This window comes from Streptomyces sp. NPDC020362 (assembly GCF_040642095.1).
Taxonomy (GTDB): domain Bacteria; phylum Actinomycetota; class Actinomycetes; order Streptomycetales; family Streptomycetaceae; genus Streptomyces.
Map to the genome: position 1 here is coordinate 1 of NZ_JBFAET010000018.1, position 82,748 is coordinate 82,748.

Annotated in this window: 74 protein-coding genes, 1 tRNA gene and 6 pseudogenes; 40 read left to right on the top strand and 41 right to left on the bottom strand. The window is 71.6% G+C overall.

What is annotated here, in order from left to right; translation table 11 throughout:
• On the top strand, positions 1 to 261 hold a 261-nt coding region (locus AB0H32_RS10370; protein ID WP_361117306.1), incomplete at its 5' end, for a thiamine pyrophosphate-dependent enzyme.
• 79 nt (positions 262 to 340) lie between these two features.
• Here AB0H32_RS10370 and AB0H32_RS10375 read toward each other — a convergent pair.
• The 3 genes and pseudogenes from AB0H32_RS10375 to AB0H32_RS10385 all read right to left on the bottom strand — a co-directional run bounded on the left by AB0H32_RS10375 (position 341) and on the right by AB0H32_RS10385 (position 2,694).
• Positions 341 to 1,207 carry a potassium channel family protein gene (locus AB0H32_RS10375; RefSeq protein ID WP_361117309.1) on the bottom strand — a complete coding sequence of 289 codons (867 nt, stop codon included), beginning with the start codon at positions 1,205 to 1,207 and terminating at the stop codon, positions 341 to 343.
• A gap of 335 nt (positions 1,208 to 1,542) precedes the next feature.
• A pseudogene (locus AB0H32_RS10380) lies at positions 1,543 to 2,094 on the bottom strand (NAD-binding protein); the annotation flags it as partial.
• A gap of 108 nt (positions 2,095 to 2,202) precedes the next feature.
• Positions 2,203 to 2,694: a hypothetical protein gene (locus AB0H32_RS10385; RefSeq protein WP_361117312.1), complete on the bottom strand. Its 492-nt coding sequence runs from the start codon at positions 2,692 to 2,694 to the stop codon at positions 2,203 to 2,205.
• Positions 2,695 to 3,212: 518 nt separating this feature from the next.
• On the opposite strand from AB0H32_RS10385, the gene AB0H32_RS10390 reads away from it, so the two are divergent.
• Complete coding sequence (locus AB0H32_RS10390) at positions 3,213 to 3,404, top strand: hypothetical protein (RefSeq protein ID WP_361117315.1); 192 nt, start codon at positions 3,213 to 3,215, stop codon at positions 3,402 to 3,404.
• Between the two features lie 104 nt (positions 3,405 to 3,508).
• Complete coding sequence (locus AB0H32_RS10395) at positions 3,509 to 4,039, top strand: TerD family protein (RefSeq protein ID WP_361117317.1); 531 nt, start codon at positions 3,509 to 3,511, stop codon at positions 4,037 to 4,039.
• A gap of 120 nt (positions 4,040 to 4,159) precedes the next feature.
• Here the strand turns inward: AB0H32_RS10395 and AB0H32_RS10400 are convergent.
• Positions 4,160 to 4,368 (bottom strand): annotated as a pseudogene (locus tag AB0H32_RS10400) (Tn3 family transposase); the annotation flags it as partial.
• Between the two features lie 136 nt (positions 4,369 to 4,504).
• On the opposite strand from AB0H32_RS10400, the gene AB0H32_RS10405 reads away from it, so the two are divergent.
• Positions 4,505 to 5,572 (top strand): LAETG motif-containing sortase-dependent surface protein, encoded by a 1,068-nt coding sequence (locus tag AB0H32_RS10405; protein WP_361117320.1) that lies wholly within the window; start codon positions 4,505 to 4,507, stop codon positions 5,570 to 5,572.
• A gap of 1,083 nt (positions 5,573 to 6,655) precedes the next feature.
• On the opposite strand, the gene AB0H32_RS10410 is transcribed toward AB0H32_RS10405, so the two are convergent.
• Positions 6,656 to 6,976, bottom strand: coding sequence for a multicopper oxidase domain-containing protein (locus tag AB0H32_RS10410; protein ID WP_361117324.1), 321 nt, complete (start codon positions 6,974 to 6,976; stop codon positions 6,656 to 6,658).
• A gap of 91 nt (positions 6,977 to 7,067) precedes the next feature.
• On the opposite strand from AB0H32_RS10410, the gene AB0H32_RS10415 reads away from it, so the two are divergent.
• Entirely contained in the window at positions 7,068 to 7,316 is a 249-nt protein-coding gene (locus AB0H32_RS10415; RefSeq protein WP_361117327.1) for a hypothetical protein, read from the top strand.
• 31 nt (positions 7,317 to 7,347) lie between these two features.
• Here the strand turns inward: AB0H32_RS10415 and AB0H32_RS10420 are convergent.
• Positions 7,348 to 7,503 (bottom strand): annotated as a pseudogene (locus AB0H32_RS10420) (multicopper oxidase family protein); the annotation flags it as partial.
• A gap of 630 nt (positions 7,504 to 8,133) precedes the next feature.
• Here AB0H32_RS10420 and AB0H32_RS10425 point away from each other — a divergent pair.
• Positions 8,134 to 9,426, top strand: a complete 1,293-nt coding sequence (locus AB0H32_RS10425) for a cytochrome P450 (protein ID WP_361117330.1) — start codon at positions 8,134 to 8,136, stop codon at positions 9,424 to 9,426.
• Positions 9,427 to 9,574: 148 nt separating this feature from the next.
• On the opposite strand, the pseudogene AB0H32_RS10430 reads toward AB0H32_RS10425, so the two are convergent.
• Positions 9,575 to 9,895, bottom strand: a pseudogene (locus tag AB0H32_RS10430) (GNAT family N-acetyltransferase); the annotation flags it as partial.
• A 682-nt stretch (positions 9,896 to 10,577) separates the two neighbouring features.
• Here AB0H32_RS10430 and AB0H32_RS10435 point away from each other — a divergent pair.
• The 4 genes from AB0H32_RS10435 to AB0H32_RS10450 are packed head-to-tail and all read left to right on the top strand — an operon-like array spanning position 10,578 to position 13,766.
• Complete coding sequence (locus AB0H32_RS10435) at positions 10,578 to 12,002, top strand: DUF2252 domain-containing protein (RefSeq protein ID WP_361117333.1); 1,425 nt, start codon at positions 10,578 to 10,580, stop codon at positions 12,000 to 12,002.
• Positions 12,003 to 12,042: 40 nt separating this feature from the next.
• The gene (locus AB0H32_RS10440; RefSeq protein WP_361117336.1) at positions 12,043 to 12,525 is read left to right on the top strand and encodes a hypothetical protein; all 483 of its coding nucleotides are present in this window, start codon (positions 12,043 to 12,045) and stop codon (positions 12,523 to 12,525) included.
• Between the two features lie 49 nt (positions 12,526 to 12,574).
• A complete protein-coding gene (locus AB0H32_RS10445) occupies positions 12,575 to 13,387 on the top strand; it encodes a hypothetical protein (RefSeq protein ID WP_361117339.1) in 813 nt (270 codons plus the stop codon).
• Between the two features lie 49 nt (positions 13,388 to 13,436).
• A complete protein-coding gene (locus tag AB0H32_RS10450) occupies positions 13,437 to 13,766 on the top strand; it encodes a rhodanese-like domain-containing protein (RefSeq protein WP_361117518.1) in 330 nt (109 codons plus the stop codon).
• A 28-nt stretch (positions 13,767 to 13,794) separates the two neighbouring features.
• On the opposite strand, the gene AB0H32_RS10455 is transcribed toward AB0H32_RS10450, so the two are convergent.
• The 6 genes from AB0H32_RS10455 to paaA form a co-directional block, all read right to left on the bottom strand.
• Positions 13,795 to 14,928 carry an acyl-CoA dehydrogenase family protein gene (locus AB0H32_RS10455; protein ID WP_361117342.1) on the bottom strand — a complete coding sequence of 378 codons (1,134 nt, stop codon included), beginning with the start codon at positions 14,926 to 14,928 and terminating at the stop codon, positions 13,795 to 13,797.
• Between the two features lie 172 nt (positions 14,929 to 15,100).
• On the bottom strand, positions 15,101 to 16,165 hold the full coding sequence (locus tag AB0H32_RS10460) for a 2Fe-2S iron-sulfur cluster-binding protein (RefSeq protein WP_361117345.1): 1,065 nt from the start codon (positions 16,163 to 16,165) through the stop codon (positions 15,101 to 15,103).
• On the bottom strand, positions 16,165 to 16,692 hold the full coding sequence (gene paaD, locus AB0H32_RS10465; protein WP_361117348.1) for a 1,2-phenylacetyl-CoA epoxidase subunit PaaD: 528 nt from the start codon (positions 16,690 to 16,692) through the stop codon (positions 16,165 to 16,167). The genes AB0H32_RS10460 and paaD overlap by 1 nt, the downstream gene beginning before the upstream one ends.
• Positions 16,686 to 17,405 carry a 1,2-phenylacetyl-CoA epoxidase subunit PaaC gene (gene paaC, locus AB0H32_RS10470; protein WP_361117351.1) on the bottom strand — a complete coding sequence of 240 codons (720 nt, stop codon included), beginning with the start codon at positions 17,403 to 17,405 and terminating at the stop codon, positions 16,686 to 16,688. Before paaC ends, paaD begins: the two co-directional genes overlap by 7 nt.
• Positions 17,402 to 17,689, bottom strand: coding sequence for a 1,2-phenylacetyl-CoA epoxidase subunit PaaB (gene paaB, locus AB0H32_RS10475; protein ID WP_361117354.1), 288 nt, complete (start codon positions 17,687 to 17,689; stop codon positions 17,402 to 17,404). Before paaB ends, paaC begins: the two co-directional genes overlap by 4 nt.
• Positions 17,686 to 18,705, bottom strand: coding sequence for a 1,2-phenylacetyl-CoA epoxidase subunit PaaA (gene paaA / locus AB0H32_RS10480; RefSeq protein ID WP_361117357.1), 1,020 nt, complete (start codon positions 18,703 to 18,705; stop codon positions 17,686 to 17,688). The genes paaB and paaA overlap by 4 nt, the downstream gene beginning before the upstream one ends.
• 309 nt (positions 18,706 to 19,014) lie before the next feature.
• Between paaA and AB0H32_RS10485 the strand changes: the two genes are divergently transcribed.
• From AB0H32_RS10485 to AB0H32_RS10495, 3 genes are read left to right on the top strand one after another with little or no spacing between them, the layout of a single operon-like run.
• Positions 19,015 to 20,043 carry a DUF5819 family protein gene (locus tag AB0H32_RS10485; protein WP_361117359.1) on the top strand — a complete coding sequence of 343 codons (1,029 nt, stop codon included), beginning with the start codon at positions 19,015 to 19,017 and terminating at the stop codon, positions 20,041 to 20,043.
• On the top strand, positions 20,040 to 21,269 hold the full coding sequence (locus AB0H32_RS10490) for an HTTM domain-containing protein (protein ID WP_361117362.1): 1,230 nt from the start codon (positions 20,040 to 20,042) through the stop codon (positions 21,267 to 21,269). Before AB0H32_RS10485 ends, AB0H32_RS10490 begins: the two co-directional genes overlap by 4 nt.
• Positions 21,266 to 22,021, top strand: coding sequence for a TrmH family RNA methyltransferase (locus AB0H32_RS10495; protein WP_361117365.1), 756 nt, complete (start codon positions 21,266 to 21,268; stop codon positions 22,019 to 22,021). Before AB0H32_RS10490 ends, AB0H32_RS10495 begins: the two co-directional genes overlap by 4 nt.
• 146 nt (positions 22,022 to 22,167) lie before the next feature.
• Here the strand turns inward: AB0H32_RS10495 and paaN are convergent, their stop codons facing one another.
• A complete protein-coding gene (paaN, locus tag AB0H32_RS10500) occupies positions 22,168 to 23,859 on the bottom strand; it encodes a phenylacetic acid degradation protein PaaN (RefSeq protein ID WP_361117368.1) in 1,692 nt (563 codons plus the stop codon).
• 158 nt (positions 23,860 to 24,017) lie between these two features.
• Here paaN and AB0H32_RS10505 point away from each other — a divergent pair, with 158 nt between their 5' ends.
• Positions 24,018 to 25,532, top strand: coding sequence for a 3-hydroxyacyl-CoA dehydrogenase (locus AB0H32_RS10505; RefSeq protein ID WP_361117371.1), 1,515 nt, complete (start codon positions 24,018 to 24,020; stop codon positions 25,530 to 25,532).
• Positions 25,529 to 26,116 (top strand): TetR/AcrR family transcriptional regulator, encoded by a 588-nt coding sequence (locus AB0H32_RS10510; RefSeq protein WP_361117374.1) that lies wholly within the window; start codon positions 25,529 to 25,531, stop codon positions 26,114 to 26,116. The genes AB0H32_RS10505 and AB0H32_RS10510 overlap by 4 nt, the downstream gene beginning before the upstream one ends.
• 210 nt (positions 26,117 to 26,326) lie before the next feature.
• Here the strand turns inward: AB0H32_RS10510 and AB0H32_RS10515 are convergent, their stop codons facing one another.
• Complete coding sequence (locus AB0H32_RS10515; protein WP_361117520.1) at positions 26,327 to 26,812, bottom strand: Lrp/AsnC family transcriptional regulator; 486 nt, start codon at positions 26,810 to 26,812, stop codon at positions 26,327 to 26,329.
• A gap of 190 nt (positions 26,813 to 27,002) precedes the next feature.
• Here AB0H32_RS10515 and pdhA (AB0H32_RS10520) point away from each other — a divergent pair, with 190 nt between their 5' ends.
• Genes pdhA (AB0H32_RS10520) through AB0H32_RS10550 form a run of 7 tightly spaced genes read left to right on the top strand, consistent with a single transcriptional unit; the run spans position 27,003 to position 34,978 of the window.
• Positions 27,003 to 28,148 (top strand): pyruvate dehydrogenase (acetyl-transferring) E1 component subunit alpha, encoded by a 1,146-nt coding sequence (pdhA, locus tag AB0H32_RS10520; protein WP_361117377.1) that lies wholly within the window; start codon positions 27,003 to 27,005, stop codon positions 28,146 to 28,148.
• Entirely contained in the window at positions 28,145 to 29,149 is a 1,005-nt protein-coding gene (locus AB0H32_RS10525) for an alpha-ketoacid dehydrogenase subunit beta (protein WP_361117380.1), read from the top strand. Before pdhA (AB0H32_RS10520) ends, AB0H32_RS10525 begins: the two co-directional genes overlap by 4 nt.
• On the top strand, positions 29,149 to 30,561 hold the full coding sequence (locus AB0H32_RS10530) for a dihydrolipoamide acetyltransferase family protein (protein WP_361117383.1): 1,413 nt from the start codon (positions 29,149 to 29,151) through the stop codon (positions 30,559 to 30,561). The genes AB0H32_RS10525 and AB0H32_RS10530 overlap by 1 nt, the downstream gene beginning before the upstream one ends.
• A gap of 46 nt (positions 30,562 to 30,607) precedes the next feature.
• Entirely contained in the window at positions 30,608 to 31,516 is a 909-nt protein-coding gene (locus tag AB0H32_RS10535) for an NTP transferase domain-containing protein (protein WP_361117386.1), read from the top strand.
• The gene (locus AB0H32_RS10540; RefSeq protein WP_361117389.1) at positions 31,513 to 32,856 is read left to right on the top strand and encodes a molybdopterin molybdotransferase MoeA; all 1,344 of its coding nucleotides are present in this window, start codon (positions 31,513 to 31,515) and stop codon (positions 32,854 to 32,856) included. Before AB0H32_RS10535 ends, AB0H32_RS10540 begins: the two co-directional genes overlap by 4 nt.
• Entirely contained in the window at positions 32,853 to 33,950 is a 1,098-nt protein-coding gene (locus AB0H32_RS10545) for a potassium channel family protein (protein ID WP_361117392.1), read from the top strand. The genes AB0H32_RS10540 and AB0H32_RS10545 overlap by 4 nt, the downstream gene beginning before the upstream one ends.
• A gap of 47 nt (positions 33,951 to 33,997) precedes the next feature.
• Positions 33,998 to 34,978: an NAD(P)H-quinone oxidoreductase gene (locus tag AB0H32_RS10550; protein ID WP_361117395.1), complete on the top strand. Its 981-nt coding sequence runs from the start codon at positions 33,998 to 34,000 to the stop codon at positions 34,976 to 34,978.
• Between the two features lie 107 nt (positions 34,979 to 35,085).
• Here AB0H32_RS10550 and AB0H32_RS10555 read toward each other — a convergent pair whose 3' ends face one another.
• The gene (locus tag AB0H32_RS10555; RefSeq protein WP_361117398.1) at positions 35,086 to 35,712 is read right to left on the bottom strand and encodes a hypothetical protein; all 627 of its coding nucleotides are present in this window, start codon (positions 35,710 to 35,712) and stop codon (positions 35,086 to 35,088) included.
• A gap of 173 nt (positions 35,713 to 35,885) precedes the next feature.
• On the opposite strand from AB0H32_RS10555, the gene AB0H32_RS10560 reads away from it, so the two are divergent.
• Both AB0H32_RS10560 and AB0H32_RS10565 read left to right on the top strand, forming a co-directional pair.
• Complete coding sequence (locus AB0H32_RS10560) at positions 35,886 to 36,431, top strand: bacterial proteasome activator family protein (RefSeq protein WP_361117401.1); 546 nt, start codon at positions 35,886 to 35,888, stop codon at positions 36,429 to 36,431.
• 225 nt (positions 36,432 to 36,656) lie between these two features.
• Positions 36,657 to 37,085 (top strand): hypothetical protein, encoded by a 429-nt coding sequence (locus AB0H32_RS10565; protein WP_361117404.1) that lies wholly within the window; start codon positions 36,657 to 36,659, stop codon positions 37,083 to 37,085.
• A 49-nt stretch (positions 37,086 to 37,134) separates the two neighbouring features.
• Here AB0H32_RS10565 and AB0H32_RS10570 read toward each other — a convergent pair whose 3' ends face one another.
• Positions 37,135 to 38,790, bottom strand: coding sequence for a protein kinase (locus AB0H32_RS10570; protein ID WP_361117407.1), 1,656 nt, complete (start codon positions 38,788 to 38,790; stop codon positions 37,135 to 37,137).
• A gap of 343 nt (positions 38,791 to 39,133) precedes the next feature.
• Between AB0H32_RS10570 and AB0H32_RS10575 the strand changes: the two genes are divergently transcribed.
• Positions 39,134 to 40,747, top strand: coding sequence for a protein kinase (locus AB0H32_RS10575; protein WP_361117410.1), 1,614 nt, complete (start codon positions 39,134 to 39,136; stop codon positions 40,745 to 40,747).
• An 87-nt stretch (positions 40,748 to 40,834) separates the two neighbouring features.
• On the opposite strand, the gene AB0H32_RS10580 is transcribed toward AB0H32_RS10575, so the two are convergent.
• The gene (locus AB0H32_RS10580; protein ID WP_361117412.1) at positions 40,835 to 41,878 is read right to left on the bottom strand and encodes a phosphotransferase; all 1,044 of its coding nucleotides are present in this window, start codon (positions 41,876 to 41,878) and stop codon (positions 40,835 to 40,837) included.
• 129 nt (positions 41,879 to 42,007) lie between these two features.
• Positions 42,008 to 42,693 (bottom strand): annotated as a pseudogene (locus tag AB0H32_RS10585) (response regulator transcription factor).
• A 305-nt stretch (positions 42,694 to 42,998) separates the two neighbouring features.
• Here AB0H32_RS10585 and pdhA (AB0H32_RS10590) point away from each other — a divergent pair.
• The 3 genes from pdhA (AB0H32_RS10590) to AB0H32_RS10600 are packed head-to-tail and all read left to right on the top strand — an operon-like array spanning position 42,999 to position 46,623.
• Positions 42,999 to 44,213, top strand: a complete 1,215-nt coding sequence (gene pdhA / locus AB0H32_RS10590) for a pyruvate dehydrogenase (acetyl-transferring) E1 component subunit alpha (RefSeq protein ID WP_361117415.1) — start codon at positions 42,999 to 43,001, stop codon at positions 44,211 to 44,213.
• Positions 44,214 to 44,215: 2 nt separating this feature from the next.
• Positions 44,216 to 45,202, top strand: coding sequence for an alpha-ketoacid dehydrogenase subunit beta (locus AB0H32_RS10595; RefSeq protein ID WP_361117418.1), 987 nt, complete (start codon positions 44,216 to 44,218; stop codon positions 45,200 to 45,202).
• An 11-nt stretch (positions 45,203 to 45,213) separates the two neighbouring features.
• Positions 45,214 to 46,623, top strand: a complete 1,410-nt coding sequence (locus AB0H32_RS10600) for a dihydrolipoamide acetyltransferase family protein (RefSeq protein WP_361117421.1) — start codon at positions 45,214 to 45,216, stop codon at positions 46,621 to 46,623.
• A gap of 87 nt (positions 46,624 to 46,710) precedes the next feature.
• On the opposite strand, the gene AB0H32_RS10605 is transcribed toward AB0H32_RS10600, so the two are convergent.
• Complete coding sequence (locus tag AB0H32_RS10605) at positions 46,711 to 47,688, bottom strand: Bro-N domain-containing protein (RefSeq protein ID WP_361117424.1); 978 nt, start codon at positions 47,686 to 47,688, stop codon at positions 46,711 to 46,713.
• Between the two features lie 130 nt (positions 47,689 to 47,818).
• Here AB0H32_RS10605 and murJ point away from each other — a divergent pair, with 130 nt between their 5' ends.
• Positions 47,819 to 49,477, top strand: coding sequence for a murein biosynthesis integral membrane protein MurJ (gene murJ / locus AB0H32_RS10610; protein WP_361117427.1), 1,659 nt, complete (start codon positions 47,819 to 47,821; stop codon positions 49,475 to 49,477).
• Between the two features lie 151 nt (positions 49,478 to 49,628).
• Here murJ and AB0H32_RS10615 read toward each other — a convergent pair whose 3' ends face one another.
• Positions 49,629 to 50,294 (bottom strand): hypothetical protein, encoded by a 666-nt coding sequence (locus AB0H32_RS10615; RefSeq protein ID WP_361117430.1) that lies wholly within the window; start codon positions 50,292 to 50,294, stop codon positions 49,629 to 49,631.
• A gap of 129 nt (positions 50,295 to 50,423) precedes the next feature.
• Here AB0H32_RS10615 and AB0H32_RS10620 point away from each other — a divergent pair, with 129 nt between their 5' ends.
• Complete coding sequence (locus tag AB0H32_RS10620; protein ID WP_361117433.1) at positions 50,424 to 51,320, top strand: alpha/beta hydrolase; 897 nt, start codon at positions 50,424 to 50,426, stop codon at positions 51,318 to 51,320.
• Here AB0H32_RS10620 and AB0H32_RS10625 read toward each other — a convergent pair.
• The 7 genes from AB0H32_RS10625 to AB0H32_RS10655 form a co-directional block, all read right to left on the bottom strand.
• Entirely contained in the window at positions 51,317 to 51,775 is a 459-nt protein-coding gene (locus AB0H32_RS10625; RefSeq protein WP_361117436.1) for a hypothetical protein, read from the bottom strand. The two genes, AB0H32_RS10620 and AB0H32_RS10625, sit on opposite strands and share 4 nt — an antisense overlap.
• Positions 51,772 to 52,323, bottom strand: coding sequence for a sigma-70 family RNA polymerase sigma factor (locus AB0H32_RS10630; protein ID WP_361117439.1), 552 nt, complete (start codon positions 52,321 to 52,323; stop codon positions 51,772 to 51,774). The genes AB0H32_RS10625 and AB0H32_RS10630 overlap by 4 nt, the downstream gene beginning before the upstream one ends.
• 12 nt (positions 52,324 to 52,335) lie before the next feature.
• Positions 52,336 to 54,795 carry a hypothetical protein gene (locus AB0H32_RS10635; protein WP_361117442.1) on the bottom strand — a complete coding sequence of 820 codons (2,460 nt, stop codon included), beginning with the start codon at positions 54,793 to 54,795 and terminating at the stop codon, positions 52,336 to 52,338.
• A gap of 3 nt (positions 54,796 to 54,798) precedes the next feature.
• Positions 54,799 to 54,870, bottom strand: a tRNA-His gene (locus AB0H32_RS10640).
• Between the two features lie 45 nt (positions 54,871 to 54,915).
• The gene (locus tag AB0H32_RS10645) at positions 54,916 to 55,896 is read right to left on the bottom strand and encodes a DUF1648 domain-containing protein (RefSeq protein ID WP_361117445.1); all 981 of its coding nucleotides are present in this window, start codon (positions 55,894 to 55,896) and stop codon (positions 54,916 to 54,918) included.
• Positions 55,893 to 56,240 carry a GntR family transcriptional regulator gene (locus tag AB0H32_RS10650; RefSeq protein WP_361117448.1) on the bottom strand — a complete coding sequence of 116 codons (348 nt, stop codon included), beginning with the start codon at positions 56,238 to 56,240 and terminating at the stop codon, positions 55,893 to 55,895. The genes AB0H32_RS10645 and AB0H32_RS10650 overlap by 4 nt, the downstream gene beginning before the upstream one ends.
• 217 nt (positions 56,241 to 56,457) lie before the next feature.
• Positions 56,458 to 57,363, bottom strand: a complete 906-nt coding sequence (locus AB0H32_RS10655) for a D-alanyl-D-alanine carboxypeptidase (protein WP_361117451.1) — start codon at positions 57,361 to 57,363, stop codon at positions 56,458 to 56,460.
• A 188-nt stretch (positions 57,364 to 57,551) separates the two neighbouring features.
• On the opposite strand from AB0H32_RS10655, the gene AB0H32_RS10660 reads away from it, so the two are divergent.
• Together AB0H32_RS10660 and AB0H32_RS10665 are read left to right on the top strand one after the other, a co-directional pair.
• Positions 57,552 to 58,202, top strand: coding sequence for a GntR family transcriptional regulator (locus tag AB0H32_RS10660; RefSeq protein ID WP_361117454.1), 651 nt, complete (start codon positions 57,552 to 57,554; stop codon positions 58,200 to 58,202).
• On the top strand, positions 58,199 to 59,497 hold the full coding sequence (locus AB0H32_RS10665; protein WP_361117457.1) for an MFS transporter: 1,299 nt from the start codon (positions 58,199 to 58,201) through the stop codon (positions 59,495 to 59,497). The genes AB0H32_RS10660 and AB0H32_RS10665 overlap by 4 nt, the downstream gene beginning before the upstream one ends.
• Before the next feature lie 168 nt (positions 59,498 to 59,665).
• On the opposite strand, the gene AB0H32_RS10670 is transcribed toward AB0H32_RS10665, so the two are convergent.
• Together AB0H32_RS10670 and AB0H32_RS10675 are read right to left on the bottom strand one after the other, a co-directional pair.
• Positions 59,666 to 60,445, bottom strand: a complete 780-nt coding sequence (locus AB0H32_RS10670; protein ID WP_361117460.1) for a class I SAM-dependent methyltransferase — start codon at positions 60,443 to 60,445, stop codon at positions 59,666 to 59,668.
• Between the two features lie 59 nt (positions 60,446 to 60,504).
• Positions 60,505 to 61,329, bottom strand: a complete 825-nt coding sequence (locus AB0H32_RS10675) for a maleylpyruvate isomerase family mycothiol-dependent enzyme (RefSeq protein WP_361117463.1) — start codon at positions 61,327 to 61,329, stop codon at positions 60,505 to 60,507.
• 182 nt (positions 61,330 to 61,511) lie between these two features.
• On the opposite strand from AB0H32_RS10675, the gene AB0H32_RS10680 reads away from it, so the two are divergent.
• The gene (locus AB0H32_RS10680; protein ID WP_361117465.1) at positions 61,512 to 62,330 is read left to right on the top strand and encodes a carbon-nitrogen family hydrolase; all 819 of its coding nucleotides are present in this window, start codon (positions 61,512 to 61,514) and stop codon (positions 62,328 to 62,330) included.
• Between the two features lie 14 nt (positions 62,331 to 62,344).
• Here the strand turns inward: AB0H32_RS10680 and AB0H32_RS10685 are convergent, their stop codons facing one another.
• Positions 62,345 to 62,839 (bottom strand): LURP-one-related family protein, encoded by a 495-nt coding sequence (locus tag AB0H32_RS10685; protein ID WP_361117468.1) that lies wholly within the window; start codon positions 62,837 to 62,839, stop codon positions 62,345 to 62,347.
• Positions 62,836 to 63,882, bottom strand: coding sequence for a helix-turn-helix domain-containing protein (locus AB0H32_RS10690; protein ID WP_361117471.1), 1,047 nt, complete (start codon positions 63,880 to 63,882; stop codon positions 62,836 to 62,838). The genes AB0H32_RS10685 and AB0H32_RS10690 overlap by 4 nt, the downstream gene beginning before the upstream one ends.
• Before the next feature lie 51 nt (positions 63,883 to 63,933).
• On the opposite strand from AB0H32_RS10690, the gene AB0H32_RS10695 reads away from it, so the two are divergent.
• Positions 63,934 to 64,320: a cupin domain-containing protein gene (locus tag AB0H32_RS10695; RefSeq protein ID WP_361117474.1), complete on the top strand. Its 387-nt coding sequence runs from the start codon at positions 63,934 to 63,936 to the stop codon at positions 64,318 to 64,320.
• A gap of 126 nt (positions 64,321 to 64,446) precedes the next feature.
• Positions 64,447 to 66,267 carry an NHL domain-containing thioredoxin family protein gene (locus AB0H32_RS10700; protein WP_361117477.1) on the top strand — a complete coding sequence of 607 codons (1,821 nt, stop codon included), beginning with the start codon at positions 64,447 to 64,449 and terminating at the stop codon, positions 66,265 to 66,267.
• 25 nt (positions 66,268 to 66,292) lie between these two features.
• On the opposite strand, the pseudogene AB0H32_RS10705 reads toward AB0H32_RS10700, so the two are convergent.
• The 4 genes and pseudogenes from AB0H32_RS10705 to AB0H32_RS10720 all read right to left on the bottom strand — a co-directional run.
• Positions 66,293 to 66,436, bottom strand: a pseudogene (locus tag AB0H32_RS10705) (hypothetical protein); the annotation flags it as partial.
• A 26-nt stretch (positions 66,437 to 66,462) separates the two neighbouring features.
• Positions 66,463 to 68,109 (bottom strand): hypothetical protein, encoded by a 1,647-nt coding sequence (locus tag AB0H32_RS10710; protein WP_361117481.1) that lies wholly within the window; start codon positions 68,107 to 68,109, stop codon positions 66,463 to 66,465.
• 137 nt (positions 68,110 to 68,246) lie between these two features.
• Positions 68,247 to 69,569 (bottom strand): M18 family aminopeptidase, encoded by a 1,323-nt coding sequence (locus AB0H32_RS10715; protein WP_361117484.1) that lies wholly within the window; start codon positions 69,567 to 69,569, stop codon positions 68,247 to 68,249.
• Positions 69,570 to 69,662: 93 nt separating this feature from the next.
• On the bottom strand, positions 69,663 to 71,489 hold the full coding sequence (locus AB0H32_RS10720) for an acyl-CoA dehydrogenase (protein WP_361117487.1): 1,827 nt from the start codon (positions 71,487 to 71,489) through the stop codon (positions 69,663 to 69,665).
• 142 nt (positions 71,490 to 71,631) lie between these two features.
• Between AB0H32_RS10720 and AB0H32_RS10725 the strand changes: the two genes are divergently transcribed.
• The 3 genes from AB0H32_RS10725 to AB0H32_RS10735 all read left to right on the top strand — a co-directional run bounded on the left by AB0H32_RS10725 (position 71,632) and on the right by AB0H32_RS10735 (position 73,694).
• Complete coding sequence (locus tag AB0H32_RS10725) at positions 71,632 to 72,105, top strand: SseB family protein (RefSeq protein WP_361117489.1); 474 nt, start codon at positions 71,632 to 71,634, stop codon at positions 72,103 to 72,105.
• A gap of 146 nt (positions 72,106 to 72,251) precedes the next feature.
• Positions 72,252 to 73,223: a pirin family protein gene (locus AB0H32_RS10730; RefSeq protein WP_361117492.1), complete on the top strand. Its 972-nt coding sequence runs from the start codon at positions 72,252 to 72,254 to the stop codon at positions 73,221 to 73,223.
• A 198-nt stretch (positions 73,224 to 73,421) separates the two neighbouring features.
• Positions 73,422 to 73,694 (top strand): hypothetical protein, encoded by a 273-nt coding sequence (locus tag AB0H32_RS10735; RefSeq protein WP_361117495.1) that lies wholly within the window; start codon positions 73,422 to 73,424, stop codon positions 73,692 to 73,694.
• Positions 73,695 to 73,786: 92 nt separating this feature from the next.
• Here AB0H32_RS10735 and AB0H32_RS10740 read toward each other — a convergent pair whose 3' ends face one another.
• On the bottom strand, positions 73,787 to 74,212 hold the full coding sequence (locus tag AB0H32_RS10740) for an SRPBCC family protein (protein ID WP_361117498.1): 426 nt from the start codon (positions 74,210 to 74,212) through the stop codon (positions 73,787 to 73,789).
• A 198-nt stretch (positions 74,213 to 74,410) separates the two neighbouring features.
• Here AB0H32_RS10740 and AB0H32_RS10745 point away from each other — a divergent pair, with 198 nt between their 5' ends.
• A complete protein-coding gene (locus AB0H32_RS10745; RefSeq protein WP_361117501.1) occupies positions 74,411 to 75,457 on the top strand; it encodes an AI-2E family transporter in 1,047 nt (348 codons plus the stop codon).
• An 11-nt stretch (positions 75,458 to 75,468) separates the two neighbouring features.
• Here the strand turns inward: AB0H32_RS10745 and AB0H32_RS10750 are convergent, their stop codons facing one another.
• The gene (locus AB0H32_RS10750; protein ID WP_361117504.1) at positions 75,469 to 77,667 is read right to left on the bottom strand and encodes a SpoIIE family protein phosphatase; all 2,199 of its coding nucleotides are present in this window, start codon (positions 77,665 to 77,667) and stop codon (positions 75,469 to 75,471) included.
• A gap of 335 nt (positions 77,668 to 78,002) precedes the next feature.
• Here AB0H32_RS10750 and aspS point away from each other — a divergent pair, with 335 nt between their 5' ends.
• Positions 78,003 to 79,766, top strand: a complete 1,764-nt coding sequence (gene aspS, locus AB0H32_RS10755; protein ID WP_361117506.1) for an aspartate--tRNA ligase — start codon at positions 78,003 to 78,005, stop codon at positions 79,764 to 79,766.
• Between the two features lie 84 nt (positions 79,767 to 79,850).
• Here the strand turns inward: aspS and AB0H32_RS10760 are convergent, their stop codons facing one another.
• The 3 genes from AB0H32_RS10760 to AB0H32_RS10770 form a co-directional block, all read right to left on the bottom strand.
• Positions 79,851 to 80,543, bottom strand: a complete 693-nt coding sequence (locus AB0H32_RS10760) for a nucleotidyl transferase AbiEii/AbiGii toxin family protein (RefSeq protein ID WP_361117508.1) — start codon at positions 80,541 to 80,543, stop codon at positions 79,851 to 79,853.
• A gap of 123 nt (positions 80,544 to 80,666) precedes the next feature.
• A complete protein-coding gene (gene metG, locus AB0H32_RS10765; protein ID WP_361117512.1) occupies positions 80,667 to 82,283 on the bottom strand; it encodes a methionine--tRNA ligase in 1,617 nt (538 codons plus the stop codon).
• Between the two features lie 47 nt (positions 82,284 to 82,330).
• Positions 82,331 to 82,748: class I tRNA ligase family protein (locus AB0H32_RS10770; protein ID WP_361117515.1), on the bottom strand; the 418-nt coding region annotated here is incomplete at its 5' end.

The following is an 82,748-nucleotide window of genomic DNA, read 5'->3' on the forward strand; positions in this document are numbered from 1 at the left end:
GAGGAATACGGCCTGATCACCTGGAAGATGGAACTCGAGATCGGCCGCCACAGCCACACCCGCTTCACCAACCCGGACCTGGTCGCCTACGCCGAGAGCTTCGGCGCCCGCGGCTACGCGATCGAAGCCGCCGACCAACTCCTGCCCGTTCTGCGCCGCGCCCTCGACGACGACACGGTCTCCGTGATCGCCTGCCCCGTCGACTACTCCGAGAACCTGCGTCTGACCGACCGACTCGGCAGTCTCCACGGCCCGTTCTGACCTGCCGGCCCAGGACTCCGGGAGAACGGCAGGCATCGACGCATACTAGCCCCGGGTCGACTCGCCGTCCCAGGCTCGCTCAGGGGCTCCCGTGGTCGCGGGCGTAGGCGGCCAGGACCCGCTGCCGCGTGCCTCCGGTGTGCAGGAAGCGCTGGTCGAGCGCGGTGGCGAGGTCGTTGAGAGCGGCGGCGAGCACGCCCGCGGCGCTCCGGGCGTCCGGGTGCTCTGTTCGCCTTGCTTGCTCGGCGAGGTCGGCGGCGTACCCGAGGGTCAAGGCCAGCGAGATGTCACCGGGTCCGTCGTGGAAGTAGTAGGACTCGGGGTACTGGAGGAAGCCCACGCAGGTACGTGCGATGTCGGCAGCGAGTTGGCCGAGGACGGCGGCCCCCACGTCGGAGGCCGGTTTCCCAGCCGTCGGACCGGCGCGGCGCAGCTGGGAGATACGCAGTGCCAGCGCCCGTCGCCGGGCCAGAGCCGGGTAGATGCCGAGGATCCAGGAGACGGTGGCGGTCAACAACGCGAAGCCGACCAGCGCCTCCAGCGGTGCGACGATGCGCAGCCAGTCGGCGGAGGGCGCGATGTCGCCGAGGCCGAGCGTGGCGACTGTCACCAGCGAGAGGTACAGGGCGTCCACCGGCCCGGAGTGCTCGGACGGCTCCAGCGTGCCCGAGAAGGAGAACCCTTCCGGCATGTGAGGCCAGTACACCAGGGCCCAGCCCACGGCCACGGCGCAGGCCCACGTGGCCACCACGGTCACCATGCCGACAGGCCCGGCCAGCCCAGCGGTCCTGCTGCTCCTGCGGCCCCGGGTGGACAGCCGCCACAGCAGTGACATGACGACCCTGCTCAGGCCCCCGTGCCGGGTAGGGTGCCACAGGGTGTGGAACACGTCCCGCAGGATGATCAGCACCACCGCCGCGCCGATCAGCGTGACCAGCCACTCCATGGGACCTCCCGGGCTCACCCGCCTCGGGTCCAGCATGCGGGGATCCCCACCCGGAGACGATCATTCGCCACGCCCCAGCCGATCGGGCCGGAGTTGGCACGTCGGCGCCGTCAGCCAGCGGACACGGCCGAGCCGGCGCACCCTTCGGTGAAATGACGATGGCCGTGGCAATCCCTGGCACGGCGTAGATTTCGAAAGAGCCCGTGTGCACTCGCGACGGGGACCCGATGAGAGCAACCACCGCACGTCGGACCGTAAAGGCACCGAGGCAGCCGCTTGACCGGTGTCCTGGTCCGCCACCAGCTCCTGCACGCCGCGGCCTTGGCGCCGACCCGCCCTTCGGCGTCCGAACCCTCCGCTTCTGCGGGATCGTTGGTGGTCGACGACAGCAGTGCCAATGTGCACAGGCCCGGGTTGGCGACTTGGCCGTGACCCGGTGGTGTGCGCTCCACGGCGCGCAGCAGCAGCCCGTCGGCTTGGTCCAGGAGTTCCTCCAGGTGCTGGCCCAGCCTGCGGTTGTAGAGGCGGATGACCAGAGGCAGCCGGGGGTTGAGCCGACGGGCGGCCAGCGCCGCGTGGATGTTGGCCTCGTCGTCATGGCCCAAAGCCAGCACGGCGGCGTCACGCACACCCACCGCGGCCAGGATGGCCTCGTCCAGCAGCGACCTCGATCGAGCGACGGGCGGTGGGGTCTCGTCCGTCGGTGAGGACTCCCCACGGGGCACGGCTGCCTGCACCCGGCTCAGCAGCGCTGCGGCGCCCACTCGTGGGGTGGCGGAACCGTTCCGGTGCTCGGGCGGCACGACAAGGGTGACCCGCTCCCCGTACACCGTGGTGAGCTCGGCGGCCTGCCGCTCGGCCAGCGCGTCGTCACCGCAGACGATCATGTGTCCCGTGCCAGATTTCGGTACAACGCCAGCCGTGGAGCGCCAGCCGCACCCCCGTACCCCGGCGGAGCGGCACGGCTGGGGTCGTGCACCAGCCTGAGCCCACCGTCAGCCGGTCTTCCTGCCCCACCGCGTGTCGATCCGCTCCCACTCCTCGTCCCACTGCCGCAGACGCTGTCGGGTCAGACACACGCAGACGACTCGGCCGCAGCCCCACACCGCCCCGCCCGTTCCGAACGCGACCAGTCCGCCCACCACCATCTCGTGGAAGGCTGCATCGGTGGGGGACAGCGGCTCGGCGGTCAGATTGCCGTGCCCATCCGTCCATACGGTGATCCGCGCCCCGGCCCGGGTGCCTGGGGGTACCCGAGCGCGGTCCGTGTGTGTCGTGCCGTCCGGTGCCTTCCAGCGCACGGCGGCCCAGGCCTGCTGGTCCTCCACCTTGCGCGTCGGCCTCGTGTCCACCGCGTCCTTCGCGACGACTGCCTGCGCCTCCCGCCGTTCGGCCCGCTGCCGGTCGAGATCCCCCGCGACGGCGATCGCGGTGACCGCGCCCGCGAGCACGCCCCCCAGGACGGCGAGCAGCCAGCTGATGAGCACGACCCAGGCTTCGACGACATCAGTGCACCGCCGAAGCGGGTTGCGCCGCAGGCGCCACCACCGCACCGTCGGACGACGTACCCTCACCACCGTCGACACCCCCTCGCACGAGGACGGACGACCCGCGCCTCCAGTGTGCTACTCGGCGGCATCACCACTGCAGCCTGCAGACCAGGACGACATGTCGCAGCCACAGATACAGGACGCCGACAGCGATGGCGAGTGTCACGACGAGCCCGTACTCGGTGACCTGCCGAAGGGGACGGACCGACGCAGCTGAGGCGTTGCACGGGCGGCAGCCGGCAGCTCTCCTCGGGGCGGTCCGCCGTCGGGTCGCCGAGAGCCGGGAGGATCCTGGGCTGGTGGCCCAGACCAGACGTCGTCCGGAAACGTGCCTTTGGCGGCTGGTCGGCACGCTGTCCGCCCAGTGGGCTCTCTTCGCCCCACCGCTGGGTCACCCTGCTGGTCCAGGACGACACCTGGAGGCCGTTCAGGTCGATGGCGAGGGAGTCGTGGGCATGCCGCGGGCCCAGCGACACCTGAAGCTGCGACCGTCTTACGTCCGCATAGCCGAGAAGGTCACGGCCCTGCATGCCCACCCGGACCGGCGCCCCATCGTCCAGTGTTCACCGCGCGAGCACGGCCTACCGCTCGGCCCCGTACTGCTCCTCACCGTCACTGCGGTCGTCGCAGCCTCGGTCATCGGGTGAGAGTCAAGGGTGAAGCATGCTAAGGAGGCGTCAAATGGCTGGTCAGTGGCCATACTTGAGGTTGCGCGGGTCCGACCCGCGCTGACCTGACGGGGAGTGGCAAGGTGAGTGGAGTCGGCAGGGGGCTGGACAAGGTCGAGGTTAAGCTCCGGTGGGATCCGAGTCCGTACGGGGAGGCGCCTCGCCATCTGGACATCGTGGCCGCGACGTACTCAGCGGGTGATCCCTATGGGCGGCCGGTGTACGTCGTCCACTACGAGAGCCGGTCACCGGACGGCACGATCAACATGAGCCGGCACAGTGAGACCGGTCTGGGCTTGGGGTTCGTCGAGGCGATGGTGCTGGAGTTCGACCGGATGTCGCCCGCTTACGGGCGGGTGGTGGTCGGCGTGGCCATCCACCAGGAGGGCGGCCCCCGCACGTTCGGCGACATAGCGAACGCCGGCGTGCTCGTCCTCGAGGGATACAGGCAACTGCTCTTCGACGACTTCGCGGGCGTCGCCGATGCCACGGCCGCGACGATCGCCGAGTTCACCAGGGACGCGTCCGGAGCGTGGGAACTCCGCGAGATGATCCGGGGGTTCGACAGCGACCCGGAGCTCTTCATGGCGGAGATGGGCAGCACCCGACAGTGACAAGCGGGGTGTTCCGGCGCTTCATCGGCATCGTCACAGCTGGCCTGACCCTGGCCGCAATCTCCGGGTGCACGGTGCCCGTGGATGCCGTCGCCGGTATTTCCGTGACCGATGCCGGTCCTTGAGCGGGGAGAGCCGGGCAACATCCTCGTCCCGGATCTCGTGGCCCTGGGCACGCAGCTGGGTAACGGCGGCGTCGAGGTAGCGGGTGTTCCAGAGCACGGCAGCGTTGAGACCAGGCCGAGGGTAGCGAGCTGGTCTTCCTGACCGTCGCGGTACGCCTGGCGGATCTGGCCCCGGCTGCTGTGGCAGATCGCGCGGGCGATGGCGCTTCCGCTGGGCATTGACCGCCATGCCTGCATGATTCAGATCACATGAGAGTCGTTGAATTTCAGACAACTTTTTTCGGGTGCGGTGGGTCGTCTCTGCGTACGCTTTCGGCCACTCACGCCTTTTGAGGTTCGCATGAAGCTTCGCCGCTCCCTGGCCCTCGCCGCCGCGACGGCCGCCATGGCTCCGGCCGTCCTGCTGGCGTCGCCGACTGCCTATGCGACGGATGACGACAGCCCTGCTCCGGCCGTCAGCGAGACGGCTCCCGCCGAGGAGCAGTCCACGCCCGCCGCCGCCGACACGACGCCTGCCGCCGAGGACACCACGCCCGCCGCGGACGACACGACTCCGGCGGCCGACGACACCACACCCGCCACCGACGACACCGCGCCGGCGGCTGACGAGAACGTTCCTGCCGCCGCCCAGTCCGCCTCCTCCAGTGCGTCCGCGTCGGCCTCGGTGTCCGCCAGTCCCTCGGCGTCCGCGTCCACGGGCCCGGTCGAGTGCAACGAGGACGACCCCCAGGTCGACAAGAATCTGCACACCAGCCTCTCCGGCCTGCCCTCGAAGATCGTGGCCGGTAGCGGCTTCCACGGCTTCCAGCTGAACGTGAACAACACCGGCGACCGTGCCTACCAGCGCGTCGACCTCGGTGTCTTCGCCGCCCAGATGGACGAGGACGACTACTTCATCGACACCAGCCACCTCACCCTGCAGTACAAGGACCCGTCCTCCGGTAAGTGGGTCGACATCTCGCTGGACGAGAACGACGAGGGCGCCGGCTATCTCGGCTACACCGCCGTGAAGGCTCACGAGTCCTTCTCCGTCGACATGCGCCTGGCCGTGGACAAGACCGCTCCGGCCGGCCTCGGCTACGCCATCAGCATCGGCATGTACGCCGACGACGAGGGCAACTGCGTCTTCTCCGGCGACGACAGCTTCTACCAGTTCGACATCCTCAAGGCCGGCTCCGCTCCCGGAACCCCCGGTGACGCCAAGCCGCAGGGCGGCAAGAAGCCGCTGCCCATGCACCAGCCGTCCGGCAACACCAAGATCGAGCCCCAGGGCCACCTCGCCCAGACCGGCTCCAGTTCCGCACTGCCGATGATTGCCCTGGCTGGCGGCGCCGCAGTGGCCGTCGGCGCGGGCGCTGTCTTCGTGGTGCGCCGCCGCAAGAGCGCGGGCCCGGGCGCCGCAGTCTGACAACCGCCTCTCGCCCCTGAACGCGAGGTCCACGCGGCCGCTCGCCAGCGACCGTGTGGACCCGCGCATGGGTTCGGCGGTCGGCCTCCGGTCAGCGGCCGCGGGGCGACACGGGCCGCTTCGAGGAGCCGCGCGTCAGCAGTACCTCTGACCGGTGGGGGAGAGCGTGCGATCTGCGTGGTGGGAAACGATCACCCCGACCCCGGGAAACGATCTTTGTGGTCTCTGTGTCTACGCTGACCAGCGCATTCCGTCGGTTCCCCACGCAGAGAATCCGATGGAACGGGTCTCTACCGGTGACGAAAGTCACGGTAGGGGCCCGTTTCTCGTTGTGTCCGGGTTTGTGAGGGATCGCACAGCCTGGCGAGGAAGCAGCCCGCCCCGTCCGTGAGCTGTGTCACGGGCGGGGCCAAGGGTTTTGCTGCGGTTGATGTCGTTTTGTTACCGGGGCCGGCCCGGCTGGGCGGCGGGCGCGAGGTGGCCGGTCGGGGTCCATGGTGTGGGGCTCGGCGGGGCACTGGGCCTTGGCCGTCTCGGCGGGGCACCTCATGCGCCGGCGGCCCCCGGCGTCGGCGTTCTCCTTGGGCATCGGGCGGTAGCCGCGGCGGGCCGCGATCGGCCTGACCCAGGTCTCGCGGTCGATGGGGGAGGGGGCCGGTGGTCGCCTTCGCGTACGTACCAGTCGGCGTGCGGGTCCCCGACGAGCGCCGGCCTGTTCGTACGGCCGCCACAGAACGTACGGACGGGTGTGGCGTCGACTCCGGGCAGACCTCCGCCGGCTCGCTCGGCAGGCCGTGGAGGGGCCGCACGGAGGCGTCGAGCAGGAACTCGGTGAACAGGGCCGAACGACGCTCCCGTTCGGCGAGATCGTCGACGTCCGCTGCCGCTGCATGAGGTGACCGTCGACGCCCGGTCCGGCAAGATCACGGCCACCGGCGTGGACCGCGGCCACGCGGGCGGCAACGGCACCGACGACGATCACGAGGACGACTGGCGCCGCTCGGCGCCGGCCCGGCACCGTCCTGGCAACCGTCGCCGTGGCCACCTGAGCCGCAGTCGCTCACGCCGCCTGGGAGTTGGCCGTCATCGCCATGTCCTCGTGCTCCAGGTTGTGGCAGTGCAGCATGTACCGCCCCGGTGGCCGCGGAAGCGGACCAGTACGTCCACGACCTCGCACGGGCGGACGTCGACCGTGTCCTTCCAGCCCGCGTCGGTGGGTTCGGGCGCCCGGCCGCCGTGCGACAGGACCTGGAAGTGGGCCGGGTGCACATGCACCGGGTGGTGGAAGTCGCTGGTGAAACGCAGGCGTTCGACCGTGCCCGGGCGCGGGCGGGCTTCGAGGTGCCCGGGCGCGGGCGGGCCAGGATCTCCGAGGTGCTGAAGGGCCGCCCGTTGATGGTCCACGCGTCGTCGGAGCGGCGGAAGTCGAAGTGCCGGGTAGCGACGGTGGATGCGGGGTGCAGAGGGCCGCGTGCCGGGGGAGGCGGGCGCGGACGTGGCCGACGTCGTTCTCCTTGCGGGCGACGCGGAAGCGCATGACCTGGTGCATACGGTCGTCCGCCAAGGTGTTGACGAGGGTGACGTGGCTGCCCACCGGGCAGTCGGTGAAGTCCACGACGGCGTCGAAGAGTTCCGCCGGCGCCATGGGGATGCGGTCCGGACGCTGGGGCGCGGCCGGCAGGCCGCCGTCGCCTCCGATCTGCGTGAAGGGAAATCGGGCAGCCGTCGGAGTGCGGCGGGGTGACGCCCCCGTGCAGGTGCAGGGAGGCGGGCACGGCCGGTTTGTTGAGGACCTGTACCTCCGTCCTGCGGCCCGAGCGGGTGGTGGAGGTGGGGCCGGGGAAGATGCCGTCGTAGTCCCGGATGATCGTCCTCGGCCCAAGGACGCTCTCCACGGCCGCCCGGCGCCGGGTGATGCCGTATTGATCCATTCCGCCCGTGGTGCCGGACGGGCGGGCGCGGGGCGGCACGGGCAGCGGCACCGCGCATTGCCGGGGCGGCCGGATCCTGCTGGGGAGGACCGTTCCGGTGCGCTCGCCCTCGGACCCTGCTCGCCGACCCGCCGCCTTCCCGAGGCGCGAGGTGAACACGTCGTACGAAAGCCGCTCCGTTCCTTCGGGGCGTCGGCGCCCTCGGTCTTGAGGTGACCGGCGCCGCCACACCTCGCGGCCGGGGGCGGCACTGGCCTCCAGCACCGGGGCGACGTCGCTGAGTGCGGGCCCAGCCCGCAAGCGCGTGCCCTGCGTCCGTACATGCGCCGTATGGTCCGAATGTGCCCCATATCAGATATAGGGCATGTGTGGCAGTATGGCGTGTGTGGCATTTGGTGCTGAAGACATGGCGAGAGGAGTTGCACCATGATCGCCAAGCTGCTCGGCAAGCTGTCCTTCACCCGCCACTACGGTGCGTACGGGGAACACGAATGGGACGCGTACGCCGGCGACGACTCGGCCTGACCACACTGCCGACGGGCGCCCCTGGGCGCCCGCCGGCTCCCGGACACGCTGCCGACGACATCGGCCTGGACAGGTACGAGAGCCAGGGACGATCTCATGGGCCGAATGAACGAGCCGCCGCGGTTGCCCGAAGGCGGCTTCGAGGCCTGGAGCCGCGACCGGCTGGCACTGGCGCGCCGTGGCGCCGACGAGTGCGGGGACGTCTGGCAGCTGGAGCCGGGTGTCTACGTAGCCGCTACGGCCGGGCCGTGTGAAGACGTCCTGCGCCGCGCGCAGGACTTCCCCAAGGCACCCTCGCCTCTCTTCCCGCCGTTGAAGCGGTCGGGCGGAGCACCGACGCCTGAGGAGCGCGCTCACGCTCACGCCGCCCGTATGCGCGGACTACGCGCGCATGCGGTTGCAGCCCGGATCGGAGAGATTGCGCCCGGGGCCGCCCGATTCGCCGACCAGTGGCCCACGGGCCGGGACGTCGAGATCCTGCCCCCGGTCCGGCACGCCCTGGCAGGGATCGGCGTGCACTACCTCTACTCCGAGGACGCCCCCACCCTGCTGCCCTTTGCCTCGCAGCTCTTCCTGGCACGGGAGGTGCTCGTACGCCCCTCGCGTTGGGTATGGCCGCGCTGGGTCCCCACACCGGCGCGGCGGTTCCGCACACGGCAGCAAGTCGCCTTCATGAACGCTTTGCGGCCCATCGTCCGCCGGCGCCTTTCATCGGGCCGGCTCGGTGACGACCTGCTGGGACAGATGCTCCGGCCCTCCTCCCGCTACGGCCCACTGCCGGAAGAGGCCGTCCTCGACACTCTCCCCGGAATCACCGTCGCCACCTTCGAAACACCTTCCCGGGCAGCCGGATGGATCCTGCTCCACCTGGCCCGGCACCCCCAGGCAGCGGGCCGCGTCGCGGCCGAAGCCGCCCTGCTGCCCGCGGACCCGGCCGCGACGACCAGCACCCACCTCGACAGCCTGCAATACACCCAGGCACTGGTACGCGAGGTGCTCCGGCTGTACCCCCCGAGCTGGCTACTGACCCGGCGCGTCATGCGACAGACTCAGCTCGCCGGCTACACCATCGACGCCGGGTCCACCGTTCTCGTCTGCCCCTACACCGCCCACCGCGACGCACGGGAACACTCCGAGCCGGACCAGTTCCGGCCCGAGCGCTGGCTCGATGATTCGGGCTCGCCGTCGAAACCCGGGGTCTTCCTCTCCTTCGGTACCGGGCCGCACGGCTGCGAGGGAACCGCTCTGGCCATGGCGATGCTGACGCTCCTGACTGCGCAGACCGCCCGCTGCTACCACTTGAGCGAGCCGCCCGGACCGGAACCCAGCTACCAGGTCGCCACCTTCGAAGGTCTCGCAACCGCCGGCTTGCGCCTGCGTGCCACCTTGCGCAGCTGAGGGCAGTCCTGCTTTCGGTTGCAGGCCGCCTCCACCCCCGAACGGCGAACGTCGATCAAGTTCGAGTGCCGTTCCGCACACGCTTGGACGACCGGCTCATGACTTGCCCATCGTGTGTCGCTGGTCGAACTCGTTGGCGAGGATGCAGTTATGACGAGGTCGTGGTACCGGCCGGCGCAGAAAACGTGTTCCCGCAAGCGCCCCTCCCCGGTGAAGCCGAGCCGACGAGTAAGTGCCAGCGATGCCTCGTTGCGGGCGAAGATCGCTGCCAGGCGTGATGGCGCCGCTCGGCAAACATGAAGCGCAGCAGCAGCACCAGGGCTTCTGTCGCGTAGCCCTTGCCCCGGTGGTCAGTGCCGATCGGGACATCGAACTCGAACCAGCCTGAACGAGGGCCGGCGCGATGTGAGCCGACTGTGCCAACCAGCTCCCCCATGGCCGTCGTTTCGACTGCCGACTGGAAGCAGTCGTCATCGCACTCGGCAACGGCTTGCTCCTTCGCCCAGGCACGGTAGCTCTCGGCGGATTGCCTGTTTGATCACGCTGCAGTGCGCGCGGCTGAGAGGCAGGCCCAGGCGGGCGTTGCACGCCGTGCGCTGTCTCACCGCGGATCGTCGCCCCCGTCCGGAGCAGCGGGGTCGCGCAGCGGGTGCAAGTCCCCGTCGGCCGGGACGGTGGCACGGCAGCTGTGGTGGCCCGGGCAGTTGAGGTTCGCGCGCTTGAGGGGAAGACAGAGCGGCAGCGGGGAGGGCGTAGACGTAGGCGGGGAGGTCGTCCGCGGCCGGCTCGGCGGCGACGTACTGTCGACCGGTCCGCGACGACGGTTCCCGGGGCCCGCACCGGGATTGCGGTCGTGTGGGGTTGCGGTCCTGTGAGGGCTGCGGGCATGCGAGGCCAGGGTTCTGTGAAGCCGCGGTCGTGTGCAGCCGGGGTCAAGCGCCGACGGACCCCGATCGGCCGCGCTCGTGTGAGAGCCGCGGCCCTGCGACACCGGGATCCTGCGGGGCCGCAGGCGTGCGGCGGGGGAGTTTTCCACGGCTGCCGAGTTGTCCACAGGGTCTGACGCGGTTCCGCCGTCACCTGTACGGTCTGCACGAGTTGATGTTCGAGTCGATCTTTGTGCGAGCAGGTGTTCGGGGGAGGCGGTCGCGGTGACCGAGGCTGGTGTGGAAGCGGCGGAGCGGGCGGTGGCGGGCCGGCTGCCCCGGGTACGCGGATTCGCCCACTGGCCGCCGCCGGGCTCGCCCAAGGAGGAGGGCAAGGCGCTCAGGACGAGCGTGCCGCGCAGCGCGCACAGCACCCTCGACCTGGACGGCTCCCGCCCGGACGCGATCAGCGCGGTGGAGGAGTCCAACGCGGGCCGCATACCCGAGCTGACACCGATACGGGTGGGCCGGATGGCGGCCACCCCCTTCGCCTTCCTGCGCGGTTCGGCCGGCCTCATGGCGTACGACCTGGCGCGCACCCCCGTGACCAGGATCGGCGCGCAGCTGTGCGGCGACGCGCACGCGGCCAACTTCGGCCTGTACGGCGACGCCCGCGGCGGTCTGGTCATCGACCTCAACGACTTCGACGAGACGGTGCACGGCCCCTGGGAGTGGGACCTGAAGCGGCTCGCGGCCTCCCTGGTGCTGGCCGGGCGGGAGGCGGGCGCCGACGAGGACACCTGCCGCAAGGCCGCCCAGGACGCGGTCGGCGCCTACCGGCGCACCATGCGGCTGCTGGCCAAGCTCCCGGTCCTGGACGCCTGGAACGCCATCGCGGACGAGGAACTGGTCTCCCACACGGACGCCCATGACCTGCTCGGCACGCTCGAGCGGGTCTCGGAGAAGGCGCGGTCCAACACGAGCGGCCGGTTCGCCGCCAAGTCGACCGAGGAGGTGGCGGACGGCGGGCGGCGCTTCGTCGACGCGCCGCCGGTGCTGCGGCGGGTCCCGGACGCCGAGGCTGCGGCGGTGGCCGCCTCCCTGGAGCCGTACGTGGCGACGCTCTCCGAGGACCGGCTGCCCCTGCTGGCCCGGCACGCGGTGCACGACGTGGCCTTCCGGGTCGTCGGCACCGGCAGCGTGGGCACACGGTCGTACGTGGTGCTGCTCCTCGACCACCGCGGGCAGCCGCTGGTGCTCCAGGTGAAGGAGGCCCGCCCCTCGGCACTGGTCCCGCACCTGGCCACGGCCGGGTTCGACGCGGCGCCGGTGGAGCACGAGGGACGCCGGGTGGTCCTCGGGCAGAAGCGGATGCAGGTGGTCAGCGACATCCTGCTGGGCTGGACGACGGTCGACGGGCGGCCGTTCCAGGTGCGCCAGTTCCGTAACCGCAAGGGCAGCGTCGACCCGGCCGCGCTCGCCGCCGACCAGGTCGACGACTACGGCCGGATGACCGGCGCCCTGCTGGCCCGCGCCCACGCCCACAGCGCCGACCCGCGCCTGATAGCCGGCTACTGCGGCAAGAACGAGGAGCTGGACGAGGCCATGGCCGGCTTCGCCGTCGCCTACGCCGACCGCACCGAGGCGGACCACGCGCACCTGGTGGCCGGGGTGAGGTCCGGACGGGTCGCGGCGGAGACGGGGGTGTGACGGCCGGTGCCGGGTGGGCGGGGGCAGAGGCGGTGCTGAGGTGAGGTACGTCGAACTGACCGGCGACGAGGGCGGGGTGTCCATCGACCCCCGGCCCTATCTCGCCGAGCTGCCCGGACTCGTGGCCGCACTGCCGCCGGGCGCCCGCGCGTTCGCCACCGACCCCGGGCACTACGACTTCGGCGGCAGACGGTGCGTGAAGGACCTCCGGCCCGCCGAGGTGCGCCGCACCGGCGACGGGGACATCGAGATCCGCTTCCGCCACAACTGCTGCAAGCACGACGAGGACCTCCTTGTCCGCTACACGGGCGTCTCCCGATTCCAGTCGGACGTCCTGGGCGTCTGCGACCCGGCCTCCCTCGGTGATGTGATCCTCGACGAGATCCTTCCGCACCCCGGCGGCTGCACCCATGAGCTGGCCTGCCGGCCCGGCACCCTCGTGGTCGCCTGCCGGGACCTGGAGGCCGAGTGGATACCTGCCGACTGCCCGGACGCACGGCCGGACCCACGGTCGGGCGGCTGAGCCGGGCCGTTGCGGGCGGCGGGTTCCGGCCGTGGCCTACGCTGGTCGCGTGACGACCCCGGAAGCTGAGCAGTCCCAGCCACCGCGGCCCGAGGAACGGCTGGAACAGGCCGTACGGGCCGCCGAGCAGGCGCTGATCGAGTACGAGATCGCCGTGGAGACCTTCCGCGTCGAGGTCGAGAACTTCTCCCGGCTGCACGAGCAGAAGCTCGGCCCGCTCTACCTGCGCATCGAGGAGCTGGATGCGCAGATCGCCGAGGCGCGCGCCGCCCGCACCGGCGACCCCGAGGACATCCGCCGAGCCGAGGAAGCCCGCGCGCACGTGCTTCCCATCCCCGGCGTCGAGGAGCTGCTGCACGGCTGGATGGACGGCAACGGCCTGTTCCCGGAGGCCGCCGCGATGCTCACCGACCAGCCGGTGCGGCCCCCCGAGCGGGTACGGCCCAGCGAGGAGGCCCGCAGGCTCTACCGCGAGCTGGCCCGTAAGGCCCACCCCGACCTCGCCCAGGAGGAAGAGGAACGCCGGCGCCGCGAGGAGTTCATCACCCGGGTCAACGCCGCCTACGCCCGTGGTGACGAGACGCTGCTCAAGGAGCTGGCCGAGGAATGGGCCGCGGGCCCCGTGCCGCCCGAGCGGCGCCCGAGCCCCGTCGAGGAGCTGTACGCCCGCCTCGAATGGCTCGCCCAGCGCAAGGAGCTGCTCACCCTGGTCGCCCGCGAACTGGAGGAGGGCGCGATCGCCGGCATGCTGCGCCTGGCCCCGGACGACCCCGACGCCCTGCTCGAGGAGATCGCCGGCCGGCTGCGTGCCGACATCGAGCAGCGTGAGACCGAGCTGGCGGGCTTGCAGGGACAGGGGTGAACCACGCCGCCCTTCGGGTAGCGTCGGAGACATGCATTTTGGATCTGGTGTGCCCACGGTCGAGATCGCGGACCTCAAGGACGACGACTTCCTGCTGGACGTCCGTGAGGACGAGGAGTGGGCGGCGGGCCACGCCGCAGGGGCGCTGCACATCCCCATGAGCGACTTCGTGGCCCGCTATGGCGAGCTGACCGAGGCCGCCCCGCAGGATGGCCGGGTCAACGTGATCTGCCGCTCCGGCGGCCGCTCGGCCCAGGTCGCGATGTACCTGGTCCAGCAGGGCATCGACGCCGTGAACGTGGCCGGCGGAATGCAGGTCTGGGAGGCCGCGGGCCGGCCGGTGGTCACCGACGACGGGGCGCCCGGCGCGGTCGTCTAGGCACAGGCCCTGACGCACGAAGGCGGGATCAGCTGAGCGGGTGCGCCGCCAGCAGGTCCCCGAGCGTCTCCTCGTACGCCGCCGCCGGGCCGAGCGCCAGCTCCAGATGCTTGGCCCAGGCGTGGTACCGGTGCAGCGGGTAGTCGGTGTCCGCGCCGAACCCGCCGTGCAGGTGCTGCGCCGTCTGCACCACCCGGCGCACCCCCTCCGCGGCCCAGATCTTCGCCACGGCGACATCGCCCGCGGCGGGCAGCGCCCCCGGCGCGCCCGAGGCGATCCGCCAGGCCGCCTGCCAGAGGGTGGCTTCCATGGCACGCAGGTCGATGTACCGGTCGGCGGTCTGGACGGCGACCGCCTGGAAGGTCGCGATCGGGTACCCGAACTGTTCCCGCTTGCCGGTGTACTCGCCGGTCATCTTCAGCACGCGTTCGCCCAGGCCGAGGGCCAGGGCGCAGGTGCCGGTGGCCAGCAGCGCATGCAGCCGATCCCAGGCGCCCTCGGCCTCGATGACCTCGCCCGCCGCGATCCGCGCGGACTGCAGGCGCAGCTCGGCCAGCCGCTCCCCGCTGGTGGAGACCTGCTCGGCGAGCACCAGCCCCTCCTGCTCGCGCGCGACCAGCGCGAGCACGGTCCGATCGGCGCCGGTGTGCGCGGGGACCAGGACGAAGTCCGCGTCGTACCCCCACGGCACCGCCGTCTGTACTCCGTCCAGCACCCATGCCGGCCCGTCCCGCCGTGCGGTGACGGAGAGGCCGGCCGGGTCGTGACCGGTCCGGCCGTGAGCCGCGACGGTCAGCACCGGCTCGCCCCGCCCCGCCCCGGCCAGCAGCCGTTCCTTCAGCTCCTTGCCGCCGTGGGCCTGTACGGTCGCGGCGGCCGCGCTGTGCTCCAGCAGCGGCACCCGGGCCAGCACCTTGGCACACTCGCGCAGCACCAGGCACAGCGCGATGGCGTCGAGACCCGCTCCGCCGTACGCCTCGTCCAGCAGCAGACCGACCAGGTCGGCCCCGGCCAGCCGGGACCACAGTTCGCGGTCGAAGCCTTCGGCCACGGCGCCGGTGGTGAGCGCCGGACTCGGCACCGTGTCCGGTGCCACCCCGGCGAACACCCCCCGTGCCGCTTCGGCCGCCGCCAGCTGCTCCTCGGTGAAGGTGAAGTCCACGGCCTGTCCTCCCGGGTCCGGGTCGCCCGACGGTCCGTCCGGCGCTTCGTCTGACGGGCCGTCAAGATAGAACAGGTTCTAGAAGAAGGGAACGGTTGAGGAAGGGGCGGTGTCGTCGGGGCCGCCCGTCGGGGGATGAACCTTCCCTCCGTGTCCGTCGCCGAGGTGTGGCTCAGCGGTCGAAGTCGAGCTCCACCGTCTCCGTCAGCGGGTGCGACTGGCAGGCCAGCACATACCCGGCCTCCGTCTCCTCCGCCTCCAGCGCGAAGTTGCGGTCCATGCGCACGTCGCCCGAGACGAGGAAGGCCCGGCAGGTGCCGCACACCCCGCCCTTGCAGGCGTAGGGCGCGTCGGGACGGTTGCGCAGCACCGTCTCCAGCAGGGACTCGCCGTCCTGTACCGGCCAGGTGCCACCGCGCCCGTCGAGCCGGGCGGTGACGGTGCTGTGCGCGGGCGCCGGGACGGTGGACGCCGGAGCCGCACCCGCGTCCACATGGAAGATCTCCTCGTGGATGCGGGACCGGCTCACGCCCAGCTCGCGCAGCGCCTTCTCCGCACCTTCGACCAGCCCCAGCGGCCCGCACAGGAACCAGCCCGCCACCTGGTCCACCGGCAGCAGCGCGGGCAGCAGTCCCGTGAGCCGCTCGCGGTCCAGACGCCCGGACGGCAGGCCCGCCTGCTGCTCTTCACGGGAGAGCGCGGTCACCAGCTGGAACCGCTCGGGGTAGCGGTCCTTCAGGTCGGCGACCTCCTCCAGGAACATCGTCGAGGCGGCCGTACGGTCGCCGCGTATCAGGCAGAACCGGGCCTCGGGCTCGCGCGCCAGCAGGGTGGAGACGATCGAGAGCACCGGGGTGATGCCGCTGCCGCCGACGATCGCCGCGTACAGATCGGGTGCCGGTTCGAGGGTGAAGCGTCCGGCCGGGGTCATCACCTCCAGCTCGTCACCGACGTTGATCTCCTTGAGCGCGTACGTCGAGAAGGCACCGCCCTCGACCAGCCGTACCCCCACCCGCAGCGTGCCGGGTCCCTCGCCGGCCGGGTCGGGGGCCGGGGAGCAGATCGAGTAGGTCCGCCGTATCTCGGTGGCGTCCGCCTGCCGCCGCAGGGCGAGGTGCTGGCCCGGTGCGTGCCGGTACTCCTCGCGCAGGCCGGGCGGGACGGTGAAGGTGAGGGCGACGGAGTCGTCGGTGAGCCGGTCGACCGCGGCCACCTGGAGCGGGTGGAAGCGCGCCATCACAACTCCTTGAAGTGGTCGAAGGGTTCACGGCAGGACAGACAGCGGCGCAGCGCCTTGCACGCGGTGGAGGAGAACCTGCTGAGCAGCTCGGTGTCCGCGCAGCCGCAGTGCGGGCAGTGGACCGGGGCGGTGTCCTCGGCGAGGGTGCGGGTCGCGCCCAGGGTCAGGGCCACCGGTCCCGAGTCATGGCGCACGCGCGGCGGAGCGATGCCGAACTCCTGGAGCTTGCGGCGGCCTTCGGGGGTGATGTCGTCGGTCGACCAGGCGGGGCTGAGCACCGTACGGACGGTGACCTCGCGCATGCCGTGGGCGCGCAGCGCCCGCTCGATGTCCGTGCTCATCGCCTCGATGGCGGGGCAGCCGGTGTACGTCGGGGTCAGGTCGACCTCGACACTGTCGCCACCGCTGACGTGCACCGCACGCAGCACACCGAGCTCCTGGAGCGTGAGCACGGGCAGTTCGGGGTCGGGCACCGAGCCGGCCAGCTCCAGCAGCTCCGCCTCCAGGGCGGTGGCCGTCACCACGACGCCCCCGGGTGGCTGCGGTGCAGGTGCTGCATCTCGGCGAGCATCCGCCCGAACGGCTCGGTGTGCAGGCCCTGGCGGCCGGCGCCCGCCGACCAGGCGCCCGAGCGCGGTCCCTCGGGCACGGTCAGGGTGGCCCGGCCGAGCACGGCCGTCACGGACTGGAGCCAACGGGCCTCCAGGTCCGCCCAGTCGACGTCCACGCCCTCCACCGGCTGGAACATCTCCCCGGTGAACCGCCACAGCGCCTCGCACGCCCGCTGCATCCGCTCGCGGCTGGCCTCGGTGCCGTCGCCGAGCCGCAGCGTCCACTGCTCGGCGTGGTCGCGGTGGTAGGCGACCTCCTTGACGGCCTTTGCGGCCAGGGGCGCGAACGGGCCGTCTCCTGCAGCCAGTTCGGTGTGGAGCAGGTGCTGGTAGGTGGAGAAGTACAGCTGGCGGGCGATGGTGTGGGCGAAGTCGCCGTTCGGCTGCTCGACCAGCTGGAGGTTGCGGAAGGCCCGCTCCTCGCGCAGGTAGGCCAGCTCGTCCTCGTCGCCGGCCATCGACAGCAGCACCCGGGCCTGGCCGAGCAGGTCGAGCGCGATGTTGGCGAGGGCGACCTCCTCCTCGAGGACGGGTGCGTGCCCGGCCCACTCGCCGAGGCGGTGGGAGAGCACCAGCGCGTCGTCGCCGAGGGCGAGCGCGGCGGTCGCGGGGACGGTCGCGGTCACAGGTGCTTCACCCCTTCCGGGATCTCGTAGAAGGTCGGGTGCCGGTAGGGCTTGTCGGCGGACGGCTCGAAGAAGGGGTCCTTCTCGTCCGGCGAGGACGCGGTGATCGCGGCGGCCGGGACGACCCAGATCGAGACGCCCTCGCCGCGCCGGGTGTACAGGTCGCGGGCGTTGCGCAGGGCCAGCTCCGCATCCGGTGCGTGCAGGCTGCCGGCGTGGGTGTGGGAGAGGCCGCGGCGGGAGCGCACGAAGACCTCCCACAGGGGCCAGTCGGTGTTCGTCATGCTCGCGTCTCTCCCGTCCCACCGGCGGTGCCGGTGTGCTTGGCCGCGTAGGCCGCGGCCGCTTCCCGTACCCATGCGCCCTCGTCGTGTGCTCGCCTGCGCTGGGTGATCCGCTGCTCGTTGCACGGGCCGTTGCCCTTGAGGACCTCCCAGAACTCCGTCCAGTCGATCGCGCCGAAGTCGTGGTGTCCCCGCTCCTCGTTCCACCGCAGGTCCGGGTCGGGGAGGGTGAGGCCCAGGGACTCGGCCTGGGGGACGCAGATGTCGACGAAGCGCTGGCGCAGCTCGTCGTTGGAGTGGCGCTTGATCTTCCAGTCCATCGACTGGGCGGAGTGCTGGGACTCGTCGTCCGGCGGGCCGAACATCATCAGTGAGGGCCACCACCAGCGGTTCACCGCGTCCTGGGCCATCGCGTGCTGCTCCGGGGTGCCCTTGCCGAGGGCGAGCAGCAGCTCGTAGCCCTGGCGCTGGTGGAAGGACTCCTCCTTGCAGATCCGCACCATCGCGCGGGCGTACGGGCCGTAGGAGCAGCGGCACAGGGGGACCTGGTTGGTGATCGCGGCGCCGTCCACCAGCCAGCCGATCGCGCCGACGTCGGCCCAGGTCAGCGTCGGGTAGTTGAAGATCGACGAGTACTTCTGGCGGCCGCTGTGCAGCTTGTCGAGCAGTTCGTCACGGCTGGTGCCGAGGGTTTCGGCCGCGCTGTACAGGTACAGGCCGTGGCCGGCCTCGTCCTGGACCTTGGCCATCAGGATCGCCTTGCGGCGCAGGCTGGGCGCGCGGGTGATCCAGTTGGCCTCCGGCTGCATGCCGATGATCTCGGAGTGTGCGTGCTGGGCGATCTGGCGGACCAGCGTCGCGCGGTAGGCGTCGGGCATCCAGTCGCGCGGCTCGATGCGCTCGTCCGCGGCCACGGCCGTGTCGAAGGCGCGCTGGTACGCCGACGTGTCGACGGCGGGCTCCCGTGCGCCGTCCGCCTCGGTGCCGGTCGTGCGGTGCGCGGCTGCTGTGGCCATGCGGTCCCCCTGACCTAGGGCTCTGCTTGAAATGGTCCCGACCGATCGTTCGGTCCGTGCGCCATCAATGGTGTGCCGGGCCGCTGCGAGTGTCAACCGCTGTGGAAAACCCTGCGGTCGGCCTGTGGAAAACCGCAGGGCGAGCGGCACGGCGTGGTGAGGGCCACTGACCCGGGCCGCACCCGGGGCTGCGCCGAGCGGCCGGTGCTGAGTACCGTTCCGTGCGAGTGCCGTGGAGTGGCGCTCGGGAAAGACGAGGCGCCTGTGACGGTGGCTGGACGACGGAGCGGAAGCGGGGGACGGGGCCGAATGGACGCGTACGACGAGGACTCGCAGGCCCGACCGGTGCCGGACGGGTCGACCGGGGCGCGTCGCCCGCAGGACCCGGGGGAGCGCGAGGGGCCTTCTGCCCGGGAGGGCTCCGGCGATCCTGATCGCGCTTTCGCCCGGGACGGCTCCGGCGATCCTGACGGCCCCCTCGTCCGGGACGGCTCAGCCGACCCCGACCCCGCCTTCGCCCGGGAGGTCTCCGCCGGGCGGCCACCGGCCGGGCAGAGCGCAGGCGGCCCGGATGGTCCGCTCGCCGAGGAGGCCTTCGCCGGCCCAGGCAGCCCCCTGGCCGGGGAGATCGCCGACGGCGGCCCCGACGGCTCCCCGCCTCCCGAGTCCCCGCCCCTCCCGCCGCCACCCCGCACCGGTGTCGCCGCCCTCTCCCCGCGCTACCAGGTCGGCGCGGCCATAGCCCTCGCGGTGATCGCCGTCGCCGCCTGTGTCCATCTGGGGATGGTGTTCCTCAGCCTCGCGCCGGCGAACACGGTGACCAAGCAGCACGGCAAGGCCATCGAGCAGTGGGTGTACCCGGAGTTCGAGCAGAACTGGAAGCTGTTCGCCCCGAACCCGCTGCAGCAGAACATCGCCGTCCAGGTGCGCGCCGAGGTGCGGATGAAGGACGGCAGCACGCGCACCACCGGCTGGAACGACCTCTCCGCCCGTGACGGCGCCGCCATCGACGGCAGTCTGGTGCCGAGCCACACCCAGCAGAACGAGCTGCGCCGGGCCTGGGACTTCTTCGTCGCCACGCACGGCCCCGACAACCGGTCCGTGGGCATGCGCGGCGCGCTCTCCGAGCAGTACGTGCGCCGGATCGTCGTGATGCGCCTGTACCGGGAGGACGCGATCAGCCGGGAGGGCGTCATACAGCGCGTGCAGATCCGCTCCAGCACCACCAATGTGCAGCCGCCGAAGTGGAGCCCCGAGAGGATCTCCGACAAGCCGGTCTACCGTCTGCTGCCCTGGTGGACGGTGTCGGCCGACGAGGCCGCGGGAGGTGTGCGGTGAACCGTCTCTCCCTGACCCTCTCGCGCGGCATCGCCCGCGTCACCGAGTCGGCGCTCGGCCCCTACCAGAGCGCCGTGATCCGCATCGGCTTCGCGGCGACCTGGCTGCTCTTCCTGCTGCGGGAGTTCCCCCACCGCCAGGAGCTGTACGGCCCCGACGGCCCCTGGAGCTGGGATCTCGCCCAGCAGCTGACCTCCGACAACCACGCCTTCACGGCCCTGATGTGGTCCGACGGCCAGGCCTGGTTCGAGGCCTTCTACCTGCTGGCGATCCTCTCCAGCGCGGCGCTGCTGGTCGGCTGGCGCACCCGGACCGCGTCGGTGCTGTTCATGGTCGGCGTGCTGTCGCTGCAGAACCGCAGCGTCTTCGTGGGCGACGGCGGCGACAACGTCCTGCACCTGATGTCGATCTACCTGGTGTTCACGCGCTGCGGTCAGGTGTGGTCCCTCGACGCGCGGCGGGCGGCCCGCAAGGAGGCGGCACGCGCGCGTGGGGAGCAGGTCCGTGCCGACCGGGTCGGACCGGTGCTGTGGGCGGGGCTCGGGCTCGCGCTGGCCGGTGTGACGCTGGCCGGCCGGTTCGACAACGGCTGGCTGGTGCCCGCGCTGCTGTGGACGGCGTGGGCCGTGCTCGGTCTGTGGGGTGTGGTGCAGCGCCGGGCCACGTGGCAGGAGCCGCGGATCCTGCTGGACGTGATCGCCAACATCCTGCACAACGGCGCCCTGGTCGTGATCATGGCGGAGGCCTGCCTGATCTACGCCACGGCCGGCTGGTACAAGATCCAGGGCTCGCGCTGGCAGGACGGCACCGCCGTCTACTACCCGCTCCACCTGGACTATTTCTCGCCCTGGCCGGGCCTGGCCGACCTGATGTCCTCCAGCGGCACGATCATGATGATCGTGACCTACGGGACGGTCATGGTGCAGGTCGCCTTCCCGTTCACGCTGTTCAACCGACGGGTCAAGAACGTCCTGCTGGTGCTGATGATGACCGAGCACGCCGTGATCGCGGTCGTCCTCGGGCTGCCGTTCTTCTCGCTCGCGATGATCACCGCGGACGCCGTCTTCCTGCCCACGTCCTTCCTGCTGCTGCTCGGCGGCTGGGCGGCACGCGCGCGCGGACGGCTGCTCGGGCGCGGCGACAGCGACGGCGACGGCGACCGTACGCTGCCGGCCCCGCGCTCCCCGCAGGAGAGCACCGAGGGGCGCGTAGGGTTCAGCGCATGAGCGACCCCGTGACCCGTTGGCGCGCGTGTGCGGGCGGCTCCGTGCTGCTCGACGGCTTCCACGCCCTCAAGCACGCGCTGCGCTTCGGCGCCGAGGTCCCGGTGGCGGTCACCACCGACCGGCGGGCGGCGCTCGCCCTCGCCGCCGAGCTGGCCGAGGACATCGGCGCCACGCTGGACGCGCTCCTGACGGAGGTGCCCGAGCAGACCTATGCCTCCCTCGTGCCGCGCCCCCATCCGACGGGCGTGGCCGCCCTGGCCGTACGGCCGTCCCGCGAGGCAAGTCTCAAGGCGCTCGCCCGCATGCCGCGCCGCGCGCCGGTCGTGGTCCTGGACAACCCGCGCAACCTCGGCAACGCCGGAGCCGTGATCCGGCTGGCCGCCGGGTTCGGGGCGACCGGAGTGGTCACCACCGGCACGCTCGACCCCTGGCACCCCACGGTGGTGCGCGGCGGGGCGGGCCTGCACTTCGCGACCGCCGTGGAGCGGCTCGACGTCGACGAGCTGCCCGCCGGGCCGCTGTTCGCCCTCGATCCCGAGGGGGAGGACATCCGGGGCACGAAGCTGCCCGACGACGCGGTGCTGGCGTTCGGCTCGGAGCGAAGCGGCCTGTCGCCGCAGCTGCGCGCGCGGGCCGACCACCTGCTGCGCCTGCCGATGCGCCCCCAGGTCTCCAGCTACAACCTGGCCACGAGCGTGGCGATGACGCTGTACCACTGGAGTGCCACTGGGGGCGCACCCACAGCGGCCTAGAGCGTCGTCCCAGGGCATCGTCCACGGGCGTCGTCCCAGGGCATCGTCCACGGGCGTCGTCCCAGGGCATCGTCCACGGGCGTCGTCCCAGGGCATCGTCCACGGGCGTCGTCCCAGGGTGCCCCGGGACGACGCCCGCCGGAGCGTCACACCTCCCGGCGGACCTCCACCACCCGGAAGCGGTTCGCCACGAACGCGCCGTCCGTGAGGGCCGCGTTCGCCGCCGGGTTGCCGCCCGAGCCGTGGAAGTCGGAGAAGGCGGCCGTCTGGTTCACGTACACCCCGCCGGTCAGGTTGAGCGACAGCTGGGCGGACTCCTCCAGACAGACCTCCGCGATCGCCTGCTCGACCTCGGCGTCGGTCGTGTAGGCACCGACCGTCATCGCGCCCTTCTCGCGGATCGTGCGGCGCAGCAGCTCCACGGCGTCGGTCGCCGAGTCGACCGCGACGGCGAAGGAGACGGGGCCGAAGCACTCGCTCATGTAGGCGGCCTCGTCGTCCGGCTTGGCGCCGTCCAGCTTGACGATCACCGGCGTGCGGACGACCGCGCCCGGGAACTCGGGGTTGCCGATCTCCCGGGAGGCCAGGGCGACCTCGCCGAGGCCGGCGGCCGCCTCCAGGCGGGCCTTCACGTCCGGGTTGACGATCGCGCCGAGCAGGGCGTTGGCGCGGGCGTCGTCGCCGAGCAGGCCGTCGACCGCGCGGGCGAGGTCGGAGACCACCTCGTCGAAGGTCTTGGGGCCCTCGTCGGTGCGGATGCCGTCGCGCGGCACGACCAGGTTCTGCGGGGTGGTGCACATCTGGCCGCTGTACAGGGACAGCGAGAAGGCCAGGTTGGACAGCATGCCCTTGTAGTTGCCGGCCGACTCCACGACGACCGTGTTGACGCCGGCCTTCTCCGTGTAGACCTGGGCCTGGCGGGCGTTGGCCTCCAGCCAGTCGCCGAAGGACGTCGAGCCGGTGTAGTCGATGATCCTGATCTCGGGACGGGTGGCGAGGGTCTTGGCGATGCCCTCGCCGGGGCGCTCGGCGGCCAGCGCGACCAGGTTCGCGTCGAAGCCGGCCTCGGCGAGCACCTCCCGGGCGATCTGGACGGTGAGGGCGAGCGGCAGCACCGCGCGCGGGTGCGGCTTGACCAGGACCGCGTTGCCGGTCGCCAGGGAGGCGAACAGGCCCGGGAAGCCGTTCCAGGTCGGGAAGGTGTTGCAGCCGATGACCAGGCCGATGCCGCGCGGGACCGGCGTGAACTGCTTGGTCAGCGCCAGCGGGTCGCGCTTGCCCTGGGGCTTGGTCCACTCCGCCGTCTGGGGCGTGCGGACCTGCTCCGCGTACGCGTAGGCCACCGCCTCCAGGCCGCGGTCCTGGGCGTGCGGGCCGCCCGCCTGGAACGCCATCATGAAGGCCTGGCCGCTGGTGTGCATGACCGCGTGCGCGAACTCGTGCGTCCGGTCGCTGATCCGCTTGAGGATCTCCAGGCAGACCACCGCGCGCGTCTCCGCGCCCGCGTCGCGCCAGGCGCGCTGACCGGCCTTCATCGCGGGCAGCAGCACGTCGATGTCCGCGTGCGGGTAGGTCACCCCCAGCTCGATGCCGTACGGCGACACCTCGCCGCCGACCCAGTCGTCCGTGCCGGGCTGGCCGAGGTCGAGGCGGGTGCCGAGAAGGGCGTCGAAGGCGGCCTTGCCCGCCGCCGCGTCCAGGCTGCCGTGCTCGCCGTAGGCCTTGGGATGCTCGGGGTGGGGCGACCAGTACGCGCGGGTGCGGATGGCCTCCAGCGCCTGGTCGAGCGTGGGCCGGTGCTTCGCGATCAGCTCGTGGGGGGTCAGTTGGGCGGCCATGCGGGACCAACTCCTCGTCTGGAGAACTCTTCGTCGAGTTCGACCTGGGCGGAAACAGAGGCAGGAACGGGCGGTCAGAGCTAGAGTAACCGAACGATCGGTCGGTACAAGGGGGTCCGCCGCATCTGTGGACAACGTCGTGCGGGAGGATCGCGCACATGACAGCACTCGACCTCAGCAGCCCCGTGGCCGTCGTCGGCACCGGCACCATGGGTCAGGGAATCGCCCAGGTTGCGCTGGTCGCCGGCCACCCGGTGCGGCTCTACGACACCGTTCCCGGGCGCGCCCAGGAGGCGGCCGAGGCGATCGGCGCCCGCCTCGACCGGCTCGTGGCGAAGGACCGGCTCGGCGCCGCCGACCGGGACGCGGCCCGCGCCCGGCTCACGCCCGCGGGCAGCCTCGCCGAGCTGGCCGACTGCGGGCTGGTCGTCGAGGCCGTCCTGGAGCGGCTGGACATCAAGCAGCAGCTCTTCCGCGAGCTGGAGGAGGTCGTCGACGAGGACTGTCTGCTCGCCACCAACACCTCGTCCCTGTCGGTGACGGCCATCGGCGGCGCGCTCGTCAACCCCGGCCGTTTCCTGGGCCTGCACTTCTTCAACCCGGCCCCGCTGCTGCCGCTGGTCGAGGTCGTCTCCGGGTTCGCCACCGACGTCACGTCGGCCACGCGCGCGTACGAGACCGCACGCGCCTGGGGGAAGACCCCCGTGGCCTGCGCGGACACCCCCGGCTTCATCGTCAACCGGATCGCCCGGCCCTTCTACGCCGAGGCCTTCGCCGTCTACGAGGCCCAGGCCGCCGACCCGGCCACCATCGACGCGGTGCTGCGCGAGTCGGGCGGCTTCAAGATGGGCGCGTTCGAGCTGACCGATCTCATCGGCCAGGACGTGAACGAGTCCGTCACCCACTCGGTGTGGCAGTCCTTCTTCCAGGACGTCCGCTTCACTCCCTCGCTGGCCCAGCGCCGGCTGGTCGAGTCCGGGCGGCTCGGCCGCAAGTCCGGGCACGGCTGGTACGACTACGCCGAGGGCGCCGAGCGCGACGAGCCGCACACCGCCGAGAAGGCGCAGCCGCCCGCGTACGTCGTCGCCGAGGGCAGTCTCGGGCCCGCGGCCGAGCTTCTCGCGCTGATCCGCGAGGCGGGTATCCAGATCCGCGAGGAGGACGAGGATCACGGCACCCGGCTGTTGCTGCCGAGCGGCGGCCAGCTGGTCCTCGCCGACGGCCAGACCTCCGTGGAGTTCCGCGACGTCGTCTACTTCGACCTCGCCCGCGACTACCGCACGGCCACCCGTATCGCGCTGTCCGCCTCGAAGGACACCGCACCGCAGACCCTCGCCGAGGCCACCGGCCTCTTCCAGGCGCTCGGCAAGGACGTCAGCGTCATCGGAGACGTCCCCGGCATGATCGTCGCCCGTACGGTCGCCCGGATCGTGGATCTCGCGCTCGACGCCGTCGCCAAGGGCGTGGCCACCGAGGAGGACATCGACACCGCGATGCGCCTCGGCGTCAACTACCCGCTCGGCCCCTTCGAGTGGAGCCGCAGGCTCGGCCGCGGCTGGGCCTACGACCTGCTCGACGACCTGCACCTGCGCGACCCCTCCGGCCGGTACGCGCCGTCCCTCGCGCTCTACCGTCACGCGTACGCCACCGACCAGCGGGAGGGGACCCCATGACCACCGCCAAGCGCGACACGTACACCCCGGAGACGCTGCTCTCCGTCGCCGTCCAGGTCTTCAACGAGCGTGGTTACGACGGCACCTCCATGGAGCACCTCTCCCGGGCGGCCGGCATCTCCAAGTCGTCCATCTACCACCACGTCAGCGGCAAGGAGGAGCTGCTGCGCCGGGCGGTCAGCCGGGCACTGGACGGGCTGTTCGGGATCCTGGACGAGGAGCACGCGCGCGTGGGGTGCGCCGCGGACCGTCTGGAGCACGTCGTGCGGCGCATGGTCGAGGTGCTCTTGGCCGAGCTGCCGTACGTGACGCTGCTGCTGCGCGTACGCGGAAACACGGAGACCGAGCGCTGGGCGCTGGAGCGGCGCCGCGACTTCGACCACCAGGTCGCCGAGCTGCTGAAGGCTGCGGCCGCCGAGGGGGACATACGCGGCGACGTGGAGGTGCGCCTGGCCACCCGGCTGGTCTTCGGGATGATCAACTCCATCGTGGAGTGGTACCGGCCCGACGTGCGCGGTGCCAGCGGACGCGAGGTGGCCGACGCGGTGGTCCGGCTGGTTTTCTCGGGACTGCGCCGGCCCTGACATCCGGCTGACGCAAGGCTGACGTCCGGCCCTGATGTCCGACGGAACTGACGTCCCACAGACGTCCGGCCCTGATGTCCGACGGAACTGACGTCCCACAGACATCCGGCTGATGTCCGATCGACGTCCGACCCGGCGCCGGGCGTGACGTCCGGCCTGGCGCCGGGCGCGAGGTCCGGCCTGGCGCCGGGCGCGAGGTCCGGCCTGATATCAGGTCTCCGGCTCCAGGTCCTCTTCCTCGAACACCAGCAGCGTGCGGGTGCTGAGCACCTCGGGGATCGCCTGGAGCCGGGTGAGCACCAGCTCGCGCAGCGCCCGGTTGTCGGGCGCGTGCACCAGGAGCAGGACGTCGAAGTCGCCGCCCACCAGGGCGATGTGGGAGGCGCCGGGCAGCTGTCTGAGCTGCTCGCGGACCGTGCGCCAGGTGTTCTGGACGATCTTCAGCGTGACGTACGCCGAGGTGCCGTGTCCTGCCCGCTCATGGTCGACGCGAGCGCTGAACCCCCGGATCACCCCGTCCTCGACGAGACGGTTGATGCGCGCGTAGGCGTTGGCGCGGGAGACGTGGACGCGTTCGGCGACCGACCGTATCGAGGAGCGTCCGTCGGCCTGCAGGATTTTCAGGATGTCCTGGTCGATGGCGTCCAGCGGGCGTGGCGGCGGCAGAGCTGTGCCGTCCTGCGGTCCGTCGGCCATTTGTTCAGCTGCCATGTCCCCCCGCTTCATCGCCGTGGACGTCCTGCATTCATTCCAGGTTGTGGAGAACCGTTTGTCCACAGCCTTGCGGGGCCTGTAGCCAAAATGTGCCGACGACCGAACAATCGGTTGGTGAGGCGAGTCACAGCCGACCCGCCTCCCGTAGCCGCTCCCACGAGGAGGTGCCGTCATGACGGTCATGGAGCAGCGGGGCGCGTACCGGCCATCGCCGCCGCCCGCCTGGCAGCCCCGTATGGACCCCGCGCCGCTGCTGCCCGACGCCGAGCCCTACCGCGTCCTCGGGACCGAAGCGGCCGCCAAGGCCGACCCGGACCTGCTGCGCCGGCTCTACGTCCAGCTGGTGCGCGGTCGCCGGTACAACACCCAGGCCACCGCGCTGACCAAGCAGGGCCGACTCGCCGTCTATCCGTCCAGCACCGGCCAGGAGGCCTGCGAGGTCGCCACCGCCCTGGCCCTTCAGGAGCGCGACTGGCTCTTCCCCAGCTACCGCGACACCCTCGCCGTCGTCGCCCGTGGCGTGGACCCCGTGGAGGCCCTCACCCTGCTGCGCGGCGACTGGCACACCGGCTACGACCCCCACACGCACCGGGTGGCCCCCCTGAGCACCCCGCTGGCCACCCAGCTCCCGCATGCCGTCGGCCTCGCGCACGCCGCCCGGCTCAAGGGCGACGACGTGGTCGCCCTCGCCATGGTCGGTGACGGCGGCACCAGCGAGGGCGACTTCCACGAGGCGATGAACTTCGCCGCCGTCTGGCAGGCACCGGTCGTCTTCCTCGTGCAGAACAACGGCTTCGCCATCTCCGTCCCGCTCGCCAAGCAGACCGCCGCGCCCTCCCTGGCCCACAAGGCCGTCGGGTACGGCATGCCGGGCCGGCTGGTCGACGGCAACGACGCGGCCGCCATGCACGAGGTCCTCAGCGACGCCGTACGGCACGCCCGTGCGGGCGGCGGGCCGACCCTGGTGGAGGCCGTGACGTACCGCATCGAGGCCCACACCAACGCCGACGACGCCACCCGCTACCGGGGCGACGCCGAGGTCGAGGCCTGGCGCGCCCACGACCCCGTCCAGCTGCTGGAGAGGGAGCTGACCGCGCGCGGACTGCTCGACGAGGCCGGCATCGAGGCTGCCCGGCAGGACGCCGAGGCGATGGCCGCCGACCTGCGAGAGCGCATGAACCGAGACCCCGAGCTCGACCCCATGGACCTCTTCGACCACGTCTACGCCGAGACCACCGCGCAACTGCGCGAGCAGCGCGCCCTGCTGCGCGCCGAGCTGGAGGCGGAGCAGCACGACCAGGAAGGCGACCTGCGATGACCACCGTCGCCGTCAAGCCCGCCACCATGGCGCAGGCCCTCACGCGCGCGATGCGCGACGCGATGGCCGCCGACCCCACCGTGCACGTCATGGGCGAGGACGTCGGCACCCTCGGCGGTGTCTTCCGGGTCACCGACGGCCTCGCCAAGGAGTTCGGCGAGGACCGCTGCACCGACACCCCGCTCGCGGAGGCGGGCATCCTCGGCACCGCCGTAGGCATGGCCATGTACGGCCTGCGCCCGGTGGTCGAGATGCAGTTCGACGCGTTCGCCTACCCGGCCTTCGAGCAGCTGATCAGCCACGTCTCGCGGATGCGCAACCGCACGCGCGGACGGATGCCCCTGCCGATCACCGTCCGGATCCCCTACGGCGGCGGCATCGGCGGCGTCGAGCACCACAGCGACTCGTCCGAGGCCTACTACATGGCCACCCCGGGCCTGCACGTCGTCACGCCCGCCACGGTCGCCGACGCCTACGGGCTGCTGCGCCAGGCCATCGCCTCCGACGACCCGGTCGTGTTCCTGGAGCCCAAGCGGCTCTACTGGTCGAAGGACAGCTGGAACCCCGAGCACCCCACGGACGTGGAGCCCATCGGGCGCGCGGTGGTGCGCCGTGCGGGCACCAGCGCCACGCTCATCACCTACGGCCCGTCCGTGCCGGTCTGCCTGGAGGCCGCCGAAGCCGCCCGGGCGGAGGGCTGGGACCTGGAGGTCGTCGACCTGCGCTCCCTGGTGCCGTTCGACGACGAGACGGTCTGCGCGGCCGTGCGGCGCACCGGGCGCGCGGTCGTCGTACACGAGTCCACCGGGTTCGCAGGCCCGGGCGCCGAGATCGCGGCCCGCATCACCGAACGCTGCTTCCACCACCTGGAGGCGCCGGTGCTGCGCGTGGCCGGTTTCGACATCCCCTACCCGCCGCCCATGCTGGAGCGGCACCACCTGCCCGGCGTCGACCGCATCCTGGACGCCGTGGCGCGCCTGCAGTGGGAGGCCGAGGGCTGATGGCACAGGTGCTGGAGTTCAAGCTCCCCGACCTCGGCGAGGGCCTCACCGAGGCGGAGATCGTCCGCTGGCTGGTGCAGGTCGGAGACGTCGTCGCCGTCGACCAGCCGGTCGTGGAGGTCGAGACGGCCAAGGCGATGGTCGAGGTCCCCTGCCCCTACGGCGGCGTCGTCACCGCCCGCTTCGGCGACGAGGGCACGGAACTCCCCGTGGGAGCGCCGCTGCTGACGGTGGCCGTGGGCCCGTCGGCTCCCGGAGGGGAGAGCGAGGGGTCCGGCAACGTGCTGGTCGGGTACGGCACCTCGGAAGCGCCGGCCCGCCGGCGCCGGGTACGGCCGGCACCGGTCGGGACCGCCGAAGGGCGCACCGGTGCGGACCGGCCGCGGGCCGCGAACGCGCTGTCCGGGGCAGGTGCCGAGGTGCGGCCGGGCCGTCCGGCGGCCCTCGCCGAGCCGTCCCCGGCGCGCGTGGCAGCAGCCCCGGCCGAAGGCCCCGTACCCGTGATCTCCCCCCTGGTCCGCCGCCTCGCCCGCGAGGGCGGCGTGGATCTGCGCCACCTGGTGGGCTCGGGACGGGACGGGCTGATCCTGCGCGCGGACGTCGAGCACGCCCTCAGGGCCCAGGCGGCACCCGCCCGCACGGCCGGGGCACCAGCCCGCACGGCCGAGGCGCCCGCCGCCCCCGTGACACAGGCACCGGCCGCCCGTGTCTCCCCCGTCCGCAATGGCATCCGCACGCCCCTCAAGGGCGTCCGCGGCGCCGTCGCCGACAAGCTCTCCCGCAGCCGCCGGGAGATCCCCGACGCGACCTGCTGGGTCGACGCCGACGCGACGGAACTGCTGCGCGCACGGGCCGCGATGAACGCCGCCGGAGCACCGAAGATCTCCCTCCTCGCGCTCCTCGCCCGCATCTGCACCGCGGCCCTCGCGCGGTACCCCGAGCTGAACTCCTACGTCGACGTCGACGCCCGCGAGGTCGTCCAGCTCGACCAGGCGCACCTCGGGTTCGCCGCGCAGACCGAGCGCGGCCTGGTCGTACCGGTCGTCCGGGACGCCCACGCGCGCGACGCCGAGTCGCTGACCGCCGAGTTCGCCCGGCTCACCGAGGCCGCCCGGGCCGGGACGCTGACCCCCGGGGAACTCACCGGCGGGACCTTCACCTTGAACAACTACGGAGTCTTCGGCGTCGACGGGTCCACCCCGATCATCAACCACCCCGAGGCGGCCATGCTGGGCGTCGGCCGCATCATCCCCAAGCCCTGGGTGCACGAGGGCGAGCTGGCCGTGCGCCGGGTCGTCGAGCTCTCGCTCACCTTCGACCACCGCGTGTGCGACGGCGGCACGGCAGGGGGCTTCCTGCGGTACGTGGCGGACTGCGTGGAGCAGCCGGCGGTTCTGCTGCGCACTCTGTGACCCACGCCCGGGTCTCGTTCACCCCCTGAGCGGACATACTCGGGGGGTGACCGTCACCCCGCCCGCCGCTTCCGCGACCACCGCGCCCTACGACGCGGTGGTGCTGGCCGGCGGTGCCGCCCGGCGGCTCGGCGGGGCCGACAAGCCCGGCCTGCGGGTCGGCGGGCGCGCGCTGCTCGACCGGGTGCTCGCGTCCTGTGCGGGCGCCCGCACGACGGTCGTCGTCGCCGACGCCCGGTCCACCGCCCGCCCGGTGCACTGGGCGCGCGAGGAGCCGCCCGGCGCCGGACCGGTCGCCGCGCTGGAGGCCGGCCTGCGGCTCACCACGGCCGAGCACACCGTCGTCCTCTCCGCCGACCTGCCGTTCCTCGAAGCGGCCACCGTGGAACGGCTGTTGGCCGCCCTGCGCGACACCGGCGCCGACGGCGCGCTGCTCACCGACACCGACGGCCGCGACCAGCCGCTCGTCGCCGCCTACCGCTCCGCCGCGCTGCGCCGTGCACTCGCGCCCCTCGCCGCCGCGCCCGGCGGCCTGACCGGCCTGCCCCTGCGCCGACTGACCGGCGCCCTCGATCTCACCCGCGTCCCGGACCCGCTCGCCTCCTTCGACTGCGACACCTGGGACGACATCGCCAGCGCGAGGGCACGCATCAGGGAGCATGGGCACGTGTTGGATGAATGGATCTCCGCAGTCAAGGACGAGCTGGGCATCGACCTCGACGTCGACACCGGCGCCCTGCTCGACCTGGCCCGTGATGCCGCGCACAGCGTGGCCCGGCCCGCCGCGCCGCTGACCACCTTCCTCGTCGGCTACGCCGCAGCCCGCGGCAAGGGCGGCCCCGAGGCCGTCGCCGAGGCCGCCCGCAAGGCCGCCGCACTGGCGCTGCGCTGGGAGGACGAGGCCGAAGAGAACACAGAGAAGGGTGCGGGCCCCTCGGGCCCGGACGCCGGATGACCGCCTCAGGCACCCGGACCGGGGCGGCCGCCGAGGAGAGCGACGACCTGGACGTCGAGGAGGCCCTGGCTCTCGTGAGGGAACGCAAGGACGGCAGCGACGCACCGGTGCCCTCCCCCGCCGCCCCCGGCGAACGGCACCAAGCCACCCCCTGGCCCCAGGCACGGGAGATCGCCGCCCACGCCGCCCGCTCGGGCAGCCGCAGCGACCCCGTCTCCGTCCCCCTCGCCGATGCCCTCGGCCTGGTCCTCGCCGACCCCCTGGACGCCCTCACCGACCTGCCCTCCTTCGACACCTCGGCGATGGACGGCTGGGCCGTCGCCGGACCCGGCCCCTGGGAGGTGCGGGACGAGGGCGTGCTCGCCGGACATGACCAGCCCGAGCCGCTGACCGACGGCCAGGCGGTCCGTATCGCGACCGGCGCCCGCATCCCGGCCGACACCACCGCCGTCCTGCGCAGCGAACACGGCCGCACCGACGCCCAGGGCCGCCTCCACGCCACCCGGGAGGTCAGCCACGGCCAGGACATCCGCCCGCGCGGCCAGGAGTGCCGCAACGGCGACCAGCTGCTGCCCGTCGGCACCCTGGTCACCCCCGCCGTCCTGGGCCTCGCCGCGGCCGCCGGATACGACACCGTCACCGCCGTTGTGCGCCCGCGCGTCGAAGTCCTCGTCCTCGGCGACGAACTGCTCACCGAGGGACTCCCGCACGACGGACTGATCCGGGACGCGCTCGGCCCCATGCTGCCGCCCTGGCTGCGCGCCATGGGCGCCGAGGTCATCGCCGTTCGCCGACTGGGGGACGACGCCAGGGCCCTGCGCAAGGCGCTCACCGCCTCCGACGCCGACCTCGTCGTCACCACCGGCGGCACGGCTTCCGGCCCCGTCGACCACGTCCACCCCACCCTGGAACGCATCGGCGCTGAACTCCTCGTCGACGGTGTCAAGGTGCGCCCCGGCCACCCCATGCTGCTGGCCCGCACCAAGGAGAACCAGCACCTCGTCGGCCTGCCCGGCAACCCCCTCGCGGCCGTCTCCGGCCTGCTCACCCTCGCCGAGCCGCTGCTGCGCACCCTCGCCGCCCGCCCCGCGCCCGAGCCGTACACGCTGCCACTGCGGGAGGCGGTGCAGGGGCATCCGTACGACACCCGGCTCATCCCCGCGGTACTGCGCGGCGACAGTGCCGTACCGCTCCACTACAACGGCCCGGCCATGCTGCGCGGGATCGCCGCCGCCGACGCGCTCGCCGTCGTACCGCCGGGCGGGGCCCGGCAGGGCGAGGAGGCCGAGCTGCTGGATCTGCCGTGGGCGGCGGCCGGAATCGGGGTGTGTTTCACGTGAAACTTCCGGGCCAGGACGCCATCGCCCGCCACGCGGGCGAGGACCTGGTGCCCCGGCGGGTGAAACTCCCGAGGAAAGTGGTGGAGCGCCCCCTGCGCCAGGTCGCCAAACGGCTGCTCATGGCCCTTGCGGTGCTCGTCGCCACCGCACTGATCGTCTACGCCGACCGCGCCGGCTACCGCGACAACGCCGACGGCCCGGTGGACCTGCTCGACGCGTTCTACTACGCGACCGTCACCCTCTCCACCACCGGGTACGGCGACATCACCCCGGTCAGCGACGGCGCCCGGCTCATGAACATCCTCGTCATCACACCCCTGCGGGTGCTGTTCCTGATCATCCTGGTCGGCACCACGCTGGAGGTCCTCACCGAACGCACCCGGGAGGAATGGCGGCTGAACCGATGGAGGTCCACGTTGCGCGATCACACCGTCGTCATCGGCTTCGGCACGAAAGGACGGTCGGCGGTCCAGACCGTCTGCGCCACCGGGCTGCGGAAGGAGCAGGTCGTCGTGGTCGACCCCAGCTCCAAGGTGATCGACGCCGCGACCGCCGAGGGCTACGCGGGCGTCATGGGCGACGCCACCCGCAGCGAGGTGCTCAAGCGGGCCGAGGTCCACAAGGCACGGCAGATCATCGTCGCCCCGCAGCGCGACGACACTGCCGTCCTCGTCACCCTGACGGCCCGGCAGCTCAACCGGAGCGCGAAGATCGTGGCCGCCGTGCGCGAGGAGGAGAACGCCCCGCTGCTCAAGCAGTCCGGCGCCGACGCCGTCATCACCAGCTCCGGCGCGGCCGGCCGGCTGCTCGGCCTCTCCGTGCTCAGCCCCGCCGCCGGCATGGTCATGGAGGACCTGATCCAGCAGGGCAGCGGTCTGGACCTGGTCGAACGGCCCGTGGTGCGGGCCGAGGCGGGCAGGTCCCCGCGCGAGACGGACGACCTCGTGGTGAGCGTCGTACGAGGCCACCGGGTGCTCGGGTACGACGACCCGGCCATCGGCACGCTCCAGCTCACGGACCGCCTGATCACGATCGTGCGCGCGACCCCCGGCGTGCGGGTCACCCCACATCCCCGCCCGCTGCCGAGCGACTGAGCGGGCCTGCCCCGGAGAGGACGGGGGCGGGGAGTAGCGTCGCCGGTATGCATGCGATCACGATTCCCGAACCTGGCGGTCCCGAGGCACTGGTGTGGGACGAGGTCCCCGATCCGGTGCCTGCCGAGGGCGAAGTGCTGGTCGAGGTGGTGGCCAGTGCCGTCAACCGCGCCGACATCCTGCAGCGGCAGGGCTTCTACAACCCGCCGCCCGGTGCGTCCCCGTACCCCGGCCTGGAGTGCTCCGGCAGGATCGTCGCACTCGGCTCGGGGGTCTCCGGCTGGGCCGTCGGAGACGAGGTGTGCGCGCTGCTCGCGGGCGGTGGCTACGCCGAGAAGGTCGCCGTTCCGGCCGGGCAGCTGCTGCCCGTTCCCGCCGGCGTGGACCTGAAGCAGGCGGCCGCTCTGCCCGAGGTGGTCTGCACGGTCTGGTCCAACGTCTTCATGGTCGCCCATCTGCGGCCCGGCGAGACCCTGCTGGTGCACGGTGGCTCCAGCGGCATCGGCACGATGGCGATCCAGCTGGCCAAGGCCGTCGGTGCCAGGGTCGCGGTGACCGCCGGGACCAAGGAGAAGCTGGAGAACTGCGCCGAGCTGGGCGCGGACGTGCTGATCAACTACCGCGAGCAGGACTTCGTCGCCGAGATCACGCAGGCCACGGACGGCGCGGGTGCCGACGTCATCCTCGACAACATGGGCGCCAAGTACCTGGACCGCAATGTGCAGGCCCTCGCGGTCAACGGGCGGCTCGCGATCATCGGCATGCAGGGCGGCATCAAGGGCGAGCTGAACATCGCCAGTCTGCTGAACAAGCGGGCCGCCATCAGCGCGACCTCGCTGCGGGCCCGGCCGCTGAGCGAGAAGGCGGCCATCGTGGCCGCCGTGCGCGAGCATGTGTGGCCGCTGCTCGAGGCCGGGCAGATCCGCCCGGTCGTCGACCGCGAGCTGCCGATGCCGCGGGCGGACGAGGCACACCGGGTGCTGGAGGCGAGCGGCCACATCGGCAAGGTGCTGCTGGTGACGCAGTAGTCGGCGTATCGGCAAGGTGCTGGTGACGCAGCAACCGGCGTATCGGCAAGATGTTGATGAACGCAGTAACCGACGGACCGGCTCCGCAGCCGCGGCCCGGGGCGGCATCAGCTGCGGCGTACCCGCATGCCCAGGAGCGCGAGTCCGAGGCCCAGACCGATGAGGACCAGCCCGCTGCCGAGCGGCAGGATCTGCAAAGTGGGTTCGGCGGGGCCTCCGCCCTGGTGGACGGCGTTCTGGTCCGCGGGCGGCAGCGCGGGCCGGGCGGGGTCCAGCCCGGCCTCCCGGGGCGAGTCGGAGGCCGTCGACGTCCCGACCGGGGCGTCCGCGGTCTCCGGCTCCTGCGGGTAGGCGGCGTCAGGCTCGGGGTCCTCGGGGTCCTCGGGGTCCCTTGTGACCGGGCCGGTGTCGTCGTCACCCTCCTCCTCGGCGGCCGGCCCGTCCGGGCGGCCCGGACGTATCCGGCCCTCGCCGGCTCTGCTCCCGGCCCGCGACGGCTCGGGCGCGCGGGAGGACGGGGCGACGGAGACCAGCGCGGCGGCGGAGGCCGGGACCCGTGCGGTCGGGGAGGCGGAGGAGGAGGCGGAGGAGACGGGCCGCGCAGCGGGCGTGGCGGAGTCCGCCGGGGCGGCCTCCGCGCCGTACGCGGTGGCTGTGCCGTACACCGGCGCCGCCGTCGCGAGAACGAGCAGCAGCCGCACGAAGCGCAGCGTGAGTCGCAGCCATGGAGTCACGTCGGTGACCTCTCGGAGCCCAGTCCCCGTGCCGACGACGATCGGACGGAATCCAGCCTCACATTTCAGGACAGATGAAGCATTTCCTGTTGGGCTGTCGGGTCTAAACGGTGGATCACTCACGCGAGGGGGCACCACGGTGGTGAGGTGTAGGCGTGCGAGAGAATGGCGGCATGGAGATGCCGAGGAACGAACGGTCGCCGGAGAATCCGCAGATCCTGGTCGTGGGCCAGGACGGCATGGCGCTCAGCGGCGGCAACGGAGACGAGGACTCCCGCGAGACGCCGGTGACGGACCAGGTGGAACAGCCCGCCAAGGTCATGCGCATCGGAAGCATGATCAAGCAGCTCCTGGAGGAGGTGCGCGCCGCTCCTCTGGACGAGGCGAGCCGGGCCCGGCTCAAGCAGATCCACCGCAGTTCGGTGAAGGAGCTGGAGGACGGCCTCGCCCCGGAGCTGGTCGACGAGCTGGAGCGGCTCTCCCTGCCCTTCATGGACGACGTGACCCCCAGTGACGCGGAACTGCGCATCGCGCAGGCCCAGTTGGTGGGCTGGCTGGAGGGCCTGTTCCACGGCATCCAGACGACGCTGTTCGCCCAGCAGATGGCCGCGCGGGCGCAGCTGGAGCAGATGCGCCGTGCGCTCCCGCCGGGCGTGGGAGGCCACGAGGACGGCGACGACCCCCGGACGGGCGGCCGCTCGGGCGGACCGTACCTGTAGGCGCACGCGCGAGGGCCGGCCTGTAGGTGTACGCACACGGGCTGGTCCGGAGGCGGGACGCACAAAGGTCAGGCCTGGGCTCCGTACACATGGAGGGCTCGGCGGACGGCCGCCGGGCCCTTCGGCATGCGGTGATCTCTGTCACATCTTGATCGCCAAGTGATCGTCAAAAGATTGATCACTTCTATTCTTCCGGGGTTTCAACTCCCAAGGAGGGGACCCCACATGAAGATGCGACGCTCCGCGCTGATCACGGCTGGTGCTCTGGCCTGCCTGGCGATCCCGGCCGTGGCCTCCCCGGCGGCAGCCGACTCGATGGTGACGGGCAGCTGCGGTGTCACCGGTGCCTACGGCGCCTACACGGGCTACTTCGTCAGCAAGACCAGCGTCAACCCGTTGCGGCTGAGAGCGGTCGACACCGCGGCCGACGGCCACCACGCGTCCGTCCGCCTGTCCACCGTCGAGAACGACGGCACCCTCAAGGCGTGGCCCTGGCACGACAACTACGGCGGCAACGGTGCCGACCAGGTCTGGGACACGTCCGCCACGGACACGAACGGCATCGCCGCCGTGCGCATCGACGTCGCCCTCTTCGAGGGCAACGACCTGCTGAAGATCTGCACCTCCGCCAAGCAGGACAACCCCTACAGCTGACGGAGGCCCGTTCACACCTGACGGAGGCCCGTTTCCCTCTCCTCGGTCACTACTCGGGATTGCCGTTCGAGACACTCAGCTCGACCGTCGGCATGCTCTTCGGATCGAGATCGGTGCCCGAGGAGGGGAACTGGTCCAGGACGGTCCCGTCGCCCCAGGTGTTGTTGTTCTCCAGCTTGACCTTGTACTGCCAGCCCGCGGCCTGGAAGCACGCCTTCACGGAGTCGATGTTCTTGTACCGGAAGTCGGGCAGCCGGATCTTGCCCGTTTCGCTGTAGGACTCCTGGGGCTCCGAGCACTCGGTCTTGTCGATCGTCTTCGACCTGTCCGGCCCCCGGTAGCCCGCCGGGTGGCTGGACTTCGACGGGCCGGCGCCGCCGCCGGCCTTGTCGTCGCTGCCGTTGTTGACCGCCAGCGCGATGATCAGGCCGACGACCGCGACCAGGGACACCACGATCGAGCCGATGATCACCGGCTTGTTGCTCCGGCCGCCGCCCTGGCCCTGGGACTGGACCGCGGTCTGGGGCGTGAGGTTGTACGGCGGCGGCGTCGCGGCAGCCTGCTGCCCGTACCCCACCGGAGGCGTCTGGTAGCCGGCCTGCTGCGGATAGCCGTAGGCCGGTGCCGGGGTGGGCGCCGGGGTGCCGTACGGGCCCGGAGCCGGAGTCGGCTGGTACGGCGTCTGCACCGGGCCGGTGGGGGCCGGAGTCGTCTGGTCGACCGGGGGGAACACGGCGGAGCCGACGCCCGCGCCGCTCTGCGCCGGACCGGCGCCCGGCACGATGCTCGGCGCCGCGCTCTGGAGGGAGGCGGCGACCCGCAGGCACTCGTCGCGCATGGACTCGGCGGTCGGGAAGCGCTCGTTCGGGTTCTTCTTCAGCGCGCGGGAGATCAGCGCGTCCACGGCCGGGGGCAGCGATCTGTTGATCGACGAAGGAGCCACCGGCTCCTCCTGCACATGCGCGTACGCGATCGCCAGCGGGGAGTCCGCCTCGAACGGCAGCCGACCGGTGACCAGCTGGAACAGCATGATGCCGACCGAGTACAGGTCGGAGCGGGCGTCCACGCCCCGGCCGAGGGCCTGCTCGGGCGAGAGGTATTGCGGGGTGCCGACGACCATGCCGGTCTGGGTCATGGAGGTGACCCCGGACTGCATGGCGCGGGCGATGCCGAAGTCCATGACCTTGACCACGCCGCGCTTGGTCATCATCACGTTGCCCGGCTTGATGTCGCGGTGGACCAGCCCCATCTCGTGGCTGATCTCCAGCGCGGCCAGCACGTCCGCGGTGACCTTCAGCGCCTTGTCGGCGGGCATCGCGCCGTGCTGCCGGATGTCCTCGTCCAGGACCGAGCCCAGCGGACGGCCCTCGATGTACTCCATGACGATGTACGGCATCGGCGCGCCGTCGCCCGCGGCGGAGCCGCTGGCGGACAGCGTGTCCTCGCCGGTGTCGAAGACGGAGACGATGTTGGTGTGCGTGAGCTTGGCCACGGCCTGGGCCTCGCGGCGAAAGCGCTCGCGGAAAGCCTGCTCCCGGCCCAGCTCGGTGTGGAGCGTCTTGATCGCGACCTGGCGGTCCAGCACGGCGTCGTACGCCAGGTGCACCGAGGCCATGCCGCCTTCACCGAGCAAGTCGCGCAGCTGGTAGCGGCCGCCGGCCAGCGACCATCCCGAGTACCGGCCCTGTGCGCCGTCCTGGCTCATCTCTCCGCGTCCCCCACTGGCCGTCCGGCGCCCTCATTGAGCGAACAAGCCTTGATCGAATGTGTCATTCCCGGCCAAGTCTGCCCCAGGGCACCGACACGTCAAGCGCGGTGCCCGTTCCGTGACCGTACGCGAAAGAAGCGTCGCGGAAGCGTTACAGCGGGCGTACGACCGGCTCACAGAATTTGCACGACAGCGCGTGCTACGGGTTTCATGACCGGTCCGTCTGGAGCCGGTCCAGGTGCCGATCCCGGACCGGTGGCTTGCGCGGAGGCTGTAGCGTGGCCGACGGAGACCGTAACAACACCGCGCGCACCGCGGGCAGAAACGACGGCGAGGACCGATGGCACAGACGCACAGCGCCCAGGGCCCGTCCGACCCCGAGGCGACTGGCGGCGGTATGTCAGAGACGCCGGAGATGTGGGGCAACGGAGGGCTCGTCGGCGACGGCCGGTACCGGCTGACCCACCGGCTGGGCCGGGGCGGCATGGCCGAGGTCTTCGCCGCCGAGGACGTCCGTCTGGGCCGCACGGTCGCGGTCAAGCTGCTCCGTGCCGACCTGGCCGAGGACCCGACGTCCAAGGCCCGCTTCACGCGCGAGGCCCAGTCGGTGGCCGGGCTCAACCACCACGCGATCGTCGCCGTGTACGACTCCGGCGAGGACTTCGTGGGCGGCCAGTCGGTGCCGTACATCGTGATGGAGCTGGTCGAGGGCCGCACCATCCGTGACCTGCTGCTGAACGCCGAGGCGCCGGGTCCCGAGCAGGCCCTGATCATCGTCTCCGGGGTGCTGGAGGCGCTCGCCTACTCGCACCAGCACGGCATCGTGCACCGTGACATCAAGCCCGCGAACGTGATCATCACGAACAACGGCGCCGTCAAGGTGATGGACTTCGGCATCGCCCGCGCCCTGCACGGTGCGTCGACAACGATGACGCAGACCGGCATGGTCATGGGCACCCCGCAGTACCTCTCCCCGGAGCAGGCGCTCGGCAAGGCCGTCGACCACCGCTCCGACCTGTACGCGACCGGCTGCCTGCTGTACGAACTCCTCGCGCTCCGGCCGCCGTTCACCGGTGAGACCCCGCTGTCGGTGGTCTACCAGCACGTCCAGGACATCCCGACCCCGCCCTCCGAGTTCTCCGACGGCTGCCCGCCGGAGCTGGACGGCATGGTCATGCGCTCGCTCGCCAAGGAACCCGACGACCGGTTCCAGACGGCCGAGGAGATGCGCGGCATGGTCCAGTACGGCCTGCAGATGCTGTACGACCAGGGCGGCCACACCGGCACCTGGAACACCGGCCCGGTGACGGCGCACGACGGTCGCAGCACCCCGGCGGGCGGCTTCGCGGGCACGACCGCGATGCAGCACCCGGGCGACTTCGGCGCGGGCACCGCGCAGATCCCGCAGCCGATCCTGCCCACCGGATACGGCAACGGGGACGACGGCGGTTTCGAGGGGCACGGCAACAAGGGCAGCGGACGCGGCAAGCTGTGGATACTCGCCGTCTTCGCGGTGATCGCGATCGCGGCGGGTGTCGCGATCGCGCTCCAGCACAAGAACACCGGCACCGGTACAGACACCGGTCCGACGCCGACCCACTCGAAGACCACCAAGGACCAAAAGGCCTCCAAGACGCCGACGGACGACTCCACCGACGAGCCCACCGACCCGGAGACGGACCCCGGGACGGACCCGGGCACCGGTGATTCCGGGTACACGCCGTCGTACACGCCGTCCTACACCCCGTCCCCGTCGATCAGTTCCGAGCCGACGGACGAGCCGACCGACCCGGGGACCACGGACGAGCCGACGGATCCCGCGACCACCCCGTCGGACCCGGCGGACGGCGGGACGGACGCGGGCGCCACGGACGGCGGGACGGACGCGGGCACCACGGTCGGCGGCACGGACGCGGGCACCACGGACGGCACCACCGTCGGCAACGGAACTTGAAGGCCGTCGACGCCGACCGTGGCGGCGACGCCCTGAGGCGCCGCCGTCACCCGCGGGGCCTGCCCGGCATCACCGGCCGGACCGGCCCTAGGTGACGAAGGCGTCGCACACCGCGTCGTACTCCCGCGTCCACCACACCACCAGCCCCGAGGCGGCCGGGAACTGGCAGTCCGCGCGGGTGTCGCCGCGCTCGTAGTGCCAGCGCAGCATCCAGAAGTCGTTCAGGCGTTCCCACCACACCCGGTGCACGGCCGCGGCCAGCTCGGAGGGCGTGGCCCCGGCCGCGCGCCGGTACGCGCGCGCGTACGCCCGCACCTTGGGCAGGTCCAGCGCGCCGACGGGCCGTACGAAGAAGATCGCGGCGGCGCGTACGGCCTCCTCGGAGCGGGGCTGCACGCCGAGCCGGTCCCAGTCGACGATCGCGGCCGGTGCACCGTCCTTGTAGAGCAGGTTGAACGGGTGGAAGTCGCCGTGCACCCAGCCCACCGAGCCGCCGCGCGGCGGGCGCCGGTGCGCGTGCTGCTCCAGCAGGGCGCGGCGCTCCAGGAGCCGGTGACGGGCCAGTTCGTCGAAGGCGTCGGCGGGGCGGTGACGGCGCACCCGGGCGAGCAGGTCGTCGATGAGGGCGAAGGTGTCGGCCGGATCGGCGCTCTTCACGGGATGGGGGCTCGTGGCCGGGCGCGTGCGCCCCTTGGGGGGCATCACGCGCTCCAGACAGGCGTGTACGGCGCCCAGGAGCGCTCCCAGGCGTGCGCTCTCCGACCGGGTGAGCTGGCCGCCGTGGCGGTGCCGGCCGTCGATCCACGGGTGCAGGGCGTAGGCGTGCCCGCCGACGACGGCGACCGTACGGCCCTCGCGGTGCGCGAGCGGCGGGGCGACCGGGACGCCGAGATCGGCCAGGCGCTGGGTGGCCCGGTGCCGGCGCTCGATGGCGGCCGGGTCGGCGGTGTCCGGGTCGAAATGGTGCTTGAGGAAATAGCGGCCGCGCGTGGTGCTCAGCCGGTAGCCGCGGTTGAGCAGGCCCTGGTCGACCGGTTCGCAGGTGAGGGCGCTTCCGGCGGCATACAGGCGCAGCAGGGTGCCCAGAGGGGGCGCGTGGGAAGCAGGGGGTGGTACACATGAGCGCGGCACGCGCCAGATGTTAGGGCACGAAAAGCGCCGGTGAGCTGGGGCTTGTCACAGGCAGTCGCCGACGGTCGCATTCGGTCACGCGGGGTGTCAAAAATTCGGTCAAGTGATGCGCCGGAAATGCAGTGACCCTCAGTGACTGCCCGGCTTTTCAGTCCGCATTCGAGCCGCATAAGCGGCCGCCCGGGAACGCTGTTGCATGCCGAGTTTCGCGAGCGGTCCGGAAACGCAATTCTTGATCGTTTTCTCGGAGGGGCGGAGCAGCTCGCCGATCTGGTGACGGGTGAGTCCTTCGCCGATCAGTTCGAGAATTCGGCGCTCCTGCTCGGTCGGCGCGGGCGGCCCGTCGTCGGTGCGCGCCCCGCCCCGTCGCGCAGCCGCTGCGGCACACGGGCCGTGGCGACCGGGTCGAGCAGGGACCTTCCGGTGGCGAGGTCCCGTACGGCCTGCAGCAGTTCATTGCCGCGGGTCGCCTTCAGGGCGTAACTGGAGGCTCCCGCCATGACGGCGCCGAAGAGGGCCTCGCCGTCCGTGAAGGAGGTCGGCATCGGGCGGCGGACCGACTCGTCCGAGGCCCGGATCTCCCGGCACACCTCGCCGCCGCTGCCGTCCGGGAGCCGTACGTCGAGCACCGCCACGGCGGGCGGTGTGGCCGGAATGCGCACCGGCGGTTCAGCCCCCGTGCCGGCCTCGCCGACGGCCTCGATGTCCGGTTCGGCCGACAGCATCTCGTGGGCACCACGGCGGACGACCTCGTGGCCGCCGCGTAGAAATAACCGGACTTTTCACTCTTCGTGTACGAGGTCAGTCTCACACAAAGGCTCTTCCCGTGTCCGGGGTCTCCGGGATAACGTGCCGTAGCTCCGGCCTCCTGCAAGGCTGTGACCAGCGCTCTTCCAGGCACTGCGGATTTACTTGGAAATCCAAGCAAAAACGCAGGTCAGGAGGGGTTTCACAGAAATGTGGAGCACTGGGTAACGTAAAAGTTGCAGGGCGCTCGCCGGGGCACCTGTCACGCCTGTTCCCGGCCGAGTGGCACCCACCCCGTGCCCGGTGGTCGACAACAGGTGAGCCGCACTGGCCTACCGGCAACCCCGGGGGCCGGAACGACGGAGGAGCACACGTGACCGTGGACAGCAGTGCCGCGCGCAAGCCGCGACGCAGCGCCGCAGGCAAAGCCGGCACCACCGGCAGCAACGCCGGGACCACCGGCACCAAGCGCACCACCCGCACCACCGCGAAGAAGAGCACCGATCCGGACCTCGTGCAGCTCCTGACGCCCGAGGGCAAGCGGGTCAAGAACGCCGAGTACGACGGCTACGTCGCCGGGATCACCCCGGAGGAACTGCGCGGCCTGTACCGCGACATGGTGCTCACCCGCCGCTTCGACGCCGAGGCCACCGCCCTGCAGCGCCAGGGCGAACTGGGTCTGTGGGCGTCGCTGCTCGGCCAGGAGGCCGCCCAGATCGGCTCCGGCCGCGCCCTGCGCGACGACGACTACGTCTTCCCGACCTACCGCGAGCACGGCGTCGCCTGGTGCCGGGGGGTCGACCCGACCAACCTGCTCGGGATGTTCCGCGGCGTGAACAACGGCGGCTGGGACCCGAACAGCAACAACTTCCACCTGTACACGATCGTCATCGGCTCCCAGACACTGCACGCCACCGGCTACGCGATGGGCGTGACCAAGGACGGCGCGGACTCGGCCGTCATCGCCTACTTCGGCGACGGCGCCTCCAGCCAGGGCGACGTGGCGGAGTCCTTCACCTTCTCCGCGGTGTACAACGCCCCCGTGGTGTTCTTCTGCCAGAACAACCAGTGGGCGATCTCCGAGCCCACCGAGAAGCAGAGCCGCGTGCCGCTGTACCAGCGCGCCCAGGGCTTCGGCTTCCCGGGCGTGCGCGTGGACGGCAACGACGTGCTCGCCTGCCTCGCGGTCACGAAGTGGGCGCTGGAGCGCGCCCGCAACGGCGAGGGCCCGACCCTGGTCGAGGCCTACACCTACCGCATGGGCGCCCACACCACCTCCGACGACCCCACCCGCTACCGCGGTGACGAGGAGCGCCAGGCCTGGGAGGCGAAGGACCCGATCCTGCGCCTGCGCCGCTACCTGGAGGCCTCGAACCACGCGGACGAGGGATTCTTCGCGGAACTCGAGACCGAGTCCGAGGCGTTGGGCAGGCGAGTGCGCGAAGCGGTCCGTGCCATGCCGGACCCGGACCACTTCGCCATCTTCGAGAACGTGTACGCGGACGGGCACGCGCTCGTCGACGAGGAGCGAGCCCAGTTCGCCGCCTACCAGGCGTCGTTCGCGGACGCAGAGGCAGAGGGGGTCTGATCATGGCAGCCGAGACCAAGACCATGGCACTGGCCAAGGCGATCAACGAGTCGCTGCGCCGCGCCCTGGAGACGGACCCCAAGGTCCTCGTCATGGGCGAGGACGTCGGCAAGCTCGGCGGTGTCTTCCGGGTCACCGACGGCCTGCAGAAGGACTTCGGCGAGAGCCGCGTCATCGACACCCCGCTCGCCGAGTCGGGCATCGTCGGCACGGCGATCGGCCTCGCGCTGCGCGGCTACCGCCCGGTGGTGGAGATCCAGTTCGACGGCTTCGTCTTCCCGGCCTACGACCAGATCGTCACCCAGCTCGCGAAGATGCACGCGCGCGCCCTGGGCAAGGTCAAGATGCCGGTCGTCATCCGCATCCCCTACGGCGGCGGCATCGGCGCGGTCGAGCACCACTCCGAGTCCCCCGAGGCGCTGTTCGCGCACGTGTCCGGCCTGAAGGTCGTCAGCCCTTCCAACGCGTCGGACGCCTACTGGATGATGCAGCAGGCCATCCAGAGCGACGACCCGGTGATCTACTTCGAGCCCAAGCGGCGCTACTGGGACAAGGGCGAGGTCAGCACCGACGCCATCCCCGGCCCGCTGCACAAGGCACAGGTCGTCCGCGAGGGCACGGACCTCACCCTGGCCGCCTACGGCCCGATGGTGAAGCTGTGCCAGGAGGTCGCGAACGCGGCGGCCGAGGAGGGCAAGTCCCTGGAGGTGCTGGACCTGCGCTCGGTCAGCCCCCTCGACTTCGACACCATCCAGGCCTCGGTGGAGAAGACCCGCCGCCTGGTCGTCGTCCACGAGGCGCCGGTGTTCTTCGGCTCCGGCGCGGAGATCGCCGCGCGGATCACGGAGCGCTGCTTCTACCACCTGGAGGCCCCGGTGCTCCGGGTCGGCGGCTACCACGCCCCGTACCCGCCGGCGCGCCTGGAGGAGGAGTACCTGCCGGGTCTTGACCGGGTGCTCGACGCCGTCGATCGTGCCCTGGCGTACTGAGGAGAGGGTTCGTGACGACGATGACGGAAGCTTCCGTACGCGAGTTCAAGATGCCCGACGTGGGCGAGGGACTCACCGAGGCCGAGATCCTCAAGTGGTATGTCCAGCCGGGTGACACGGTCACCGACGGCCAGGTGGTGTGCGAGGTCGAGACCGCCAAGGCGGCCGTCGAACTTCCCATCCCCTACGACGGCGTGGTCCGCGAGCTGCGCTTCCCCGAGGGCACCACGGTGGACGTGGGCACGGCCATCATCGCCGTGGCCGTGTCCGGCGGCGCGCCCGCCGAGGCGCCTGCCGAGCAGCCCGTGGCCGAGCAGCCGAAGGCGGCCCCCAAGGAGCCCGAGGCCAAGCCGCAGGGCCGCCAGCCGGTCCTGGTCGGCTACGGCGTGGCGACCTCTTCCACCAAGCGTCGCCCGCGCAAGGGTCCCGGGGTCACCGCCCCGGCGGCCGCCCAGGCGATCCAGACCGAGCTGAACGGCCACGGCGCCCCCGCCGTCCAGGACCGGTCCCGCCCGCTGGCCAAGCCGCCGGTGCGCAAGCTGGCCAAGGACCTCGGCGTCGACCTCGCCACGATCACACCGACCGGCCCGGACGGCGTGATCACCCGCGAGGACGTCCACGCGGCGGCGGCTCCCCAGGCCGCCGAGGCTGTCGTGCAGGCCGTCGTGGAGACCCCTGCCGCGGCGCCCGCCTTCGCACCCGTCGTGGCTTACGACGGCGCCCGCGAGACCCGCATCCCGGTCAAGGGCGTCCGCAAGGCCACCGCCCAGGCCATGATCGGCTCGGCGTTCACGGCCCCGCACGTCACGGAGTTCGTGACGGTGGACGTGACGCGCACGATGAAGCTGGTCGAGGAGCTGAAGCAGGACAAGGAGTTCCAGGGCCTGCGGGTGAACCCGCTGCTGCTGATCGCCAAGGCGCTGCTGGTCGCGATCAAGCGCAACCCGGACATCAACGCGTCCTGGGACGAGGCGAACCAGGAGATCGTGCTCAAGCACTACGTCAACCTGGGCATCGCGGCGGCCACCCCCCGCGGCCTGATCGTCCCGAACATCAAGGACGCGCACGACAGGACGCTTCCGCAGCTGGCCGAGTCGCTGGGCGAGCTGGTGGCCACGGCCCGCGAGGGCAAGACCTCCCCCGCCGCGATGCAGGGCGGCACGGTGACCATCACCAACGTCGGCGTCTTCGGCGTCGACACCGGCACGCCGATCCTCAACCCCGGCGAGTCGGCGATCCTCGCGGTCGGCGCGATCAAGCTCCAGCCGTGGGTCCACAAGGGCAAGGTCAAGCCGCGCCAGGTGACGACGCTCGCGTTGAGCTTCGACCACCGCCTGGTCGACGGCGAGCTGGGCTCCAAGGTGCTGGCGGACGTGGCGGCGATCCTGGAGCAGCCCAAGCGGCTGATCAGCTGGGCCTGACGGGCCCTCACCGGGTAGCCTCCGAGGCCTGAAGGGGGCGGCCGCAACTTCGTCTTGCGACCGCCCCCTCTCGCAGTGCGGGCTGTTTCAGGACTGGTTGAGCACGTACACCGGCGCCCCGTCCTCGGCTGCGCCCCGCGAGCGGATGCAGGCGTGCTTGCGCAGCAGCCGCAGACATTCGTTGACGCGGCGCGCCGAAAGGCCCGTCCGGGCCGCGATCGATTCGAGCGGCTCGCGCAGCTCACCCTTCTCGATGAGAACGGGGGCGATCACCACGGCCACCGTCCACACGTCCTCCGTCACGGACAGCCGCTGCCGCCATTCGGCCAGCACGGACTCCGTGGTCGGTGGCACGGTGGGGGTGCCCGTGGGCGCAGGCCGGCCGAGGACCAGGGCGTCGAGCCGGTCCGCGATGCGCTCCATCGCCTGTGCCATGGCTTCCTGGGCGACGAGTGCGGCCTGCTGGGTGGTGAGCGTGGCCTGCTGAGTGGCGAGCATCTCCCATTGCAGTGCCAGGGATTCGCGCTGTGCGACGGCAAGCTGCTCGTCCAGCTGAAGGTTGTGCGCCTCCAGCCTCACGATGGCCTCGGCGACCTGCTCCGGCATGGCGTAGGCAATGGGGGCACCCGGTTCGGTGGGCTGCACCTCGGCCTCTTCCAGGGTGTAGGAACCCTCCCGCTGGACCGTCTCGATCACCTCGGCGACCCATTGTTTGAAGGGGGCACAGGCGGGCTTGGTGCAGGCGTTGACGAGGAGGATGAGGCCTTGGAGAGAGATGACATTCAGGTCTCGGCGCCACTCTCTACCTGCGGGGATGCTGAGACCGTAACCTCCGGTTAGGGTCTCGAGAATCTCTCGATGGTCTTCCGGGACATGGTCGGAGAGTGCCTTCTGCGGGTTGGTGTGGCCCAACCGCTTGCACACATCCACTGCCGGGAACCACTGGGCTCCGTCCGGCATGGTCAGCCGTCGGACCCGGCCCCCCGTCGCCGCGTACACGAAGTCGTTGATGTCGATCGCCTCGTGCTGCCTGCCCGCGTCGGGCTGCTCACCGGGTTCGTTCATGTGAACCACCTCCTCCCCGGAACGTAGATCGGCGCGAATCGCATATGCCAACTGGTCCCGAAATATTCGCCATTGCGAGGGAAGATCAACGATTTCGCTGGACTGAGCCGAACTCCCGTATCTTGACGGCATGGTGACGGGGGCAAAGAGCACGGCGCGGCATGCGAAGAGTCGGACGGCATCGGAGAAGGGCGGGCTGGCCCGGTCGTCCGCGCTCATGGCGGTCGGTACCGTCGTCTCCCGCGCCACCGGACTGATACGCCAGGTGCTCCAGGCGGCCGCCCTCGGCAACGCCCTGCTGGCCAGCACCTACAACACGGCCAACACCGTGCCGACGAGTCTGTACACGCTGCTGATCGGCGGTGCGCTCAACGCCGTGCTGGTACCGCAGCTGGTACGGGCCCGGTCCACGCATGCCGACGGCGGGCGGGCGTACGAGGAGCGGCTGGTGACCCTCGTCGTCACCGTACTGGCCGTCGGCACCGCGCTCGCCGTGTGGGCCGCCCCGGCGATCGTGAGCGTGTACATGGGCGACACTCCGGGCCGGCACCAGGCGTTCCGGCTCACGGTGGTCTTCGCCCGGTTCCTGCTTCCGCAGATCTTCTTCTACGGTCTGTTCGCCATCCTGGGCCAAGTCCTCAACGCCCGCGAGAAGTTCGGCGCGATGATGTGGACGCCGGTGCTCAACAACGTCGTCCTCATCAGCATGTTCGGGGTCTACCTGGGGCTGATGACCGTTCCGCACTCCGTCGCCGACGTCACCGACGCCCAGGTCCACTGGCTCGGCATCGGCACCACCGCCGGCATCGCCGTACAGGCCCTCGCGCTGATCCCCTTCGCCCGCGCCGCCGGATTCCGCTTCCGGCCCCGTTTCGACTGGCGCGGCAGCGGACTCGGCTCCGGCGTCCACGCGGCCAAGTGGACGCTGCTGTTCGTGCTGGCCAACCAGGTCGCGCTCACCGTGGTCACCAACTTCGCCACCGCCGCCGACGCGGCGCTGCCGAAGGCGGGCGTGGGCTACACCTCGTACAGCTACGCGCAGACCATCTGGATGCTGCCCCAGTCCATCGTCACCGTCTCCCTGGTCACCGCCCTGCTGCCGCGGATGAGCAAGGCCGCGGCCGAGGGCCGGATCACCGATCTGCGCGCCGACCTGTCCCGCGCCCTGCGGATCAGCGGGGTCGCCGTCGTGCCCGCGGCCTTCCTCTTCCTCGCCCTGGGCCCGCAGATCGCCACCCTGCTCTTCGCGCACGGCACCGCCGACCCGGCCTCCGTCCGGCCGCTCGGGTACATGCTCCAGGCGTTCGGCCTCGGCCTGATCCCGTTCTCGGCCCAGTACCTGCTGCTGCGCGGCTTCTACGCCTTCGAGGACACGCGTACGCCGTTCTTCATGGCGGTGTGGATCGGGGTCGTGAACATCGCGCTCGCCACCGCCTGCCACCTGCTGCTGCCCGTCCGCTGGGCCGTCACCGGCATGGCCGGCGCCTACACCCTCTCCTACCTGGCCGGTCTCCTCCTCACCGCGCGGCTGCTGGCCCGCAGGACCGGCGGACGCCTGGACGATGGCAGCCTGCGCAGAACCTACGCCAAGCTGCTGGGCGCGGGCGCCGCAGGCGCGGCGGCGGGCTGGGCGGCGGCGCGTGCCTGCGGGCAGGCTCTCGGAGACGGGGGCACGGCGGCTGCCGCCCTTGGTACGGCCGCCGGCGTCCTCGTCCTGGCCCTGACGTTCCTCGCCCTCGCCCGCCTGCTGCGCATCACCGAACTGCGCCGACTGCCCGGCCTGCGATGACATCACCTGCCCGCGGGGCCGTCCTCGGGTGTGGTCGGACGGCTGTGCCTTCGAGCGGGTCGCCCGTGGCGGGCCGGCACTTCGCGACTCCAAGGACCCCTCCGGATCTTTGGCCACCTTCGCCGGGGCCGCCCGGGCCGAGTCCACGGCTTCAGCTCGGGTGCGCCTCCCGCAGGTGATCGTCCACGGCCTCCAGCAGCGCTGTGAGGGTGCCCTCCGCGGCCCACGGTGCCACCCGGGCCAGCCGCTCCCGTGCCTCGGGTGAGCTGCGCAGGTGGGTCAGCGCGTACCGGGCCTCGGCGGTGACGGGGCCCAGGAAGTCCCCGCAGTACGGGTGTTCCGAGGTGATCCCGGCCTGGATCGCCTCGGCCGCCGTCCCGTACTCGGGGTCCGCGATCCAGTTGTCGTAGAAGCCCCGCAGCATGCGGAAACGCACCCACGCCTCCCAGCCGGCGCCCGGCAGCACCTGGAGGTCGCCGCGCACGTCCTGTTCGACCAGGCGCAGGGTGGACGCCAGCAGGTGCAGGTACTCGGCGGGATCCATGCCGTCGGCCGCCCGCGTGAGCAGAGCCGTGAAGTCCGGCGGCAGCGAGGCGGCGGCGGACGCCACAACGTCCGCCGTCAGGTCCAGCAGTGCCGTGACCGTGGTCACCGGGCACAGCCAGCCCGCCTCGTTGGAGCCGTCGATCAGGCGGACCAGGGAGGCCAGTTCCTCGGTGAGCGAGTACTCGCCCTCGGACTCCTGGCATCGGACCGCCAGCTCCAGGACCCGCGCGACCGGCCCCCGGTCGAACGCGGACCAGGTGAACGACAGCATGTGACCTCGCCTCCTGCGGACAGGGGTCGAGCGTAGGAAAAGTCCCGGGAACCTTTCGCGCCGCCCCCGGCTCCTGACCCGGCGATGCGGACCCGACGGGGGACCGCACCCACCCGGAAGGGGGCATGTATGGCACCGCACACCGTGGTCGTGCCGGCACGGCCGCTGCCGAAGGACACGCGCGCCGAGCACCACTGGCCGGACGTCCGTGACACGCGTCTGCACCTGGCCGAGTACGGCTCCGGCACCCCGCTGCTGATGCTGCACGGCTTCCCGCAGCACTGGTATGCCTGGCACCGGGTCGCCGCCCTGGTCCCGGACGGGTACCGGCTGCTCTGCCCGGACCTGCGGGGCTTCGGCTGGTCCGGGGGGACCGCACGCGGGTACGACATGGACGCCCTGGCCGAGGACGCCCTCGCGCTCCTCGACGCGCTCGGTCTGGAACGGGTGGGGCTGGTCGGGCACGACTGGGGCGCCCACCTGGGGTTCCGGCTGTGTCTGCGGGCGCCGGAACGGTTCACCGGGTATCTCGCGCTCAACATGTCCCACCCCTGGCCCCGGCACCGGGCCGTCGTGCCGAACCTGTGGCGGCTGTGGTTCACCGCGTTCGTCGAATACCCGGTGCTCGGCCGGGCCGTCCTGCGGCACTGGCCCGGCTTCACCCGCTTCCTGCTGCGCCATCAGGTCGCCGACCCCGCCGTGTGGCGGGACGCCGAGCTGGCCGAGTACGCGGCCGCGACCTCCGCGAGCGCGCCCGCCGTGCAGTCCCTGTTCTGGCAGTACGTCCTCAACGACATCCCCGCGCTGGTCCGCGGCACCTGGCGGCGGCACCGGCTGACCGTGCCCACGCTGCTGCTCGGCGGCGAGCGGGACGTCGTGGTCCGGCCGTCGCTGCTCGCGGGCGCGGAGCCGTACGCCGACGAGCTGACCGTGCGGCTGGTCCCGGGCGCCGGGCACTATCTGCCGCAGGAGCGGCCCGAGGAGGTGGCACAGAACATACGGGCGTTCTTCGGCGGCAAGCGCTAGCGCAGGCGCGCCCGCTCGGTGACCCGGTCCACGAACGCCCGGCCGCGCCGTTCGCCGAGCACACGGCCGTAGAGCCACTGGGCCCCTCGCAGGGCGGTGGGGCGGGTCGCACCGAGGACGGCGAAGCGCGTTCCGCCGTCCTCCGGTTCGGCCGCCATGCCGCCCACGACCAGCCGGGACTGCATCAGGCACCAGCCGGGGGCGAGGCGTACCTCGAACTCCTCGCGCAGGACCGAGCGGCCCACTGCCAGCGCCTGCCTGCGGTCGGTGTCGCCCGCCCGGACACGGAACTCCCGCAGGAACGGCACCAGATGGGGAAGTTCCGCCGACAGGTCGGCGGCGACGGCCCACACCTGCTCGTAGGGCAGGGGGATGTGCTGCTCGGCGTACATCCCGGCGTGCAGGCCGGCCGCCAGCACCCGCAGGCGTCGTACGGGATCGAGGTCGTTGCTCATCGCGACCACGCCTTCCGGAAGGAGGAACGCGCCCGGTGCAGGCGGGACTTGACGGTGCCCGGGGCAATCCCGAGCAGCTCGGCGACGGCGGCCTCGTCCAGGCCCTCCAGCTCGCGCAGGACCAGGACGGCCCGGTGCCGGACCGGGAGCCGGGCGAGCACGTCCCGCACGTCGGCGGGCAGTTCCCCGTCGGCGCCGGTGCGCACCCCGCCGAGCCGGGCCAGGTCGGCGGGGTCGGCCGGCTCCTCGACCGCGGTGCGCCGTGCGATGCGTACCGCCTCGCGGACCGTGACGGTACGCACCCAGCCGTAGAAGGCGAGCGGATCGCGCAGCGTGCGCAGGCCCTTGAAGACCGCCGTCAGTGATTCCTGGACGGCGTCGGGCACCTCGTGCGGGGCGATCGGGCGGCACAGCCGGGTCACGTACGGCGTCACCAGCGTCAGCAGCTCGTCCATGGCGAGCGCGTCGCCGCTCTGTGCGGCCCGGACCAGCGCGGCGGCCGCCGGCCACGGCTCGACGGCGCCCCCGCCCTCCCCCTGGATGCGCATGTCCCGGCCTGCCTACGCCGACCGTCGTGCAGCGAGCATCCAGTGGCCGCCGGTGCTCCAGCCCAGGAGCCGGCGGCCGTCTCCCTCCTCGGCCGAGCGGCCTTCTGCGGCCTGGAACAGACCGGTGAGGGCCGGGGCCAGCCGGGCCGTGACGTGGGCGGGGTGACGGGTGCTCTCCTCGCCGAGCCACGCCAGAGTGCGCGCCCGGTCCTGCTCGGTGCACAGGGACAGGAAGAAGACCATCTGCCGCCACGCGTAGGCCGCGTCCTTGACCGTGCTCAGCGGGCGCGGGTTGCCGTGCACACGGGCGGTCAGCCGGCACACGGTGACGAAGCAGCGGCGGGCGAGGTCCGTCCAGCCCGTGGCCGGGGCGATGCCGACCCGGTGGACCAGCGTGGCCAGGTTGTGGGTGGTGAGGATCTGCGCCTGCTCGATCTCCTTGCCGTTCGCCGCCACCGACCAGGAACCGGAGGACGAGGTGCCGGCCCGCTGCCTGCACAGCGTCGCGAAACCCGGCGAGGTCCGGGCGCCGTACGACCGGGTCTGCGCCTCGCCCGCCTCGGCGATCGCGAGGTTGCGGACGGCGCGGTAGTCGATGCCGTAGTAGCGCTCGTAGAGCGAGCCGCCGCCCAGCAGCTCCGCAGCGATCCCGGCCGCGGTGAGGAACTTCGGGCTGAACGTGCCCATGAAGATGTCCGCGGCCAGCTCCTCCACCAGCGGTGCGCCGAGTTCGGCCTGGCGGGCGAGGACGGCGAGTTCACGGATCAGGGGGTTGGGCAGGATCGTGGCGGGGAAGGCCTGCACGGCCAGTTCGCCCAGCTGCCGCAGGGCGAGGGCCGAGATCTCGCCGGCCTCCGCCTCGGTGCGCCGCCCGGACACCGCCCGCACCCAGGGCAGCTCCTCCACCCGCACCTGCCGCTCCAGGTTGAGCAGCAGGAGGGAGCGGCGGCCCCGGAAGGCGCGGTAGTTCGCCGCCGCGAGCATCCTGAGGGCCTCCTCCGGGTAGGCCTGCGCGGTGGTGACGGCGACCAGCTGCGGGACGAGTTCGGCCAGCACCTCCGCCGAGGGCACCACGCCCCTCTGAACGAGCGTGCCGATGGGCGCGCTCCATGCGGTCTCGACGGGCTGTCGTACGGCGGGCGGGATCGCCGCACCGGCGGGCAGCCCCGTCTCCCGGGACTCCGTCGCGCTCACCGGGGCGACCAGGGGCGTGACGTCGGCCGTGCCCGTCTCCTGCGGCAGTTCGGAGAGGCGGCGCAGCACGAGCTGGGCCAGCGCGTGGTGGGAGGGAAGCGCCGCCTGGGCCGCCTGCTGACGGCGCAGCGCGGTGTGCCGCTCGGAGCCGGGCAGCCCGCGCCGTCGCACCATGGACGCGACCGCATGCCGCAGCAGTCCGGCCGCGCGCGCGTCCAGCGGCCGTCCGGCGACGGTCTCCTCCAGCGCGCCGCGCAGAATCGCCAGGTTCTCCCCCGGGCTGCGGTGCTTGGTGCAGTACGTGTGCTGCCGAGCGAGCGTGCGGTAGCGCTGCAGCAGGTGCGCGCCGCGCTCGTACCAGCCGTCGTCGGGAGTGTCGGTCGCGGTCCGGGTGCCGTGGGGAGTGCGTGCGGGTGTCCGGTCGTCGTGGGGAGTGCGTGCCGGGGTCTGGCCGTCGTGCGGAGTGTCTGTCGGTGTCCGGCCGTCGCCGCGGGGAGTGCGTGCCGGGGTCCGGTCGTCGTCGGGAGTGTCGGTCGGTGTCCGGCCGTCCTCGGGCGGCATCACCTCCAGCCAGTGGCCGAGCAGTTCGTCCGCGAAGGGGTGCCAGACGGCCAGCGCCTCCCGCTGTGTCTCCACGGCCGTGTTGGGCCGCCGCCGCGTCAGGGCGGTGCCCGCCTCGGCGACGGTGCGGCGGTGCACCGCCGACGGGTCGGGTGCCGCACGTGCGGCCGGCCGGGGCGCGAAACGCAGCCGTGCCGCGAACGGCGCCAGTTCCCCGACGAGTTCCAGCGCGGCGTCCGGCTGTCCCGCACGGGCCAGCCAGGCCACGGTGAGCAGCGCGGCCTCCTCCGGCACGGTCACCTCGTACCGCCCGCTGTCCAGCAGTTCGCCCAGTTCCCGAAGACCGTCCTCGCCGAGCCAGTGGGCGAACAGCGCCTGCCGATCCTGTGCCACCCCGGCCCGGCGCGCGGTCTCCACCTCGTGCTCCAGCAAAGGACCACCGGCGCTCGCCGTCCCGGTGGCGAAGCCGCCGCGGACCACCTCGGGCGTCACCCAGGCCGGCAGGCCGGACACCGGTGTGCGCGAGCCGATGTGCAGCCGCCCGGCGGCCATGCCCGCGAGAACGGCCCGCCAGCTGCCGGCCCGTTCCTTCGCCCGGCGCCGGGTGCCGGTGTCCTCGTGCGTGAGGGCGGTCCGGTACGCCTTGGCCAACTGGCCGGCCGCGTAGCCGGGGTTCGCCGTCCGTGCGAGATGCTGCTGCTCAGCGTCGTCGTTCATAAGCCGACGTGGCAGGTTCCGCCCCCGCGCCCTCCGGGACCACAGCCCGGTGCTCTACTGCTGAGCTACACGCCGATGGGGCGACGGTAGACGCAGTGCGGGCGGCCGTACAACCGGGTATCAGTGGGGCTGGGGCGTCCTCAGCGCGTTGAGGAGCGCGGCTCCCCGCTCGGCGTCGTCCACGCTCACCGCGAACTCCGTGCGCCTGCCCCGCAGCCGTACGACCAGACACTCGCCGGCGCGCAGCATCACCGTCGTACCGAGGCCGCTGAGGCGGTACCCCCAGCCGCCGACCTGCGCCGGTGTGCGGTGCTCGACGCGGGCCGACTCGATGTCGGCCGCAGCCCAGCGCCGCCGCGGCCACCCGAGCGGGCCGAGCACCACCTCCAGGCCACGCTCGGAGACCCGGACCCGGACCGAGGCGAAGACGGCCAGCGAGAGGGAGGCCAAGCCCGCGCCGGCGAACACCGGGAAGAAGGGGCCGGTGGCGGCGAGCCCGGCCGCGAGGGCCGCGCCGGAGGCCGCCGCGGCGAGCCCGGTGAGCAGCGCCGTTCCGTGCAGCCAGGGGTTCGCGGTGCGGGAGAACCAGGCCAGGTGCTGGCCGTCGGGGATCTCCAGGGGCGGGGTCTGGGCCGGATTCGGGGAGGGCGCCGGGCCGCGCGTGGTCAGCAGCCAGGCGCCGACGCCGACGGCCGCGCCGGCCGCCAGCAGCGCCCCGGTCCAGACCGCCGGCAGCCGTGCCTCGTGCCAGTCCGTGCGGTCGAGGTTGGCCCGGATCACGGCGGCCTGGGCACCCGCGATGAGCACACCGCCCGACAGCAGCGTGACCGCGGTCACCGGACGGGTGGCCGCACGGCTCCTCGCCCCCGCCCGCCGTCGCAGCACGGTCGTCACCAGGGCCAGGACCAGCCAGATCAGCGTGGGGAAGGCGGATGCGGCCCACAGTGGCATCGAGCCGTCGGGCGTGCGGCCGCCCGTACCGCTCCAGTGGGTCGCCAGACGGTCGGGCAGCCGCCCGCTCGCGGCCCAGGGCAGGGCCGCGATCACCGCGGCGACGCCCGCCGCCCAGACCGCGCTCGCCCAGCGCTGCGCACCCTTCACGACGTCCCCCTGATCATCTCGATGAGATCGTTCCTGCCGTAGCCCAGGCGGGCTGCCTCGGCCACCAGTTCATGCACGCGGATCCGCAGCCCCGAGCGTTGGTCGGCGCCCTCGGCCACGGTCACCCCCCGTCCCCTGCGGAACTCCAGCAGGCCCTCGTCCCGGAGCGAACGCAGCCCGCGCAGGACGGTGTTGACGTTGATGTCCAGGGCCTCGGAGAGGTCGCGGGCCGACGGCAGGCGGTCGCCGGGCCGGCACTCTCCCTCGGCGACGGCACGCCGGACGGCGGCGGCCACCTGCTCGTGCAGGGGGCGGGTGTCGGTCGTGTCCAGACGCAGCAGCATGGTGCTACTGAAGATAGCACCATGCGTTTCATTCGGAATCGGGGGCGTGGTGCATCGGGGCCGGCGGTGCAGTGCATCGGGATCGGGGCCGCAGGACATCGGGGTCGGCGGTGCAGTGCATCGGGGTCGGGGGCGCAGCGCATCGGGGTCGCGGGCACAGCACAAAGGGGCCCGCCGCGCATCGCGACGGGCCCCTTTCGGTTCTGCCGGGTGGCTGTCAGCCGAGCTTGGCGAAGCCGTAGTTCATGAGCTTCTTCGCGTCCGCCTCACGGTTCGGGATGGAGGTGGAGGCGAGGACGGTGCCGATGACCGTCTTGCCGCCCCGGGTCGCGGCGAAGACCAGGCAGTACTTGGCCTCCGGGCCGGAGCCGGTCTTCACACCGATGGTGCCGCTGTAGCTGCTGAGGAGCCCGTTGGTGTTGGTCCACGGGTTCATCGTCCGCGTGCTGCCCGTCTTGGTGATCGTCTTCGCGGTGTACGACTTCGTCTTGACGACCGTGCGGAACGTGGAGTTCTTCATGGCGCTGCTGGCGATCTTCGTCAGGTCGCGCGGCGTCGAGTAGTTGTCGCCGTTGCCGATGCCGTCGAACGAGTCGAAGTGGGTGTTCTTCAGACCCAGGCTCGAGGCCGCGGCGTTCATCTTGCCGATGAAGGACTTCACGCGGGCGGCCCGCGTGGTGCCGGAGCCGTACTTGTCGGCGAGCGCGTACGCGGCGTCGCAGCCGGACGGGAGCATCAGGCCGTACAGCAGCTGGCGGACGGTGACCTTGTCGCCGACGATCAGGTGCGCCTGGGAGGCGTTGTTCCTGACGACGTAGTCGCTGTACTCCTTCTGGATCGTCACCTTGGCGTCGAGGTTGAGGTTCGACTGGGCGAGCACGACCTTGGCGGTCATGATCTTGGTGGTGGAGCCGGTGGACAGCTGCGTGTCCGCCTGCTTGGTGTACAACGTCGAGCTGTTCGCGTTGTTCATCAAGTAGCCGCCCTTGGCAATGATCGAGGGCGTGGTGACGGCCTGTGCGGGAGCCGCGGTGAGGGCCCCGGCGGCGACCAGCGCGCCGGAGGTGAGGGCGACGGCGCTTGCTCTGCGGATGCGGCGGGTGCCCTTAATGCCGGTAATCAAGTGAGTTACCCCGATTATGTTGAATGCCCCTATGGTGCGGCCGAGTTGAGGTGGCAAGGGAGTGGGGCCGCACGTGTGTGACACGTAACTAGCACAGAAGGTTGTGCGGCTGCTGCGGGAGACCTGAGTCGCGTCCGCATGGTGGACCGGGCTCTCTCATGCGTACGTGTTGTATCTATCCTGTGGGCATGGCCACGCCCACCAAGCAGCTCCCCGCCGCCGACCGCGTCTACGCCCACGTCAAACAGGGCGTCCTGGACCGCCGCTACGAGGGCGGGACCCTGCTCACCGAGGGCGAACTGGCCGAGGCCGTAGGGGTCTCGCGCACACCCGTCCGGGAGGCGCTGCTCAGGCTGGAGGCGGAGGGCCTGATCCGGCTCTACCCCAAGAAGGGGGCCCTGGTCCTGCCGGTCTCCGCGCAGGAGATCGCCGACGTGGTGGAGACCCGGCTGCTGGTGGAGGAGCACGCGGCCCGCAAGGCCGTACCGGCCCCGCCGGCCCTCCTGGAGCGGCTGGCCGAGCTGCTGGAGCAGCAGAAGGCGCAGGCCGCGGCCGGTGACCTGGCCGGCGCCGCGACGACCGACCGCTGCTTCCACGCCGAGATCGTGCGCAGCGGCGGCAACGAGATCCTGTCCCGGCTCTACGACCAGTTGCGCGACCGTCAGCTGCGGATGGGCGTCGCCGTCATGCACTCGCACCCCGACCGGATCGCCAAGACGCTCGCCGAGCACGAGGAGATCCTCCAGGCCCTGCGTGCCGGGGACGGGGAGGCGGCCGTGGGGATCGTGCACCGGCACGTGAGCTGGTTCTCGCACCTCGCGCGGGGTGAGGTCCGATGAACAACGCCACCCTGCCGGGTGACGCTCCGGGCGGCCGCCGCGCCGTCGCGGTGTGGTCCATCGGCGTCTCGGTCTACTTCGTCGCCGTCATCTTCCGTACGTCCCTGGGCGTGGCCGGCCTGGACGCGGCCGACCGCTTCCACGTGGGCGCCTCCGCCCTGTCGACCTTCTCGATACTCCAGCTGCTGGTCTACGCGGGCATGCAGATACCCGTCGGCCTGCTGGTGGACCGGCTCGGCACCAAGAAGGTGCTGAGCATCGGAGCGGTGCTGTTCACGGCGGGCCAGCTCGGCTTCGCCTTCTCGCCCTCCTACGGCACGGCGCTCGCCTCGCGCGCGCTGCTCGGGTGCGGCGACGCGATGACCTTCATCAGCGTGCTGCGCCTCGGCACGCGCTGGTTCCCGGCCCGGCGCGGGCCGCTGGTCGCACAGCTCGCGGGCCTGGTCGGCATGGCGGGCAACCTGGTCTCCACCCTGGTCCTCGCCCGGCTGCTGCACGGCGTCGGCTGGACCCCGGCGTTCGCGGGCAGCGCGCTGGCCGGTGCGGTCGTCCTCGTGCTGACGCTGCTGTTCCTGAAGGACCACCCCGCAGGGCACGAGCCCGAGCCGTTCCCGCACCAGGGTGCGGCCTACGTCCGGCGGCAGATCGCGGCGGCATGGCGGGAGCCCGGGACCCGGCTGGGCCTGTGGGTGCACTTCACGACCCAGTTCCCGGCGATGGTGTTCCTGCTGCTGTGGGGGCTGCCGTTCCTGGTCCAGGCGCAGGGGCTGTCCCGCGCCACGGCCGGTGAACTGCTGACCCTCGTCGTCCTGTCCAACATGGTGATCGGCCTGGTCTACGGCCAGATCGTCGCCCGGCACCACGCGGCGCGGCTGCCGCTGGCGCTGGGCACGGTCGCCGCGACGGCGTCCCTGTGGGCGCTCACCCTCGCCTGGCCCGGCGAGCACGCTCCCATGGGTCTGCTGGTGGCCCTCTGCACGGTTCTCGGCGCGTGCGGTCCGGCCTCGATGCTCGGCTTCGACTTCGCCCGCCCGGCCAACCCGCCCGAGCGACAGGGCACCGCGTCCGGTATCACCAACATGGGTGGCTTCATCGCCTCCATGACGACGCTGTTCGCGATCGGGGTCCTGCTGGACGCCACCGGTGACGACTACACGGTGGCCTTCTCGGCGGTGTTCGTCCTGCAGGCGGTCGGGGTGAGCCAGGTTCTGCGGCTGCGGGGGCGGGCGGCTCGGCGGGAGCGGGAGCGGCTGGTGGCGAGCCGGGTGGAGACGGTGCACGTGCCTGCGGCGTGAGCCGTTGCCTCTCCCACCCGCGCACCACCCGTTCCCCGGGCGGCCGAGAGGCTCGGCAACCTGCGGGGCTTCCCGCCCCCGGCGGCCGTCGCTCCAGCTCCTCGGTCGCGGCTCTCCCTGCGGCTCCGCCGGCGGCTTTCCGTGGCTTTCCGTGGCTTTCCAGGGGGTTCAGGCGGACACCGGTACGAGGGTGAGGTAGGCGAGGCCGAGGATTCCCCGGTAGGCCATCCACTGGCGGCGGTGGCGGTCGAGGCGCTCGCGGGTGTCGGCGGCCCGGGGATGCCCGGGGTGCCGGGCCAGCCACACCTCCGTGTCCGCCTGGTACGCCGACTCGAACTCCTCCCACTCCTCGCGGCTCGCGGTCTCCGTCCACTCCGGGCGGAAGCCGGCCTCGACGGCCAGGTCGAGGAGGGTGTCGAGGTCGTACTGGTCGGCGACGGAGGCATCCGGCCACATGCGGGCAAGCTCGGGCTCGGTGGGCGTGCGCTCCCAGAAACCCTCGCCCAGCAGGACACGCCCCCCGTCGGTCACCAGCCGTCGCAGCTCGTGCAGTGCCTCCCGCGTGGGCGGCTCGGCCTTGCTCAGCGCCTGGGTCGCACCCAGGCAGAGCACGAGGTCCGCCGGGCCGCGCCGGGTGCCCGCGGCGGACTCCTCGGCGAACTCCACACGGTCCGCGAGCCCGCGCGCCCCGGCGTTTCGCCGGCCCCGGGCCAGGTCCGCACCGCTGACGTCGACACCGACTCCGTGCGCCTGCGGTACGGCGTCCAGCACGCGGAGCATCAGCTCGCCCCAGCCGCAGCCGATGTCCAGCACGCTGCCGGGGCGCGCCGCCGCCAGGCGCCGGACCATCGCGGCCGCGCGGGCCTCGGAGAGGGGGCCGTGGAAGACGAGCCGGGTGAGGCGGGGCGGAAGGTCGTCTGTGTGCGCAGTCGCCGTGGCATCGGTCATGGCGCGCAGGCTAGTTGCGGGACGGGACCGGCGACACCGATTATCCGACGCCCACGGGCCTAGGGCGTCACCGTGAAGTTGCGCAGGATCGCCGCCGTCAGGTCCGGGTCGCCCTCCGTCTTGATGCGGTCCGCCACCGCCTCCGGGGTGACCCGGCCGCAGGCCATGCGGACGTAGGTCTCCCAGTCGAGGGTGAGAGTGGCGGCGGGGCCCAGGGCGGGGGCGGTCTCCAGGCTGCCTCGGCCCTGGATGTCCACGCGGATGGTGCGCAGGAACTCGATGGGGCCGTGCACGTCGAAGACGACGGCGGAACTGCGCGGGGCGTCCGCGTCCTTGGCGACGACCTTGGGCAGGCCCTCCAGGAGGACGTCGCGGGCGATGTGCGCGCCCGGCGAGTCGAGGTTGCCGGGGCGGCCGAGGGCCGTGCGCAGGTCCTGCTCGTGCACCCACACGTCGAAGGCCCGGATCCGCATCGACTGTTCGAGGGTGACCTCCCGGCCCATCATGCCGCGCACCAGGGTGCCGGGCTCGCGGGCCTCGTTGCGCAGCTGGCGGTTGCGCCGGATGACCGTGTACTCCAGCTCGGCCGTCATCTCCGGCGCCGTGTGGTGGCGGCGGACGTCGACCTGCATCTCCATGTAGCGCTGGTGCTCGTTGGTGACGTGGAAGAGGTCGCGGGGCAGCGTGTGGATGGGGCGCGGGTCGCCGAGCATCTCGCAGTCCAGGCCGATGACGTGCGAGACGATGTCACGGACCGACCAGCCCGGGCATGGCGTCCGCCGGTTCCACTCGCCCTCCGCGAGCGTGCCCACCAACTCGGATATCGCATCGATGGAATGGGTCCAGGCGTCGGCGTAGGGCTGGAGGGTGGGATGCAGACTCACGGAACGGGACCCCTCGGCGGTCGGTACACGGGCAGGTGGTGGCGGCTTTGCCAGCGGGAGGTGGCTGCACTCGGCGGGTGTCTTGGGTCGCTAAGTTACGCTGCTCCGAGGCACCCCGGCAGTGCTTTCGTGTGACGATCGTAGGCCCGTGTGGACGACTCGAATGCCAGGACGGTGGTAGTGTGCGCGCTTCCCTGATCCAGATCGCCGTAGACGAGGGCGAATCGGTTGCCTCCCGACGGCAGCGGGTGGCCGCTCTGGTCCGTGAACAGGCCGGCGCCGACCTCGTGGTCCTGCCCGAGCTGTGGACCACAGGAGCCTTCGCCTACGAGGCGTTCGGGCCTCAGGCCGAGCCGCTCGAAGGCCCGACGTACGAGGCGATGGCCAAGGCGGCGAGCGAGGCGGGCGTCTGGCTGCACGCCGGCTCCGTCCCGGAACGCGCCGCGTCCGAGAGCGGTTCCGCCGCGGGTGACGGCGTCCTCTACAACACCTCCCTCCTCTTCTCCCCCTCCGGTGAGCTGGCCGCGGCCTACCGGAAGATCCATCGCTTCGGCTTCGACCAGGGCGAGGCCGTGCTGATGGGCGCCGGGCGGGACCTGGTGACGGTCCGGCTGCCCGGGACCACCCTCGGCATGGCCACCTGCTACGACCTCCGTTTCCCCGAACTCTTCCGCGGGCTCGTCGACGCCGGCGCCGAGACCCTGGTGATCCCGGCGGGCTGGCCCGAGCGGCGGCGTGCGCACTGGACGCTGCTGGCTCAGGCGCGGGCGGTGGAGAACCAGGCGTTCGTGCTTGCCTGTGGAACGGCCGGGACGCATGCCGGAGTTCCGCAGGCGGGTCACTCGATCGTGGTGGATCCGTGGGGCGAGGTGCTCGCGGAGGCGGGCGCCGGCGAGGAGGTCCTCACGGTCGACTTCGACCCGGCGAAGGTGGCGGCCACCCGCGAACAGTTCCCGGCCCTGAAGGACCGGATGCTGGGCCTGGAGCCGCCGCGCCGCTGAACGACTCCCGGGCCCTAGTCCTCCTCCCGCTCCTTCTGCGCCAGGTGGATCACGCACACCGCCACCGCGATCAGCAGCGCCGGGTCCGCGTCGTCGCGCACGATGTCGACGCCGTACGTGTCCCTCAGGTGCAGCCAGCGGCGGGAGATCACCGCGAGGAGTTCGCCGTCGTACTCGATGGCGAACTCGTGGTCGAGGATCTTGCCGCTGACGTCCAGTTCGGTGCCGTCGACCAGGGCCACCCGGTAGTGGTGGCGCAGCAGGGACAGCCGTTTGCGCTTGATGGTCGCCAGGCCTTCGCCGTCCCGCTCGACCACCATCGTGTCGCGCAGCGCGAACATCTTCTGGTGGATGTCGATCAGGACGCGGCCATGGGCGTCCTTCAGCTCGAAGGTGTCCCGCAGCCGCATGGCCTTGCCGTCGACGAGGAACACCTTCCGGCCGTGCTCGTCCTCGATCCAGTAGTCGTCACCGATGCCGAGGAGCCGGTCGCGTACGAGGAGTCTCATGCGCTTACCGTTACCCGGCCCGGCGACATCATCACGGAGCCGGAGGGAACGGACCCGGAATCCGGACCCGAGGACGGGGCGGACACGGGCCCGAAGCGCTTCCGGTAGTCCGACGGGCTCAGCCCCGTCGCGCGCCGCAGCCGGGCCCGCAGGTTGGCGGCCGTACCCAGGCCGCTGCGCGCCGCCACGACGTCCAGGCGCTCCTCCCCCCGCTCGATCAGCCGGCAGGCGAGCGTGACCCGCTCCCCGGTGAGCCAGGCCAGCGGAGTCGTGCCCAGCTGGGCACGGAAGCGGCGATGGAGGGTGGCGGGGGAGACGGCCGCGCGGGCGGCCAGGTCCGCCACGGTCAGCGGCTCGCCCAGCCGCTCCTGCGCCCAGGCCAGCAGCGGGCCGAGCGACTCGTCGGGGACCGTGGGGAGAGGACGGTCCACGAACTGCCGTTGGCCGCCGTCGCGGTGGGCGGCGAAGACGAGACGCCGGGAGACATGGTTGGCGATCTCGGCGCCGTGGTCCCGCCGTACGAGATGCAGACCGAGGTCGAGCGCCGAGGCGCTGCCGGAGGCGGTGAGGATGTCGCCGTCGTCCACGAAGAGCACGTCCGGTTCCAGGCGCACCCCGGGGAAGCGGGCCTTGAAGGCCTCGGCCCACATCCAGTGGCAGGCCGCCCGGCGCCCGTCCAGCAGCCCCGCCTCCGCGATGGTGAACGCGCCGGAGCAGAAGCCGACCAGCCGGGCGCCACGCGCGTGCGCCCGGCGTACGGCGTCCAGGATGCGTTCCGCGCGCGGGACCTCGGTGTCGGGCCGGTTCGGCACGATCAAGGTGTCGGCCTCGTCGGCGGCCTCCAGTGCGGCGACCCCGCCGAGCGTGAAAAAGCCGTCCCGCATTCGGGTCTCCGGCTCGGCCGCGCACAGCCTGAAGTCGTACAGGTCCTGCCCCAGCTCGGGCCGCCGCAGCCCGAAGATCTCGATGGCGCAGCTCATCTCGAAGGGGTTGGAGTTCTCGTCGACGACCAGAACGACACGGTGAGAGGATCCTTGCGTCATGTGCGATTTCTAGCACTCGTCGGCCGGTCCGGCGCCCTCGACGATGAAGGCATGGAACCGATCTCCCTGGAGGCGGCCCTCGCCTCCTTCACCGAGCAGTGGAGCCCCCGCATCGTCACCACCGTCAACGAATACGACGTACGCGTGGCGAAGGTCGAGGGCGCGCACGTCTGGCACGTGCACGACCACACCGACGAGTTCTTCCTGGTCCTCGGCGGCGAACTGCACATCGCCCTCAGGGAGCCGGCCGGCGAGCGTACGGTCGTCCTGCCCAAGGGCTCGGTGTTCACCGTCCCGCGCGGTACCGAACACAAGCCGTACGCGCCCGTGCCCGCCCAGATCCTGGTCATCGAGCCCACCGGCACCCTCTCGGTGGGCGACCGGCACGACGAGGTCCCTGCCCACGTGGATGCGACGACGGGTCACGCCCTCATCTGACCGGGAGTGTCGGGCAGAACCGAGGGCTGTGCGGCAGGGCCGAAGGGCAGGGCCGAAGGGCAGGGCCGAAGGGTTTGAGGGCGGGCGCCCGGTCGGTTGCCCGTGTCGGGTGGCACTCTTGGGATCATGACCGACTCCGCACCCCGACGTGCCCGTGTCCGCGCCCCCGAGCTGATCGGCAGGGGCGGTTGGGTCAACACAGGTGACAAGAAGCTGAGTCTGGCTGAGCTTCGGGGACGCATCGTAATTGTTGATTTCTGGACATTTTGCTGTGTGAACTGCCTGCACGTCCTCGACGAGCTGCGGGAGCTGGAGGAGAGGCACCGGGACACGGTGGTGGTCATCGGCGTGCACTCGCCGAAGTTCGTGCACGAGGCCGACCACGGGGCGGTCGTGGACGCCGTAGAGCGCTACGGCGTAGAACACCCCGTGCTGGACGACCCGGAGCTGGCCACCTGGAAGCAGTACGCGGTCCGGGCCTGGCCGACCCTCGTCGTCGTCGACCCCGAGGGGTACGTGGTCGCCCAGCACGCCGGTGAGGGCCATGTGCACGCCATCGAGCGGCTGGTCGAGGAGCTGGAGGCCGAGCACGGGGCGAAGGGCACCCTGCGCCGCGGCGACGGTCCGTACGTGCCGACGGAGCCCGAGCCGACGGTGCTGCGCTTCCCCGGCAAGGCGCTTCTGCTGCCCGGCGGGACCTTCCTTGTCAGCGACACCACCCGGCACCAGTTGGTGGAGCTGGCCGAGGACGCCGAGACGGTGGTACGGCGGATCGGCAGCGGCGCGCGCGGGTTCGCGGACGGCGGCCCCGAGGAGGCTTCCTTCAGCGAGCCGCAGGGCCTCGCGCTGTCCGGGGACGGTACGGCGGTGATCGTCGCCGACACCGTCAACCACGCCCTGCGCCGCCTGGACCTCGCCACCGGCGCGGTGACCACCCTGGCCGGCACCGGCCGGCAGTGGTGGCAGGGGTCCGCGACCTCCGGTCCGGCCCGCGAGGTGGACCTCTCCTCCCCGTGGGACGTGGCCGTCTTCGGCGGCAGGGTGTGGATCGCGATGGCCGGTGTCCACCAGCTGTGGACCTACGACCCCGCCACGCAGACCGTGGCCGTGGCGGCGGGCACCACCAACGAGGGCCTGGTGGACGGTCCCGGCGCGGAGGCCTGGTTCGCGCAGCCCTCCGGGCTCGCGGCCACCGCGGACCGGCTCTGGCTCGCCGACTCCGAGACCTCGGCGCTGCGCTGGGTGGACCGGGACGGACACGTCCACACCGCCGTCGGCACGGGCCTGTTCGACTTCGGCCACCGGGACGGCGCCGCCGGCCAGGCCCTGTTCCAGCACCCGCTGGGCGTCACCGCGCTGCCCGACGGCTCGGTCGCCGTCGCCGACACCTACAACCACGCCCTGCGCCGCTACGACCCCGCCACCGGCGAGGTCAGCACCCTCGCCACCGATCTGCGCGAGCCCAGCGACGCGGTCCTCGTCGGCGAGGACATCGTGGTCGTGGAGTCGGCCCGGCACCGCCTGACCCGGCTGCGGCTGCCCGAGGAGGCGGTCCGCGTGGAAGCGGTCGCCCACCGCACCCGGCGGGCGGCGACCGAGGTCGCCCCGGGCCGGCTCCTGCTGGACGTGATCTTCCAGGCCCCCGCAGGCCAGAAGCTGGACACCCGGTACGGCCCCTCGACCCGTCTGCTGGTCTCCTCGACCCCTCCCGAGCTGCTGCTCAAGGGCGAGGGCGCGGACAGCGACCTGTCCCGTGAGCTGGAGCTGAACCCGGCGGTCGCACAGGGAGTCCTGCACGTCTCCGCGATGGCGGCCTCCTGCGACGACGACCCGGCAGAGTATCCGGCCTGTCACGTCCACCAGCAGGACTGGGGTGTCCCGGTCCGCCTCGCCGAGGGCGGCACGGACCGGCTGCCGCTGGTGCTGGCCGGGATGGACGAGCAGTGACCGGGGAGCCGGTGACCGGGGAGCGTCAGGCGCCGTAGCCGTCGGTGCAGCCGTTGCCGTGGTGATGGTGGCGGCGTTCCTCCTCGACCACCGGGGTCGACGGCACCACGATCCGGCGGCGCCGTGCGATGCCGCTGAACGTCGCGGTGCCGATGAGGCCGACGGCCATCAGGGCGGGCGCGCCGTGACGGGGGATCAGCGCACGTCGACGTAGTCCTCGCGTCCGGAACTCACCAGGTGGGTGCTGTTCGGGTACAGCAGCTCCGCGACCCACGTGCCGTCCTTCGACGCCGTGGAGCCCTTGCTGAACGTGCCGTCGGAGCGCGTGGTGGCGTTGCCCATGTCGTACCAGCTGCTGGAGCCCTTGGGACGGAAGAGGATCTTCACCTTCTGGGCGGCGTACGCCTTCCAGGCGCCCGAGGTGTAGTGCTGGAGCTTGCCCTTGTAGGTGATCGTGCGGCCCTTGGCGACCGGCTCCGGCGAGGCGTTGCCGTCGGTGATCCGGGTCGGGGTGCGCTGGACGTGGACGGCCGGGCTGTATGACGCCTGCCAGTTGCGGCCGCCGTCGCCGGCGAAGCGGGCCCGGTAGTAGCCCTTGTACGAGGTGGCGAAGGTGCCCTTGAAGGTCGCGCCGGTCCCGGGCTCGAAGCCGCCGGGCTTGACCGTCTTCATGGTCTTCCAGCCGGTCTTTCCGTCCGCCGAGTACTGCAGGTCGACGTTGTAGTAGAGGTCGGCCGGCATGCTCTTGCCGGTGTTCAGCAGGCCCTTGGCGGTCAGCCGGGAGTACTTGTCGAGCGTGGCCGTGAAGTTGGTGATCGACGTCTTCTGGGCGACGTACAGCTTGAGCTTCTGCTCCTGGCTCGTCTTCAGGTACGTGCCGCCGAGGATCTGGACCTCGACCGTGCCGGAGTGCGGCAGGGCCAGCTGCCCGGTGAAGCGGCCGGCGGCGTCCGTGACCGGCCGGGAGGCGGCGGCGCCGGTGTCGCTGGAGTAGAGCTCGGTGACGGTGACGCCGGGAAGGGGCTTCCACACGCCGTCGATGCAGATCTCGGCCTTGCCGGAGATCGCCGCCGACTGCCCCTGCTTGACCTGGAGTTCGGTGGCGTCGAGGGTCACCCGCGTCTCGGACTGCACGGGGTCCACGTCCACGTTGACGGCGTCCTGAGCGAAGGGCTCCGTCCCGGTCGGGTACAGCCAGGGGCTGACCGAGCCGCCGTACTGATAGGTCTGCCTGTACGAGTAGGAGAAGCGGCCGTCGCTGTCGAGCGGGACCTTGGTGGAGTCGCCCATGTTGGCCGTCGAGAGCATCACCTGCCCGTCCGCCGGGCTCGTGGCGCCGGTGCGCGGGTCCTCGACGGTGTAGCGCCCGGAGACGGACACGTCCTGGTGCTCGAAGTCCGGTTTGTCGGGCGTGACCTGGAAGTCGGTCAGATGGGCGTGGAGCCAGTACGCGTAGCCGTTGCTGCCCTCGGTCGAGGACGTGTCGCCGTCCGCGTCCTTCAGGTCGACCACGACGCGGTAGGTGCCGAGGTCGGCCATGCGCAGCGGGGTGGTGGTCCGCCAGACGCCCTGCTGGTCGGTGCCCGAGGTGCGGGTGAAGTCGCTGACCTCGGCGACCTGGGGGGCGTCGGCGGCCGAGCCCGGCGCGTACAGGTGCGCCGTGATCGAAGTGATGGCGCTGTCGGAGGAGGCGTAGACCGTGACCAGGCCGCTGGCGGGCAGGCCGTCGCTGCCCACCCCGTTCAGCGCGGGCGCGAGAGCCGCGTGCGCGGCCGGTACGGGGCCGAGCAGCAGGCCGGCCGCGACGCAGGCGCAGGAGAGCGCCAGGGATCCTTTTCGCACGTGCAGTCCCCCCACGAGACTCGATACGCAGATCGTTGAAGAGTGAAGCGCATCGTACGCTGCGGCAACCATGTTTGAACAGGTTCAAAAATAACGGTTCCGCGGAGGTTGCGGGGCGGGGGGAAGGTCGTCGGGACTCAGCTCTCCAGGAACGCCGTCAGTGCGTTGGCCAGCAGGAACGGGTCGTCGGCGCCGCACAGCTCGCGCACGCTGTGCATCGAGAGGATCGCCACGCCGATGTCCACGGTCCGGATGCCGTGCCGGGCCGCGGTGATCGGGCCGATGGTGGTGCCGCAGGGCATGGAGTTGTTGGAGACGAAGGACTGGAAGGGCACGCCCGCCTTCTCGCAGGCGGCGGCGAACACCGCGCGGCCCGAACCGTCCGTGGCGTAGCGGTTGTTGACGTTGACCTTGAGGATCGGGCCGCCGTTGACGCGCGGGTGGTGCGTCGGGTCGTGCCGCTCCGCGTAGTTGGGGTGGACGGCGTGGCCCGTGTCGGAGGACAGGCAGACCGTGCCGGCGAAGGCGCGGGCCCGGTCCTCGTACGACCCGCCGCGCGCGAACACCGAGCGCTCCAGCACCGTGCCGAGCAGCGGGCCGTCCGCGCCGGTGTCCGACTGCGAGCCGTTCTCCTCGTGGTCGAAGGCGGCCAGTACGGGAATGTGGGTGAGCGGGGCGCCGGACGTCGCGGCGGCGGCCAGGGCGGCCGCGCCGGCGTGCACCGACAACAGGTTGTCCATCCGGGGCCCGGCGAGCAGCTCCCGGTCCCGGCCGAGGTAGGCGGGCGGCTCCACCGGGTGCGTCATCAGGTCCCAGCCGGTCACCGAGCCCGCCGCAAGATCCGCCTCCGCCTCCAGGAAAGCGATCAGGTCGCCGTCGCGCGGGGCACCGCCGAGTCCCCACACCGGCTGCAGATGGCGCTGCTTGTCGAGCTTGAGGCCCTCCGAGGACACCGAACGGTCCAGATGGATGGCGAGCTGGGGCACCCGCAGCAGCGGCCGGTCCACGTCGACGAGGACCGAGGAGCCGTCGCGCAGGGTCAGCCGGCCGGCCAGGCCCAGGTCCCGGTCGAGCCAGGAGTTCAGCAGCGGACCGCCGTAGATCTCCACCGCCACCTGGCGCCAGCCGTGCGCCCCGGTGTCCGGCTGCGGCTTGACGCGCAGGTTCGGCGAGTCGGTGTGCGCGCCGACGATGCGGAAGGGGGTGTGGGCCGCGGCGCCCTCGGGGACGTACCAGGCCACGATCGCGCCGCCGCGCAGCACGTACCTGCCGCCGCTCCCCGCGGCGGAAGCCGCTGATGTCTCCGTGTCCCAGGCATCCGTCTCCGCGACCTTCCTGAAGCCCGCCTTCTCCAGCCGCTCGGCGGTGTTCGCCACGGCGTGGTACGGCGACGGACTCGCCGCCAGGAAGGACATGAGGTCGTCGGTGTGGCCGCGGTCGAAGCGGGCTGGTGCGCTCATGGGCTTACCTTAACGACGTGCGTGGGCCCGCCCCCGGTACGGGAGCGGGCCCACGCAGGCGATCAGTGGGTGCGGAGCGGGTCCTTCGAAGGCCTAGAAGGCGGCCTCGTCCAGCTCCATCAGGTCGAGGTCGACGTTCTCCGAGATCTTGCGGGCCAGGGTGACGCCCGGCAGCACGTTGGCCGCGAAGAACTTCGCCGCCGCTATCTTTCCGGTGTAGAACGGCACGTCCTTGGAGACGGCCGTCTGCAGCTTCTCGGCGGCCACGGCGGCACCCTTGAGCAGCAGGTAGCCGACGATCACGTCACCGGAGGCCAGCAGCAGGCGGGTGGTGTTCAGGCCCACCTTGTAGATGTTCTTGACGTCCTGCTCGGTGGCCGCGAGGTCGGTCAGCAGCAGGCCGACGATCGCCTCCAGCTCCACGGCAGCCTTCGCCAGGTGCTCGCGGGCGCCCGCCAGGTCCTCGCCGCCGGTGCCCAGCGCCAGGAACTTCTTGATGTCCTCGGCGAGGCCGTTCAGCGCGGCGCCCTGGTTGCGGACGATCTTCCGGAAGAAGAAGTCCTGGCCCTGGATCGCCGTGGTGCCCTCGTAGAGGGTGTCGATCTTGGCGTCACGGATGTACTGCTCGATCGGGTACTCCTGCAGGAAGCCGGAGCCGCCGAAGGTCTGCAGCGACTGGGCGAGCTGCTCGTAGCCCTTCTCGGAGCCGTAGCCCTTGACGATCGGCAGGAGCAGGTCGTTGAGCGCGTGCTCGGCCTTGGCGTCCTCGCCGTCCGCCTCCTTGAGCATGATCGTGTCCTGGACGGAGGCGGTGTAGAGGACGAGGGCGCGCATGCCCTCCGCGTACGCCTTCTGCGTCATCAGGGAGCGGCGCACGTCGGGGTGGTGGGTGACGGTGACCTTGGGCGCGGCCTTGTCCATGAAGTTCGCCAGGTCCGTGCCCTGGACGCGCTCCTTGGCGTACTCCAGCGCGTTCAGGTAGCCCGTCGACAGCGTGGAGATCGCCTTCGTGCCGACCATCATGCGGGCGAACTCGATGATGCGGAACATCTGGCGGATGCCGTCGTGCCTGTCGCCGATCAGCCAGCCCTTGGCGGGGTGGCGGTCGCCGAAGGTCATCTCGCAGGTGTTGGAGGCCTTCAGGCCCATCTTGTGCTCGACGTTGGTGGCGTAGACGCCGTTGCGCTCGCCCAGCTCGCCGGTCTCGAAGTCGAACAGGTACTTCGGGACGAGGAAGAGGGACAGGCCCTTGGTGCCGGGGCCGGCACCCTCGGGACGCGCCAGCACGTAGTGGAGGATGTTCTCCTCCATGTCGTGCTCACCGGAGGTGATGAAGCGCTTCACGCCCTCGATGTGCCAGGAGCCGTCCTCCTGCTGGATCGCCTTGGTGCGGCCGGCGCCCACGTCGGAACCGGCGTCCGGCTCGGTGAGGACCATGGTGGAGCCCCAGGTCCGGTCGACCGCGATCTGCGCCCACTTCTTCTGCTCCTCGGTGCCCTCCTCGAAGAGGATGCGGGCGAACGCCGGGCCGGAGGAGTACATCCACACGGCCGGGTTCGAGCCGAGGATCAGCTCCGCGTACGCCCAGATCAGGGACGGCGGGGCGGTGGTGCCGCCGATCTCCTCGGGCAGGCCCAGACGCCAGTACTCGGAGTCCATGAAGGCCTTGTAGCTCTTCTTGAAGGACGCCGGGACCGGGGCGGTGTTCGTCTCCGGGTCGAAGACCGGCGGGTTGCGGTCGGCGTCCGCGAAGGACTCGGCCAGCTCGTTCTCCGCGAGGCGCGTCAGCTCCTCGAGAACGCTCTTGGCGGTGTCGGTGTCCATCTCCTCGAACGGGCCGGTGCCGTACAGCTTGTCGCGGCCGAGCACTTCGAAGAGGTTGAACTCGATGTCGCGGAGATTGGACTTGTAGTGCCCCATGGTGACGGCTCCGTTAGGACTCGGCGAGGCACTGACTCCTCGCATCTGGTTCACGTACCAACAAGTAGTTCCGATGATGCTACCCGTCGGTAATAAGAAGCAACCCCGAACCGGTCATCTGTGACTCAGTACGCTTACGCCCATGTACGGCTACGACCAGAACCTGGGCGCACAGCAGCAATACGCCCCGCCCCCGCAGCAGCCGATGGCCGGCGGTGTCGGCGGCTACGGCCAGCAGCCGCTGTATCCCGAGCCGTCCCCGCCCTCGCTCGCGGACGCGGTGCGCGCCTTCACCACCGGGCAGATGTCCGCCGAGGACTTCCAGCAGATCCTCGCCACGTCGAAGGTGTACTGCCCGCGCGGCGACACCCCCGGCTTCCTCGCCCTGCACAACACCCAGCAGCCGGTGATCCCGATGTTCACCTCGCTCAAGGAGCTGCGCCGGTACGCGGGCAAGGAGTCCAAGTACTTCGTGATCACCGGCGCCGAGGTGATCGACCTGCTGCCGACCGGCTACGGCTTCGTCCTGGACATGGAGGGCGAGCACCGGATGGTGTTCGACGCCAAGGCGGTCGAGCAGATGGTCGACTTCGCGATGCGCCGGATGTACGGATAGATGCCGTCGCTGCGCAGACGGCGGCCGAGACGGACGCGCCCGCCCGCCACCGTGGAGCCCGGAGGGAATTCCCTCCGGGCTTTCTCTGTTGGGAGTGGCAGAAAGTTCAACGCTCAACTAAAGTGGGCGCCCAAGGAGGTACGACCATGCCTGCAGTGACCGTCGAGAACCCGCTGACTCTGCCCCGGGTGAACGCTCCGGCCGACGCCGTGGCCCGTCCCGTGCTGGCCGTCACGACCGCGCCGAGCGGTTTCGAGGGTGAGGGCTTCCCGGTGCGCCGGGCATTCGCCGGGATCAACTACCGCCACCTCGACCCGTTCATCATGATGGACCAGATGGGCGAGGTGGAGTACGCGCCGGGCGAGCCCAAGGGCACCCCCTGGCATCCGCACCGCGGCTTCGAGACCGTCACCTACATCATCGACGGGATCTTCGACCACCAGGACTCCAACGGCGGTGGCGGCACCATCACCAACGGTGACACCCAGTGGATGACCGCGGGCTCGGGGCTCCTGCACATCGAGGCCCCGCCGGAGCATCTCGTCACGTCCGGCGGCCTCTTCCACGGCCTCCAGCTGTGGGTGAACCTCCCGGCCAAGGACAAGATGATGCCCCCGCGCTACCAGGACATCCGCGGCGGCAGCGTCCAGCTGCTGACGTCCCCCGACGGTGGCGCGCTGCTGCGTGTCATCGCGGGTGAGCTGGACGGTCACCAGGGCCCCGGCATCACGCACACGCCGATCACGATGATCCACGCGACCCTCGCCCCGGGTGCCGAGATCACCCTGCCCTGGCGCGAGGACTTCAACGGCCTCGCCTACGTCCTCGCGGGCCGCGGCGGCGTGGGTACGGACCGCCGGCCCGTGCACATGGGGCAGACCGCCGTCTTCGGCAGCGGTTCCTCGCTGACCGTGCGCGCGGACGAGGAGCAGGACGCGCACACGCCGGACCTGGAGATCGTCCTGCTCGGCGGGCAGCCCATCCGTGAGCCCATGGCGCACTACGGCCCGTTCGTCATGAACACCAAGGACGAGCTGATGCAGGCCTTCGAGGACTTCCAGAAGGGCCGCCTGGGCACGATCCCGGCCGTGCACGGCATGACCGAGGGCGGGCTGTAACCCCTTCGGCGACCGGGCCGGCCGGGCCGGCCGAACTCTAGAGGAAGCCCCGTCCGGGATCCGGACGGGGCTTCCTCGTCGTGCCGCCCCGACAAGGCGGCGTGTCGTTGTCCGATTTGTGTTTATTTCATATTAATCTCCATGGCTGTAAGGGGTCGATCTGTGGCAGACCGTATCCACTCACTCCATGGAGATGACATGCACAAGCTTCGCAAGACCGCTGTTCTGGTCGTTGCCCTCGGCAGCGTCGGACTCCTGAGCGCGGGCACCGCCCACGCCGACGGATCCGGCCGAGAAGGGCACGTCATGCAGAGCTCCAACTGCAAGTCGCACGACCTGGACCTCGACCTCCTCGGCGAGGTCGGGATCCTCAACGGCGCGTTGGCCAACGTGCTCAATGGCGAGGGCAGCCCCGGCGCGCAGTACACCCACAACGGCTCGAGCATGGGCTGCGACAACAAGGGCTGGTAAGAGGGCGGTGTCAAGCACCACTTGACTGGTGGCAAGTGGGCTGAACCCGTTCATGGCAACCCCCGAAGGGCTCGGCCCCTCGGGGGTTGCCGCTATCCCTCCACCAGGTTCTTGAGCTGCTGCAGGTCGCTCCTGACCGTGTTCTCGATCCGGTGGACCTGCGCCATTCCCCGCGGGCCGCCGAAGGTGTCGTGGATGTCCGTGGGCTCGTACTCGATCCGGATCTGCACCTGGCTGTGGTCCCCGTCCAGCGACCGCACCGAGAAGGCGCCCTTCAGCTCCGGGCTGCCCTGGGTCTGCCAGGTGATGATCTGGTCGTTGCCGCGGTCGGCCAGGACGGCCTCGAACTCCCGCTGTACACCCCCGGTCTGGACGTCGAGACGGGCGCGATTGCTGCCCCGCGCATAGGCGCGCCGGACGCCTTCGATGAAGGTCGGATAGGACTCGACGTCGTGCAGCTGGTCCCAGACCTTCCGGGCGGGGGCGTCGATGTCGATGTGCTCTTCGAGCCTGCTCATCGCGAACCTCACCTCCTGGCCCGGTGGACCGGGCCCCTCGGTTCCTTCCAGCCTGCGCCGCGGGCCGGTCCCCCAGCAACCACAGATCCGCACAGCGCCCCGCGCTCCGGGCCCGGGAGACGGGCCGAACCGGCGGGAGCCTCACCCGGCCGGACTCGTGCGGGGGACAGCCGTGGCACCGCGTGGTGCGCTGGAGGCGTGTCGCTGCTGCCCGAGCCCGTCCGCCGCCTCGCCGCCTGGTGTGTCGTGCTGCTGCTCGTCGCCGGGGTCGGGTGGGTGGGGGTGCGGCTGTGCGCGGAGTTCCGTACCGCTGTCACGCCCGTGCTGCTCGCGCTGCTGGGCACCGCGCTGCTCGGCCCCCTGCACCGGAGGCTGGTGGCGGCGGGGGTGCAGCGGTCGCTCGCGGCCGGGCTGACCTGTGTGGCCGTCGTGGCCGTCGTCGGCGGCGCCGTCTACATCGTCGTCGCCGCCCTCATCGACACCGGGGACCAGATCATCGCCTCGCTGCGCAGCGCCGCCAGGGCCGTCGCCCAGCACTTCGGGGCCGCCGGAACCGGGCTCGACGACCTCGCCCGCAACGCGCGCACGCTGCTCGGCAAATTCGGCGGGACCGCCGCCTCCAACGTCATCAGCGGGGTCAGCGTGGTCGGCGAGTCCCTCGCGATCGCCGTGCTCGCACTGCTGCTCGTCTTCTTCTTCCTGCGCGACTCGCACCGGGTGGTGGAGAACCTCCGCGCCGTCGCGCCCGGGAACACCGCCGACATCCTGGAGGCGACGGCACGACGCGCCTACGGAGCCGTCGAGGGGTTCATGCGCGGGACCACCCTGATCGCCCTCATCGACGCCACCTGCATCGGCATCGGCCTGCTGATCCTGCGGGTGCCCGGCGCGGTCGGCCTCGCCGCACTGGTCTTCGTCACCGCCTACATCCCCTACCTCGGCGCCTTTCTCTCCGGCACGGTGTCCGTGCTGGTCGCCCTCGCCGACCGCGGCTTCGTCATCGCGCTGTGGGCGCTCGGGGTCGTCCTCGCGGTGCAGGTGCTGGAAGGGCATGTGCTCCAGCCCGCCATCCAGAGCCGGACCGTGCAGATGCATCCCGCGGTGGTGATGCTGACGATCACCGCCGGGGCGTCCGTCGCGGGCATCCTCGGCATGCTGCTCGCGGTGCCGCTGACCGCGGCGGCCTTCGCGGTCGTGCACGAACTGCGGGCGCGCTACGGGGTGCCCGAGCCGTCGGACCCCTAGCCGGGCGGGGGCTACGGACCGGCGCGGGCCCCCTCGGACTCGTACAGGCGGGCCCCCTCGGACTCGTACAGCTCGAACCAGATGCTCTTGTGCTCGCCGCGCGGATCCACCCCCCACTCGTCCGCGAGCAGCTCGATCAGCACCAGGCCGCGCCCGGAGGAGGCCAGCTCCCCGGGGCGGCGGATGTGCGGGAGGTCGTCGCCGCCGTCCGTGACCTCCACCCGCAGCCGGCGCCCGGCCGGTCCCCCGGTGACCTCGGCGAGCAGCAGCGCGTCGGCGTCGGTGTGCACGAGGACGTTGGTGACCATCTCGGAGACCAGCAGCACCGCCGCATCCACCTGCTCGGTGCCGTCCCAGTCGTGCAGCAGCTCGCGCAGGTGCCGGCGGGCCTCGGCGATCCGCTCGGGCTCGTCCTGCGCCACCGACAGCAGCGTGCGCCGCGCCCGCGGCCCTGCCGTGCCCCTGCCGCCGTGGTCCAGGCCCTCCTCGGGCCGGGACAGAAGCAGGACCGCTATGTCGTCCTCGCGGCGGTCGGCCAACGGGCCGGTGGTGTGGTGCGAGGACGGCCCGTGCACGCCCTGCACCAGCGCGTCGGCCAGCACCTCCAGGCCGCGCCCGGGGTCCGTGCTGCCCCCGTCGAAGTCCTCCAGGATCGCGCGGATGCGCCGCCAGCCGCTCTCCAGGTCGTGCCCGCCGGTCTCGATCAGGCCGTCGGTGCACAGCACCATGGTCTCGCCGGGCTCCAGCGTGAACCGGGTCGTCGGATAGTCGGCGTCCGGGTCGATGCCCAGCGGCAGTCCGCCCGCGGTCGGCCGCATCACCACCGTGCCGTCGGCCATGCGGATCGCCGGGTCCGGGTGCCCGGCGCGGGCGATCTCCAGCATGCCGGTGGCGGGATCCGCCTCCACGTACAGGCAGGTCGCGAACCGCAGGTCGGTCAGGTGCTCGTCGTGGGTGATGCCGTGCAGGAAGCGGGAGGCGCGGGTGAGCACGGCGTCGGGGCGGTGGCCCTCGGACGCGTAGGCGCGCAGCGCGATACGGAGCTGGCCCATGAGGCCCGCCGCGCGGACGTCGTGCCCTTGGACGTCCCCGATGACCAGCGCGAACCTGCCTCCCCCGGCCTTCGTCCGGGAGGTGCCCCCGGGCAGCGGGATCAGGTCGTACCAGTCCCCGCCGACCTGCAGCCCGCCGCCCGTCGGGATGTAGCGGGCGGCCACCCGTATCCCGGGGATCTCCGGGCCCAGCGAGGGCAGCATGGAGCGCTGCAGGCCCTCGGCCAGCTCCCGCTCCGACTCGGCGGCGCCCGCACGGGTCAGGGCCTGGGCGAGCATCCGGGCCACCGTCGTCAGCACGGCGCGCTCGTCCGGGGTGAACGCCACCGGGTAGGTGAACGCCGCCATCCAGGCGCCCATGGTGCGCCCCGCCACCGTCAGCGGCAGGAACGCCCAGGAGTGGCGGCCGAAGGGCCGGGCGAGCGGCCAGGTGAGCGGGTAGCGGGCCTTGTAGTCGGTCGGCGAGGACATGTACACGGCCCGTCCGGTGCGCACGACCTCGGCCGCCGGATAGGCGGTGGCCAGCGGCATGTTCGAGAAGGGGTTCATGTCGCCGGGCTCGTGCCCGTGCTGGCCGATGATCGTCAGCCGGTCGCCGTCGGCCCCGAACACCACGAGCCCGTCCGGGGAGAACCCCGGCATCGACAGGCCGCCCGCCACCCGGAGCACCTCCGCCGTGGACCGCGCCTCGGCCAGCGCCCGGCCCGCGTCCAGCAGGAACGCCTCCCGGGAGCGCCGCCAGTCCCCGGTGACCGCGCTGCGGGCCGCCGTCGTGCCCGGGGTCGGCTCGGTGACCTCCTGGAGGGTGCCGACCAGCTCGTACGCCTGCCGCTCGGGGTCGTAGGAGGGCTTCGAACGGCTGCGGACGACCCGGACGACCCGCCCCTGCTCGTCCATGATCCGGATGCGCACCTCGGCGAGCGTGCCCTCGGCGACCGCGAGCTGGACCACCCCGGTGATCTCGTTCCAGTCGACCGGATGAATGCGGGCCCGGGTCTGGCCCTCCGTGAGGGTGGTCGGCTCCGCGGGCAGCCCGAGCAGCCGCGCCGCCTCCGCGTCCACGGTGACCAGGTCTGCGGCCGTGTCCCAGTGCCACAGTCCGGTCGCGAGGGCTGCGAGGACGTCACCTACGGACGGTAGGGGCTCGCGTGTGCGCATTGCCCCACTTTAAGAAGATCTTATGGATAGGTGCCAGTGTGCGAAGTTCTGATTGATGAGCGTCACCGTGCCTGGAGGTGCTGCCAAGGGCCGGGTCCGGAGCCGGGAGCGGGGGCGGGGGAAGCCGGGTGGGTGGACGGGGAGAATCCAGCCGGCGGGACGGGGGAAAGCCGGCCGGGCGGGAGGGGGAAAGCCGGCCGGGCGGGACGGGGGAAATGGTGGGGAGCCGATCTTGGGCTGCCCGGTACCCTTGATGGGTCCGGGCCCCGTGCCCGTTCCCGTCGGGGCGGCAGCCCCGGCACTCATCACCCCACCACGAAGGACGATGAACGACGATGCATCGGTACAGGTCCCACACCTGCGGCCAGCTCCGCGCCTCTGACGTCGGTACCGACGTCCGGCTGAGTGGCTGGCTGCACAATCGGCGCGACCTGGGCGGCATCCTCTTCATCGATCTGCGCGACCACTACGGCATCACCCAGCTGGTGGCCCGTCCCGGTACGCCCGCCTACGAAGCCCTGGACAAGATCTCCAAGGAGTCCTCGGTCCGCGTCGACGGTCAGGTTGTTTCACGTGGAACCGAGAACGTGAACCCCGACCTGCCCACCGGCGAGATCGAGGTCGAGGTCGGCGAGGTCGAGCTGCTCGGCGCGGCCGCCCCGCTGCCCTTCACGATCAACGCCGAGGACGGGGTCAACGAGGAGCGGCGCCTGGAGTACCGCTTCCTGGACCTGCGCCGCGAGCGCATGCACCGCAACATCATGCTGCGCACGGCCGTGATCTCCGCGATCCGGCACAAGATGGCGGCGATGGGCTTCAACGAGATGGCGACGCCGATCCTGTCCGCCACCTCCCCCGAGGGCGCCCGTGACTACGTGGTCCCCTCCCGTGTGCACCCGGGCAAGTTCTACGCGCTGCCGCAGGCCCCGCAGCAGTTCAAGCAGCTGCTGATGATCTCCGGCTTCGACCGCTACTTCCAGATCGCGCCCTGCTTCCGTGACGAGGACGCCCGCGCGGACCGCTCGCCGGGCGAGTTCTACCAGCTCGACGTGGAGATGTCCTTCGTCGAGCAGGAGGACGTCTTCCAGCCCATTGAGAAGCTCATGACCGAGCTGTTCGAGGAGTTCGGCGGCGGCCGCCACGTCACCTCGCCCTTCCCGCGGATCCCGTTCCGCGAGGCGATGCTCAAGTACGGCTCCGACAAGCCGGACCTGCGCGCCAAGCTGGAGCTGGTGGACATCACCGATGTCTTCGAGGGCTCGGAGTTCAAGGCGTTCGCCGGCAAGCACGTGCGCGCGCTGCCGGTGCCGGACGTCTCTGCACAGCCCCGCAAGTTCTTCGACCAGCTCGGTGACTACGCCGTCGAGCAGGGCGCCAAGGGCCTGGCCTGGGTGCGCGTGGCCGAGGACGGCTCGCTCTCCGGTCCGATCGCGAAGTTCCTGACCGAGGCGAACGTCGCCGAGCTGACCAAGCGGCTCTCCCTGGCCCCCGGCCACGCCGTCTTCTTCGGCGCGGGCGAGTTCGACGAGGTCTCGAAGATCATGGGCGCGGTCCGGGTGGAGGCCGCCAAGCGTGCCGGCCACTTCGAGGAGGGCGTCTTCCGCTTCTGCTGGATCGTCGACTTCCCGATGTACGAGAAGGACGAGGAGACCGGCGGGATCGACTTCTCGCACAACCCCTTCTCGATGCCGCAGGGCGGCCTGGAGGCCCTGGAGACCCAGGACCCGCTGGACATCCTGGGCTGGCAGTACGACATCGTCTGCAACGGCGTCGAGCTGTCCTCCGGCGCGATCCGGAACCACGAGCCGGAGATCATGCTCAAGGCCTTCGAGATCGCGGGCTACGACCGAGACACCGTCGAGGAGAAGTTCGCGGGCATGCTGCGCGCGTTCCGCTTCGGCGCCCCGCCGCACGGCGGCATCGCCCCGGGCGTGGACCGCATCGTCATGCTCCTCGCGGACGAGCCCAACATCCGCGAGACGATCGCCTTCCCGCTCAACGGCAACGCGCAGGACCTGATGATGGGCGCGCCCACCGAGCTGGACGAGACCCGCCTGCGGGAGCTGCACCTGTCCATCCGGAAGCCGCAGCCGAAGTAGCGCACAGTTCGGCAGGAAGGGCCCGAAACCGGCACCGGTTTCGGGCCCTTCAGCTTGCGCACCCGCACCGGGCACGAGGGCGGCCTACTCGCCGCCCTGCTCGTTCTCCGCGTCGGGGGACGCACCGTCCTCCAGCAGCCGCTCGGCGATGTCGTCGGACCAGTGCTGGGCCCAGGCGCGCAGGGCGGCGACCTCGGGTTCGGTCAGGCCGCAGCGGATGAAGTCCATGTCCGCGTACCAGTCCGTCCCGGTCAGACGGGACTGGAGGGTGGGCAGGTCGAAGGGGTCGTGGGCGTGGCGGCGGCCCAGTTCCTCCAGGTCGGGAAGGGAGAAGCGGGTCGCCGCCGCCTGCGCGTCGATCAGGTCGACGGCCGCGCCCCGGTCGTACAGCGCGCGGATCTTCGTGCCGACGGCGTCCTCCAGGGAGAGGGCGGGCCCGTACCCGGTGAGGTGCGGCGGCTGCCAGAAGGCCTCTTTGTGCAGCGCGAGGGCACAGGGCTGTCCGGTCGGAGGGTCGGTGACGGTCAGCTGCGCGGTGAGCGCGGTGCCGGCCCCCGCCCGCACCTGCCGCCCCCGCGCCTCCAGGGCCGCACCGACGGCCCGGGCGATCCGCTCCATGGGCTCGGAGCTCTCCGTCGCGAAGTCGAGGTTCGCGTGCGGGCGCTGCAGCAGGCCGTGCGCCTGGAGGGCGTAACCGCCGGCGAGCACGAGGACGTACGGGATGCCGACGGCGACGACGTCCGCGAGGAGCCGCCGATGGGCTTCGGGAATGTTCACGGGACGATCTTTTCCGGCTTTCCGCCGCACTCGCGGGTCCGGCGCGGCAACTTCCCCGGGGAGCGGCGGCCACTGAGGAGCCGCCAGGGCACGCGCTCCCCGGGCCCTTGGTCCGCCTGCGGCTCAGCCGGCCGGCTTCTCCTCCAGGCGCGGGAAGAGCACCGCGCCCTTGGTGACGGTGGAGCCCGCCGGGAGCCTGCCCCACTCGCCGGCGTCCTGGATCCGCTGCTCGGCCAGGGGGCCGAGGGCGGCCTCGGCGCCGAGGGAGTCCCAGAGCTCCTGCGAGGTCTGCGGCATGACCGGGTTCAGCAGGACCGCCACCGCACGCAGGGACTCCGCCGCCGTGTAGAGGATCGCGGCCAGGCGGGCCCGGCCCTCGTCACCGGTTTCCTTGGCCACCTTCCACGGCTCCTGCTCCGTGATGTAGCCGTTGACCTGCTTGACGAAGTCGAAGACGGCCAGGATGCCGCCCTGGAAGTCCAGTTCGTCGCCGATGCGCCGGTCGGCCTCGGCGACGGCCTTCGCCAGCCCCTCGTGGACCGCCCGCTCCGCCTCCCCGTCGGCCGTGGACGCCGGCAGCGCGCCGCCGAAGTACTTGCCGACCATGGCGGCCACGCGGGAGGCGAGGTTGCCGTAGTCGTTGGCCAGCTCGGAGGTGTAGCGGGCGGCGAAGTCCTCCCAGGAGAAGGAGCCGTCCTGGCCGAAGGCGATGGCGCGCAGGAAGTACCAGCGGTAGGCGTCCACGCCGAAGTGCGAGGTGAGGTCCTGCGGCTTGATGCCGGTCAGGTTCGACTTCGACATCTTCTCGCCGCCGACCATCAGCCAGCCGTTCGCGGCGATCCTGCCGGGCAGGGGAAGGCCCTGGGCCATCAGCATCGCCGGCCAGATCACCGCGTGGAAGCGGAGGATGTCCTTGCCGACCAGATGGACGTCGGCCGGGAAGGTCGCCTCGAACTTCTCCTGGTTCTCGTTGTAGCCGACCGCCGTGGCGTAGTTCAGCAGCGCGTCGACCCACACGTAGATCACGTGCCTGTCGTCCCAGGGGACCGGGACGCCCCAGTCGAACGTCGAGCGGGAGATGGAGAGGTCCTGCAGGCCCCGGCGGACGAAGTTCACGACCTCGTTGCGCGCGGACTCGGGCTGGATGAAGCCGGGGTTCGCCTCGTAGTGGGCGAGCAGCTTGTCGCCGTACGCGCTCAGGCGGAAGAACCAGTTCTCCTCGCTGAGGATCTCCACCGGCTTCCGGTGGATCGGGCACAGCTTCTGACCTGCGAACTCACCCTCGCCGTCGAGCAGCTCGCCCGGGAGCTTGTACTCCTCGCAGCCGACGCAGTACGGGCCCTCGTAGCCGCCCTTGTAGATCTCGCCCCTGTCGTGCAGGTCCTGCACGAACTCCTGGACGCGGTCGGTGTGCCGCCGCTGCGTGGTGCGGATGAAGTCGTCGTTCGCGATCTCCAGGTGCTCCCAGAGGGGCTTCCAGGCATCGGTGACGAGCCGGTCGGCCCACTGCTGGGGGGTGACCCCGTTCGCCTCGGCCGTGCGCATGATCTTCTGGCCGTGCTCGTCCGTGCCGGTGAGGAACCACACCTTCTCGCCGCGCTGACGGTGCCAGCGGGAGAGCACGTCGCCCGCGACGGTCGTGTAGGCGTGGCCCAGGTGAGGAGCATCGTTGACGTAATAGATGGGAGTCGTCACATAGAACGACTCCGCATCATCGGACTTCGGTCCCCTGGTCTGCATGCCCGGCAAGCTTAGTCGCGCCGCATGCCGGGGAATTCCTGGTTTTCCTACTCCGGTGCGCCGCCGAAGCGCTCCTTGTACGCCTGCAGGTCCTCCTCGGCCAGCTTGGCGAACAGGACCGGCGGGACGGTGAAGGAGGTGCCGGCCGGGACGAAGGACAGCGCCTTCGCCTCCTCGGCGGTGACCCAGGCCGCGGTGTCGTCCGCCAGGGAGAACGCCTCGCGCATGGTCTTCGCCGTCGACGGGATGAACGGCTCGGAGACCACCGCGTACAGGTGGATCAGGTTCATCGCGGTACGCAGGGTGAGGGCCGCGGCGTCCTTGTCGGTCTTGATCTCCAGCCAGGGGGCCTTCTCCTCCAAGTAGGAGTTGCCGGCCGACCACAGGGCACGCAGGGCGGCGGCCGCCTTGCGGAACTGGAGGGTCTCCATGTGCGACTCGTACTCGGCGAGGAGCGAGGCGATC

What these genes read in the sequence shown, in the direction of transcription:
- AB0H32_RS10375 (WP_361117309.1), bottom strand. Translation starts at nt 1,207, where the DNA reads ATGGAGTGGCTGGTCACGCTGATCGGCGCGGCGGTGGTGCTGATCATC.
- AB0H32_RS10390 (WP_361117315.1), top strand. Translation starts at nt 3,213, where the DNA reads ATGCCGCGGGCCCAGCGACACCTGAAGCTGCGACCGTCTTACGTCCGC.
- AB0H32_RS10405 (WP_361117320.1), top strand. Translation starts at nt 4,505, where the DNA reads ATGAAGCTTCGCCGCTCCCTGGCCCTCGCCGCCGCGACGGCCGCCATG.
- AB0H32_RS10425 (WP_361117330.1), top strand. Translation starts at nt 8,134, where the DNA reads ATGAACGAGCCGCCGCGGTTGCCCGAAGGCGGCTTCGAGGCCTGGAGC.
- AB0H32_RS10460 (WP_361117345.1), bottom strand. Translation starts at nt 16,165, where the DNA reads ATGGCGCGCTTCCACCCGCTCCAGGTGGCCGCGGTCGACCGGCTCACC.
- paaB (WP_361117354.1), bottom strand. Translation starts at nt 17,689, where the DNA reads ATGACGAACACCGACTGGCCCCTGTGGGAGGTCTTCGTGCGCTCCCGC.
- paaA (WP_361117357.1), bottom strand. Translation starts at nt 18,705, where the DNA reads ATGGCCACAGCAGCCGCGCACCGCACGACCGGCACCGAGGCGGACGGC.
- AB0H32_RS10485 (WP_361117359.1), top strand. Translation starts at nt 19,015, where the DNA reads ATGGACGCGTACGACGAGGACTCGCAGGCCCGACCGGTGCCGGACGGG.
- AB0H32_RS10495 (WP_361117365.1), top strand. Translation starts at nt 21,266, where the DNA reads ATGAGCGACCCCGTGACCCGTTGGCGCGCGTGTGCGGGCGGCTCCGTG.
- paaN (WP_361117368.1), bottom strand. Translation starts at nt 23,859, where the DNA reads ATGGCCGCCCAACTGACCCCCCACGAGCTGATCGCGAAGCACCGGCCC.
- AB0H32_RS10505 (WP_361117371.1), top strand. Translation starts at nt 24,018, where the DNA reads ATGACAGCACTCGACCTCAGCAGCCCCGTGGCCGTCGTCGGCACCGGC.
- AB0H32_RS10510 (WP_361117374.1), top strand. Translation starts at nt 25,529, where the DNA reads ATGACCACCGCCAAGCGCGACACGTACACCCCGGAGACGCTGCTCTCC.
- AB0H32_RS10515 (WP_361117520.1), bottom strand. Translation starts at nt 26,812, where the DNA reads ATGGCCGACGGACCGCAGGACGGCACAGCTCTGCCGCCGCCACGCCCG.
- pdhA (WP_361117377.1), top strand. Translation starts at nt 27,003, where the DNA reads ATGACGGTCATGGAGCAGCGGGGCGCGTACCGGCCATCGCCGCCGCCC.
- AB0H32_RS10525 (WP_361117380.1), top strand. Translation starts at nt 28,145, where the DNA reads ATGACCACCGTCGCCGTCAAGCCCGCCACCATGGCGCAGGCCCTCACG.
- AB0H32_RS10530 (WP_361117383.1), top strand. Translation starts at nt 29,149, where the DNA reads ATGGCACAGGTGCTGGAGTTCAAGCTCCCCGACCTCGGCGAGGGCCTC.
- AB0H32_RS10540 (WP_361117389.1), top strand. Translation starts at nt 31,513, where the DNA reads ATGACCGCCTCAGGCACCCGGACCGGGGCGGCCGCCGAGGAGAGCGAC.
- AB0H32_RS10550 (WP_361117395.1), top strand. Translation starts at nt 33,998, where the DNA reads ATGCATGCGATCACGATTCCCGAACCTGGCGGTCCCGAGGCACTGGTG.
- AB0H32_RS10560 (WP_361117401.1), top strand. Translation starts at nt 35,886, where the DNA reads ATGGAGATGCCGAGGAACGAACGGTCGCCGGAGAATCCGCAGATCCTG.
- AB0H32_RS10565 (WP_361117404.1), top strand. Translation starts at nt 36,657, where the DNA reads ATGAAGATGCGACGCTCCGCGCTGATCACGGCTGGTGCTCTGGCCTGC.
- AB0H32_RS10570 (WP_361117407.1), bottom strand. Translation starts at nt 38,790, where the DNA reads ATGAGCCAGGACGGCGCACAGGGCCGGTACTCGGGATGGTCGCTGGCC.
- AB0H32_RS10575 (WP_361117410.1), top strand. Translation starts at nt 39,134, where the DNA reads ATGGCACAGACGCACAGCGCCCAGGGCCCGTCCGACCCCGAGGCGACT.
- AB0H32_RS10595 (WP_361117418.1), top strand. Translation starts at nt 44,216, where the DNA reads ATGGCAGCCGAGACCAAGACCATGGCACTGGCCAAGGCGATCAACGAG.
- AB0H32_RS10605 (WP_361117424.1), bottom strand. Translation starts at nt 47,688, where the DNA reads ATGAACGAACCCGGTGAGCAGCCCGACGCGGGCAGGCAGCACGAGGCG.
- murJ (WP_361117427.1), top strand. Translation starts at nt 47,819, where the DNA reads ATGGTGACGGGGGCAAAGAGCACGGCGCGGCATGCGAAGAGTCGGACG.
- AB0H32_RS10615 (WP_361117430.1), bottom strand. Translation starts at nt 50,294, where the DNA reads ATGCTGTCGTTCACCTGGTCCGCGTTCGACCGGGGGCCGGTCGCGCGG.
- AB0H32_RS10620 (WP_361117433.1), top strand. Translation starts at nt 50,424, where the DNA reads ATGGCACCGCACACCGTGGTCGTGCCGGCACGGCCGCTGCCGAAGGAC.
- AB0H32_RS10625 (WP_361117436.1), bottom strand. Translation starts at nt 51,775, where the DNA reads ATGAGCAACGACCTCGATCCCGTACGACGCCTGCGGGTGCTGGCGGCC.
- AB0H32_RS10630 (WP_361117439.1), bottom strand. Translation starts at nt 52,323, where the DNA reads ATGCGCATCCAGGGGGAGGGCGGGGGCGCCGTCGAGCCGTGGCCGGCG.
- AB0H32_RS10635 (WP_361117442.1), bottom strand. Translation starts at nt 54,795, where the DNA reads ATGAACGACGACGCTGAGCAGCAGCATCTCGCACGGACGGCGAACCCC.
- AB0H32_RS10650 (WP_361117448.1), bottom strand. Translation starts at nt 56,240, where the DNA reads ATGCTGCTGCGTCTGGACACGACCGACACCCGCCCCCTGCACGAGCAG.
- AB0H32_RS10660 (WP_361117454.1), top strand. Translation starts at nt 57,552, where the DNA reads ATGGCCACGCCCACCAAGCAGCTCCCCGCCGCCGACCGCGTCTACGCC.
- AB0H32_RS10665 (WP_361117457.1), top strand. Translation starts at nt 58,199, where the DNA reads ATGAACAACGCCACCCTGCCGGGTGACGCTCCGGGCGGCCGCCGCGCC.
- AB0H32_RS10670 (WP_361117460.1), bottom strand. Translation starts at nt 60,445, where the DNA reads ATGACCGATGCCACGGCGACTGCGCACACAGACGACCTTCCGCCCCGC.
- AB0H32_RS10685 (WP_361117468.1), bottom strand. Translation starts at nt 62,839, where the DNA reads ATGAGACTCCTCGTACGCGACCGGCTCCTCGGCATCGGTGACGACTAC.
- AB0H32_RS10690 (WP_361117471.1), bottom strand. Translation starts at nt 63,882, where the DNA reads ATGACGCAAGGATCCTCTCACCGTGTCGTTCTGGTCGTCGACGAGAAC.
- AB0H32_RS10695 (WP_361117474.1), top strand. Translation starts at nt 63,934, where the DNA reads ATGGAACCGATCTCCCTGGAGGCGGCCCTCGCCTCCTTCACCGAGCAG.
- AB0H32_RS10700 (WP_361117477.1), top strand. Translation starts at nt 64,447, where the DNA reads ATGACCGACTCCGCACCCCGACGTGCCCGTGTCCGCGCCCCCGAGCTG.
- AB0H32_RS10715 (WP_361117484.1), bottom strand. Translation starts at nt 69,569, where the DNA reads ATGAGCGCACCAGCCCGCTTCGACCGCGGCCACACCGACGACCTCATG.
- AB0H32_RS10720 (WP_361117487.1), bottom strand. Translation starts at nt 71,489, where the DNA reads ATGGGGCACTACAAGTCCAATCTCCGCGACATCGAGTTCAACCTCTTC.
- AB0H32_RS10725 (WP_361117489.1), top strand. Translation starts at nt 71,632, where the DNA reads ATGTACGGCTACGACCAGAACCTGGGCGCACAGCAGCAATACGCCCCG.
- AB0H32_RS10730 (WP_361117492.1), top strand. Translation starts at nt 72,252, where the DNA reads ATGCCTGCAGTGACCGTCGAGAACCCGCTGACTCTGCCCCGGGTGAAC.
- AB0H32_RS10735 (WP_361117495.1), top strand. Translation starts at nt 73,422, where the DNA reads ATGCACAAGCTTCGCAAGACCGCTGTTCTGGTCGTTGCCCTCGGCAGC.
- AB0H32_RS10740 (WP_361117498.1), bottom strand. Translation starts at nt 74,212, where the DNA reads ATGAGCAGGCTCGAAGAGCACATCGACATCGACGCCCCCGCCCGGAAG.
- AB0H32_RS10750 (WP_361117504.1), bottom strand. Translation starts at nt 77,667, where the DNA reads ATGCGCACACGCGAGCCCCTACCGTCCGTAGGTGACGTCCTCGCAGCC.
- aspS (WP_361117506.1), top strand. Translation starts at nt 78,003, where the DNA reads ATGCATCGGTACAGGTCCCACACCTGCGGCCAGCTCCGCGCCTCTGAC.
- metG (WP_361117512.1), bottom strand. Translation starts at nt 82,283, where the DNA reads ATGCAGACCAGGGGACCGAAGTCCGATGATGCGGAGTCGTTCTATGTG.